Genomic DNA, 115343 nt, shown 5'->3' with positions numbered 1-115343 from the left:
GTAGAACTCCAGATCGCCCTGAGCCTGCGCGTCCACCCCGCCGGACTCGATGTCCCGCTGCGTGGCCACATCCAGGCTGCCGATCGCGACCCGGCGGAACACCGCGAGGAACTCCGCGTCCTCGGCTGGGCGGAACACCAGCCGCCCCGAGCCGACGGGCAAGCCGTCGGCGGGCGTCCACTCGAAGCGGAGCCGCTCGATCACATCGGTCAGCCCCGAGGCCGACGCGGCGGCCGAGCGCCACGACACCGCGTCCACCGCGCAACCGCCTCGCAGGATCAGCCGGTAATTGGGCAACACGCCGAACTCGGCGTGTCCCTTGTCCAGCAGCGCGGCGGCCACCCCGACGCGATCGGGCACATCGGGCAGCACGTGCAGGCAGTCCAGGACGATCGGCTGCTCGCTGTCCGACCGTCCCCACCACACGGCGCGGCCGACGATCCGGTCGCCGTCCTGGGCGAACCACGTCCACTCCGGGCGCATCCGGTTCTCGGCCGCCTCCACCCGCAGCTGATCATCGTCGACGAAGCCGACCGGGTCCGTGACGATGAACGCCGGAGGCGAGGACAATTCAGCCGCCGTGGCGTGGCGGATCAGCACAGCGCCCCCGCGGTGTACAGATCGGACGTGGCGACCAGGACCCGCCGGTCACCGCCGAACGGATCGCGGCCGTGGGTGGCCAGGAAGTTGTCAACGATCAGCATATCTGCACGCTGCCAGGGGAAACGCAGTCGCGCCTCGTCGTACACCTGCTTGATCAGGGTGATCACCTCATCCTCGATGGGCTCGCCGTCGCCGTATACGACATTGCGGGGCAACCCGTCGACCCCGCACTCGGCGGTCATGATTTCTACCACCTCGGCGGGCAGTGTGCTGGGATGGAACAGGTGCGCTAGGCGCGGACGTCCCGGCGTCGGGTGTGGTTGTGGCGTGCCATCAGGTTGTCCTCCAGCGAGGTCCCTCGCACCCCGCGAGGTCAGCCCTGGACAACAGGTGATCACGTCGGGTGCCGTTCGCACTGAGGCGGTGCCATCTTGTCCTCGGCCGCGTGGGGGCTGGGTCAGCTCGGGGAGGGGTCTGTGCATTGCCCAGGCCCACGATAGCCCAGGGTGAATGGCAGGTGCCGCGTTGCGGCGGAGGGCGTGTCACGGCACAACGCGCAGGCACCGGCTCGGTGGCGATCGTTGGTTTTCCGGCCGTTGCTACCAGGAGGCGAGATCAGACCGCACCGGGCCCGGCGATGTCCGCCGCACCGCTTCGGGAGGAGCTTGTCCGTCCACAGTGGACGAGGAAAAAGCAAAGGCAAGGAGATTGCCCACTCCTTGCCACTTCTAAGATATAGCGCACTGGGGGCCTTGCGGCAAGACCCGGGTCGTGCCGCAGAATCTCCGGCCGAAGCCAGAACCTGCGGAAATGCGGAGCGGCTGGCCGAAATGCAACCTCAGTGAATGGGCGGTTCATGATTGACGTGATCGTTGCCGGCGGCGGACCGACCGGCATGATGCTGGCCAGCGAGTTGCGGCTGCACGGCGTGCACGTGCTCGTGCTGGAGAAGGAGGCGGAGCCGACCACGTTCGTCCGCTCACTCGGCCTGCACGTGCGCAGCATCGAGGTGATGGACCAGCGCGGTCTGCTGGAGCGGTTCCTCGCGCACGGCAAGCAGTCCCCGGTCGGCGGCTTTTTCGCCGCCATCGAAGCGCCCACCCCGGACGGGCTGGACTCCGCGCATTCCTACGTGCTCGGCATCCGGCAGCCCATCACCGAGCGCCTGCTGGCCGAGCGCGCCGTTGAGCTCGGCGCCGAGATCCGGCCTGGCTGCGAGCTGGTCGGGCTGAGCCAGGACGACCACGGGGTGACCGTCGAGCTGGCCGACGGCACGCAGCTGCGCTCGCGTTACCTCGTCGGCTGCGACGGCGGCCGCAGCACGGTGCGCAAGCTGCTGGGCGTCGGCTTCCCCGGCGAGCCCAGCAGGGTGGAGACGCTGGTGGGCGAGATGGAGGTGGCCGTGCCGCTGGAGACGGTGGTCGCCGTGGTGGCCGAGATCCGCAAGACCCACAAGCTGTTCGGTGTCGGGCCCTTCGGGGAAGGGATCTACCGCGTCGTCGTGCCCGCCGAGGGGCTGGCCGAGGACCGCTCGGTTCCGCCGACCCTGGAGGAGTTCAAGCGGCAGCTGCGGGTGTTCGCCGGTACCGACTTCGGCGTGCACTCACCGCGCTGGCTGTCCCGCTTCGGCGACGCCACCCGGCAGGCCGAGCGCTACCGGTCCGGCCGGGTACTGCTGGCCGGCGACGCGGCGCACATCCACCCGCCGACCGGCGGGCAGGGGCTCAACCTGGGCATCCAGGACGCGTTCAACCTCGGCTGGAAGCTGGCCGCCGAGATCGGCGGCTGGGCACCGGAGGGACTGCTGGACAGCTACCACACCGAACGGCACCCGGTGGCCGCCGACGTGCTGAACAACACCCGCGCGCAGATGGAGCTGCTGTCCACCGAGCCGGGCCCCCAGTCCGTGCGCCGCCTGCTGTCGGAACTGATGAACTTCGAGGTCGTGAACCGGTACCTGATCGAGAAGATCACCGCGATCGGGGTCCGCTACGACTTCGGAGAGGGGCATGAGCTGCTCGGCAGGCGGATGCGGGACGTGGGGCTGAAGCGGGGGCGCCTCTACGGGCTGATGCACGGCGGCCGCGGGCTGCTGCTCGACCAGACCGGCCAGCTCTCGGTGGTGGGCTGGGCGGATCGGGTCGACCACGTCGTCGACATAAGCGAGGAACTGGACATACCGGCGGTGCTGCTGCGGCCGGACGGCCACGTGGCGTGGGTCGGCGAAGACCAGCAGGAGCTGATCAGCCAGCTACCCAAGTGGTTCGGCGCCGCCGTCAGCTGAATGAGCGGGCCGCCTGCCTCGCCTCGGGCGAGGCAGGCGGCCCACCATCTTGAGCGCACGGTTCAGCGCTTCGCGAACCCGTCCAGCGCGGCCAGCACCCGGTCGCGCATCGCGTCGCTGCCGGTGTGCCCGGAGTCGTCGACGATCTCCAGCCGGGCCTGCGGCCAGCGCTTGGCCAGCTCCCAGGCCGTGCCGACCGGCCCGCTGATGTCCAGGCGGCCGTGGATCAGCACGGCGGGGATCCCGGCGAGCCGGTGCGCCTCGCGGAGCAGCACGCCGTCTTCGAGCCAGCAGCGGTGCGCGAAGTAGTGCGCGCAGATCCGCACGAACGCACGCAGTTCGTGTTCGGGCCGATCGCTGAACGAGTTCTTCTTGCCGTTGGGCTCCGCAGAGGTCACCGCGTCCTCCCAGGTGGCCCACGCGGTCGTCGCGGCGGCGCGCACCTGCGGGTCGGGGTCCTCCAGCAGCCGCGCGTAGGCGGCGAGCAGGTCCCCGTCCCGTTCGGCCTCGGGCACGGCGTCGCGGAACCGTTCCCACTGCTCGGGGAAGAAGGCGCCCGCACCCCGGTACAGCCAGTCCAGTTCGGAGTGCTTGCTGGTGGTCACCGAGCAGATGACCGCCTCCGACACGCGGTCCGGGTGGCGCTGGGCGTAGGCCAGGATCAGCGTGGACCCCCAGGAACCGCCGTAGAGCAGCCACTTGTCGATGCTCAGGTGCTCGCGCAGCTTCTCCATGTCGGCGAGCAGGTGCTCGGTGGTGTTGTGCCGCATGTCGGTGGCCGGGTCCCCGGCGTGCGGGGTGCTGCGCCCGCAGCCGCGCTGGTCGAACAGCACGACCCGGTAGCGCTGCGGGTCGAAGGCACGGCGGTGGCCGATGGAGCAGCCCGAGCCGGGGCCGCCGTGCACCACCAGCGCGGGCTTGCCCTCGGGGTTGCCGCAGACCTCCCAGTAGACGTGGTTGCCTTCGCCGACATCGAGCATGCCGTGCTCGTACGGCTCGATCGGCGGGTAGGGGTCGCTCATGCCCGGAGAATACAACAGCGCTGTTATATTCTGCTCGTGAATTCCTCAGAGCTGCTCGGCACCCGCCTGCGCCACCTGCTGGACCTGCTCGACGACGGGGTCGCCGAGGTGTACGCCGAGCTCGGGCTGACCGGGTTCCGCCCGCGCTTCACCCCGTTCGCGCGGGCGCTCGCGGCCGACGGCCCCGCCTCGATCCGCGCGCTGGCCGAGGCCGTGGGCGTCACGCACTCGGCCGCGAGCCAGACCGTGGCGCAGATGGCCAGGCAGGACCTGGTCGCGCTCAGCCCCGGGCAGGACGCCAGGCAGCGCATCGTCCGGCTCACGCCGACCGGCGAGCGGCTGCTGCCGGTGCTGGACCGCGAGTGGGCGGCCACCTCGGCGGCGGCACGGGAGTTCGACGCCGAGCTGCCGTACCCGCTGAGCAGGCTCGTCGACGAGGCGCTGGCCGCTTTGGAGCGGCGATCAATGCGCGAGCGGGTCGTGTCGGAGCTGGGTTAGCATCCGGGTTGCCGATCCCAGGGGGAAACCAGTGCCGTTCCAGCAGTTCACCGTGTCCGACGCCGACAGCGGCCCGTACAGCGTCACTACCGGACCCGACGGGGCCCTGTGGTTCACGCTCGTCCACAGTGGACGGATCGGTCGGCTGACCGTGGACGGCGAGCTCAGCACGTATCCGGTGGCCGAGGGCTCCGGCCCCACGGTGATCACCACCGGGCCGGACGGTGCCCTGTGGTTCAGCCAGTACCAGGGCCACCGCATCGGCCGGATCACCGTGCAAGGCGAGGCCACCGAGTTCGAGCTCACCACACCGCAGGCCGGGCCGTTCGGCATCGCGACGGGCCCGGACGGGGCGCTGTGGTTCACCGAGACCGCCAGCGACCGGATCGGGCGGATCACCGTCGAGGGGCAGGTCACCGAGTACCCGCTGCCGGTGCGCGGCGCGTTCCCCTCGGCCATCGCCGCCGGGCCGGACCAGGCCCTGTGGTTCACCCTCAACCAGGCCAACGCCATCGGCCGGATCGACACCGAGGGCCAGGTCGTGGTGCACGCGCTGCCCACCGAGGCCGCGGCTCCCGTGGGCATCTGCGCCGGGGACGACGGTGCGCTGTGGTTCGTGGAGATCGGCGCCGGTCAGATCGGGCGGATGACCGTGGACGGCAAGGTCACCGAGTACCCGCTGCCCGACCGCGCCGCACGGCCACACGCCATCATCGCCGGCGGCACGGGTCACTGCTGGTTCACCGAGTGGGGCGGCAACCGGCTGGGCCGGATCAGCGTGGACGGCGAGATCGAGCTGCACGAGCTGCCGGTGGCCAAGTCCGAGCCGCACGGCCTGGCCGTCGGCCCCGACGGGGCGGTGTGGACCGCGCTGGAGATCGGCGTGCTCGCCCGCTGGCCGGTCGGCCCGTAGCGCGGGGGACTTCGAGGCGTGCCCCAGGTTTCCCCGCCATGCGGTAGGCGCCTTCCTGGAGGCGCCGCATCAGCCGGAGAACCTCCTCGCCAGGTCCCGGAGCCTTTCCACCGCCTCGGCCACCTGGTCGCCAGTGATGTTCACGCCAGGCATCGGGCCTCGGCCCAGGCGCTCGATCCGCCCGGCGAAGCGCAGGTACTCCCGGTGAGCGTGTTCCCGGCAGGCGAGGCAGGTGACGCATTCCGGACGGGGAGAGGTCATCGCGTAGGGCACTTGGAGTCCGCAGCCGGTGGTGACGACACTCGGTGCGTCGGTCACGCGGCCCAGCATCGACGAGACCAGGTTGCGGACAGTGGGGCCGGCCTCCAGCACCTTCTGCTCGACGTGGATGTGCGGATCGGTCTCGCTCATCTGTCTCCGCGCCTTCGTCCCAGTCGTTCCGGAACCAGGCTATCGCCCACCGGGTCCGCTGTTGGTCAGTCCACGTCCACGGTGTGCTCCACCAGCGGCAGCTCGGCGAAGTACTCGCTGACCTCGTTGCGCCACCGGGTGAACGCCCCCGACCCGTAGAACCCGTTGTGCAGCGCGTCCAGGCTCTCCCACTCGGCGATGACGTGGAACCGGTCGGGATCGGTCAGGTCCTTGGTCAGCCGCACCGACTTGCAGCCGGGCACCGCCATGACGTGGTCGAAGCCCCGGCGGCAGGCGGTGACGAACGGCTCGCTCTGCCCTGGACGCACCACGATCTCGGCGAAGACGACGACCACACCGCACACCATGCCATGCCGTGTGCGGATTGTGTGTGCCAACAACGCCGTGAAGGTGGCTTTCACTGCACTGAGCGCAGTGAAAGCCACCTTCACGCCACCCTCAGCTCACAGGTCCAGCGCGATCGGTCCGCCGGTGGCGGCGAGCATGACGGTGGCGACCTCGGCCAGTTCCGCCCGCTGCCCGCGCAGTTCGGCCTCGGCCACGACCAGGTTGGCGCCGTGCCGCTCGCCCTCGCTCCAGTGCGCCCACCGCCGACCCGCCTCGGCGATGGCCGCCGACCGGTCGTAGCCGGGGTCGGCGGCGGTGTCGAGCAGCCAGCGCAGGTAGCCGCCCAGCTCGGCGACCTCCTCGGAGTGCGCGGGCAGCACGGGCCCGTGACCGGGCACGAGCCGGGTGTGCTCGATCGCGGCGATCTGGTCCAGCGCGGCCAGCCAGCCGCTGACCGAACCGGACATGGCCAGCGGGGTGACCCCGGCGAACACCAGGTCCCCGGCGAACACGGTGCCGTCCTCGGGCACCACGACGATCAGGTCCCCGTCGGTGTGGGCCACGCCCTCCACCGGCAGCAGCTGTACCCGCATACCGCCGAGGTCGACCTCCTCCCGCGCGGTGATCGTGTCGGTGATGTGCGGCGGGGTGATGTCGCCCCAGGTGCTGCACTGGAACGCCATCGGGTAGGTGTGCGGACCGCTGTGCACAGTCGCTGCGGTGTGCGGGGTCGCCCGCACCGCCCCGCCCTGCTCCACGACCAGGCGCGCGCCGTTGGCGTGGTCGCCGTGCGCGTGGGTCAGCACCGCGAGCACCGGCTTGTCGCCGGCGTCGGCCCGCACCGCGTCGAGCAGCCGCCGGCTGCGGGCCTCGGTGGCGAGCGTGTCCACCAGCAGGACCCGCTGCTCACCGAGGACCCAGCCCGCGTTGTTCAGGAACCAGCCGCCGGGCTGCTGGAGGTAGGCCCGCGTCCTGGGGCTCAGGATCTGCACAGTCACGGCCCCAGCCTAGTGATCACCGGGACAGGTACTCCTCCAGTGCGTCGGCGCCGAGCGTGGGACCGTCCACGGCGCGCAGCCGCGCGGAGTAGTCCTTGACGGCCGCCCTGATCGCCGGGTCGGCGGCCACCTCGTCCACGGCCTTGCGCAGCTCCTGCGCCGTGACCTCCGTGCTGCCCAGCACCCTGCCCAGCCCCAGCGCCTGCACCCGGTCGGCGTTGAGCGCCTGCTCGGCCATCTGCGGGACGCAGACCAGCGGCACGCCGTTGTGCAGCGACTCCATGGTGGAGCCCATGCCCGCGTGGGAGACGAACACCGAGGCGTGTTCCAGCACGGCCAGCTGCGGCACCTGGGCAGCCACCTCGAAGTTGGCGGGCACCGAGTCGAGGCGGACCTCCTCACCCACGGACATGACCACGTGCCACGCCGAGTCGGCGAAGGCCTCGGTGCAGGTGGCGAAGAACTCCGGCCGGTTGTTGAACGCCGTGCCGAGCGAGATCAGCAGCACCGGCCGCTCGTCGGCGGGCGGCTGCCAGTCCCGGGAACGGCCCCGCACGCGCACGGAGGGGCCGAGGAACTTGAACGACTCCGCGAAGGTCTCGCCACGCAGCTGGAAGTCGCGCGGCACGAACACGAGGGTGAGGTCGGTCTGCGGGCCGCCCATCGCGCCGAGCTCCTCCCTGAGGCCCTGGTCGGCGGAGAACCGGGCCACCTTGTCCCAGAACGCGGCCAGTCGCGGGTGGTCCATGGTGAAGTCCTGGGGCGCCCACAGCTTGCGCAGGTCCACGTGCTCGTTGGCGGCCATGCTCGGGCAGAGCGTGATGGACCGGACGCCCAGCTTGTCGGCCAGTGCCGCGCCCGCGTAGCCCATCGGGTCGAAGCAGACCAGGTCCACCGGATCGGCGGCGAAGTGCTCGACCAGTTGCGGGAACGTGGCGGTCACCTGGTCGAAGTACGGCTCCAGCACGTCGACCAGGGAGTCGGTGCTGTACTGGCCGTCCTGCGTGCTGACCGTGCCGAGGTGCCAGTCCAGGCCAACCACCGCGGCACCGCTGCGCGCGGCCTGCCCGGCGAGGGCCTGGCCGGTGACCACGGTGACCCGGTGCCCTCGGGAGATCAGCTCCTCCACCAGCGGCAGGGTCGGGTTCAGGTGGCCGTGCGCGGGCGGTACGACAAACGCGAAGTGCTTCCCCATGATCACCTGTCTACCCCGCCCGGCAGTCGGCCGTCGACCGGGTTTCGGGACCGGGGAGCATGCCACGCGGTGACGTTCCATGCACGCATTGCGATTTAACTATCAACAGAACTGGTGAGTCGAGCACCGGTAGAACGGTGCAACAGACACGGCCGAACGGCCCAGCGCCGACGCCCGATCTCATCCCGGCGAATCCGGCTGGAGCTGCCGTTTTTGCATGATTCACACAAAGTTCGCCCGACTGCTCCGTTCGCAGCAACGACGAACACTCCCCGCGAGCGCCCGATCACAGCGTCAAGGGATTACCCCATTACGCGAGGGGCCCGCGTCCCGCACTATCGGTTTCGTTCCACGTTGTCCGATTCCACCAGCGGTGGGGGCGGGCCTCCCTGCAAACGGAACGAGGAGAACCGATGAAGCGCGTGACCCTGTGCTGCGTCGCCGCACTGTCCACGGCACTGCTCAGCGGTGTCGGCGTCCAGGCGGTCGGCAGTCCGGCCAACCCCTTGCTCACCAGGCAGGCGGCGTTGCAGTCAGCCCAGGCACAGGCCGCCACCGTGGCCTCGACCCTCGGTCTGGGCGGCGAGGAGAAGCTCGTCGTCAAGGACGTGGTGACCGACGCCAACGGCACCCAGCACCTGCGCTACGACCGCACCTACAACGGTCTGCGCGTGATCGGCGGCGACCTGATCGCCCACGAGAGCGCCTCGGGCAAGATCGAGGGCGTCGACTTCGCCAACCCGGCCAAGCTGACCCTGTCGACCACGCCGAAGATGGCCGCGAACCTCGCCGCCGACAAGGCGGCCGAGTCCCTGGCGGGCACCTCGGTGAGCAAGTCCGCCCCGCAGCTGGTGGTCTACGCGGTGGACGGCAGCCCGGTCCTGGCCTACGAGACGGTGCTGACCGGCGTGAAGGCCGACCAGACCCCGATCGAGCAGCACGTGTTCACCGACGCCGCCACCGGCAAGGTGCTGTACTCCTACGACGGGATCGAGGAGGCCACCGGCACCGGCAAGACCGAGTACAGCGGCACGGTCTCCCTGGAGACCACCCAGTCCGGGAGCAGCTACCAGCTCAAGGACGGCACCCGAGGCAACCAGGCCGTCAACGACCTGAAGCACGGGTCGGGCACCGGCACGCTCTACACCGACGCCGACAACGTGTGGGGCGACGGCACCCCGGGCAACACGCAGACCGCCGCGGCCGACGCCGCCTACGGTGCCGCGCAGACCTGGGACTTCTACAAGAAGACCTTCGGCCGCAACGGCATCAAGAACAACGGTGTCGGCGCGCTGAGCAAGGTGCACTACGGCAACTCCTACGTCAACGCCTTCTGGAGCGACTCCTGCTTCTGCATGACCTACGGCGACGGCTCGGGCAACAACCACCCGCTGACCGCGCTGGACGTGGCCGGCCACGAGATGTCGCACGGCGTCACCTCGGCCACCGCGGGCCTGGTCTACTCCGGTGAGTCCGGCGGCCTCAACGAGGCCACCAGCGACATCTTCGGCACGATGGTCGAGTTCTTCGCGAACAACTCCTCCGACGTCGGCGACTACCTGATCGGTGAGAAGATCGACATCCGGGGCAACGGCACGCCGCTGCGCTACATGGACAAGCCCTCCAAGGACGGCGCGTCCGCCGACAACTGGTCCTCCACCGTGGGCAACAAGGACGTGCACTACTCCTCCGGTGTGGCCAACCACTTCTTCTACCTGCTCGCCGAGGGCAGCGGGGCCAAGACGATCAACGGCGTGTCCTACAACAGCCCGACCGCCGACGGCTCCACCGTCACCGGCATCGGCCGTGACAAGGCCGCCGCGATCTGGTTCCGCGCGCTGACCACGAAGTTCACCTCCACCACCAACTACGCCAAGGCGCGCACCGGCACGCTCGCCGCCGCGGCCGACCTCTACGGCGCCAACAGCGCCGAGTACGCGGCCGTGAACAAGGCGTGGGCCGGGGTCAACGTCAAGTGAGCTGACCTCCACACCGCACCAGGTCTGGCCCGTCCGAAATCGGACGGGCCAGACCCTTGTTCGCAGGGGTAGCGTCGATGGCGCCGAAGTCCGACGGGAGGGCGTGCGGGATGCTTGTGGTAGCCCAGATCAGCGACATCCACATCGACGGCGGGGACCGGGCGACCGAGCGCACCGCCCGCGTACTGGACTACCTCACCGGGCTGGACACCCCGCCCGACGCTGTGCTGCTGACCGGGGACCTGGCCGACCGCGGCCTGCCCGCCGAGTACGAACTGGTGCGCAAGCTGCTGCCCACGGGGTTCCCGGTGCTGCACTGCCCCGGCAACCACGACGCGCGCGCCCCGTACCGGCAGGTGCTGCTCGGCCAGTCCGGCGGGGACGCGCCGATCAACCAGGTGCGCAGAGTGGGCGCGGCGGTCTTCGCGATGTGCGACTCCAGCATCCCCGGCCGCGACGACGGGGCGTTGGAGGCGGAGACCCTGGACTGGCTGGAGGGCGTGCTGATCGGCACCGACTCCCCGGTGTTCGTGTGCTTCCACCACCCGCCCGCCGAACTGGGCATCCCCTTCCTGGACCGGATCCGGCAGTTCCACACCGAGCGGCTGGCCGAACTGGTGCGGGCCCACCCGCACGTGGTGGCGCTGCTGTGCGGGCACGCGCACACCCCGGCCGCGACCACCTTCGCGGGCCGTCCGGTGCTGGTGGCGCCCGGCGTGGTCTCTACCGTGCTGCTGCCCTGGGAGCGCGCCGGGCACATCGACCTGGTGGCCCCGCCGATGGTTGCCTTCCACGTGCTGCACGAGGACGGTCGCCTCAGCACGCACTACCGGGTCGCCCCGTAGAAATCTGGTAATGCACGCATCCGCATTTGGGCCGGGTCGTTGAGCAGCACATGCGAGGACTCATCTGCTTGGCATCGGCGCTGGCGCTGGTGTTGCTGACCGGTTCGCCAGCGGGCGCCCTGCCGATTACCTGGGGGTTGGGCGCGGGGCTGGCGGCCGGGATCGCCGACTGGAACGGCAACCCGGCAGGCGCCAACGACTGGACCTGCCGCCCGAGCGCGGCACACCCCCGGCCGGTGGTGCTCGTGCCCTCCACCTTCACCTCGATCGCCATGGACTACTCCGCGCTGTCCCCGTACCTGCGCAATCAGGGCTACTGCGTCTACAGCCTCAACTACGGCCAACGGCCTTACGTGTGGCCGGGCCTGGTCGGGCTCGCGGCCACCACCGAGTCCGTGAACGAGCTGTCCTCGTTCGTGGACAAGGTGATCGCCAGCAGCGGATCGTCCACAGTGGACCTCGTTGGCCACTCGCAGGGCGGGATCATGGTGCGCTACTACACCCAGGTGCTCGGCGGAGCGGCCAAGGTGCGCACGGTGGTCACGCTGGGCAGCCCGTACCGGCTGGACGCCGGGTTCAACTACGCCTCGCTGCTCTACCGGGGCGTGCACCTGCTGCCCGGGGCCGACCAGGTGCTCGCCCAGCTGGCCAAGGTCACCCTGCCCGGGCTGGTCGGGCTGACCGACAGCCGGTTCTGGGCCGCGCTCAACGCGGGCGGCGGCATCTCCCCCGGCACCGACTACCTGTCCCTGGGCAGCCGCACCGACCAGATCCCGCCCGAGCTGTTGCGGTACCCCGAGGCGCCGAACACCGCCACCCGGTTCGTGCAGGACACCTGCCCGCTGGACGCGATCGGCCACTTCGGCCTGCCGCACGACCCCAACGTGGCCGCGCTGGTCGCCAACGGGCTGGATCCCGCGCACGCCCAGCCGGTGCGCTGCCAGGTGGTGGCTCCCAGCGCGTGATAGGTCCGCGATAAGGCTTTTGCCTAATCTCGGACCACATGCGAAGACTTCTCAGCTGCATCGCGGTCGGTGCCCTGCTCCTGGTGGGAGCGGGCACCGCCGCGGCGGCCGACCTCAAGCCCTGGGACCTCAGCGTGCCTGGCGCGAGCGGCCACGGGACGGTCGGCAACGTGGACAAGCTCGCCACGGTCACCGGCACGATCTCCGTCACCGACGCCACGCCCGGCCAGTGCTACTTCGTCCAGGTGGGCGTGGTGGAACCGCTCCTCCCGAGGCACCCCGTCTACTGGGCGTCCTCGGAGCGGCAGTGCGGGCCCGGCACACGGGCCGTGACGGTGACCAAGCCCAACGACTGGACCACGATCGAACCCCAGGTGCGGATCTGCGCCGACACCGACAACTGCGACTACAACGCGTACAGCAACATCACCGTGCCCGCCGAGGTGCGCACCGGGGTCAGCGCTGTCAGTACGGGGTCCCACGTCAGCCTGGCGCTGAAGAACGGCAAGGTCACCGCCTGGGGCGACAACCACTACGGCGAGCTGGACGTGCCCGCCGAGGCGTCCTCGGGTGTCACCGCGATCAGCGCCGCGTGGGGCCACGATGCCGCGCTGCGCAACGGCAAGGTCATCGCCTGGGGCGCGAACGACAACAAGCAGAACGAGGTGCCCGCTGAGGCGCAGTCCGGGGTCAGCGCCATCGCCACCGGCAACATCCACACCCTGGCGTTGAAGAACGGCAAGGTGCTCGCCTGGGGCGGCAACTTCAGCGGTCAGCTCAACGTCCCGGCCGAGGCCCGATCCGGGGTCAGCGCCATCGCGGCGGCCGGTCTGTCCAGTGCCGCGCTGCGCAACGGCAAGGTCATCGCCTGGGGCGAGGCAGGCAGCAAGGTGCCGGTCGAGGCCCAGTCCGGGGTCAGCGCGATCTACGCCACCGACCACGACGTGTACGCCGTCAAGAACGGCAAGGCCATCTCGATCCGCGGGGCCGCCGTGCCCGCCGAGGCGCAGTCCGGGCTGAGCTCGGTGACCGGTGACCACTCCTGCACCTACGGGCTGAAGGGTGATCGGGTCCTCGGCTGGGCCGCGAGCCTCAACGCGGACTGCCTGGTGCCCGCCGCCGCGCAGTCCGGGGTCACCGGCATCAGCGCGGGCGAGTACCACCGCCTCGTGCTCAAGGGCGGGGAGGTCTACATGTGGGGCCACCTCAGCCCCACACCGCCCCGCTGACCAACCCGCCCATCCGCCGTGAAGGTGCCGTTCGGGACGCCCAACGCCTCGACCGGCACCTTCATGACGTCTTGCGGAGGCGGGACCCCGGGCTACCGGCCGGTGGCCCCGCCGACCACGGCGTCGGAGGCGGACTGCTCCGGTGCGGGCTTGGCCGGGATGATGCCCGCCAGGTCACCGCCGTTGTCGTTGACGCGCAGCACGAACGGCCGGGTCTCGGTGTAGCGCACCACCGAGACCGAGCACGGGTCGACCACGATGCGCTGGAACCCGTCCAGGTGCACGCCGAGCGCGTCGGCCAGCACCGACTTGATCACGTCCCCGTGGCTGCACGCCAGCCAGACCGACTCCTCGCCGTGCGCGGCGGTGATGCGTGCGTCGTGCGCCCGGATCGCCCGCACGGCACGGGACTGGACCTCGGCCAGGCCCTCGCCCTCGGGGAAGACCGCCGCGGAGGGGTGCTGCTGCACGACCTTCCACAGCGGCTCCTTGAACAGCTCGGCCAGCGGCCGGCCGGTCCAGCCGCCGTAGTCCACCTCGGACAGGTCGTCCTCGGTGGTCACCGACATGCCGCGCGCGGACACCAGCGGGACCACCGTCTGCTGGCAGCGCAGCAGCGGCGAGGCCACCACCTCGGCCAGCTCCACCCCGGCGAGCCGGTCCACCAGCTTGCCCGCCTGGGCCTGCCCGGTGTCGGCGAGTTCGACACCGGGGCTGCGCCCGGCGAGCACGGCGGAACCGTTGGCGGTGGACTGCGCGTGCCGCAGCAGGATCAGTGTGGCCACAGCTGAAGCCTACGGCCTCACGCCACCCCGGCCTTGTCCAGCGCCTCAGCCGCGGTGCGCAGGGCCGCCACGTTCTGGTCCAGGTCGAAGTGCATCGGGGACAGGGTCAGCGTGGTGACCCCGGCCCCGGCAAGCGCCTGCATGCCGTCGGCGATGCGCTCCAGCGGGCCCAGCAGCGAGGTGGCGTCCAGGAACTCCACCGGCAGCGCGGCCATCGCGCCCTGGTAGTCCTTGGCCAGGAACTTGTCCTGCACCTCGGCGGCCTGCTGCTCGAAGCCCATGCGGCAGGCCAGGTTGTTGTAGAAGTTCTTCTCCCGGCTGCCCATGCCGCCCACGTACAGCGAGGCGTAGGGCCGCACCGCGTTGGCGGCCTCCTGCCAGTCCTCGCCGACCACCAGCGGGCTGGTGGGCACCACGTCGAAGCCTTCGAGTGTCTTGCCGACCTTGGCCCGGCCCGCCTGCACGTGGGCCAGGGATTCGGCGGCGTACTCGGCGGAGTAGAACACGCCCAGCCAGCCGTCGGCGATCTCGCCCGCCAGCTCCAGGTTCTTCGGGCCGACCGCGGCCAGGTAGATCGGGATCTCCTCGCGCACCGGGTGCACGGTCAGCGCCAGCGGCTTGCCGGGGCCGTCGGGCAGCGGCAGCGTGTAGTGCTTGCCCTCGTAGCGCAGCTTCTCGCGGCGCAGTGCCGCCTTGACGATGTCCACGTACTCGCGGGTGCGGGCCAGCGGCTTGTCGAAGCGCACCCCGTGCCAGCCCTCGGAGACCTGCGGGCCGGACACGCCGAGGCCGAACCGGAAGCGGCCCTCGGACAGGGTGTCCAGGGTGCCGGCGGTCATCGCGGCCATCGCCGGGGTGCGGGCGGGGATCTGGAAGATCGCGCTGCCCACGTCGATGCGCTCGGTGTGCGCGGCGATCCAGGTCAGCACCGTGGCCGCGTCCGAGCCGTACGCCTCGGCGGCCCACACCACCGAGAAGCCCAGCCGCTCGGCCTCTTTGGCCAGCTCAAGGTTGTCGGCGTCGTTGCCCGCGCCCCAATATCCCACGTTCAGCCCAAGTCGCACGGGCAGACCCTACCGGCGAGTAACCAAACCGACAACCGGTGTGACCTCGGTGACATCGTGTGTTCAACCGGCTCCGCGCCCGGCCAGCGAATACCCTCGACAGGGTGCAGCACCGACAGCTCGGCCGCAGCGGCCTGCGGGTGTCCCGGCTGGCCCTGGGCACGATGACCTGGGGCGGGGACACCAGCGAGGAACAGGCCACCGAACAGCTCGTCACCTTCATCGAGGCGGGCGGCACCTTCGTGGACACCGCCGACGTCTACACCGAGGGCGAGAGCGAACGCCTGCTCGGCTCGCTGCTGGGCGAGGTGGTCGACCGCGACCAGATCGTGCTGGCCACCAAGGCGGTCGCCCGACGGGATGACGGCCCGTTCGGCGGAGGGGCCTCGCGTGGAGCCCTGCTCAGCGCGCTGGAGGGCTCCCTGCGCAGGCTGCGCGTGGACCACGTCGACCTGTGGCAGCTGCACGCCTGGGACTGCTCCGTGCCGATCGAGGAGACGCTGTCCGCCGTGGACTCCGCCGTGAGCAGCGGCAAGGTCCGGTACGTGGGCGTCTCCAACTACTGCGGCTGGCAGCTGAGCACCGCCGCGACCCTCCAGCGCGCCCGCCCCGGCCACGAGCCGCTGGTCTCCAACCAGGTCGAGTACTCGCTGCTGGAACGTGGCATCGAACGCGAGGTGCGGCCCGCCGCCGCGCAGCACGGCATCGGCCTGCTGCCCTGGGCCCCACTGGGCAGAGGTGTGCTCACCGGCAAGTACCGCAACGGCACCCCGGCCGACTCGCGCGGCGCCTCCGCGCACTTCGCCCCGTACGTGGAGCAGCACCGCACCGAACGGGCCGCCCGCATCGTGCAGGCCGTGTCCACCGCCGCCGAGGGCCTGGGCACGACCGCGCTGGCGGTGGCCCTGGCCTGGGTCCGCGACCGGCCCGGGGTGGTCGCCCCCGTGGTCGGCGCCCGCGACGCCGTGCAGCTCAAGGTCTCGCTCTCCGCCGAGCAGCTGGAACTGCCGCCCGCGATCCGCGCGGCGCTCGACGACGTCAGCGGGATCGAACTGGGTTACCCGGAACGGCCCCTGGCCTGAGCAGGCAGTTGGGCCGCACGGGTGGTCGCTGGTGACTCGCAGGTGACCCGCACGTGACCGCCGGGGGCTCGTCAGGGATGCTGGAACGAGTGGTTCGTGCGAGGAGGCTGCTGTTGCGTCGGCTGGTGATCGTCCTACTGGCGGGTTCTGCCCTGGTCACGGGCTGCGGGAACAGCCAGTCGCCACAGGACGAGTTGCAGGTGTCCGACACCGTGACGGCCGCACAGCCCGCCAGCTCGCCCGTGCCCGGCGTCGCGCCCGAGGGCACCGTGCTCCCGCTGGACGGCCAGGTCACCGCCGTGACCGTCGTGGACTCGGCCCGCACCGCCGTGGTCGCCCTCGCCGACCCGCCCGCGCTGCGCCTGTACGACCTGGGCCAGCCCACGGCCGAGCCGCGCACCGTGCCGCTGCCCGGCCGCGTGGACCAGCTCAGCACCGACGGCGCCACCGTGCTCGCCCCGGTGCGCACGGCCAACGCCCTGCTGCGCGTCACGCTGCCCGCCGCCACCGTGCAGACCACCAAGCTCGACGGCGGCCCGGTCGCCGCCAGCGAGCGCGCTGGGCGGACCGTGGTCGCGCTGGCGGCCAGCAAGTCGGTGGCGGTGCTCGACGGGGACAAGCTGATCCACACCGTGGGCGGCCTGGCCAGCGCCGATCAGGCGTTGCTGCTCAACGGGGGCAAGGCGGCCGTGCTGGACCGGCTGCACACCGCCGTGTACGACCTGGACGCGGGCACCGGCAAGCTCGGCGCCGGGCTGCGCGCGGGCGACGGTGCCACCAACGCGGTCACCGACATCTACGGCCGTGTGCTGGTCACCGACACCAGGGCGGGGGAACTGCTGGTGTTCCGGCCCGACACGATGATCATGCTTCAGCGCTACCCGGTACCGGGCGCCCCGTACGGGATCGCCTACGACGAGAAGCGGAACCTGGTCTGGGTCACGCTCACCGAACGCAATCAGGTGGTGGGCTACGACGTCGCCGGCGGGGAGCCGGTCGAACGCCACCGCTACGCCACCGTCCGCCAGCCGAACTCGGTGGCGGTCGATCCCACCAGCGGAGCCGTGCTCGTGGCCTCCGCTGCCGGCGGAGGAGTTCAGGTGATCAAGTCATGACCGTGACCGACGAGGTGATCGACGGGGACTGGGAGTACCGCGGGCTGCGCCTGCCCCCCGGCGTGTCCCGCCGCACCGCCACCACCCAACTGACCATCCACGCCGAGTTCGCGGGCTGGGAACTGGCCAGGACCCTGCTGTTCGGCGACGGCACGCGCAAGGTGTGGCTGCGCCGCAAGCGCACCACCGCGCTGGCCCCCGGCGTGATCACCTGACCAGGAGCACCCCGGCCTGCTCGACGCCGTACCGGTCGTCAGCGATGACTTTCCGGCGGCGATGAGGTCTCTTCCCCCGTACACTGGGAACGAGATCGAGGAGCAGCACCCATGCGCATCGTGATCAGCGCTTTCATCAGCCTGGACGGCGTCGTGCAGGCGCCGGGCGGCCCGCAGGAGGACACCGACGGCGGCTTCGCCCACGGCGGCTGGACACACCCGTTCTTCGACGCCGAGGTGGTGGGCGGAGCCTTCGCCGACGCCATGAGCAAGGCCCAGGCACTGCTGTTCGGGCGCAGCACCTGGCAGACGATGGCCGCGGCATGGCCCGAGCGGGCCGGGGACCCGTTCGCCGACCAGATGAACGCCATCCCGAAGTACGTGGTGTCCTCGACGCTGGGCGAGCACGAGCTGACCTGGAACAACACCACGCGCATCCCTGGCGGTGAGGCCGTCGCCGAGATCCGCAAGCTGCACGAGACCGAGGGCGGCGACCTGCTCGTCATGGGCAGCCCCACACTCGCCCGCGCCCTCCTGCACGAGGGCCTGGTCGACGAGCTCCGCCTCATGGTCATGCCGGTGCTGCTCGGCGGCGGGAAGACGATCTGGCCGGGAGACGGCGCGCTGCGCACGCTCGAACTGGCCGCCACCACCATCAGCCCCACCGGCGTGCACGTGTGCACCTACCGGCCGGTCGCCTAGGTTGCCGTTCGGCGGGGAACGGGACAGTTCCCGATTCCCCGCCCGGTGGCCTCAGCCCGCCAGCAGGCCCTTGACCAGGTCGGCCAGCTCGGTGGCCCGTTCCAGCGGCACCATGTGGCCCGCGCCCGGCAGCACCACTGCCTCGCCCGAGCCGACCACGTCGATCACCGCCTGCGCGTGGGAGGCCGGGCAGAGCCGGTCCTTCTCCCCCATCACCGCGACCACCGGCTTGCCCCTGGCCACGGTCAGCGCAGCCTTGCGGTCGTACTTGTCGAACGCGGGCCGGAACAGCGCCACGGTCCCCGGCCAGTGGTCGGCCACCATCTGGGCGGTCAGTTCGGCGTCCTCGGCATTCGGCTCGTCACCGAACAGCCACCAGCGCAGCCCGGCGGCCTTCGCGGGCTCGATGCGCCCGCGGATGTGCCGGACCACCGGCCCGAACACCTTTTCCAGCTCCTCCACCAGCCTGCCGACCGCCTGCGGCCAGGCCAGCGAGGACTCCGCCAGCCGCCCCGCCGCCGTGGACACGAACACCAGGCCCGACACACGCTGCGCGAACAGCCTGGGGTGCCGCTCGGTCAGCGCCATGGCCGCCATGCCGCCCATCGAGTGGCCGACCACCACGACCTTCGGCGAGCTGATCCCGCGCTCGATGAGCAGGGCCAGGTCGTCACCGAGCTGCTCGATGGTCGCGGTCTCCGCGGTCGCCGGGCTGGACTGGCCGTGACCCCGGTGGTCGTAGGCGACCACCTGCACGCCCGCGCCGACCAGTTCCGGCACGAGCCGGTGCCAGCTGCGGTGGTCCAGCGCGTAGCCGTGCGCCAGCACCACGGTCGTCTCGGCGTCCGGGTCACCGGCCCGCACCACGTTGAGCCGGACCTCGTCGTCCACTGGGAAGGCTTCACTCACCCGGGCATCCTGGCACGGTGCGCCCAAGCCGACCACAGATCGGCTCCCGGCACGTATGCTTGCTGAGATCTCGCGAAAGGGGGCGGCCAGGATGCTCATGACAGCACAGGACTTCGCCACCCTTTTCGTCACTGTGATGACAGCCGGTCCCGGCAGTGTCGTCGCCCTGCTCGCCGTGGCGGGCATCCTGGTCACCGCGCTGGCACTGTCCCTGGCCAGCGTCCGGCACGCCGACGTCACCGCGACCCGCTTCGCCAGCATCGCCACCCAGGAACGCGCCGGTCGCGGCCGGGTGCTGCGGCAACGCGATCCGGACGCGGCAGGGCGCACCCGGTCACGAGCACCTTCACCTGCCTGATCACCCCAGGCAACTGTCGTACGCGCACGCCCACCGCGAGTGCGGGCGTGCCCGGTGAAGGGCTCACCCAACCATGTTCTCGACCCTGTTCGACCCGTTCATCACCGCCGCCTACCACGTGGTCACCTGGCTGGCGTCGATCACCGAACCGCTCATGGGACCGGTCAGCACGGCCGCCGCGATCGTGCTGTTCACCATGGCCGTGCGCGGGCTGCTGCACCCGCTCGTGCGGGCCCAGGTCCGCGGCGAGCGCAAGCGCGCACTGCTCACCCCGAAGATCAAGGAGCTGCGCGACAAGCACGGCACGAACGCTGAGAAGCTCAACGCCGAACTCGGCAAGTTGTACGCCGCGGAGGGCGGCACGATGTTCGCGGGCTGCCTGCCCATGCTGGTCCAGCTGCCGTTCTTCAGCGTGATGTACCAGCTGTTCCTGTCCCCGACCGTGCAGGGCCAGCCCAACGGGCTGCTCACGAACACCCTGTTCGGCGTTCCGCTGGGCCACTTGTTCCTCACCGGGCCGACCCTGGTCCAGGTGGGCCTGTTCGCCGCGATGGCAGCCGTGGCCACGTGGAACTCGATGCGGGCCGCCCAGTCGATGAAGTCCGCCGACCAGCCCGTACCCGGTGGCGCGGTGCTGCGCTACCTGCCGTACCTCTCGGTGGTGTTCGCCATGTTCGTGCCGCTCGCGGCCGGCCTGTACCTGCTGACCACCACGACCTGGGCCAGCGTGGAGCGCTACCTGCTCAACCGCGACCAGCTGACCGGGGTCCCGGCGTAAAACTGCGGGGGTGCGGCGGTTGGCCGCACCCCCGCAGGGGTCAGGCCGTGCGCAGGAAGCGGTCCAGCACGCGCGTGCCGAACTCCAGCGCCTCCACCGGAACCCGCTCGTCCACGCCGTGGAACAGCGCCGCGAAGTCCAGGTCCGCGGGCAGCTTCAGCGGGGCGAACCCGAAGCAGCGGATACCCAGCCGCTGGAAGGACTTCGCGTCCGTGCCGCCGGAGAGCATGTACGGCAACAGCTTCGCCGCCGGGTCCTCCGCCAGGATCGAGGAGTGCATGGTGTCCACCAGCGCCCCGTCGAAGGTCGTCTCCACCGGGGGCAGGCTCACCCACTCCCGCTCCACGTCCGGACCCAGGATCTCCGCCAGCTCCCGCTCGAACGCCTCCTGGCGGCCGGGCAGGATACGACAGTCCACAGTGGCCTCAGCCGTGGACGGGATCACGTTGGCCTTGTAGCCCGCGTTCAACATGGTCGGGTTGGCCGTGTCCCGCAGCGTCGCGCCCACGATGCGCGCGATGCCGCCCAGCTTCGCCACCGCCCCGTCCAGGTCGTCCTCCGGGAAGTCGAAGCCCGTCAGCTCCGTGATACCCGCCAGGAACTCCCGCACCGAGTCGGTCAGCACCAACGGGAACCGGTGCCTGCCCAGCCGGGCCACCGCCTCCGACAGCTTCGTGACCGCGTTGTCCTCGTGCACCATCGAGCCGTGCCCCGCGCGGGCCTTCACCCGCAGCTTCAGCCAGGCGATGCCCTTCTCCGCCGTCTCCACCAGGTAGGCGCGCACCCCGTCCTTGACGGTGATGGAGAAGCCGCCGACCTCGCTGATCGCCTCCGTGCAGCCCTCGAACAGCTCCGGCCGGTTGTTCACCAGCCAGCTCGCGCCCTGGTGGCCGCCCGCCTCCTCGTCGGCCACGAAGGCGAACACGATGTCCCGGTCCGGCACGATGCCGTCCCGCTTGAGCCGCCTGGCCGTCGCCAGGGTCATGCCCAGCATGTCCTTCATGTCCACCGCGCCGCGGCCCCACACGTAGCCGTCCTGGACCGCGCCGGAGAACGGGTGCACCGACCACTCCGCCGCGTCCGCAGGCACCACGTCCAGATGCCCGTGGACCAGCAGCGCCCCCCGATCCGGGTTCGCGCCCTTCAGTCTGGCGATGACGTTGCCCCGCCCCGGCCCCTGGTCCCCCGACTCCACGTAGGTGGTCTCGTAGCCGACCTCCGCCAGCTTCTCCGCCACGAACTCCGCCGCCGCCCGCTCACCAACCACCGTCGCCGGGTCGCCCGTGTTCGTGCTGTCGATGCGGATCAGCTCGCTGGTCAGCTCCACTGCTTCCCGCTCGGCGAGCTCCAGCCCGCCCGTCTGCTCGCTCACCAGGCATTTCTACCACTGCGCGCCGCCCGCCGACCCGTTGCGGACCCCCGATTTGGGATCCCTCATGTGGATCATGTACTCTCTGTCCTGTCAGCGAGCAACGGGCTGACAGACCCGGTCCGGGTGGCGGAATGGCAGACGCGCTAGCTTGAGGTGCTAGTGCCCGCAAGGGCGTGGGGGTTCAAGTCCCCCCTCGGACACACTCGCTAACCACACGAGGCGAAACCTTCACATCGACGGTTCGTGCCCCAGGGTGGTAGCTCATCTCCAGACGAAGATCCCGGTAGAGCCGCTCCAGGTTCGCCGGGTTTCGTTCTTTCAGGGCCTTTCCGACATCGCCCAATGAGTCGATCCTCGCGTACACCTCAGCCGCTGTGATGACGTTCGGCGCAGGCATCCCTTCCATCTCGGCTCGCGCTGCTGCGCGTTGTGCCTGCGCCTCGTTGATCGCCTCGACCAGCGCAGCGGGATCGACCCCGGCCGCGATGGCGTCCTGGAGCCGACGCAGCCGCGTTTCCGCATCAGCGACCCGCTTCTTCGCCGCCGCCGCGTTCAGTCCCCCATTCGTGTCGTCTTGCGAGCCGACCAGCGCGGCGACAGTTCGATCACGGCTCTTCGGCTCGAACAGCTGACTGAGCCAGCCATTCAACGGGTCCAGAACCTCTTCTTCTCGCAGATTCACGGTTCGCGGGTGGTCAGCGAGCACCACGGAGCCAGGGGCAAGCGTCCGCGCCAGGCACCGGTAATAGGTGTCGACCTTGCGAATCGTCGCTCCCTGCATCCTGCGAGTGCAGATTCCGCAGCGCACCAGCCCTCGGAGTAGATACGGGCGGGTTCCCGTGTTCCGAGTGCGCTCCAGCCTGGCCAAGCCACGCATTCCGCCAGCAGCCCGCGACCGGCGAAGTAGCTGGGCCTGGGTGAAGTCCTCCACTGACACGATCCTCGGATGCGCTGGCCGCCTGGACCGCACCACTCGGTCTGGACTCGACCTGCGGAACCTCACCACGTGCCCGGCTGCCACGTCGTCCGGGTCGAGAAGCGTCTCCTGCTTCGTCCACCGACCAAAGATCGCGTATCCGGTATAGCGCGGATTCTCCAGAATCGCCCTGATCGTGCTGCCTTGCCAGCCGTCCGCGAGCCGGTGCCGGTTCTGCTCCGGCCGTCGAGCTGACGGACACGGGATTCGGTCCCGATTGAGCCCGTTGGCGATCGCCCGATCACCCCTTGACGGGACCCCGTGAAGTGACCCACCGTCTGTGAGAGTCGGTTATCGGTGGATGCAGGCCGCAGCGTAGCCGGCCGGGGTCTGATAGCCCAGCGCGGAGTGCCTGCGATGGTGGTTGTACTCGTCCTTCCAGTCGCTGATCACGACCCGGGCCTGGATCAGCGACCAGAACAGGTTGATGTTCAAGCATTCGTCACGGAGCCGGCCGTTGAACGACTCGACATAGCCGTTGCGCCACGGCTGGCCCGGCGGGATGAACGCCAACCCGACACGCTCACCGGCCCAGTCGCTCATCGCCGCGCAGGCCAGCTCGGGACCGTTGTCACTGCGCAGCACCGCCGGGTAGCCCCGATCGCCAGCGATGCGGTCCAGCTCATCGATCAGGCGTTCCGCGGTGATCGAGCGTTCGACCAGACCGCCCAGACATTCCCGGGTGTGCTCATCCACAATGGACACAATCTTGACGGGTTTGCCATCGGTGGTGGCATCGAACTGGAAGTCGACCGCCCACACGCGATTCGGCGCGTCCGCCTTCGGAGTGTCTTTCGCGGTCGAGGTGCCCAGACGCTTGCGGCGACGCCGCTGGGGCACCCGTAAGCCCTCCTCGCGCCACAACCGCTGGACCTTCTTGTGGTTGACCGTCCAGCCCTCGCCACGGGCGTCGTGGTAGGCCCGCCGGAACCCCCATCGCGGATGCGCCTTCGCGTAGTCCCGCAGCCAGGCCCGCAACGCCGCGTCCGGATCTGCCGGGGTCTGGGTCACCGGCGCCCGCCGGTGGGTGCCCCTGTTCTGCCCGGTCACCCGGCAGGCGAACCGTTCACTCACCCCGAGCGCCCGCATCAGGTGGTGCACGGCCGCCCGCCGGCGGTCCGGGCTTAGAAGTTTCCCTTGGCGATCTCCTTGAGCGCCGCCTTCTCCAGTTCCGCGTCGGCCAACAGCCGCTTGAGGGTGGCGTTCTCTCGTTCCAGGTCCTTCAACCGCTTGGCGTCATCGGCCTTCAGACCGCCGAACTGGTTACGCCACCGGTAGTAGGTCGGCTCGCTGACCTGCAACTCCCGGCAGACATCCGCGATGTCCTTGCCCTCGCCCAGCAGCCGGTCGGCCTGGGCCAGCTTCCGCACGACCTGCTCGGGGGTGTGCCGCTTCCTGGTACTCATCGTCATCGAGCCTTCCTGCCCACAGCGTGGGCCGCAAGACTCTCACTCGAGCTGGATCAACCCAACGGGGTCACGCCACCCTGCCGTCCAGGTACTCGGCGAAGATCCGCCGGACCACCACGGACGTCTCATGCTCGATCACCAGCACCCGCAGCCGGTACCCCTCCGCAGCCTTCCTCGGATTCGGGTGCGGACCGCCATCAACCACCACGTACCCGTACGGCGCCCGGCAGCCCTGGTGCCGACCCTCATTGACCACCTGCGCGTCCATGGCTGCCCGTACCCGGGCCTGTACGTGCTGCCGCTCGGACTCACTCATGCCGCCGAGCACACTCATCAGCATCTTGTGCGACGGGTTCCGAGCGTCGAACTTGCCGCCCAGCTCAGGCACCCACAGGTCAACGCCGTAGGCAGCAAACCGAGGGGCGATCAACGAGAACTGGTTCCCGAACCAGCACCGTGTGCCCTCGCCCACCACAACAGCGCTCCAGCCCCTGTTCGCGTTCTTCAACGCCGCGAGGAGCCTGCTGGCCGCCTCCCTTCGCTCCCATGGCACCGACCGCGACTGCCCAACGTCAAAGAACTCGGCAGCGACCGTGCCGCCGAGCGGCTCGACGAACTTGCGCGCGTTGCCCACCTGCCAGCCGTGCGAGGTCTCCGGGTCCTGGTTGTCCTCGGTTGAGCACCGCCCGTAGAACGCCAGTGGGCCGATGCCCAGGTCCGGCGTGTCGACGACCTCCACGCCCAGCAACTCGTCGAGCGTCGACCACGGGTCCTGGCTGATTTCAACAGTCACTCGTTCCCCCTCTCCAGAGGCCCGTCCAAGATCGGGACCTCTGTCAGCTCGACCAGTACGGCTAGCAGTATGCGGCTAACTGACCTGCTGAGCATAGGTAGCTCGGCTGGAACGCGAACCGTCAGCGGCTCCTCGTCTGCGCTCATCGTTGATCAACTTCAAATGCCGCGCGTGAGCCGATTTCATCAACCGCAGCTCGGATCTCGGCCGTGAGGTAGCCACGCACCCGCCGCGTGGTCCCGTCCTCGGAAGGCACGTACTGCCGGATCGGACGACACCCCAGCTCGCCCATCTCCCGGCCGAACGTCGTCGGCTCGACGTCCAGCGCCTCGACCAGTTCGGCTGTCGGCACGAACTCACGCTCGTCCAGCTCCACGCCGAGCAGCTGCACCACCGACGCCAAGGGCTCCGGCAGCTCCACCGAAGCACCTGGCCCCGGGCCGCCCGTGCCCAACGCCTTGACTACGGCCGCCGAATCGATCGCGCGCCGCTCGTTGTCACCGATCGCGTGCCCGGCGAGCGTCCCGGCCGCCTCCCTCAGTGCTCGACCGCGCGCACAGATCGTCCGCCACTCCGGGTTGGGCATGTAGTAGGTCCGCACAGTCATGGCCAGCACGTCCGCCCCGGCAGCAACCTCGCCGTCAGGTCGCAGGATGCCGACACCCTTGTGGCTCGGCAGCAAGGTCGACGCGTCGTAGCCACGGGTGTTCATCTGCTCGCCGAGCACGATGTTGGAGTCCCGCCAGTCCATCACCCGAAGCGCGAACCGCGACCCGAGCACTGCCCGCAACCTCGACGGGATCGTGTTCGAGTCCGGCCGCTGAGTGGCCAGGATGACGACGATCCCAGCGGCTGGTCCCTTGCGGGCGAGGTAGCTCAGCAGGTCGGCGATGTACTCGCCCAGCGTGGTCTTCTTGCCGCCGACCTGTTCACGTGTCGGGTTCTCCAGGAACACCTGGACCTCGTCGATGATCACCGCGGTGATCGACATCCCGAGGTTCGGGTCTCGCGAGATGGCTGGCGTGATCTTCGACTCCGGGCACACCTCGTCGTCCAAAGTGGCCATTCGCGCGTACCTGGATTGGACTTCTGCCACCAGTTCCACGAGGTGATCACGCACGGCCTCGGCGTGCGAGACCTCGTCACCGCAGACGAACCGGTACGCGTTCCCCTCGGCTGCCTCCCAGTCCTTGCCGCCCTTTCCATCGAACACGTACAGCCGCGTGTACGGGTCCAGCACCAGCCCTGCTGCGACAAGACGTGTGGCAAATGTCTTGCCCTGTCTTGGAATCGCGCCGACGAGAAGCGAAGTCCACACCAGCGGAAGATCGATCCGACGCTGGCGCGCGTCGCGACCGAACGGCACTGGACGCCATGCGTCCCACCACTCGACCTCGACGAGCGGCGTCCGCAGCGGCGGACCGGCGTACGGGTCCTCATCAGCGACCCACAGGAACACCCGGCCCGCGTGCCCGCCCCTGCCCCGAACCCGCTCGACGATCAGCTGCACCTCGTCGACCGCGAGCGCCGAAGCGAGCGCGTCCCGGTGCTTGATCACGTCGGCCGCCTTGCGCGTGGCTGGCAGGTCGACGGTGATGGCCCAGCCGTCACCGACCCTGGCGGCCCGCTCGACCAGGCGCAGCGTCTCGTCCTTGCCGACGAGCTTCGCGTCCCGGAACGCGTCCACCAGCACCTGTGGGTCCATCGTCCACGTCAGCGTTCGGGGACCTGCGAGCACAGCCTTTCGCCCTGGTGAACCGTCCTTGCGACGCCCCGCCACTGCCAGCGCCACCGAAGCTGCGGAGGTCGCGATCCACAGCACCGGAGCGCCGTACACCAGGTCCGCCACGGTCAGCACTGCCGTCGATCCCGCCACAACGAGTCCAGTGACCTTCCACCGGAACAACGTCAGGGCTCGGATCTCCGCGAACTTGTCCGCCAACTTCTCGGACTGCTCCGCAGCCTCGCGGTAGTCGTGAACCCGAACCCAGCGCCGCCAGCCGCGAGCAGCCACGACAGCGCCCCTGCCAACGGCCCCGGCGAACCGGAACGGCGATCGCAGCAGGTACACGACAGCGTCCCGGCAAGCCTGCCGGGCAGCCTTCCGCGACTTCAACGCCGCAGGCACCCGCTGTGAACGCATCCACCAGTTCATGAACCGGCGACGGACCACCGGAGGTTCATCGTCGACCAGCTCACCGTCAAGCACCGGGCCGACCGGTACCGGCAACGTCTCCTCTTCGACGGTCATCGCTCGGCCCTCAACGTGGCAGCCAACCGAGGCGACAACCCTCGCGAGCAGCCGGTGACCTCCCGTACCCAGGCTGGCGTCACGGTGACGTCCGGTGTTCGTGCCGCTCGCGCGACCGCGAGGTAGTCCGCGAACGAGGTCCGCCGTGCTGGCGGACGCTCGGCCCCGGCTGACGCGTTCGTGAACACCGTGCCGAGCTTGTCGCGCAGCTCGGTCACCGCCTCCGCCGCCACGAAGACCACCAGTGGCGGCACCGAGTGCAGCACGACCAGCGCAGGCGAAGCGACCGCGAACGCGCCCCAGGTGTTCATCACGTACGTGGCGCCGAGCGTGAACCACTTCGCAGTTCGGACCCACCCGCCCATCCGGATTCCGCGGCGAGCTGCCACCTGCTCGGCCCGCAGGATCGCCAACAGCACGAGCGACACCATCGGGTCGAGCAGCCACGCCGCGAACCACTCCAAGGACCAGAGAGGAGAGCCAGCGGCAGCGAACTGCTGGACGTTGGTCATCGTGAAGGCCAGCCCGAGCAGAATCCCGGCCCAGCACAACCGGTCGACGTCCTTCACTGCCGACCACCACCCCGGCGCCGTGGTTCCTCGGACGTGGTCACCGTCAAAGCTCGTGTCAGCGCGTGCGAGGCGAACAGCGCTGGTAGGCAGAGCGCGGCGAGCGTCAGCCAACTGTCGCCGCTGCGGGTGATCACAACCCACTGCATGACGACGATCAGCGCAGCGTTGAACAGCACCCTTCCGGCCAGCGACACCAGCCGAGCACCGGTCCGCGCAGCGTTGGCCGCAGCCTTCGCCCGTCGCGCACCAGCACGCCAGACGAGCACCAGGACCAGGAGAACTCCGAGACCGGCCATGATCTCGGTGGGCGTGAGTCTGAGTGCGGTCATGGCCTCAGCCCTCCGTCAGCCTCGCGGCCGTCAACGCGGTCGCCGCGCTGGAGCCAGTACGGGTGGAGCTGTTGCCGGTCGTCCTCAGCCAGCGCGCCCCACACGCCAACCGTGTGCTCACCGGCAGTGCGTAGCTCCAGCTCCAGGCACTCGTCCTGAACCGGGCAGCCCTCGCACAGCCGTGTCGCCAGCTCACGATTCGTCAGGTGCTCGCCCTGCCAGGAGGGCTCGTCGGTGGTGGTCACCGACATGCACGAGCCGTCTCGCTGCACGATCTCGGCGAGGGTGGTGCGCGGCACCCAGCGCAGGCGGTCCAGCCGCCAAGCGATGGTGATCAGCCAGAGGTCGTTCACGGTGCACCGCCGGGCTGGCTGAGCAACCGGATGAGCGCGCTCGCCGGAATCACGAGGCGGCCGTGCCGCCGTACGGCACGCAGCGTGCCGAGACGAACCACACGGGAGATGGTCGCCTGCTCGACGCCGAGCAGCCAGGCAGCTTCGCGGATGGAGTAGTGCGCCGGTCGTCCGGAGTTGGGCATAACAGTGCTCATGACAGAAGTCCTTTGTTTGATGATTTCAGCAATGGAGTGTCGAAATCAGCGCATATGAGGGCGTGTTCGACCAATCGCTCCGGCCGAAGCGACGTGTCACCCCTCGAATTGACCTGGAACCGCTAATCTCGGCGCTGAGGCGGAGCGCGGAGGAATAGGTGTCGGAGGACTGGGCGGCAGTCGCCAAGGCCATCAACGAGCGGGTGAATGAGCTCGGATGGCGTCAACGCGAGCTCGCGGAGCGGTCGCACGTCTCGCAGGCGATCGTCCGCGAGGTGCAGCACCACACCGTCGAGCGACGGCGCAGCACTCGCACGCTGGAGTCGCTGTCCACGACGCTGGGCTGGCACCCGAAGCACCTCGATGCCGTGCTGCACAGCCGGACGCCCCCAGAGCTGGACGAGCCGGTCTCCGACGTCAGCGACTCGCTGTGGTCCCGGCTCGACGCCCTCGAACAGCGACTTGTCGAGATCACCGAGCGGCTTGACGGCCTGCAGTCCGGCATCTCGACAGTGATCGAGCACGTCCGACCGGACGAGTAGCGCTGAGCTGCGGTTTTCGGTGTTTTCCATGTCGAAAATTCCACCGTGAAAACCGCGCGGAAATCATGCGCGAGCAGTGCAGAACCAGCGCAGAAGCAGTGCGGAAGACGACCCTGGAGACGCCAACCCGATGGATTCGGCGAGCTGGACAGGCAAGACCGCGTGCGCACTGCAAGCCGCCTTGCAGATGAGCAACGAGGTGTTCGCCAGGCACCTCGGCATCGGTGTCCGCACTGTTGCTGACTGGCACAAGAAGCCCGACACCAAGCCGCAGTCGGGGATGCAGCAACTCCTTGAGGCCGCTCTGGACCGGGCAACACCAGCGGCAAGGGCTCGATTCGAACAGCTCACGACCGGCCGGACACCTGAGCCAGACGACGCCGAGCAGCGCCTTGCCGACGACCCGAACATCAGCGCGGCGTTGGACTGGCTCGACCACCACGCAAGTTGGGAGCCCGGTAACGCCCGCCGTAGGGTCGCGACGCGACTTGCCCAACTGGACCTGCACGCACTTCGCGACGCCGCCAGCCGCCGGAGCCGAGTAGATCAGCGCCGCGTCGCGGACGCACTCGCCGAGTACTACGGTGCCCGAACCCAGCCACACGGCAGGTACACCGCCGTGTACGGCGGGCGCGACGAGGCCGTTACTAGCGTCCTGACCTGTCCAGAGTGGTTGGACCTGGATTGCCCACTCGTTGCCCGCAGCGACCGGCTGTCAGTTGTTCCCGCCTCTGCGGACGTCGACATCACCTTGGACGAGGAAGCCGCGATGCACGCCGTTCAGCGGCTGGCAGGGACCTTGGCCATGGGCATTCGTCTCATCGACACGCCGTTGTACCGCCTGCTCGGCATCGATGTGCACAAGGGCGAGGTCGCAGGTTCGGTCGGAATCACGAACTTCGTGGCGTACGCGGTCACCATGGACCTGCTCGAGAACGAGCTGACTGACGCTCTCGCGGACGGCATCGCACCTCGTCCAGGCTCGCTCCCGCTGCGAGACCGGTACCTGCCGGACCTCGCAGCGGTGCTCGACGTGTCCAGGCGCCTCTGCGCTGGCGGAGCACTCGCCCTGTGCGCGATCGCCAGGCCAGCCAGCCCCTACCGTGGCGAAGCCGACTACGTACTGCTGGTGCAAGAGCGCTCCGGCCGCGTCCTCAACGCTGCGCACCGCCTCGCGGTCATCCCCAAGGGCTTCCACGAGCCGATGACGGATGTCCGAGCTGACGCGCAGATCGGGGCCACGCTTCGGCGTGAGATGGAAGAGGAACTGTTCGGCCGCGACGACACGGACAGCACGACCACTGACTGGCTGCGCGCGGACCCCATGCACCCGAGCAGGCTCTCCGAGCCGATGCGCTGGCTGATGGACACACCGGGACGCCTCAGGATGGAGTGCACAGGGTTCGGTCTCAACATGGTGAGCGGCAACTTCGAGTTCGCTGGCCTCATCGTGATCGAGGACGAGGAATTCTGGACGCGCTACGGCGGACTAATCGAGGCGAATTGGGAATCAGCCAGCCTGCGCCAATACTCCAGCCTCGACCCCCAACTGCTGACTGAGCTGATTGGTGATGTAGCCTGGAGCAACGAAGGGCTCTTTGCACTGTTGCAGGGCCTCCGAAGGCTGTCGCAGATCGGCGGGGACCGCGTGAACCTGCCTGCGATCGACTGGAAGGTGCAATAGTGGCCCCCACCTGGTACCACGGAAATGCCGCCGACGACGGGCAGGACAACCGCGGTTGGATCCTGGGCCACTTCATGGACCCATCGACGGGTGTTCGCTCAACGAAGGATGTCGAGGTGAAGTGGGGCGTCCACCCAGCCGGGGACAAGCGTGCCGACTGGACCTCAGACGACCAGCGCACGACGCTGCTGCTCCTGGTCCAGGGCCGCTTCAAGCTCGACCTGACCGAAGGCAGCATCGTCCTCGAACGCCAGGGTGATTACGTCACCTGGGGGCCGGGGATCGACCACTCCTGGGAAGCGTTGACCGACGCCACGGTTGTCACTGTTCGCTGGCCGTCGCTTCCATAGCTGGCACATTCACGCGGTTGCCGCCGATTTGTCCCAGTCGCCGCAGCCCTTGGCAGAACGCGAACAGCCCTTCGTTGCTCCAAGCTTCGTCCGCAACCAACTCGCTCAGTAGTTCGCGGTCGAGGCTGGAGTACAGGCGAAGCCCCGCCGACTCCCAGTTGGCTTCAATCTGCCCGCCGTACTGCACCCAGAATTCCTCGTCTTCGATGACTACGACGCTGGCGAACTCATATTGAGCCGAAACTGTTTGGTTGCCTACATGATCGCGTAGCGGACGTGGCGTGCCTGGAAGTAGCCACGGACGAGGTGTGGCTGGCGCTGGCGGCGGTGCAGGAAGCGGCGCGTGTCCCGGGCGAGCCGCTCCACAGTGCGAGCACGACCGGCAGGCATGTTGCGTTTGAGGTCGGCGTTGAGCAGCTCGTCGGGGTTCAACTCGGGGCTGTAGCCGGGCATCAGGTGCAACTCGATCCGGTCGGTGTTGGCTTCCAGCCAGGTACGCACCACCCTGCTGCGGTGGACCGGGTGCCGGTCGGCGATCACGTACACCTTCCGCCCGGCCTGCCGGGCCAGCCGGGCCAGGAACGCGGTGAACACCGGCGCGGTGAACCGGCCGGTGAACACGGTGAACCACAACGCACCCCGGGACGCGACTGCGGACATGACGTTGACCCGCAGCCGTTTCCCGGTCACCCGCACCACCGGCGTGTGTCCCTTGGGCGCCCACGACCGCCCCGGCGGGGCCGCATCCGAGCGCAACCCGCACTGGTCAACCCAGGCCACCACCGCGCCCTCGGCCTTGGCTCGCGACGCGATCGCCGGATACTCGGTGTCCAGCCAGGCCCGCACCGCGGCCGGTTGCTGCTCGTAGGCGCGCCGGGCCGGGCGCTGCGGGGTGAACCCGTGACGACGCAACCACAGCCCCACGCCCTGCTCGGTCATCACCACCCCGGTGACCAACCGGATCAACTCGACCACCGCCGCCCGGGTCCACAACGGGCCACCGATCAGCAACTCCTCGGGCGTGTAGTCGGCCATCGCCATGAATAGCGTGCCCCGCTCGGCGGCAGTGATCAGCTCGGCCGGTCCAGGGCGGCGCACCCGCCGCACCGCCAGCGCCTCACGGCCACCATCCCGATACGCCCGCCACCACGCGCCCACCGACCGCTCGGCCACCCTGAACACCTCGGCCGCCTGCCGATAGCCGGTGACGGTGCCGGACTCCAACGCGGCCACTACCCGCAACCGCAGCACCTCCCGCTCAGCGGGCGACAGACGACGCGCGTCCTCGACCTCGATCACAAGTGAGCAACATACAGGCAAACGATCACTTTCGACTCAATAATTACCGCTCACCAGGTTCAGGCCAAACCCTGTGCACTCCATACGGAGACGATCTGCCCGCTCCAGCAGCCAACGCATCGGCTCAGACACGCGCGCAGGATGCATCGGTGCAGCGGCACGACGGACTCCGGCCGTGCTGTCCACTTCGCCACGCCCGAACAGCTCCTCTTCCATCTCACGCAGCAGAGTCGAGCCGATTTGCACCTCGGCCCGAACGTCGGTCATCGGCTCGTGGAAACCCTTCGGGATCACCGCCAGCCGACCGGTCGCGTTGAGAACATGCCCGGAACGTTCTTGGACCAAGAGGGCGTAGTCGGCAGCGCCCCGGTACGGATCGGCTGGACGCGCGATCGCGCACAACGCGAGGACTCCACCCACACAGAGGCGGTTGGAGACGTCCAACACCGAAGCGAGGTCCGGCAGATACCGGTCCCGGAGCCGCAGGGCCGAACTCGCCGTCGCGATCGAGTCTACGAGTTCGCTTTCGAGCAGGTCCATGGTCAACGCGTACTCGACGAATCGGGTCACGCCCATCGAGCCGGTGATCTTCCCTGGCTGCGCGTCAAGGTCAACCAGCCGGTAGAGCTGGGCATTCGTCATCCGCACGCCGAGCGCCGCAGCCTCGGCGAGCCTGCGTACGGCAGCAGGCAAGTCGACCTCGGGACCACCTGAAGTCGCGGGAACCAGCGTCAGTTGGTCGCCTTCCCCGAGTGGGCGGGCAAGGTCCAGCCAACTGGGCTTCGCCAGAATGCTCGTGACGACGTCGCGCGAACCGCACCTGACACCGTAAAAGCCGTGACCAGGAACCTGGTCCACGTAGTACTCGGCGAGGGCTCCGACCAGCTGGCTGCGGCTCACCTTCGCCCGGCGTACCTGCTGATCGTGGAACGCGCCTGCGCCGCCGAGCAGTGCCTCCACCTTGCGCTGTGCCGTCCCCGACGACCAACCGCCGCGCTCGTCGAGCCACTCGAACGCAGCACCAAGGTCCGCAGCGCCTCCATCGGACTGTCGCACCGAGCCACCGAGATCCGGTGGCGAAAGCAGCTCCTCGACACTCAGGTTGAAGATGCTCTCCAGCAATCGGGCGGTCGCTGGCCTGACCGGCCCAAGCGGCTGTCCCTTCGGACCGTGGCCTGAAGCGAGCCGCTGAAGGTGCCGCACGCCGAGCGTTCCCGGCTCGCGCTGCTCGCGGGCGAACGTCTCGGCGTACTCCGCGAACTCCTCCAGTGTCTGGCGCCGTTCCCAGATCTTCTGTTCGAGCACGGTCCGAAACGTGCGCATCGGTGAGCCTCCCGCTCGGCTGTCGTCCCATGTCGTCACCGTGTCGCCTGGAGATCGTTCCGCCGACGATGCGCTGATGACATGGTGATTTCAGTCTGACACGGACCGCCTCACCGCGGTCACCCGAGCCGTCCGGCGGCGTGGCTCCGCGCCGCCTCAACCGCCGCCGGACACCCGCGCGGGCGGTGCACCAGGTCCCCGACCCTCTTGCACCGCCCGCGCCCAGCACTGCGAGGTCGCCATGCCTAACACTTCTTCGTTGACCACTCGCATGGCCCAATTGCGCCGCAACTACACCGGCGAGACCCTGTCCGCCGTGCTGCCCGCGATCCGCGACTACCTCGTTGACCTCACCGCCGACGACCGCACTCACCTGCTGGAGACCCTCAAGGGCCGCACCACCGACCCGCTCCCCCAGCACCTGAGGTCCACGCTGATCCCGGCCGCCAGCAGTCCCGCTCAGCTCCACCTTGAAGCGTCAGTACTCGACGCCCTCAGCCGAGCCGCCATCACTCAGCCACAAGTCGTGTGGATGGTTCGCCCGCGCACTAACGAGATCGCTCTCCACCCTCACCACGAAGCTCTCGCTGCCCTGCTGCGCGAACTGCTTCCCCGCGAGGCCGATGACGGCCTACACGGCATCGCCGGCCTGCGCGCTCGCGTCCACCGCCGCCACGTCGAGCTGTACCTGCTCGACAGCGTCCCAACCGCCACCGTCCTACTGCCCGCCGTCTCCTACCGCCGCTGGTCCACCGCGCTCGACAAGTTCGAACCTGCCACCAACCTGTTGCGCTGGATGGGAAACGACCCCACTCCCCTGCGCCCCGTCGAACTCGAACTGACACACCCCAAGCCCCACGCCGCAGCCGCCAGCGCAATCCTGCGCCGCATCGGCCTGTTCCCCACCCCGCCCGAGGTCACCACGTCCGCCGACCACCCCGGCGTCCTCGCCCTCGACTGGCACGACGGCCCGTCCACCGCCCGCGTCGCCCTTGACCTGCTCGACGACATCGCAGGTCTCCCGGCCACTGCGGCTTGCGTCCATCCAGGCGGCACCACCCACCTTTCCCTTAACGCCGCTGGTGCCCGCCTGCTCCTGCGTGGCCCTGACCTTGGCACCGCCGACGACACCTCAAAGGAGCCGCCCGTGCCCAGCGACCAGACGTTCACGGCATCGGCCGCACAGTACTGCCCCGACCCGGAGGGCCAAAATTTGCCCAAAGCAGAGCCATCTGTACGCGCAGCAACATGCACCCGTGAGCCTGCTAGCCAGTGATGGTCTTCACCAGCCACTTCATCCGGATTGCCCGATGATCTTGTAGACGCCAATAAGCGGCTCGTCCAACGACTACTGTTCGTGTCGAGTATCCAGCAGTCAGTTATGGCAGATTCTGGCTAACATGACGGCCAGGTGTTGCGACGTAACGAACACGCAGTTGTCCGACAGAGGACGGGCAGGGGCTCGACGGGTCGATCATTCGCGGCAAGTAGAACACTGGATGGTAGCTACATGCTAAGGCTCTCTCTAAGCTGGTCACTGATCGAGTGCAGCGGCTGTGGATGCCGTCGACCACGCGGGCTCGTATGTGCAGACTGTGGGGCGAGACCTGCTGCTCACGAGATTGACCCCAACCTGCAGCGGAGGCAGCGAGTTATCCGGGACGCACTCGCCCTGCTTGAAGGGTCGCAGCCGAACACCTCGCTGCCACCCCAACAGCCAGGACGGGACGCGCGCACGGAAGTTACTGATCTACTTAACCGCATTAATGGCCTACCAAATAGAGTGTTTGGTGGCCTTCAGTTGGCGATCCAAAACGCGGCGAACACCCAGGAACTAGAGGCTGCATTGATCGAGCTTCGGAATGCGGCTGCGCAGGCGAATAGAATGACTCCACAACGCCCTTGGGTTAAGCTTCATTCTCTTGCAAAAGCGGCTACCGAAGAACTGCTCTCAAGCATGCGAAGCTTCCTGGAAGCGGCCCGCGCTGACAGTCCTATCGCAGCGCAGCAAGCTGCAAACTTGGGCCAAGAACATCTGGATTTAGCAGCCGCGAGAATCGGCGAGCTAGGAGAATGTAGAACCCTGCTTGATATTGATGTCGAAGCTATTTCTGCGCCGACAGTAGCCCTCTACTTTCTACGCGAAACGGAACGCGTGGCTGGAAGTCGCCATCCCCTTGAGCTCGACATGTACGGCCACCGCGCGATAGAGGAACTGTTTAGTGCGGAAGTGCAACAGGTCTTCGGCCTGGGCATACAGTCCTTAATTCTTATGTCAGTTAGCAGGGCGGCATTCAATGAAGACACATTCAATTCGACTGCAAGATCCGCATTCAAGGCGTATCGGTCGTCGGCGACCCGCTTTCAAGAACTTATCAACGACGAGCACCTGCAGGCCGATCTAACTGACGCCAATGCTCACGTAATGTCCGGATCTTTAATTGCCGCCACCCTGGGAGCGGCAGCACTGCCTGACCATGCGCATATTACGTCGCTACTCGATCTCGCTCGAACGTTCATTGAGAGCTTAGGAAAAAGAATAGTCGCCGCCCTGCATGCAGTCCAGACAAATAAGCGGTACTCTCAATTGCGCGAACGCGAACTCAGCAAGATACTTCCAGCCGCGCAGCAAGGCCGCTATGGAGATGCCTTGACAGGATTAAACTTGGCACTCCGGAACGCCTCTGCGCATCAGGATTTTTCAGTATCGGACGGCAAAATTGTCCTCGCTCCAGCTAGCCCAAGACCAGTGCGATTAACCCCTTCGGAATTGGTCGATCTACTACTGTCCGAAATGGAGGTAGTCTACGCAAATTACATTGGCTTACTGGCAGCGGCGGCCTGTGAGCAAGTAAATCTCTTCGACCCGCGTGGGCTGGGCGCGCTCGGATTGAGTGAATCGGAGTCTATCAGCTTCATCTTACAGCTCTGGGAATGGGATGTCACTGCGCTAAATTTCGACAATCGAACACTTTCAATTGAAGCCGTCGTCAACGACGGTGTCCAAATTTTTCTACCCCTAGCGTCGATAGTGCCCCATCAGATTCCGGACTCCATCGAAGAGGTTAAAGTAACACTAACCGACTCCATGCGTCGCCAATATAAGCTGATCGGGTCTGTAGCACCTTGGGTTCGTTACTATCAGCCTGGTGCTGACCAAGTAGTCGGTCTTGTCGAGATACTCGGCGAGTGGACCCTTAATGGGCGCCTAGTTATGCCGAGAGCTATAAGTCGTCGCGTACTTGTCGAGCGCGCCGCGAAGGCTGCAAACGAAAATTTCCCGCATTCAATTGCCCAACTTCGTCGCCTGCGTGAAGTATCTCAGCGCATTGGGGATTCTGAACTGGCTGAGTCGTTTAGGACGCTGATTACTACCATCCGATGTCAAGCACAAGGGTTGGCCCTAGATCGGTCTGCACTGGATAACATCGAACGCATACAAAAATGGGCGTCCGGCCCTTCGCCGGACACGAGCCTGCTAGCTGGTGATCTAAGTGCACTCTGCAGAATTAGTTCCGCAGTTGACTGAACTTGATCGACTGAGAGTTGTACTCTTGAAAAGTAAGATCTCGATGCGAGGCATGAAGAATGTTGCACAGATTGCTGCGGAGCACCAAATTTCGCGCGAACTAAAGCGAGTTAACTTGTGACAGAAAGGAGTGCGAGGGGTTTCACTTCAGAAGCTGACCCTGAGGTGCTCGATGGCAGTTTTCGCCCAATCCTGCAGCCCCTGACTCCCGCCACTTATTGCCCCTGTTGCCAAGGGAGTCAGTACATACTTGAGGTTAGAGAGTGCACGTCGGATCTTGCTTCGGTCTGGCTCGAACTTGGTTACCTCAACCAGAATCTCCTTGGCGGCATCCTCGGCGTCTTGTTGGTCTTGTGGAGCAAGCCCGGCATTCGCCAATTGGTCTAGCGTCTTTCGCAACTGCCTGAGCGATAGACTCAAAGTCCGGAGCGATCTGCTGACTCGTGAGCCTATTTTGCGTCACCTCGTTGTTATTCCATGCAAGCTGCACACCATTGGCGTGCCCGTAAATCACTGGGCCGTTATAGATGACCGTCGTCGCGGGAGAGCTTGACGGAACTGCTAGCCTCTCGGCGTAGATCGGGACGCTGATCGCGTGCTTGTCGAACTCCTGCTGTATTTGTCGCGCCATCCGCTTCATCTCGCCACGGTTAATCTCAAAGCCCGCCACGATGGCCTCCCGTCGGTTCGCGTTGGAGGAGAGCCTACCGAACGACGTGTCGAACACAGGTTCGACGAGATGAGGTCGGATCGAGCCGATGGTGTCAGCCGGGTAGCAGTACGGAAACAGTCCCCGATCAAGATCGCTAGCTTGGGACCTCAGTCTCCACCAGAGAAGTACGCAACCGAGTCGAGCGCCCCGTCCCTCGGTGCAGGTCTTGGTGAACGACTCGGCACCGATGGGTTGGGACAGTCGGGACGCCTGTCGGCGTACTGTCCCATCTCGCCCACATCTTGAGTTTCCGCAGGCCGATGCGCCCTACGCTACGTTGCCGAGCCGTCCCGCACCGCGCTGCATCGGAGGACGGGCGGGACATCTCATGTCGCAGCCTCTACATGGCGTCTCGCAGCACGAGCCGTGTGGTTAGTGTGCACGACCCTCCTCGGACACTGGAAATCATTTCCGTTAGATGATTCGGTCGCCCCCCCCTATCAGGTGGACCCTTTTTCGTTGCCCACGCATGATTGCGTTCGCATGTCGACGTATCCGCCACCGTCGCAACAAAGTTGATTTTCGAACAGGTAGCCGCGCGTTGATCCTTCGAACGCTTCAGTCACGTTGAAACTTCTGGTCGAAGTTCCAAGCAAAGTAATGAGCCAATAAGGCGTAGTTGACCGGCTTCACGCGGCTGCGTAACAGGCAGATAATTCATGACCCGGTAGCCTCGCCATCCTCACCGCGATCGGCCCTGGAGCGTAGGTCGTCGAGGTTGTGGGCCTGCTCGGAGTGCCCGGTACTGTGCAGGGCGGCAGCCAGTACCCGCAGTAGTTCCTCGGTCTGGCCAGGAGTCAGGGCTCCGAGGACGGTGTGCAGCGTCTTGGCGACCTGCACCCACAGGCTGTCGGGATGCCAACGGGTGACCTCCGCAACGACCTCGTCGGCCTGCTGCGCACTGGGGAACACGCCGAGCCGCGTGTTGGTATTCAGCATCAGGAACAGCCGTGCCGAGGCGGGGTTGTCGAAGCACTCCTCACGTAGGAACCGAAGAGTGGCGGCAGCCTGGCGGCGGGCAATTTCGTCTAAGTGCGCTTCGCGATGAGCTTGCTGTAGGGCGTGCGCCGCGCGGGTGTCGTCCTCACTCACCGACAGGGCAACGGTTACCGAGCCCACCACTGCGCCGTACAAGGTGTGCGGCAGGTGCTGGCCTACCCGTTCGTTGACACTGTGTTGTGCGGCGTGACGGTGCAACACGTCCCACTCACGAGTGACCTCCTCGACCTCCGACCGGGCCCAGACCGCCGCCTGCGAGACCGACGGTGGCACGACGACGGCCCCGCCGGCGTCTGCCTCGCCAGTTCGGCGTTCGGGGTCAGGATGGACGGTCAGATAGATGTGTGCGGAGAACGCGAGATGAGCGTCGACGCTGTTGACTCGATCGGTCCAGTTGTATTCCAGCGGCGGTGGCTTCCGGCCTCGGCGCCACAGCGTCACGAGCCGACTCCCTCATAGCGCCGGCTGTTCATGTTCTGGTGGATATCGGTGTCTAGCGCGGCGGTCAGCTCCTGATAGAGCGCATCGCGCTCCGGGACGCCGGTGGACCATTTCCGAGTAATGCCCCGGACAACGTCGCGGGTCTTGCGGTTCTCAGCGGTGTTTCCGCGGACGGCCAGGCGCAGCACATTCAGCACAGCCTGACGTTGGGTTGGATCACTGATCGCCGCGTCGAGCCAGAGGGTGACCAGATCTGAGCTTGCGTCCTCTGCAACGTGCAGGTGGACGCTCCAGCATCGAGCCAGCACCGCGTGGTCGGGCGTGTAGTCACCCGTCTTCCGCAGCAACGCCACCCCTCGACCGCGTGCGTTTTCGTTCATCTCATCTGCAGTTGCGGCGGCGCCGTCGGCATAAGCCGGACGATCGACGTGCGGTAGAGCGGTGTCGGTGATGGCTGCAAGGCGCGCAAAGGCAACACTGCCGGACATGGCGTGCTTGGTGGCGTCGCACCAGCCGGCAATCTCCTTTACCAGAGTCGTGCGAGCGGAGGATTCCCGCCACAGCCCAACGATAACCTCTTCCAGGACGGGCAGGACCTCGTCGTTGTCGTGGCCGCCCGCGTGCTTGAGCCGCACCAGGGCCTTGCTGGTGTACAGCTTGGCGAAGGGACCCACGCAGACCTGCAGGACGACAGGGGCGAGATGGCGCTTTTTGGCCCAGTCCAGCAGCAGTTGGTGCACGTAGCGCTGATGCACCGCGAGGGGTGCGTCGTCGGGACCGACCTCTGCCGGGTCCGCGCTATCGGCGCATGCGACAGTCGAGAGGACCTCGACCAATTCCTGCCACATGGGGCGGGATGACTCGCTCCAGGCCGATGCGAGTTTGGCCAGCGGCGTTTCTCGTTGGTGTCGCGCGGCCCAGCCCAACGCGAACCGCGTGATGCGGCGTGCCGCAGCGCGCCGCTGGTCATCGCCGACGGCCTCCAACGCATCGCCCGTGTGGGAGCCGGGGGCCTTGGCTAACCAATCCAGGAATTTGCCGCGTGCCAGAGGTCGGTCCACCCAGAAGTACTCCAAGATGGACTCGGCCCAGCCCGGCCGCGGAAATCGGATGCGGTCGTCGGCGACGAGTTCGCCGCCCACGGCGTCGAGCATCGCGATCACGCCCGGGGCGTCCTGTCCCTTGGCCTCCACCGTACCGCGGCCGCCGAATTCTGCATTGAGCTGAGTTGCCCCGTAGTAGATGTGGGTCACCGACAGACCAGTCAGCACGGCAGCAGCGAGCTGGAAGTCGCGTTCGAAGGCGGTACGGGAGGGATCACGGTGCCAGGCCAACAGTTGTCGTCGCCACAGACCACGCGAGTCCACGACCATCGCAATCCGGCGGGCAAGCAGGGCTTGGGTGTCAAGCGGGACGTCTGCGGTGTCGGTCGAGGTCGAGTCGGAAGGCAGCAGGTGCGGCGGCGTCTGCTCGGCGGCCAGGATCTTTTCGGTGAGCTCGAAAACGCCGGCAGTGTTGCTCTGCTCAACCATCCTCTCGATAGCGCGGTCTTGCAGCCACCCGTCCACGTCGATGCTGGGCATTCGGCCGGTAAGTTGCGCGTGTGCTACCGCTGTTGGTCCGACCCTGGTGAGCAGGTCGCGTGCGCTGAGCCACCGGATGGACGGGCTGCCACCGATACGACGCCAGTGGTCGGGCCGGGTGAGTATGATCAGCCGTCCTCGTCGTTCGGCCAGCAACTGGTCCAGAGTAGACAGACAGTCGCCGAAGTCCTTGTCGACCTGGAAATCCTCTTCGTCCGTGGGTATCTCCAGCAGCCACACTCGGCCCCACTCGGTCGGCAGTCGGGCCGCCGGGAAGTACGGTGATCCACCGAACAGCAGCCGTGCGACATCGAACACCGGTTCTTGTGTCCTATCCAAGCCGCCCTGGAACGTTTCGGGCGCCGCAGCGTGCTGGCCGCCAGCAAGCCGAGCTGTTGGGTGCGAGGCGTGCAGATCAACGGAGGCACCCGCTTGAGGCTGCGGCCATCCGGTTGAACCTTGACCGGCGGTGTCGGAGTCGATCGATGGCGTGCCAAAGGACTCTGTGGATTGCGCGCCGTGCGGAAGGGTCGCTGTCGGCCGGTCGCGTGCGGCACGCAGGCCGGCCAGACGGGCCGCCAATGCCTCGGCATGGGCAGTACGTCCCGCGTTCTCCTCGATGTCAAACACCACGATCCTCGTCTGGTGGCGAACCATGTCCACCAGGCGGTCAAACTCTTTCGCGCCAGCGTGAGTGTTTAGCGCACGGCTCAGATGAGCCCGACTTAGCGGCACCTGGTCCAGCGGCACTACGCCGTAGTTCACCAGCGTCATGCCGGTGACAGTGCCGCCACTAGCAACTGTGTCGACCTTGATCGATGCGCTCGCCCACGGCACACCGGGTGAGGTCGGCGGTTGTGGCGCATCGGGCTCGGGGTGAGCAGCGTCTGGGACCTCGCCGCCGGCGACCCCGTACGCGACGGCGTCCGGCACAGAGCCACGGGCGACGTCGGGTTTGGCTTCGACGACGCCGTCGTCGAAGCCTCCACCTGGAACGGAAGTTCCGCTGAAGTGGACTCCGGCGGTGACCTCGACGTTCGCCGTGTCGGGCGGCGGGGCCTGGCTCGGGTCCGGCCCGGGTCCGAGCAGTGGTTCGGCCGAGGCAGCAGCGACGCCCGCGTCCGGAGCACCTGGCTCGTGGCTCGCTTCGAACCCGGAGCTGCCCCCGATCTCAGACCCATCGTCAGTCCCCTTGGCAGGGTTTGAGTCGCCGCGCGCGCCAAGGCGCCCGAACCAACTGCCACCGGTGGCGCTCAACGAGCACCGCCTGCGCGAAACCCAGTGACCTCGCCACCCTCATGCACGGTGCCGACCTGCTGTCGGACGTGAGTGGCCCCGCTCGGCGGCGAGACGCCCAGATCCGCACCTGTCATCACGCCGCGGACGTGTTCAGCCTTCTGGTCGACCTCGATCAATGAGCGCACAGCGGCGCCCAGGTCGACCGGGACGCCCTCCATGCGCTCCAGAGCGGTATGCAGCCGCTGCACAGTGTCCAGCAGGACCGCATCGCCCGGTTCCAGTGCGAGGTTCTTGGCGCGGTATACCTCCAGCACCCGCATCGCGCTGATCACCTCCTTCTCCACAGCGTCCTCGTCTGCGACGTCCCCGCTTACCTCCAGGTTGTGCGCTCCCTCGGCTACTGCGGTGCCACCGACAGTCGCCGTAGTCGAAGCATCTGCCGATGCCGACACAACGGCGGCGCGGCGTTGTGCTCGACGGTCAAGAGCAGCATTGGCTCGGTCAAACAGGAACTTGACGGCGTATCCCAGACCGACGGCTCCCAGCGCGGACAACGAAAACGGATCCATAGACCGACGACTCCCAAGTGAGGGCGGATCTTTCGACCTCGTGGCCGACGCCGAACATCGGAGCACAACTACTCCGACGCCGGGTGCCTTTCCTACACCTTCCACCCGATCGGCGCATCACGATGCTTAAGGCATGTGCGTGGTTTGATGTCGCACCTAACCTGCCACCTGCTCCATCTCGCGACAGTTCACTGCGACTGCCGAGGAGACGCGCCATCCCAGCGATGGTAACTGAACGTAGCGTCAACTATCGCCCGTTCGAAAGATACGTAGCATTAGAGGGAAGTGAGCGGCCAAGCGGGTGGCGCGTTAAGCGACGGAGTGCCACTGCCGACGTGGCGGTCTTGTCGCCTGTAGTATCCCATCGTTAAATCACGTTATGGTCAATAGATTCCGACGTTGCAGCCGACACGTTGCATGGATAAGACTAGATCCTAAAGTTTAAAGAGTGTGGGATGCCCGGAAGTGGATACAACGCCCGCAAATGCATTACCACCTGGATACATTCCTGAACGAATTTAATCTCAACGCTGCGCACCTCAGAATGACACAGCCTAGTACTCCAGCCCGACTTCGTAATCTTGGCTGGCCAGAGGGCCTTTGACGGTGCGGAGCGGCACCTTCCGCGTGGCCGCGGATCTTCTCGCTTACCTGGCCGATTTGTCCGTAGCGCTTGCCAGGGCACGGTTGTTCAGCACGGGATAGAAGACCAGCGTCACCAGGATGAGAAAAATACCACAAGTGACATACGAGACCTGGACGGCGAACAAGTTGGCAAGGACACCGCCGAGTCCCGCACCAACCGGCCCCCCAATCATTACCACCAGCCTGCTCGACGAGAGCACCCTCCCCAAGAGTTCATCAGGCACGATCTGCTGTCGCAAGGTGCTCACTACGACTTTCTCCGCGGTCATCAGCGCACCGGTCACCATCATCATCGCGGCCGCCACCCACACATTGGCGACCAGTCCCAGAACCAGAATGGCCGTGCCCACACCGGCTTTGCCCGCGAGCATCACCGTGCCGGGGCCGAATCGCTTGCTGGCGGCCGCGGCGGCCAGTCCCCCGACCGTCGCGCCCGCCGCGGTGGCCGTCAGCAACAGACCGAAACCGAAATCCGGAAGTTCGAGGACCTCCTTGGCCAGCAGCGCGAGCATCGCGAACTGAGCGGTGGCGGCGACGTTGCCGAGACAGGACACCGTGGCCAGCGCCCGCAGGGTCCGGTTTCCGAACAACCACCGAATGCCCTCGACGATGTCGCTCCGCACGCTCGTGCGCGGAGCTTTGGACGTCTTCTTCGGCTTGGCGCCCGTCCGGATCGAGAAGATCAACAGACCGCTGGCGACGAACGAGAGAGCGTTGCCGGCGAACGGCAGGACGTTCCACACGCCGAACAGCGCGGAGCCGAGCGGAGGCCCCACGAAGTCCTCACCGTTGCTCTCCGCCGCGACGATCCTCCCGTTCGCCGTTGCCAGGCTCCGCGGATCCCGCGACACGAAGTCGGGAATGGCCGACTGGGCAGCGAGGTCGAAGAAGACTTGACCGACGCCCAATAGGAACGCCGCGAGCACCAGCCACACCAGGTTCACCTGCGCGGTCAGGATCAGCACCGCGAGAGCGACCAGGACGGCGAACCGGCCCAGGTCGGCCCACACCATCACCCACCGGCGGTCCAGCCGGTCCACCACGACACCGGCGTGCAGCGAGAGCAGCACCCAGGGAATCTCGGCGGCTATGACGACGAAGCTCAACGCCATCGGGCTGCTGGTGCTCTGCAGGACCAGCAGGGGCAACGCGGCGGCGTGCATGCCGGTGCCGATGGCCGACACGAGCGTGGCGCCGAGAAGTCTGTGGAAGCGACTGCCCAGTCTCACCTTGGCGTCGTCAGATTCCTTCGTGGGCACTTCGAGAATTCCTCCCGCTGGCACTCTAATAATAGATCATGATCTTCACCGTTCTTGGTCGGCTTGGCGCTGGTAGTGAGCCTGCCGGGCACGGTACTGATGCCGTCGGCGCCACTCCGACCAGCGCAAGCAGTCCAGGGGATGACTGGCCGCAACGATCGCCAGACGAACGAACAGGTGCCGGATCTCGTTGCGGGTCAACGGGATCATCCCCGCCGGCGCCGGGCTGGCACGCTCGGCGGCGGTCGTGATGGCCAGGAACAGATGCGCCACCAACACCAACGTGTTCCGTATCGGGTTTGATGGAGACATCGAAACCTGGAAGGAACCATCACGATGCCCGCGCCGAAGAAGTACCCCGACGAGTTGCGTGAACGCGCGACCCGGATGGCCGTGGACGCCCGCCGGGACCCCGCCACCGCGCCAGGCGCGATCAAACGGATCGCCGACCAACTGGGCATCCACCCCGAATCGCTACGGACCTGGGTCAAACAAGCCGAGATCGACAGTGGGGACCGGTCGGGCACCACCACCAGCGACGCCGAGCGCATCGCCCAGCTGGAACGCGAGAACCAGGAGCTGCGTCGAGCCAATGCGATCCTCAAGTCCGCGTCGGCTTTCTTCGCGGCGGAGCTAGACCGCCCCTCCCGCTGATCGTCGACTACATCGACACCCACAAGCACCAGTTCGGAGTCGAGCCGATCTGCACCGTGCTCACCCAGGCCGGCATGAAGATCGCTCCGAGCACCTACTATGCCGCCCGGTCCCGCCCGCCGTCAGCCCGCGCGGTCCGCGATATCGCCATCACCGCGAAGATCACCCAGATCCACCAGGACAACTACGGCGTCTACGGGGTCCGCAAGGTCCACGCCGAACTGGTCCGCCAGGGCGGGGTCCACGGCCGAACAGTCGCCCGCTGCACCGTCGCTCGACTGATGAGAACGGGTGGCCTGCAAGGGGTTTCCCGACTGAGGACACCACGCACCACCCGACCGGGCAAAGGGAACGACTCGCGCCCGGACTTGGTCAAACGGACCTTCACCGCCCCGGCGCCCAACCGGCTGTGGGTCGCCGACATCACCTACATCCGCACGTTCACCGGCTGGGTGTATGCCGCGTTCGTGCTGGACGTGTTCTCCCGCCGTGTGGTCGGCTGGCAGGTCTCCACCAGCCTGCGCACCGGCCTGGCGCTCGACGCGCTGGAGATGGGCCTGTGGACCCGTCGACGGGACCGACAGGACACCCGCGCCCTGGTCCACCACTCCGACCGCGGCGCGCAATACGGGGCGGTGCGCTACACCCAACGGCTGGCCGCCGCCGGCGCGGTGGCCTCGGTCGGATCCGTGGGCGACAGCTACGACAACGCCCTGGCCGAGGCGTTCAACTCGATCTTCAAGGCCGAGTTGATCCGCAACATGGGCCCCTGGCGCGGCATCGACGATGTCGAGATCGCCGTCGCGGAGTACATCGACTGGTACAACCACCGCCGGCTCCACGGCGAACTCGGCCTGATTCCACCGGTGGAACACGAAGCCAACCATCACCGCGTAAGCACACCCGCGTCGACACCGAGCGGATGATCAGACCCTCCATCAAACCCGGTACTTGACAACGTGGTCCAGCGGTACCACGACGTCCAGGTCCGGACCTGATGCTTGTCCAGACCAGCCAACCCCTTCGCCGTCTGGAAGGACTCCTCCACGGTCCACCGTCGCCCGGCCACTCGCACCAGCATCGCCAACGCAACCCGTCCCGGTGCGTAGCAGCGGAAGTAGCCCAACTCGCCCGTGCGCCGGTGACGCCGGACCAGCAGCCACCGATGTCCGGCCGGCTCATCGGGCCCATCGACCAGACCGACCCAGGCCCAGTCATAGAACCGGTGTCCCTTCGCTCCCTCGCCCGCGGACAGCCGTTGCCACGCCCGTTTCGGCAGTCGGGCCGTCACCGCGTCCACGCGATGGGAGCCAGTCGCGGTCCGCACCTGATGATCACAGGCGACCGCCAGCACATACCCCACGCCACGTTCCTCCAACGCGGTACGCAACCGAGACGCGGCTCCGTAGACCTCGTCCCCGGTCACCCAACCAGCCCGGACACCACCATCCAACGCGCGAAGGATCATGCGCTGGGCCAACACGGTCTTCGTCGCGAACACCGTGTCCTCGGGTAACCCGGCCACCGCGCACCTGGCCGGGTCACCGGTCCAGGACGCCGGTAGATACAGCTCCCGGTCGATCAGGGTGTGCCCGACAGCGGTGGTGTAGGTCAGAAACACCCCGACCTGGGCGTTCTCGATCCGGCCCGCGGTCCCGGTGTACTGACGCTGCGTACCGACGCTGCACACGCCCTTTTTCACGTCGCCGGTCTCGTCGACGACCAGGATCGCGTCGGTGTCGCCCAGGTGCTCCACGGCGATCGTGCGGATGTCGTCACGGACGGCGTCGGTGTCCCACACCGCCTTGCGCAGCAAGTGCTGCATCCCCGCCGGCCCACGGTCACCGGCGTGCTCGGCGATGGTCCAGCAGTTCTTGCGTGGTAGGTCCGCTAACAGGCCGAGCACGAACGCGCGGGCTCGTCGGCGGGGTTCCACCCGTCTGAACCGGCCGGCTATCCGGGCCATAAGCCCGTCGAAGGTCTCCCGCCACCGGGCGGGATCTACGCTGTGACCGGCGGCCACCACACGATCTTGGACAGTCCACACAACCGTTCATGATCACCTGGTGGCCGCACCCGTCTCCGAGGCCCTCTGGCCAGCCAAGATTACGAAGTCGGGCTGGAGTACTAGCGGCACCGAACCGGCCGATCTGAGCGGAAGGCGCTTCCTAGCCTGCCGCAAGATCTTCAAGCACCTCGGACGATTCCTTAACGCGCGGGTCCTCACCGAAGAACTCCCGCCAGCCTTCGTCTGTGGCCAAGAGCTTTGTCAGCTTGTTGACGAAAGCTTTCGTGTACCCGTAGTCCCCATGCATCTCGTCATACAAGCAGTATCGCTCATCCGTTCGTTCGGGGTGGATGGAACCGACAGTCGGCCTCACGCCGAGCTTCTGCCAGGACCTGATGAAGTGACCACGATGGAAGACGAACGGCAGTGCGGCGGCAACGGCCGAAATTACCCGGTTTGGCTTCATCAACTCCGGGTTGACCACGCCACGGCGTTGCTCACGGATGATGACCAAGCCCTTGCGCCCCAACGCTTCTACTGCATCCTTCTGCTCTTCCGTCAGATCATCGAACCTCGTGAACTGCAACGCCAACGCGTCAGGGTCACGAGCAACCAACTCGTTGACGAGCCGCAATCGCAGCTCGTAGCGCCGATCGCTGGTGATCTCATCCGACAACCCAGAGTGGTACTCGGAGATGAAGGTCCGCAACGGCGCCGGCAACGCCGAACGCAGCCGCAGCAAGGTAGCTTCGCCAGAATCGGTGAACGTACCGATGAACACTGGGAACCTCAGCTTGGTGGCAAGCGTCACCTCTTGGCCGAACTGCGCGACCAACTCCTCCTCGTAGTTCAGCAGGTGCGCCTGTGCGAGTCCTCCGAGAGCAGCTTGGAGACTGAGTTGTGACTGCGATGCATACCTGTGTTCGATCTTGTTCCGCAGTCCGACGAAGAACTCGATATTGCTCCGGACAGGATCGACGGACGGCCATCGTTCAACCACATACCGCGCCAACTCCCAGCGCTTCGGCTCGCCATCGATCTTCTCTAGGCGGTTTGGTCGATCTCGCCTCCAGTAGCGGAAGTCAACGCCATCACGGGTAAAGATCGCATGCAACAGGTACAGGTACGCGAGGTGCATGTGAACAACGAAACCTTCGAACGCACGCGCCTCAGATGGGTCGTTGCACAGCCTGGCAGCGAGGCACGCTTCGGACCGAGACGCCTCGATCATCGGCCAGTATCTCTTCGGTCGAGGCATGCGCGCGCCTCCTTGCTTCCGCGCTGCTTGTGTTTGGAGAGCGCTAACGCGCCTCGATGCGTTACGTCCTACTCGGACGGGTCGAGTCGATTCCACCCGATCGGGCCAACGTTGCCGTGCGTGGAGCCACGCGATTGGCGCGGGCCAAGTAGGCCGTCCCGTCCCAACTGGCGTGGTGCTATGGCGCTTGTCAGAGACTAGAAAGTGCCGAGTGGGACGGGGTTTGTCACCCCGTCCCACTCTAGAAGATGACCTGTCCGCGCAGGTGGAAGCCTAGTTCGAACCTGTCCCCACGCTGATGTACGGGTGATGGCTGGGGACAGGTCGAGCGACAACGCTCAGTCCAGCTCAAGGCGTAGGGATAAAGAACAAGTCGCTCCTCGGACACGTGGGGGTTCAAGTCGCTAGGGACTTGAACCCCATTTTTCGTATCTGGTTCTGACCAGCCGCTGTTTACAGGCGTAGTCCGTGCACACTTCACGCTGCCCCGTCCTGCAGGGCATTCAGGTTACCGCTTGGCGCGCAAATGTCGCACACTAGCGCTGTCGGTCATGTAGGTTTGGAGCCTGTTGAGTCGGCCGTTGATTCACCGGATAGCAGCTGACGCCAGGAAACCTGGCTATCGATGAGAGAGCGAGATTGGCGAAGCTGTGACAGCACATGCTTCTGATCGCCGATGCCTCGGACCGTTCGGTAGTGGTTGTTAATCGAAAGCATGCCACCCTGCCGTTGGGCCAGGCTGCAGGCAAGCTGCAATCGGGACAGATAAGAGTGCGGGAGGAAAGCGTGGATCTTGAGGCTCTGCATGGAGACTAGCGCCATCACCTGGTCGGCAACGACTGCTGCAGGGACACTGCCGCGGTCGGTCATGGCCAAGTCGTAAGGCTCGACAACTGAGTCGGGATCGAGAAGTCCGTGCTTGGCTGACAAGATCGTGGCGGTCGCATGGTGGCCGGCAGCCTTCGCGAGGTCGACCTCCTCCATGATGACCGTGAGCACGAACTGGAACATTGATCCGGTGTAGAGCAGCCGCGCGGGTGCAGCGTGAAGCAGTTTCGCGCGTCCGCATGGAACTACGAAAAGTATCTCGGGCACAGCAGGTCCTCACCACTTTTTCCACGGAGCGTAGTCCGGATCGGGCAAGTGGACGGTAGTCCCCGCTGATGCCGGAGCACAGACCAGCAGCGCTCAAGTGGCGCAGCACTGTCAGTGGTGTCTGGTACCTGTTGGACATGGTCGTCTACGGGGGAACTGTCAGCGACGCAGCGGCTGCGCTGGAAGCCGCGCCGAAGGCGTTCGTCGCCGCGTGCGTAGAGCGTTACATCTCCCTGTACGGGAAGCCACCAGGCAAGTCGGAGCAGGCAAGCTGGGACCGCAGCTGGCCTGAGCTGCTGCGGGCGCTGGTCCGGGCGGAGCTCGGGGGTCTGCATCTGCTGCTGGAGTACGAGCTGCCGGGCAGCGGACACCGGGTCGATGCCTTGCTCCTCGGCGCCCGCAAGGATGGTGGCCTGACCGCGGTTGTCGTGGAGTTAAAGCAGTGGTCGACGGTCGACTCGACCTCGCCGAGGCTGACTTGGGTGCAAGGTACCCAGTACACGCACCCATGCCGGCAGGCCGCAGGTTACCTCGCCTACTTCGACGACTGGGTCGATGCGCCGGACCTGGACCTGGAGACCCGTGCAGTCACGTACCTGCACAGCGCCAGGGGTGACTTGGTGGATGAGCTGCGGTCGGTGGTGGCGACCAGTCCGGGCAGCAAGGACGTGTTCCTGTTCGGGCGGGACGACGTCGCGGCGGCCAAGCAGCCGACAAACTTGGCTGGAATGTTCTCCGCTGCAGACCTGCGACCGCCGGAGGACGCGCGAGTTCAGCGCTTCCGCTCGGTGCGACACCGTCCATCGGACGGATTGCTCGCGCGGCTGGACGAAACGCTGTCGAACAACCCCGCGTTCCGGCTGGTCGGTGCTCAGCAGCGGGCGCACCTGCACGTCCTGGAAACGGTGCTGAAGGCGCGGGGCGACGACCGCAAGCAACTGATCATCGTGTCGGGTGGTCCAGGGACAGGGAAGACGGTGATCGCGGCGCGATTGGTCGCCGATATCAAGCGCACCATCGGCGGTGCCGTCTTCGGTTGTTACCTGACGCAATCAGGGACATTGAACCAGCAGCTCAAACGCGCTGTCACGGTGCCGGCAGCGGATGGGTTGTTCCTGCATGTGGACGGCTTCGCTCGGCATGCGGACAAGCCTGTGGTGCCGCTGGTCGATGAGGCCCACCGGCTACGCCGCAATGCACGCCACGTCGAGCGCATGCTCAAGCGCACGCGAGTGTGCGTGCTGTTCGTCGATGAACGCCAGGTCATCAGGCCGAACGAGGGCTATACGGTCGCCGAGTTGAAGCAGCTGGCGCATGACCTCGATGCCGTGCCCACACACATCGAACTGGTCGGCCAGTTCCGGTGCGGTGGTTCGCAACGGTACGTAACCTGGCTCGAGCAGCTCCTCTTCGGACACACAACGGCGACTCAGTGGGCAGCGTCGGAGTACGACCTGGATGTCTCGCTCGACCCCGATGCGCTGGGCGAATGGATTGGGGAGCACACCCACAACGGCCACACTGCCCGCATCACAGCCGGCTTCTGCTGGCCGTGGACGACCAAACCGGACAGCACGGGCTCGCTGGTTGGGGATGTCTCGCTCCGGTGGACCGGACCGGACGGGGTCGAACGCGACTGGTGCCGGCCGTGGAACGCGATGACCGCGCTCCAGGATCGGGATGGCCTCATTCCCAAGAGTCAGTACTGGGCAACTGACGAGGGCGGACACCGCCAGGTCGGCTGTATCTACACGGCGCAGGGGTTGGAGTACGAGTACGGGGCGGTGGTGTTCGGGCGGGATCTGGTCCGCCGCGGCGATCGCTGGGTGGCCGACCCGAAGGCGAACGAGGATCCGGCGATCCCTGACGCGATCGATCCGCAGCAATACCTCCGGCTGGCGGCCAACACGTACTGGGTGCTCGCGACCCGGGCGACCCGCGGCTGCCGGCTCTACTCGGTCGATCCGGAGACTCAGGAGTACCTCACCGGGCTGGTTCGGGGCTGAACAGGGAGTGCGGCCGGCTTGTCGGTGGTGGTTACTACGCTGCCGGACCTGGCGGATCCTCAGCTCGTGCTACAGCCCCGCGGCACGGCGGCGTACAACGGCCCAGCGAACTTCGTCCTGTCCGTGGAACAAGGGATTCGGCTGGACGAGTACGCCAACGCATTGGGCTCGGATCTCGCCGACCCGAGGCGGGTGTTCCCGGAGGGAGTGGCTCGGCTGTGGGGCTCGACCCCACCGGCTTTCCCGAACAACACGAAGGCCATCGCCCTGCGCGACCGCAGTTCCCTCGGCCACCTCTTCCTGGACAAGCTCTTCCAGCTCAACATCCCCGTGCCGGTGCTTGGCGAGGAGCCCCGGCAGAACTTCCTCGCTGGTCTGCTGGGGGTGTCGCCGGGCGAGGACGACGAGAAGGAGCCGGAGGAGGAAGCCACACCGGAGGCCGAATCGGCAGCGGACGACTTGGGTGGAATCGCGCCCGAGGCCGTACGGTTGGCCGCCGTCGAGGCGGAGAAGTACTCCCAGCACATGCTGAGCAAGTTCTCCCACCTGCTGCACGGCAACCCGCGTGGCATCAAGCTGTTCACCAACACATACAGCGTGCTCCGCATGCTGCGCAGGCTGGAAGGCAGTCCAGTCCCCCAGAGACGTTGGCGCTGTGGGCGGTGCTCAAGGCCCGCTGGCCCGCGGTCACGGACGTGCTGCAGAACAAGCCTGAGGCGATTGAGGGGATCATCGAGCCGCTGTGGTGTGCCGACCACTTCCCGCACGACCTGCACAAGGCGGTGAAGGACAAACAACTCCGTGCGGTAGTCCGCAACCCCGTCGGTGGCCCGCTCACCCCGGCGCTGATCCGGCAGTGCTGCGGCACCGCTGCCGCAACGTGACCTCTCCCACCGAGCCGCCACTAGAAACCTTGATCGCCCTGATAACGTTCTACCCCGCTTTGCAGTACGCCTGGCTCCCACCATCGGCGGAGGGCAGCCACCCAGCTGTAAGGAGTTCTCATCATGTCGTTATTGCGGAAGTCCGCGCAGGCCGTGCTTGAGATGAGCGGCGCCGGCACCCTAGCCGGTCATCTGGCGGACCAGTTCTTCCGCACCTACGGGCACCGGCCCAACCCCGGCGAGCGCGGCGCGTGGAAGGCCAGCCTGCCGATGTTGGCCCAGGACCTAATCGATGCCGGGCTCGGCGCGGTCGAGATGTTCGTCGAGTACCCGCTGCCGCTGTCCAGCCTGCGCGCCGACGTCGTCTTGGCCGGCACGCACCCCCGGACCGGTGCGAGCTCTTACGTGGTCGTCGAGCTCAAGCAGTGGACCTCGGCCACGGCCCTGGACGACGCCCCCGACCTGTGCACGGTGCCGGGAATACCCAACCGGGTCCTGCTCAACCCGATCGCCCAGGTCCGCCGGTACTGCGACTACCTGGTCGACTTCACCCGAGTGTTGGCCGACCGGCCCGACGCGGTGGCCGGGATCGCCTACCTGCACAACGCCGTCGACAGCCAGGTCGCCTCCCTGTTCGACCTGCCCGCCGACCAGCACGGTGAGCTGTTCACCCAGACCAGCCGCAGCGACCTGCTGGCCCGGCTGAAGTCGCTGCTCGACCCGGCCAGCGGGGCCGCAGCCGGCGACCTGCTGACAACCAGCCTGATCGCGCCGAGCCGGCAGTTGATGGCCGTCGCCGCCGAGGAGATCACCAAGCGGCAGGCGTTCGTGCTGCTCGACGAGCAGCAGATCGCCTACCGACTGGTACTGCGGGCCGTGACCCGGGCACAGCAGGCCGATCACAAGGAAGTCATCGTGATCACCGGTGGGCCGGGCTCGGGCAAGAGCGTGATCGCGCTCAGCGTGCTGGGTGAGCTCTACCGCCGCAAGGTCCCCGCGCTGCACGCCACCGGGTCGAAGTCGTTCACCACCACGCTGCGCAAGGTCGCTGGCAAGGGCATCACCCGGGTACAGAAGCTGTTCCAGTACTTCAACAGCTTCGCCCGCGCCGACCGCAACGGGCTGCCCGTGCTGATCTGCGACGAGGCGCACCGCATCCGCGAGACCTCCAACAACCGCTACACCCCCGCCGCCAAGCGCAGCGACAAACCCCAGGTCGTGGAGTTGCTCGACGCGGCCCGGGTGCCGGTGTTCCTGCTCGACGAGCACCAGGTGGTGCGCCCGGGCGAGTTGGGCACCGTCGCCGAGATCGAAGCCGCAGCGGAGGCCAAGGAACTCAAAGTGCTCCGGGTGGACCTCAACGGCCAGTTCCGCTGTGGCGGCAGCCGCAAGTACGAGCAGTGGGTGCTGCGACTGCTCGGCCTGATCGAGGGCGGCCCCGTCGCCTGGGACGGAGAGGACCGGTTCACCCTCCGGGTCGCCAGCAGCCCCGCCGACCTGGAGCACCAGCTGGCAACCGAGTCCGATCGCGGCTACGGAGCAAGGATGACGGCGGGGTTCTGCTGGCCGTGGAGCGACGCGACCCCAGGCAGCGAACTACCCGCCGACATCGTCATCGGTGACTGGCGCCGGCCCTGGAACGTCAAGGGAGACCGCAGCGTAGATGGCGCCCCGCCTTCCCAGCTGTGGGCGACCGACCCCGCTGGCTTCGGCCAGGTTGGCTGCATCTACACGGCTCAGGGCTTCGAGTACGACTGGAACGGCGTGATCCTCGGCCCTGACCTGGTCTGGCGCAACGACCGCTGGGAAGCCAACGCCAAGGCCAGCGAGGACACCGTCGTCGCCCGCGCCGAGCCGGCCGACTACTTCCGCCTCATCCGGCATACCTACAAGGTCCTACTCACCCGCGGCATGGTCGGCACCGTCCTGCACTCCACCGACGCAGAGACCCAGCGGTTCCTGAGTAGCCTCGTGCCCGCTTCGGCTCAGCACGACGCGTAAGGTCAGGTAGCCGCATGAGCGACTTCGGAGAAAAGCGGGACGACGCCGATTACGTTAAGGCTGTCGACGAGCTGTTGAATCCGGTACGGGTGTACTCGCGCGACGAGGTGGCGGTGCGGGACTCTGTCGTTCCCTCTCGCCCTGGTGTCTACGCCTGGTACTTCGATCAGGCCCTACCAGGGGTGCTGACCGAGGGCTGCCGCGTGGGAGATGCCGGCACGCTGCTCTACGTGGGAATCGCGCCGAAAGCACCACCGGCGAACGGCAAGCCGCCGAGCCGCCAGCACCTCCGCCAGCGCATCAGGTACCACTTCAGGGGCAACGCTTTTGGCTCAACACTACGGCTGTCCCTTGGCTGCCACCTAACCGAGCAACTGGACATCGAGCTTCGTCGGGTTGGGAGGAGCGGCACCCGGCTCACCTTCACGAAACTGGGAGAGGATATGCTTTCCGAGTGGATGGCGGCCCATGCGCGCGTGGCTTTCACCGTCCACGACGAGCCGTGGAAATTGGAGCACGCGCTCATCAGCAAGGAAATATTTCCCTTGAACATCAGTCACAACATACGCAGCCCGTACTACGCAACGCTCAGAGCACTTCGTGCGGAGCACAAACGTCGGGCACGCGCACTGCCGGTCGCCTAGCCTGCTCGCGACAGACGGGAGGATCGAGATTTTAGAAACGACTGGGCGAGAATTAGTCCAGAGCAACAGGGCGACTGAGTTATCGGAGGGCATGACATCTACCACCCCCGCGAAGCGCCGACCAGTGTGATAATCACAACTGCCCACCGACTTTTGATGCCACATATTCACGAATCAACCGCAAATAAAGCTCGTCAAATCCTACTAGACAATTATCGTCAACGTCTCACTCATAAACTGACCTAAGTCGGAGGTGCATATGAGCTTCAAGTACGATCTGTTCATCTCTCATGCCTATGAAGACAAGGGAGAATTTGTTCGCCCACTCGTAACTCGACTCAATCGGTTTCATGTGAGCGTTTGGTACGACGAACATTCTTTGCAAGTTGGCGATAGCCTGTCTGGGAGTATTGATCGAGGTCTTCGTGAATCCAAATTTGGACTGCTAGTTATAACGAAGAGTTTCCTCAAGAAAGCATGGCCGGAGTATGAATACCGCTCTCTGCTAACGCGGGAAGTGGGCAAAGAGAAGGTCGTCCTACCGATTTGGCATGGCGTTTCACGAGATGACGTGTTGGAGTATAGCGCATGGCTTGCCGACAAGGTTGCGCTTGTAACAAGCGACAAGGACTCAAACGAGATTGCAGCCGAGATCCTTGCTGTCGTCAAGCCGGAAATATATCAAACCCTTCGCCGGGTCCAGTTGGCCACGGAGTATCGCAGGTCTCTACCGACAGTTGAAGTCCCCCTTAACGAACTTGCAAGAAATCCGTCCTTTTTTCATGACCATCTGCCTAAGGTAGATGCGTGGCGAGTTCGCCTTACTCATGAGGCGCTCAAGGAAGTATTCCCTGAGACGCTCGAAGGTGCCATCAATGAGATTCGCCGAGACAAAGAGTATGAGAATGAAGTTCACCTGTGGGAGCGAATAGCTGCCGTCTACCTATACATAAAGGGAAAGTATAGTCTCAATCTTCAGGAGTGTAATGCCCTATTTCTTGAGCTACTGGATGCATCACTGGGAACTAGCTCCAAAAAGAAGCATCGGGACGCTGCAAGATTTCCATGGCTCACGGAAGCGGCTGCTGAGTTCAATCGTCAACTTCCACATGAGGTCGAATAGGCCAACTTTGGTCAGCGAAGGAAAATTCGCTCAATGGTCACCTGGCAGGTAAAGTTCTGTCGACTCGCAGTCGGCTTCGACATGCCAGCCGAACCACAGCGATGCCCATGTGAGTTGAGACGGTCGTTGCGACCGACAACTCTGCTCGGCTGCGGAGCATCGGACCGTGCTGACAGGTTGGGGTGAGCCGGGCACGAGTGACCTGCGTGACTGGCTGTTTCCAAGGAAGATTCAGCCACCGCCATCGTGCCCAGGCCTCTCTTCAGCCAATGGGGGCGTGCGAAGATCGTCCCCCGACCAACAGCAGCCGTGTGTCGCGTAGGCACGGTTGGCGCACTGCGGCGCTCAATGCGGGTACGGCGCAGCGGGACAGCTGGAGCAGGCTGGACCGGCAACTCTATTGACTGACGTCGTGCAGTTGGAGGCGTGTGGTTAGTGTGCACGCCCCCCTCGGACACACAGACACGCATTTTTACCCCACTCCACAGCATCACTGGTCACTGTGGTGTCGCCGCACTCACGGTCACGCGGGCACAGCGTTCCGTGCCCATCCCGAGCACGCAGCCCGGCGAACCACCCCTCGGACGGTGGTCGCTGTGAGTGACCGGATTGTGCCCGGCGTCCACCTTCCCACCAGCGGTATTGACGCGGCCTCCGCATTTCCCTCAGCCGGTACTTCCCTGCCGGTGGCGGACATTCCCGTCGATAGCGATCCGCCCCCGATGGCATCGCTGTATTCCATCGCCAAGGTGGATGACTCCGGACGCGTCGCCGACCTGGTCCTGGCGTCCGCGCTGTCCTGGAAACCCGGCGAACCACTCGACATCACCGTTGTCGGCGAGGCCGTGGTCATCCGTTCCGCGCCCGACGGGCTCTACTGCCATACCCGCAAGGCGTACCTCACGCTTCCCTCACGGATGCGGCAGCGGTGCCAGATCCAGCCCGGCGACACCGTGGTGCTCACCGCGATCCCCGACCGGAAACTGATGATCGTCACCAGCGTCCGCCTGGTACACGACGCGCTCACCGATCACTTCCAGGCGATCCTCGACCGGTGGAGCGTGGGCCATGGCTAATACCCCTGCCCCGGCGCAGATCCAGGCGGCCAAGCAATTGCTGGCCAGCATGGGAATCACGCCCGAGGACCTCGCCGCCACCACCGTCACCTCGACCGCGCCGACGTTCGCCGAGTACGTGCCCGTGGTGGCCGGTGCGGTCAGCAGCGGCGCCCTGCGTACCTATGGCTCGTACTGGAATCGGGTCGTCGAGCGGTGGGGGCCGCGGCGGATCGACGAACCCACCCCGACCGAGATCAAACAGTTCGCCGAATGGGTCAAGGCCAACACCGTCCGCCGCCGCAACGCGCATGGGGGCCTGGGTGCGGTGGAGAACTTCATCGGCGCGATGCGGTGCCTATACCGGCACGCGGGCAACGACGGGCTCATTCCCGAGTCGTTCAACCCGGCGCTGAAAGTGCCCAAGCCCCGGCGGGCGGAATCCCTGCGCCGGGCGATCACCGACACCCGCCTGGACGAAATCAACGAGACGGTGTCCACGACCGGGGACGACCCTGCCCTGGACGCCCTCATCGTCCGCCTGCACACCGAGACGGCCTGCCGCCGGGGCGGTGCCCTGGGACTGCAGCCCCGCGATCTGGATCAGGACGACTGCCTGGTCTATCTGCGGGAGAAGGGCGAGAAGAGCCGCTGGCAGCCGGTGTCACCCACGCTGATGAATGCGCTGCTCGACCATGTCAGCAACCGGGGAACCGGGGACCGCGACGAGCAACTGCTGCGCTATCGCAGTGGTGAGCCGATCACCCGGCGCCGCTACGACTACATCTGGACCCGGCTGGGCGAGTGCCTGCCGTGGGTGGCCACGCAACAGGTCAGTGCGCACTGGCTGCGGCACACCACGCTGACCTGGGTCGAGCGCAACTTCGGCTTCGCCGTCGCGCAGGCGTTCGCCGGGCACGCCAAGGACCGCGACGCGGCCACCACCTCGATCTACACCCGCGCATCCATCCACGAGATCGCCGCGTCCGTCGCGGCGCTGACCAACGAGCCACACCCGCTGGCGCCCTCCGACGCGACCACATGAGCATGGTGGGTCCACGGATGCTGTCCCGCGGACCCACCACCCCCGAAGCCACACCGGCACACCGGGCGCCACCGCGATGCTCGCCGACGCCTGGATGCGACCCGCGCCGAGCTGAGCGTGGCTCGGCCGCCACCTCGCAGGTGAAGAGAGCGACCCCACCGGGTGCTGTGAACACTGGACGGGAACCCCGCCGTGATCACCGATTCTGCCACCGCCCCCACAGCATCCGAGACCGTCTCCGACGACACGACCCCCGGAATGCAGGCGTCCTCGACGCCCGAGGCCGACACCGCGCGCTCTGGCCGCGGGCGTGGGGACAGCGGCGACAGCGGCCAGCGCTCGGGCCAATGCGTCGATCCCAACTGGGTCATCGAGCGGGACCGGGTGGGCAGTGGCGATCCAGAGGTAGTCCGGCACCGCGTGGACCACATCCACTCCGTTCACGCCTGTCCACACGGTGCAGTCGGTGAGCTGGAAGTCCGGTCAGCGCACCGGATGTCGATGGCCCGGCCGGCCCCGAACATCACCGTGGCGGGCTCACGGGCCGGTGTGATGTGGCGTGACCGCCTCAGGCGCAGGGCATGGGCGCGCTCCGCCAGAAGGCACAACTGCCCGCATGGCCGTCGCAGCACCGGCGCGGACAGGGAGGTGCCGTCGGTGACACACAGGGTCGGGACATCACGGTCACCGAGCCCGCGCCCGGCCCAGCGCAGAGCGCCGTCACCGATGACCAGCTCGGTGCGGTACACCGGTTCGACGGTGACGGCCAACGTGGCGGGTGTGGTTACGGCACTGGAGCTGGGCTTGTCGGGCACGACCGGGGGTAGCCGTAGCATCCGCCGAAAATCGGGCGGATTTGCCTGACCTGCGGTGATGGCTACGGGAAAGGACCGGTGCGGAAGTAGGCGACGGCCCGATCAACTCGTCGCCATGCGGGCGGCGAGTTCATCCGCGCTGGGGGTCCGGGTACCGCGTTGAGCGTCGATCTCGTCCAGGCGGCGGTGGGTGCCTTCCTTGGAGGGCTTGAGGTATCGCTGTAACGTACGGCGGTCCTCGTGGCCGGAGAGGTTCATCAGGTCGGACTCGGTGGCGCCGTCCTCGCCAGCGTGGGTGAGCCGGGAGTGCCGCAAATCGTGCAGGTCCCAGCCTCCGGTGGCCGTACCGAGGTGGCGCTCGGCGGTGCGGTAGCTCATCCGGCGTCGCCGGGTGGCCGGGTCGAACTCGCCGTCCAGCGAGGTGCCGTCTTCGGCCGCGCGGCGGGTCGACAAGAATAGCGGGCCGCTGCGTCGGCGGCCGAGCTGTCGGGCGGTGCGCACGTCGTAGAGCAGGTCGTCGTCCTTACCGCCCTTGCGGACGGTGCGGGCGCGGCGGTTGGCCCGGTCCAGTTTGTCGACGTCCAGGTGGAGTACTTCGTCGGCGCGGCCGCGGTGGCGTAGAGCATCGCCCACAGTGTCCGGTCGGCCAGCGGGTGGCGCTTGTCCGCGATGAGGCGGTCGATCTGGTCGCGGCCGCGCACGCGCACATCGGTCGGCTTGGGCTGATGTTCCCGATTGAGCCCGGCCAGCACGGTAGCCGCGTCGGGCGCCCAGTCCTGTCCGGCGAAGTAGTCCAGCGCGGAGCCGACCGCGGCCCGGCGAGCGTTGAACGTCGAGGGCGCCGCGTCACCCCAGGCGGTGCGGATGTTCGTGTGGAGTTGTTCGAGGCCGGGCCCGGCCAGTTGGCTGAGGTCGGCGATGCCGGCGAACGCGGTCGGCAGGGCCGAGGTGTAGGCGCGCACGGTCTGCGGCGAGGTGACCCGGCCGGACCGGCCACGCCGACCGGCCAGATGCCGCAGGAACGACGCCAGCCCCTCGGCCGTCGGGACGCCAGTCGGCGACGCCGGTTCACGGTTGGGGGAGACTGGTCGATCACTGCGCATGGGTGACGTACGAGTCGGTTGCTTCGCTGGCCTCACCGAGGATGGTCACGCGCACGGCTGTGCCGGGCTCGATGCCGTAGTCGACGGCACGGACCAGGAACCCGCAAGTGCTCACCACGTCGAGGGCGTCGACGACGTCGGTGTGGCGGCCGATCTCGCGCCAGTCGCCATTGTCGATGGCCCGTACGCTGACCGTGACGGTGCCGGGCTCGAACACTTCGACGTCCACCGGACCCTCCAATGTCAGATAACACGCGGGAAGGGGTGCCGCCGCGGGGGACGTCGCCCCAGGAACGATCGGCCTGATTGTCAGATAACACGCAATTATCTGACAACTGGCGATCGGTGGTGTTCGGGGGTTGTGCACAGCCAGGTTGAGGCAGCCACACCGCGCCGGCACGACCCCGTCGGGCACCGGCCGGGACCTGGCGGGCGCCGCTGGTGTGGAATGCGCGCAGGATCTCCACCGCGCTGAGTAGCTCGGCGGCCGCGGTGCCGCTGGCGAACGTCATCGGAGTTGCCCCTGAGAGGGTCATGTTCCGACGCTCAGCTGTTGCTGTGCCGACTCCGGTAGGCCGCGACGCTGGCGCGGTGCGCGCAGGTTCGGGTGCAGTACTGCTTTGAGCCGTTGCGTGAGAGGTCCACGTAGGTGGCCCGGCACTGGGGCCCGGCACATACGCCGAGACGAGTCGGACCGAGCGTGGCGATCACGCAAGCCAGCGCGCTGAGCGTGGTCGCGGCCAGGTGTGCCGCGCAGCGGTCGGTGTCGGCGGTGACCTCGGTCCACCAGCGGTCGTGATCGTGGCGCAGCACCGGAGTGGCGCGACTGCGGCGCAGACCGTCGTTGATCAGGGCCGCAGCTGCGACCGCGTCGGTGCTCGCTCGTTCGAGCACACCGCGCACCGTTTCGCGCAGTGCGCGAACCTCCGTCAGGTCGGCGCGGGTGAGACGCCGCGAGGGACCGGTCCCCCGGTCCGTGGCCGAGCTCGACGGCTCGCCCGGTCCGGCAGGCGGATGGTCGGCGAAGAAGTCCTGGAGCTGTTCCACGGTCTCCAGCGCGTCCTCGCCCTTGATCGGCCTCCAGGTGTTGGCGAGATCGACGGCCGCCTCCACCGCCGATGAGATGTAACACGCATCTAGCATTTGACGTGCCTCCTCACCATTCGTACGGTGACACCCATATTGGCTTTCACATGTCACAACATACCTGGGTGGAGACGACGATGCCGCAGACGATCCGGTCGGGAGGGCCCCTCAGCGGGGGATCTACCCACGGCCCGGACGGGCGTCGGCTGGGACTGGTCCTGGGGATGCTGGTGCTGCCGATGTACGTCGCATTGGGGGCTCCGTCGGTGGCGCTGCCGGCGATCGGCCGTGCGCTCGGAGTGCCGTTCGGGGCCACGGCATGGATCCTCGCCGCATGGTCGCTGACCTCGGCGCTGGCGATGCCGGTCGCGGGTCGGCTGCTGGCGCGGTGGAGCCCCTTCCGGGTCCTCGTCGTCGGGGTCGTAGCACTCACCGCGGGCTCCGCGCTCGCGGCGGCAGGCCCGACGTTGCCGGTCGTGATCATCGGTCGACTGATCGGTGGTGCCGGGGCGGGTGCGACCGTGATCGCCGTCTTCGCTGCGGCCACCGCCCTTCCCGGGCAGCACCGGCTGCGCGCGTTGGGAACGGTCGCAGCCGCCAGCGCGACGGCGTCGGCGTGCGGCACCCTGGTGGGCGGGGCGGTCACCGCGTGGCTGGGGTGGCGTGCCGTGCTCGCGATCCCGGTCCTCGCGCTGCCCCTCCTGCTGGCCGCGTCGGCAGACCGGCGCACGTTCACGCGGATCGGTGGCGGTGACCGCGACGGTGCGGCCGGGCGACTCGACGTCGTCGGCGCGGCCGTGCTGTCGGTACTCGCCGGGTCGCTGATCACGGTGTTGCAGGCGCACTCGGTCGGCCTGCCCGCTCCGGTCACGCTTGCCGTGGCTGCCGCCGGGGTGCTCGCCACGGTGGGACTGTGGTGGCGCGTGCGGCGCAGGCCCGACGGGTTCGTGCCTCGGCGGGTGATCGCGGCCCGCGGCGTCCCGGCGGCCGGGCTCGTCGGTGGGGCGGTCTTCGCCGGCTACTACGGGGTGCTGTTCCTCGCCCCGTCCCTGATCGAGCAGGCCACGGGCGGTGACGCCCTCGAAGCCGGCGCGCTGCTGGTCCCGGCCGCCGCCTGCTCAGTGCTGGCAGGGCGGCTGGCCGGCACCGTGACCGCACGGTTCACCGCGTGGCAGGTGTCGGCCGGGCTTGCGGCACTCACCGCCGTCGGCGTGCTCGTGGTCGGGGTGTTCAACGGGCCGATCCCGGTCGTCGTCGGCGTGGCGCTGACCGTGTGCGGGTTCGCCGGCGCCCAGGCCGTGCTGGTGGGCCTCGCACCGGAACTGGTCACCGCACACGATCGCGACACCGCACAGGGCCTGCTCACCTTCATGGTCAATCTGGGTGGCGGGATCGGTCCGGCCGCTGTCGCGGGCCTGTCCGGCATCGTGTCGGTGCCGGTAGCCCTCGCCGTGCTGGCGGTACTTCCCCTGGCCGGACTCGTCCTTGGCGTGACCCGACGCCCCGGCGCCCGATATCCAGCGGAACCCCACGACGCCGTCGACTTTCAGCCCGGCAAGTCCTGACAGAAAGTGAGCCAGCTGTGGCCCCCGAGCCCTTTGAGGTCAGCATCACCGAAGCCGAGATCGCGGATCTGCGTGACCGGTTGCGACGGACGCGGTGGCCCGAGCCCGAGACAGTGGACGACTGGTCGCAGGGGGTACCGCTGGCTTATGCGCAGGAGCTGTGCCGTAGCTGGGCCGAGGACTACGACTTCGGGTTCGCCGAGCGGTTGAACGTCTTCCCGCAGTACCGCGACACCGTCGACGGGCTGGGCATCCACTTCCTGCACGTCCGCTCGCCGGAGCCGAACGCGTTCCCGCTGGTGCTCACGCACGGCTGGCCGGGTTCGGTGCTCGAGTTCCTGGAGGTCCTCGGCCCGTTGACCGACCCGCGCGCGCACGGCGGGGACCCGGCGGACGCGTTCCACGTGGTCGCGCCGTCGTTGCCCGGGTACGGCTGGAGTGACAAGCCGACGACGACTGGGTGGGGTGTCACGCGCATCGCACGCGCCTGGGACACGCTGATGGTGTCGCTGGGTTACCAGCGCTACGGCGCACAGGGCGGGGACTGGGGTTCTGCGGTGTCCGGCGCGCTGGGCGAGGTGGCGCCCGAGCGGGTCGCCGGCGTGCACCTGAACCTGGGCTCTGTGACGCTGGGCAACTTCGACGACCCGACGCCCGCTGAACGGGCGAGCCTCGAGGCCCAGAAGGAGTTCCAGCGCACCGGCCGGGGATACTCGGCGCAGCAGGCCACGCGGCCGCAGACGCTCGGCTACGGCCTCACCGACTCCCCGGCGGGTCAAGCCGCGTGGATCGCCGAGAAGTACTGGGCCTGGACCGACAACAACGGCCACGCCGAGGACGCGGTGTCTCGGCAGCAGATCCTCGACGAGATCTCGGTCTACTGGTTCACCGCGTCGGCCACGTCGTCGGCGCGCCTGTACTGGGAGAGCTTCACCAACTTCCGGGACAAGGTCACCGCGCCGTCGGGGCTGTCGATCTACCCACGGGACATCACCCGCCCCTCTCGGCGGGAGGCCGAGCTGCGGTTCACCGACCTGCGCTGGTTCGAGGAACTGCCGCGAGGTGGTCACTTCGCCGCGCTGGAGCAGCCGGAGTCGCTGGTCGAGCAGGTGCGCGGGTTCTTCCGCCTCTTCCGCTGACCAGTCATCGACCAGTAGTCGCAGACAGTGGCCGGTTACGACGCAACGTTCCGCACCGAACGTCAGAGCTATTCACTGAACAGCGGACCTCGCATTCCGCTGGCCGAACAGACCCGCGAAGTGGTGTTAGCGGCGGCGTTGGAGCACCTGCCCCGGCGCGTCGAGGAGGTCAGGGCCTGCGCCGGCGACCGGGATGACTTTCGTGCCGTAGGTGGAATGCCGGCCGCTGACAACGCCCCATCGAGGTGTCGGCTCAGAACAGGGTGTCGCGTACGCGCAGCGGCCGGTACCCGGTCGGGCCGAGCTGAGCCAGTTCGCCCTCGATGTCGACCTCGATCGCGCCGAAGAAGTTGATGTCCTCGCTGTGCGCGGGCGAGATGTGCGCCAGGACCTCGTTGTCGATGCGGCGCCCGGCCGAGCGCATCGAGTCCACCGCGAGCCCGTAGTACTCGGTCGTCCAGGCCACGACGGCGTTGGTGACCAGGGTCAGGCACCATGCCTGTTCGGTCTGGGCTTCCAGGTGCCGGGCGCGGACCGCGCCCTCGTGGGCATAGAGCAGGTCCCGCTTGAGCGCGTGCAGGGACTCGCCCTTGTTGAGCTGGCGGGAGATCTTGCGACGATAGGCCGGATCGGCCAGATATCGGGCGGCGTAGATAGTTCTGCGGATCGCGCCGTACTCCCTGAGCGCGGCCGCGCGCGCGTTCTGGCGGCTCGACGCCGAGAGCTTGCCGACCAGCAGAGACGCGGTGGCGTGCCCGAACTTCAGCGACCCGGCCAGCCGGAGCAGATCGTCGTAGTGCGCGGCGATCAAGCCCATGTTCGCGCGGCGGGTCAGCAGCGGACCGGCGAGTGGGAAGGCTGACTCGGCCTCGGTCTTCGCGCTTGCCCGGTAGAGGGTGACCTTGCCCAGGTCCCGAATGCGCGGCGAGAGCCGCAATCCCAGCAGGTCGGACAGTCCGAAGTTCACCAGCGTGACGCCGTGCGTGTCGGTCGCGTGCTCGGCGACGGGAATGTCGGTGGCGTTGCCCAGGATCTCGTCCAGGACGTAATGAGCCTCGCGCTTGGTCGCAACGATGATCTTCGTGCCGTAAGTGGTGTGCTGGTCGGTGACGTGCGTGTACGTCGAAAGCCCTTCGTGCGCGAAATACCTGCTCAACGCCCTGGCGGTGACCGACTTGCCGCGCGTGGGGAACCGCTGGCCATCCGAGGAGGACAGCGTGCCGGTGCCGAACACCGGGGTGAGCGGCAACCGGCCGTGGTAGTCGATGATCGCCAGATTCGCCGCGCGCAGCGTCTCCTCGCGCACGTACCACTCGGCGGTCCAGGACAACACGTCGTAGGAGATCCCGCAGGCGTCGGCCATCCTGGTCTGCCCGAGGTTGGTCGACTGCGCAAGCAGCACCGCAATCAGGTTGCGCTTCAACTCGCTGCTGCGGGCTTGCTTGCCGCCGGCGTGGGTGAAGCAGTCCAGGTAGCCGGTGCGTTTGTCCAGCTCGATCAGCAGCGAGACGATCGGCGCGAAGGGCAGCATTTCCGTCAGCTCGGTCTTGAGCGCGACCGCCTCGCCCGGCACGTCCTCGGCCGACAGCGGCGAGATCACCAAGTCGCTGTCCTCGTCGAGCCGGACCGGGCCGTTCTCCCCGGCCAGCGTCTGCTCCAACTCACCCAACGCGGTGTGCAACTCCTCGCCCACCTGGTTCAGTGCCGCATCCGCGTTGACGGGCTTGCCAACCAGGCGGCAGAACTCCACCCGGTGATCTGCCCACTTGCACGGCGTGAGCAGGTACGCGGCAGGGTCGGAGTAGCGGCGCGAGCCCGGCACGAACACGTCGCCGGTGCGCAGCCCGTCGCGCAACGCGAGCAGCACGCACAGCGCCCAGTAGTGCCGGTAGGCGCTGGTGTTGCCGGCCTTGGCCGCGGTGTCGAGGTAGCCGCGCCACTTCGTGGGCACGAACCCGGTCGGCGCGTAGTCGGGGACCTTGCGCGCGCAGGTGGCGTTGAGGTGCCGCAGGATGCGAATCGCCTCCAGCAGTTCGGTCGCGGCGGTGCCGCCCGCGAACTCGACCGCGTCGAGCACCTGCGGGGTGAACTGGCGAAGGTACCCGTAGGAACCATCCAGCGCGGCCAGGTGCCCGTGGTCGCGGGGCAGTGGTGGGAGCGCGGCCGACCGCGCCGCGCGTAAACGTTCCCACCCGATCTTCTCGCCCCGCAGTAGCGCGCCGACGTCCTCGTCTGGGATCGCCGGGTCTGCGACGATGGCCAGTATCGCGTCCAGCAGCTCGTGGCGGGCCTCGCCGGACTTCGCCCGTTCGGCCAGGTAGTCTCGCATCCGGTGCGCGGCCTTGCTCTCCCGTGCCGAGACGGCCTGGTCGAACAGCTGCACGACCTCGTCGAGCACATCGGTGGCGGACTGTGCCAGCAGCGTGAGCAGGATCGGGTAGCGGCGTTGCGGCTCGCGCCGCTGCAACGCCTGCGCCGTCAATCGCCGGCCCACGGTCGCCAGGAAACGGCGCCGCTCCGCGGGCAGCACCGACAGGTCCAGCGTGTGCGCGTCCAGCCCGCGCAGGTACTCCAGCTTGACGACCTCGGCCTTCACCGCGGCCGGGGACGCTTCCACCGGGCCGGTCGCCAACCACCGCAGCCGGGTCATGCCGACCTCGGGATCGTTGACCAGCAACGCGTCCAGTCCCGCGCAGCGCGCTTTGGTGAACTCGTGTTCCAGCCGGTCGTAGGTCTCCCGCCGGGCCTCCTCGCGGGCGTGCGCGACCCGCTCGACCACCGTCACCGGGCCGGGCCGGATCACCCGCGCCGAGGTCAGATACTCGCACGCCAACCGGAACAACAGCAGCGGTGAGTCGTGCTCCAGCGCCCGCGCCAGCAGGAACTCGTCCAGCTCCTTCAACTCCAGCGTCGTCGGCGCACGCCAACCCAGATACTGCGCCACCAAGCGCAGATGCTCGGTCCGGGTCTTCGCCCGGCGTCCATAGGAACGGACCTGCTCCGGATCGAGATGAAGTTGCTCAGCCAGCCGCGCGACGGCGGCACGCGGCGCGGCCGCCATCTCGTCTGGTACGAATCCCAGCCAGGGCAACGTGCACAGGGCCACCGCCAGCCCAGGACGGTCTGCTGGGCCGCGACCTCGGCCGGGGTCGATGAACGCGATGTCCGCCGGGGTCAGAGTGAAGTACCGGAACAGCTCCTCGCGGCCGATCTCGGGGAACTTCCGCAGCGCCTCCAGCTCCTGGTCCGCGAACACCTGCGCGGCCAACAGCCACCTTCCGCCAGAGCGTGAATACCCCCAGCTCAGGAGCCTAGCGAGCCATATCCGCCCGATTTTCGGCGGATGCTACGGCTACCCCGACCGGCTGGCGTGCGGGAGTGGGCGTGAGGTCCAGTGCGCGGTGATCGGGCTCTGACGCGCTGGTGCTGGTTCGATCGCTGATGTCGTGGTGACGCTGGTGCGGGTGTGGCACCGGGGTGATGTTCTGGTCTGACATGGGGTTCTCCGTGATGGATGGTCGGGATCGCGGTGGCCCTGGCAAACCCGCTCGGGGGCGTCTGGGCCGGTGTTCGGTGCGGCCCACTGCGATGCCAGGCGTGTCCCGGTGTGGCGCCTTCGTGAGCACGGCGCCTGTGCGCCGGTCGGAGCGGGTGGCTGCCGGGTGTGGCGTGCTCAACGCACCGTCATCAGGTATCGGCGCTACGTGTGTGGGGGTGTCACAGTGAGGGCGTGGACGCGACGACCTCGGCGGACCCGCTGGAGTTGATCCCGGCCAGGGACTTCCTGCTCGGGGTCAGCAGGCGGCAACTGCTGCGGTTCGGCACCGACCCCGCCACCCGGCTCAACGGCGTCATCGGCCGCTCGTCGGTGGTGCACGCGGTCACCGAGGCCGCCTGGCTGGGCGGAGTGACGGTGCTGGTCCCGGCCTGCCATGTCGGGGTCTCCGGACGGAGGTTGGACTCGCTACGCCCCAGCGACACACCAGTGTCCTGCGGCCGGGCGGCCTGCCGTGCCGCGTCCCGCACCGCCCACCGAGCGGCTCCCCGGTCCGGTTCCGCCGCACAGCACAGAATCGCCGCGGCTGGGTGTGTGCAGCAGCAGCTTCCGCTGGACTTGACGGCCTGACCCACCCGGGGGCGGACCGGTGTGTCGCGCGCACCGTCGGGGTGACGGTATTCCACGGCGTTGGCCGTGTTCGACGCGGCGATGACGCGGGTTGTCGCCCTCGGTCCCTATGACCGCGCACCGGACTCCTCGCGTCCTGTCCCCCGCCGTGACGCGACGGCACTACTGCCCCCGGACGCGGGCGGGTCGGTCAGCGACGCGAGGCGGTGAGCGCTCCGCGTGCCGACGTCCGCTCGCGGCTCGAACCGGTCCGCCCGGCGCCGGTGATCAGGTGTGTGTGCCACGTGGCATGTTGGCCAGCCGCGTACCGACCTAGCCTCGCGGGATGAGGATCATGGTGTGGATGGTGGTGGCAGGCGTGGCCGCCGCGCATGGGTATCCAGCCCTGGCCGCCGCGGGGCTGGCGCTCCTGGCGTGCCTGGCCGGTGCGCGCCGCCTCCACACGCGATCCCGCACACGGCGGGCACCCTCGCCGCCCGGGGCACCACGAACCGAGGGACAACGGCAGAGCCCGCAGTGCCGGCCACGCACGCCCAGGAGACCACCGGTCCAGCCGGTGCTTGCCGTCCTCGATCTTGCGTCGGGTGCCGCGCCGGCGTGGCCGCTCGGCAAGGTCCGGTAGGGCGTGCATCAAGCCGGTCAGGTCGTTCGGTCACGGCGGCGAGCTGGACGGGCTGGATCGGCCCGTAGCTTCCCTGAGGCGTGGCGAGGTGGCGGCGGAGGTAGCTGGGTTTGAGGTGGTTGGCGCCGATGTAACCCCTTCAGCCGGTCGAGCACGTTCTTCACCGTGCGCACCTTCGCCTCGGACAACGCCCGGGGCACCGGCGCGGGCAGCGGCAGCAGGTCGACGCCCCTGGTCGGATCGCCCTGGGACAGGGTCTCGGCGGGGGGCGTGCGCGGCGACCCAGGTGAACAGCGCCAACAGGTGGGCCAGATGGTTGTTCACCGTCGCCGGCGCCATCGTCTGTGCTCGATCCCCCGCGAGACCGCGTACCTCGGTGGTCGCGAGGTGCTCGCGCCACCCGCCGCACCACCCGGGGACCGCCAGACCCACCCGTGGCGGCTGTTGCCCGACGTGGGCGCGGACTGCTCTGTTGGGGTGAAGCCGCGCGAAGTCGGCCCCAGCGTGGCACCCACTGCCTACAGTCACCGGCCGTGATCACCGTGCTCCCCTGTGTCACCTGTGTCTGTTGCGTTGCCCCGACCGGGACCGGGCGCCCATGGCCCGTGGGCGGCTCAACCACGAGGTCGCGGCGGTGAGTGTGGGTGACCGCGTGGTGCTGGTCAGCTCCACCGCCGGCGGCACCGGTTACCGCCACCCCGGCCGCCGCCAGCAGCCGGGTCAGCACCATGTCCCACGTGCCGGTGGCCGACAGCCGACAGTGCCAGGCCCCGGATCGTCTGCCACGGCCCGAACACCGCCGGCACGTCCCGCCGGGCGATCCCGCATCGGTAGCGGTAGATGATGCCCTCCACCATCGACCGCGCATCGTCGAACGGCCTGCCCTGCCGATGCGTCCGCGCTGGTAACAGGTCCTCGATCAACGCCCACTGCTCGTCGGACAGCAGTGGGAACCGTGTCCTGACCGCCAGGGTCGCAGCACACCACCGCGATGTTTGTCAGGCACGCTCTAGTTCTTCGGCGTGTGCAGGCCGTCAAGTACGACGCGGGTCAGGTGGTCGTCGGCGCGGGCGCCGCAGCGGCAGACCGCCACGTTGAGTACGCGCACCACCTCCGTCGGCGGCACGTCGGCGCGTAGGTCGCCCTCGCGTTGAGCCTTCGCGGCGATCTTGGTGATCAGCGCGTTGATCTCGACCTCCAACTCGGGCAGTTCGGGGCGTTCCGGTTCACTGGTGATCAGGGACTTGGTCAGCGCCAGCGGCAGGGCTACACAGTGGTCCACGATCCGCAGCAGCGCCGCCCACGCGGGCGTCCGGCCGACTTCCGCGCGCGTGGCGTCCAACAGTTCCCGCAGCGTGTCGACCGCGATGTCCTCCAACAGGGCGCGTCGGTCCGGGAAGTGCCGGTACAGCGTGCCGACGCCGACTCCCGCCGCCCGCGCGATGTCCTCCATCGACACCGCTTCGCCCCGTTCTCGGGCCAGCAGGAGGGCGGCACTGGTGATCGCCGACCGGTTGCGCCGCGCGTCCGCCCGCACCCGCACCTCCCATCAAGCGGAATCTTGGATTCAGCTTATGCTACCTTCACAGAAGCGGAATGCCGAATTCACCTTTGGAGGGGCGATGCGGATCGGCCTGTACGTCGGCGACCAGAGTGGTCTCGAGTCCCAGATCGGACAGGCGCGCGCGGCGGCTGAACACGGCCTGGCCAGCGCGTTCTTCAACCAGGTCCTGGCGTGGGACCCGGTCACCGTCGCGGCGCTCGCCGGGGCGGCCGTGCCGGGGATCGAGCTGGGCACCGGCATCGTGCAGACCTACCCGCGCCACCCGATCTCGCTGGCCGGGCAGGCGCTCACGGTCGCGGTCGCCACCGGCAACCGGTTCACCCTCGGCGTCGGGCCGAGCCACAAGCAGTTCATCGAGGGCGTGTACGGCCTGTCCTACGACCGGCCCGCGCAGCACACACGCGAGTATCTAACCGCGTTGCGCACCGAACTCTCCGGCGCCGGCCACGTCCACGTGCCTGGCGCGCAGCCCCCGCCGGTGCTGCTCTCCGCGCTCGGCCCGGTGATGCTGCGCATTGCGGGCGAACTGGCCGACGGCACGGTCACGGTGTGGGCGACCCCGGCCACGATCGCCGACCACATCCGGCCACGGATCGACGCCGTGGCAACGGATTCGCGCGTCGTGGCGGCCGTGATGATGAGCGTGACCACCAGGCCGGACGCCGTGCGCGACGAGGTCGCCGGCATGCTCGGCTTCGCGTCGGACTTCCCCAGTTACCGGACACTCCTCGACCACCAGGGACAGCGCAACGTCGCGGAAACGATCGTCGCCGGGGACGAGGACACCGTCGCCGCTGCGGTCCACGCGTATGCCGAGGCGGGTGCGACCGATGTGCTGTTCAGCCTCGTCGGCGACGACGCCGAGAAGGCCAGGACACTGAAACTAGCCGGAGAACTCGCCAGCTCCCGGTAAGGAGCTACCAGACCGCGTCGTCCGCTGTTGCCGAATGGCTGCCACTGGCCAGGCTCTGGTACTGGCTGACTTCCCGTGTGGCGCGAGCAGAACCGGCGGCTCCGCGCCCCCGGTCGCCTTCTGGCCACGCCAGCAGTCCCCCGTCCTGCAGGCGACCGGATCGGTTGGCTGCCGCCGGGCGCGGTTGGGGAGGACGAGGCAGGCAGGCGATGCCGGATGGTGGCCGATAGTCGGCTGTTGGGTCCGGTAGAGCTGACCGGACCCCACGGCCTGCTGGCTCTGCACGGATGCGGACAACGCATACTGCTCGCACACTTAGCACCGCAACGACACACCGCATGAGGAAGGCGGCCCTGTTGGCCATCGGGGCGCTCGGCCTGGGCACAGCCGCGGTGATCGCCACCGCCGCACCCGCCTCGGCCGCGACGATCATCGGCGGCATCGACGTCGCCCGGCAGTGCCAGGTACAGGAGCGGCGGCCGCTGGAGGTGCGGTTGCTGGACTCCGGCAATCCCTACTCGTGGCGGTGCTACTCGCCCTACACGGGCAACTACTACAGCGTGAACATGAACGCCGCGTGCGTGAACCAGTACGGCAGCGGCGCGTTCCCGGTGGTGCTCGACCCACACAACGCCTACTCCTGGCGCTGCGCCCGCTAACCACGGTCCGCGTGCCCTCACCGTTGGATATTGAGTCGAAAGTGATCGTTTGCCTGTATGTTGCTCACTTGTGATCGAGGTCGAGGACGCGCGTCGTCTGTCGCCCGCTGAGCGGGAGGTGCTGCGGTTGCGGGTAGTGGCCGCGTTGGAGTCCGGCACCGTCACCGGCTATCGGCAGGCGGCCGAGGTGTTCAGGGTGGCCGAGCGGTCGGTGGGCGCGTGGTGGCGGGCGTATCGGGATGGTGGCCGTGAGGCGCTGGCGGTGCGGCGGGTGCGCCGCCCTGGACCGGCCGAGCTGATCACTGCCGCCGAGCGGGGCACGCTATTCATGGCGATGGCCGACTACACGCCCGAGGAGTTGCTGATCGGTGGCCCGTTGTGGACCCGGGCGGCGGTGGTCGAGTTGATCCGGTTGGTCACCGGGGTGGTGATGACCGAGCAGGGCGTGGGGCTGTGGTTGCGTCGTCACGGGTTCACCCCGCAGCGCCCGGCCCGGCGCGCCTACGAGCAGCAACCGGCCGCGGTGCGGGCCTGGCTGGACACCGAGTATCCGGCGATCGCGTCGCGAGCCAAGGCCGAGGGCGCGGTGGTGGCCTGGGTTGACCAGTGCGGGTTGCGCTCGGATGCGGCCCCGCCGGGGCGGTCGTGGGCGCCCAAGGGACACACGCCGGTGGTGCGGGTGACCGGGAAACGGCTGCGGGTCAACGTCATGTCCGCAGTCGCGTCCCGGGGTGCGTTGTGGTTCACCGTGTTCACCGGCCGGTTCACCGCGCCGGTGTTCACCGCGTTCCTGGCCCGGCTGGCCCGGCAGGCCGGGCGGAAGGTGTACGTGATCGCCGACCGGCACCCGGTCCACCGCAGCAGGGTGGTGCGTACCTGGCTGGAAGCCAACACCGACCGGATCGAGTTGCACCTGATGCCCGGCTACAGCCCCGAGTTGAACCCCGACGAGCTGCTCAACGCCGACCTCAAACGCAACATGCCTGCCGGTCGTGCTCGCACTGTGGAGCGGCTCGCCCGGGACACGCGCCGCTTCCTGCACCGCCGCCAGCGCCAGCCACACCTCGTCCGTGGCTACTTCCAGGCACGCCACGTCCGCTACGCGATCATGTAGGCAACCAAACAGTTTCGGCTCAATAACAAGGCCGAGCCGGAGGTTCCTAGTGGGCTCGGCGACTGCCAGAGAGCTGGCCGACCACCAGGTGCTGGACCGCTGACAGCTCACACTCCCCACATCGGCCAGCCACAGCGCGATAATCCGGTCGGCATCGACATGGGCTCCCGCGCTGCGATCATCACCCCGATCAGACACAGCTCGATGACCGAGCCCCCGCCGAGGTCATTCGCGCAGTGCACGTGGCCACCGAGGACCGTGCCGTGGTGCACTACGTCGGGTTGGTCTGCCGAAGATTGCCGCTGTTGGAGACCGGCGCGCGGAAGTGCCGAGAACCGGCGAAACAAGGCCAAGGAACCATCCGTCCACTCATCGTCACGGTGACAAATCAGCATCCGCTCGACCGGCGGTATCCCCACCACGCTGTGACTGGGCGTCTCGGCTGGCCGGGTGCGCACGCAGGTCGGCCGGTGAGCCCCTCACCTGTGGTCGGCGTTGTCCCGTCCGCAGGCCTGCCAACACGCTCGCCGCGCCCGACCTCGACGCCTGCCTGGCAGGGCAGCGAGGTAGCGCTGCCCTGCCAGGACAGGAACTCAGGGCGCTCCAAGCCGAATAGCGCCGAGCGCGCTGCGTCTCCCACCGTCACACCAGCCACGGGACGAGCACATCGACTCAGCACCGCGAACCGGGGCAGCCACAGCCTCCGATGACGTGAACCGGTCACGCCAGGAGGGCGGTGCGTGCACTGTGCGAGCCGCCGCCCCATCCTGGTCAGAGCCGACCTTGCCCGAGTCGCACTGCGCGGGCAGCAACGCACACGGGGTCGACGGCGTGGTCATAGTGGTGGCTGCTCGGGATGGGAACCCTCGTACTGGTAGTACCAGGCCGGGGCACTGCCCTCCTCGGACACCAGAACGTAGCGGTGGCACATGCCGCCCCGCCACCCGCCGGTGCGGGCCGGTGGCCGTCCCTCGTGGTCCAGGCGAATGATGCGGATCTTGCCGTCGAACGGGCCGCCCCGCAGCGTGATACCCACCTCGCCGTTGATGATCTCGCCGCGCAGCAGACGGTGAATCCGTGCCCTGTGCTCGCTGCTCTCCGACGCCACCATCTCATGTCAGCACAGCATCCTCGCCGAGGTCGGGGAGTTCACTGCGGGCGCACACCGCGCTCTGGGCTGGCCACTGTGGCGCGAGGTGAGGACGACCGCGCGTGCTGTGGCGGTCGTGGGTGGCGTGGCAGGGTGTCCGCATGACGGCACAGGCAGCACTGCGGGCGGCGCTGCGCGAGGTGGTCGGGCCCGCGGCACGGGGCGAGGGCTTCAGCGGAAGTGCGCCTACCTGGCGGATGACCAACGCGCTCGGGGATTGGGCGGTCGTCTCCGTGCAGACCTCCCGGTACAGCACCGCGAGTTCACTGCACTGCGTCCTCAACACCGCGGTCGCCCCAGCGCCGTGGTTGGCGTGGCAACAGCAGTCCCTCGGGTCCCTCCCCCAAGCGGTCCCGGAGTCGCTTGGCCTCTACCGTCGCCGCCTGCATCCCACCGGCACACCCGCCGCCCGCGACGGCTGGTGGGAGATCACCGGCGACGACGACGCCCGGACGGCGGCGACCGACATGGTCACGCAACTCGCCACGGACGGCTGGCCGATCCTGAGGCAGTTGCTCCACCGTGAGGCGATGCTCGACCAGATCCGCTGCGGAGACCTGGGTTTCCTGCAGGCTGACCACTCCCCCGCGTACTTCGCCCGGGCTGAGGCACTGCTGCTGGCCGAACTCGGCCCCAGCCTCCAGCTCGACCAGGCCCTCACCACCGCGACACAGAACACCGCTCCCACCCACCAGAACCAGGACAGGGCATTCGCGGACTGGGTCCGCGCCCGAACAACGCGGTAGCGCAGGCGCCAGCCTGGACCCTCGAGCACACGCTCGCCACGACACCGTGGGGCACACCGCGCGCCACCATCACCAGTCACCTCGACCTCGGTGCGGGTGAACCGGCCACCGCCGTGGACGACTGCCCCGGGGCGCCGCCGACGCCGCTTCCGCACTGCGGGTACCACTGTCGCGGCTTCCTACACTTGCGCCATGGCAGGCAGCTGGACAGGAGCACGCGACCGCATCGCCGCGCTGGCGGCACATCCAGCCAGGGACCGGATGCTCGGTGCCCGCGAGCACCGCTTCGAGCTGGCGCCACCACTGGCCGCGCGCGATCTCGTCGCCGTCGAACAACGCTTGGACGCCCGTCTCCCCCGGCACCTACCGCCGGTTCCACACCGAGGACGGTGCCCACGGCGCGGGCACGTGCGATGGCTTATTCGGCTTCCGGTTCCGCGGCGAGTTCACGCAGCCGGCGCCGCGTCCACAACGGTCCGCACCTCGACAACCGAAGCGGCGGCGGAGAATCGGTCGAGTTCCCCAGCTCGACGAAGGGCCGCGGTTAGACTCCCGCCATGGGGTTGACCTTCGGCGCCGTCGCCGGTGAACTGCCGCTGGTGCGGCGCGTGTGGTCGGCGAGCTGTGACGCCGCGACCGGTTTCACCTCGGCGGCCAAAGGCTCCTCCATGATTGCGTTCGCGCGCAACGGTGGCAGGGTGACGGTGCACCTGCGCGGACCGGAGACCAGAGCCACTCGGCTGACCTGTCCGGAGGACTGGGAGTTCTTCGGCGTCGAGCTGCGGCTCGGTGCCTACCTCCCCCTCTTCCCGCCTTCCGGTCTGGCCGACCTCAACGATGCTCTGTTGCCGACCCCGTCGGGCAACCGGATTCTGCTGGACAACCGAGACTGGGAGATGCCGACCGAGCAGAACGTCGACGTCTTCGTCAACAGGCTCGTGCGGGCGGGTCTGTTGTTCTTCGATCCGCTCGTCGACGAGATCCGTCAAGGCGAACGACCGCGAGCCCTGTCGGAGCGGACGGCGCAAGTCCGGTTCCGCCGTGCCGTGGGGGTATCGCGCCGCAAGCTCGTCAGCATCGAGCAGGCGCAACGTGCCGCGCAGCTCCTCTCGGCGGGGGAATTGATCGCCGACGTCGTCACCGGCTGCGGCTACTACGACCAGCCACAGCTCGCGCGGGCGATGCGCTGGGCGACCGGCCACACCCCGGGCGAGCTGAGGTCCGGCATCCCGTTCCTCGCGTTCTGACCGCCGGCCCGGCGGGGTTCGGTTCGATACAAGACCGGCCGGTCGACGGGATGGTTCACTTCTGGAATGCGAAAACTTGTCGAGTACGACCACCTCTCGATCGACGGGCGCTTCACCGGGGACGACTTCTGGACCGCGCAGATGAAGGTCGCCCCGAACGACAACCACTTCGCCTACCAACTCCGGCTGTTGGAGCACGCCACCGGTCTCGTGCTCGGACGGGCGACCTACCAGGGCTTCGCCGCGACGTGGCCGACCATGACCGGCGACCTCGCCGACAAGCTTAATTCCCTGCCGAAGCACGTCGCCTCCACCACTCTGACCGAGACCACCTGGAACGCCGAGGTGCTCCCAGGCAACGCCGTCGAAGCCGTCGCCCAGCTCAAGGAGTCCGGCGACGGCACGTTGGTGAAGTACGGCAACGGCCCGTTCAGCCGGGCGCTCATCGAGGCAGGCCTGCTGGACGAGCTGCATCTGAGCATTTCCCCGTTCGTCGCCGGTTCCGGAGAGTCGCTGCTGGCGGGCATCAGCGCGACCCCTATGAACCTGACGCGAGTGACCGAAATCGGCAACGGCGCGGTGGTGCTGACCTACGCACTGGGGCAGTGACCCTGGTGGCTGGTGCCGCGCGTGCGGACGCTCCTCGAACTCTATGAACGTTCTGTGACAGGAGGATCCTTTCCCGTTCAACTGGCGAGCAGTGAGATCATCTTGTCGATACGGTGCCTGGATGCAGACCGGTGTCATCGCGGTACCCACCTACGATCTCGGGCAGTCTGTCGTCGACCAGCCGGTGGGCGATCCATTGAAAGTGGTGTGGCAGGTTCCACTGAGCGGGTTCCACGCGCGCGCGACCCGGCTGGAGTCGGTGGCGGGCGTGGCAGTGTTGATCTCCCCCGAGAACGGTGTGCTGACACCGAGTGCCGCGCCGCCCGACTTCGGCTCGGACCTGTGGCCGATCCCGGTGCGGATAGCGGGTTCGGCGTCTTCAGGGCAGATGATGCTGGTCGACCAGTCGGGCACGGTATACCGGCTCACCCCTGGGCGGACACCCGTGCCGGTATGGCGCGGGAATCGCCACCCTGACGAGCTCGGCGTGGTGGGACTGCCCGGCGGTCGCCTGCTCTCGTCGAGCTTCGACGAGTCGTGGGCACGGACCGAACTGATCGATGAGGCGAGCGGGCGAATCGCGTGGACCAGCCCTGTCTCCCTGTCGCCGACCCTGGTGGTGGGCGAACAACTGGTCGGCGAGGGATTCGGCCCGGTCACCGGCCTGATGTCACTCGACATACGCACTGGTGAGCGGCGGTGGCGGCGTGAGGACCTGTGGTTGAGGCCAAACCTGATTGCGGTGGTCGGCCAGGTGCTGTGGCTTAGATTCAACCGGTCAAGGCAACACACTCGGCGGGTGTGCGGAACCCCAAGCACTTTCGTGGCCTGGTGTTGAGTTTCCATGCGATCGCGTCCAACTCGTCCTGGCTCAGTGTCGCCAGGTTCGTACCCTTGGGCAGGTACTGCCGCAACAGCTTGTTGGTGTTCTCGTTCGTGCCCCGCTGCCACGGGCTCCGCGGCGCAGCGAAGAACACATCCACACCGGTGGCCGCTGTGAACCTCTTATGTGCAGCCAATTCCATGCCTCGGTCCCAAGTCAGCGTCCCGTGTAGGCGGGGATCGAGACCGGCGTAGGCCGCGATCAACGCATCGACGACCACCGTGGTGTGACGGCTGGCCAACTTCACGATCGCGAGGAACCGTGACTTGCGGTCGACCAGAGTCGCGATCTGACTGGTGTTCGACCCGAGTACCAGATCTCCCTCGAGGTGCCCGAGCGCACTCCGGTCCTCCGCGGTCGTGGGGCGCTCTTCGATCGAGCGGGCGTCGATGATCTGCGAGCGCCACTGCCCCTTTACAGTGTGCCGCTTGTTCTTCCTGATCGGCCGACCCGTCCGCAGCCGTTTGCACAACTCTCTGGGGACGACCTTCCAGCGGGTGGTGTAGATCGACCGGTAGATCGTCTCGTGACTGATTCTCATCGCAGGGTCGTCCCCGTGGTGCAGACGCAGGTGCCCGACGATCTGCTCAGGCGACCACTCACCCTGTAGCAGCGCCACCACCACCTTGCGCAACGCGGGGCTACGGCTCAGCACGCACTTCTTCGGACGCCGCGCCTGATCGTGCGCCCGCTCCTGCGCAGTGACGGCACGATACCCGTCGCGTCCGCCGTTCCTACGCACTTCTCTGCTGATCGTGGAGACCGCGCGGCCCAGCAGCGTGGCGATTGTTTGGTAGGACTGGCCAGCATGCAGGCCACGGGAGATCTCTTCCCGCTCGCGCATGGTCAAGCACCCAGCACGGGCCGTGCGCTGTGCTGGAGCTATCCCGCCATGGTGCTTCAGCACGGTGAACACCGAACCAGGTGGTTTGCCGATTCCCCGGGAGATGTCGCTGATCGACTCGCCCGCCCGCCACCTCCGCCATAGCTCGTCCTTCATCTCGTCCGACATGCCCGGCCTGCCCAGTCGCGCCACGCACCCACCTCAAGCAGCACTGTTGCTCTGACCGGTTGAATCTAAGACGGCTTTCTTCGCTCGGGAGACCCGGTGAACGTCTACCCGTTCATCGAGGCGGAGAACGCCAGCGATCGCGGCAACGTCAAGCGTGCCTGCGAACTGCTGAAGGTCTCCCGCGCCGCCTACTACGCCCACCACACCACCGGCCCCTGCCGACGTGTCCGCGACGACACCGCACTGACCGAGAAGAGTCAAGATCCACGACGAGTCCCGGGGAACCTACGGCACGCCACGAGTGCACGCCGAACTGCGGGCCCAGGGCCACCGGCACTCCCGCAAACGCATCGCCCGGCTGATCCTCACAGTCCGTGGCAGCGGGGCACGAACAAGAACACGAATGGCTTGCTGCGCCAGTACTTTCCCAAGGGAACCGACCTGTCACGCTGGAGTCGGGACGAGCTCGATGCCGTTGCCGCCGCGCTCAACAGTCGTCCACGCAAGACACTCGACTGGAAGACACCAGCCGAAGCACTGAACGAGCTGATACTCTCGCGTCAGTAAGCCGGTGTTGCGACGACCGGTTGAACCTGAGCAATACACCTCCGGGCAGTACGCCCGGGCGGCCGGAGAGATCGGAGTCCGTCTGTCGGTCGGGCGCAAAGGGCAGTGCTGGGACAATGCGGTCGCCGAGTCGTTCTTCGCCACCATCAAGACTGAGCTGCTCGACCGGCAGCCCTGGCCCACCAAAGCCAAGGCACACAAGGCAATCTTCGAATATGTCGAGGGCTGGTACAACACCCGCAGACGGCATTCCAGCCTGGGCTACCTCAGCCCCGCCGCCTACGAAGCCATGCAGTCGCCCGCTCCTCGATCTGCAGTAGCCTGACCGCATATCGACCCTGTCCGTCGAATCGGGTCAACCCCAGGTGCCCCCGGCCAACGGCACGTCGGCAAGCTCGTCACCGTCGTCATCGAGGACACCCACTTCCGCATCCCGCACGGTGAGGAAGAACTGGCAGTCCGCCCCCGTCGCAACCCTGGGCCCATCACTCGATTCAACGTCACCAGCGGAGAGATCGCCCCGCGACGAAGTCAAGCATCTTCTGACGACAAACGGTCAAGTATGTCCTGAGCCCTCACATTGACACCTCGGTTCAACGGTCGTGTATTACTCCATCGAACTGCCGGCCAGGCCTGAGTGCATGGCAGGAAGTCCCTGTCGGCCGGACGGGACGTACGGTCCTATTGAGGAGAGGAGGCAAGCCGCTGGCCTCCCACGGCATGCCAGCCCTCGTGGTGAGCTGGAGCGCCGCAGGAGGCCGTGTCGAGGTGTCGCAAGGTTGAGAACATGACTGTGCCGCGTCCGGTGGCCGGCGGTTGTGGGCCGCCGCGGCGTAGTGCGTTTCCTGTCGCGATCTTGGCATCTCGTCAGTCGGTGCTGCCGTCCGCGAGGGAGTCAGTCGGGGCGCAGGGAAGCCTGTGGCGGTTGAGCGTCCGGATGACGGTCGCCACGCCGTGGATGATCAGAGCGAGCCCGAGCACCCGGGCCACGAAGCCAACCCATACGCTCAGTGCTCCGAGGACGAGTTCACGCAGCTGCCTGATGTCTTCGATCTGGTTCGCTGGGCCTTGGGGATAAGGCATCAGAACCTCCCTGAAATGTACGGTGAGGGGCTGTCAGGACGCGAGGCCGGCCGACCCGGTTCAGGAAGGCTATGCGCCGTTGGCACATCTCAGGCACATTTTCGGTACATCACAAGCACAACTGATGGGGTGGGACGCGCATCGCCGCGGCACACTCACCGCCGGGACTCCGGCGCCGTCACCCTGAACGTGCGGAACACTCGGCCGATGGCTTGCTCGTCAAGGCCGCACACACGCAGGCGGGAACCAGAGCGACGATGTTGGGCTGTGCAACCGGCACGAAGCAGCCCCGGTCGAAGCCGGGGCACAGCGCGCCGCAACCGGTGTGCGTCACCGGGCCGTGGCGGGGTGTGCCGTTGCCGACCAGCACGCAGGTCAGTCCGCCGAGTTCGGCCTGCCTGGTACGACCGGGAACTCCAGAGCCATAAGTGGAGCCTATGGGAAGTTGAGATTGTTCCGGAAGTTCCGGTTCCCGACATAGTGACCGGACGGTCGGTCACCTACTCGCCGACCAACCGGCAGCGATCCGAGGCCGACCGCCCCGACCGGGCGGGACCGAGTTCGCCACGCCGGAGCCAAGCAGGTGGTCCACAAGACCGCCCGACTACGCGCGGCTGAGATTGGAATGCGCTTTCCGCCGGTGCACCGTCGCTGCTGGTACCGGTGTTCGCACTTGGGGGTATGACACCATCTCATGGCCGAACTCGAATTTCGCCACCTGCGGGTGGTACGCGCGGTCGCCGAGGCGGGCAGCGTCAACCGGGCCGCCACCCAACTCGGGATCAGCCAGCCCGGACTGACCGCGCAGCTCAAGCGGATCGAGCGGGTCCTGGGCGGCGAACTGTTCAAGCGCGGCCCGGATGGCGCTCAGCCGACCGCGCTGGGCAGCTTCGTGCTCAACCGGGCCGACGCGGTGCTGGCCGACCTGCGTGCGCTGGTGGTCAACGCGCGCCAGCGCAGCGGGGCTGACCAGCGGACACTGCTGCGGGTGGGCAGCATCCCGCTCACCATGCTCGGCAGGTTCCTCCGGCATCTGCACCTGGCCGCACCCGAACTCGACGTGCGCACCTGTGTCGAACCCTCTGGTTCGGTGTTGCTGAAGTTGTTGGCCACCAAACGAATTGATCTAAAGGTTGTCCCGTATTGATCAAGAGTGTTGGCGGGCATGGGTGACAGCGGCCTTGTCTGCTGTCGGGGGCCGCTCAGGCCGTCATGGACAGATTGCGCATCTGCGCGATGCCTCGGGTGGCGTGCCAGACACCGTCGCGTGTGCGGCGGCAGTTGCGCAGGATGTTCCAGGACTTCATGTGTGCCAGGGCGTGCTCTACCCGTGCGCGGACGCTCTTGTGGACGGTGTTGAGGTCTTCTTTCCATTGCGGCAGCGGTGGTTGTCCCTTGCGGGGCCTGCGGTAGGGCATGATCACCCCTGGGTTGCCCTGGTAGCCGCCGTCCGCCAGCACGTTCGCGCCCCGGCACTGCTCATCGACGCCGGAGTCGGTGTAGGCGCGGCAGTCGTTGCGGTTGCCCGGCGTGGGTTCGCCGACCGCGACCACCAGGCGGGTATTGGCGTCGATGACGACCTGCATGGTCACCGAATAGCGGTAGTTCTTCGACGAGGCGGACATGCCGCGGTCGTGGGTGGGCACCAGCGTGCCGTCCACGATCAGCACGGTGTCCGGGCCGTGCTCGCGGGTCACCGGCGCGAGCGCCAGCAGCGGCGCCAGGTGATCCACCACGCGGTTCGCGGCCGACTTCGAGATCCCAAACAACAGCGCGACCTGCCGAAACGTTAGATTCGTCCGGTAGTACACCGCCACCAGCAACACCCGATCCGCCAGCGACAAGCCCCACCGCCGGCCGGTGCCGGTCTGCTCACCACCCCGACGGGCCACGATCCGCACGAGCTTGCGAAACACCCGCACCGACACGCCCGTGAACACCGGCACCCACTCCGGCCGGTCCGCACTGATCACCTGCTCCACATCACGATCATCGATCTTGCCGAGACGGCGTTACGGGACAACCTTTAGCGGTGCTGGAGCGATTCGACGGTATCCAACCGCATCACCTGCTCGGATTGTCGGTGCGCACGATGGTCACCGAGCCAGTCTTCGTCGGAGTGGCCGACGGCCACCCGGCGGTCCGCGACGGAATGATCGACCTGGCCGACCTGGCTGGCTGCGAGTGGGTGCTGCCGCCGCCGCACGAGAACGCCGCGCGGATCCGGTTCCTGGACGCGTGCGAGTCAGCCGGGTTCACTCCGAAGGTCCGCCACTACACCTCCGACGCGGTCACCGCGCGTGCCATGGTCGAGGCGGGCTGCGTGTGCATGGCGGCGCCCAGTTTCCGGTCCAGTGGCGGTGTCTCGGCCTTCCCGCTGCGCGGCGACCCGCTGCGGGCCGAGGTGCTGTTCGCCATGCGCGCCAACGACACACTGGACCCGACCGACCGGTTCTTCCACTGTGCCGCACTGGCCTACCGGGCCGGCGTGGCGGCGAACCCGCACTTCCAGCGCTGGTGGGACGAGCATCCCCAAGAGCACGCGGAGTTGGACGCGGCGATCACCACCGGTGCGAACACCGATCCATAAAGTGCGCGTTATCCCCATCGGGGATTACCAGCTCACTTCCGGTCCGATCGATGCTCGCTTGGTCTTCATCCCCCTCGCAGATGTGGTCGAGCGCCGCGCGGGCTTGGATCGGGCGGTCTCCCGGGCGTGGTCACGGACCAGGTCGTGGAACCTGTACCGGCCCAGCGCCGGCTGGCCGAGCAGGTTCACGTCGACGAGGTCCTCCAGAAGCCGGGTCGTCCGCTCGATGCCGGCGTCGGCGATCGCAGCCGGGGCGATGTCCACGCCGGGGAAGTCGCCAAGCAATCGGTACAGCCGTTTGTGCTCGGGGCTGAGCCGGCGGTAGGACAGGGTCAGCGCGTTGCCGACGCTGCGGTCGCCGGCGCTGAGTGCGGGCAGCCGACGGTGGTCGTCCCGCAGCAACGACAGCAGGTGCTCAACCGTCCAGAGTGGACGGTCACGGAACCGACTGGCGGCAATCCTGAGAGCCAGCGGCAGGAATCCGCACAGCGCGGCGATCTCGTGCACTTCGTGGGCGTGCCCGGCGAGGCGACGCTTCCCCGCCACACGGGCGAACAGGTCGACTGCCTCCGGCCCGGACAGCACGCCCAGCGGCGTCATGCCGACCGCGTCCAGGCTGGTCAGATGGCTGCGGCTGGTGATAAGGAGCCGGCAGTCGGCGCCGCCGCCCGGCAGCAGCGGGCGGACCTGGGCGGCGTCGGCGACGTCGTCCAGCACGACCAGGATGCTCCGCCCGACCAGCAGCGACCGCCACAGCGCCGCGCTCTCGTCCAGCCGGTCGGGGATCCGGTGGCCGTTGACCCCGAGCTGCCGGAGCAGGGCGGCCTGCGCGGTCAGCGGCGCGTGCTTGCTGTGCGTGCGCAGGTCGACGAACAGCTGGCCGTCGGGAAACCACTCCCCCAGGCGGTGGCCGAGGCGGACGGCCAGTGTGGTCTTGCCGATGCCGGCCATGCCGCTGAGCGCGTGCACACCGTTGCCGCTCGTGGTCAGCAGCCTCTCCACGAGCTGGTCGGTCTCCATGTCCCGGCCCACGAAGTCGTGCACGTCGCGGGGTAGGAAGTTGTGGCCGGCCGGGGCATCACGGGGCGACACCTCCTGCCGCAGCACGGTCAGCTGCGCGGCCCGGAGCTCGGGGCCGGGCTCGATGCCCAGCTCCGCGGACAGCCGGGTCGACAGGTTCTCGTACAGCTTCAGCGCGCCGGCCAGCGCCGTCATCAGCCGCGCGTGCAGGCCCTCATGCAGCGGCTCGTCCTCCCGCACGGCTTCCAGCCGAACGATGGTCTGCTCGTGCCGGCCGAGCAGCCGGCCGACATCGGCCAGGGCCAGCGTCGCGGACAGCCGCTGCCGTGACAGCACGTCCACGACCGGCCCCGTCTGTTCGTGGCCGGCGAGCACCGGACCACGCCAGCAGTCCAGGGCCTGCTGGTAGGTGTCGTACGCGGCTTCCAGGTCGCCGGCCTCATAGTCAGCCCGCGCCTGCGCGGTGAGTCGGCCGAACTGCAGGAGATCCAGTTGCTCGGGGGCGAGGTCCAGTTGGTAGACGCCGCGGCCCACGGCGGACAGTCGCAGCTCCGGGCCGCACAGCAGGCGCAGCCGCCGCACGTAGCGGTTCACCAGCTCGCCATGCGACGCGGGCGGGCGGCCGGTCCACAGCGCGTCGGCCACGCTGGCTAGCGACAGCGGGCGGTTGGCCGACAGCGCGAGCAGACCCAGCAGCCGCGCCTCTCGGGTGTCGCCCAGCGACAGCACCTGGCCGTCGTACTCGACGACCAGCGGCCCCAGCACGCCGATCCGCAGTCCGGAACCAGGGAGGTTCAGCTGTGCCTGTTGACCAGGGACTTGTGGTGGAAATCAGTGCACCACGCCTGGACAGCGGCCATGGCCGCGGGCACTGTCCGTGCGACGGACGGGCTGAGTGTGAGGCCGAGGCTGGTCGTGGCAACCTGTATCCCGATCAGGACCGCATGAGCGGGCAGAACGCCGGTCAGGCGGGCGGCACCGATCATGTCGGCGAGCCCGACCTGGTGCACCGTCACGTGGGTGCCCGTGGTGGCGCGCAGCAGGTCATCCGCGTAGGTGTGCAGGCTGCCGGGCGGTGCGCCGACGTCCACGGCGTCGACGACCACAAGTGCTCGCGCCGTGGCGACCAGTGGGAGCAGTTCCAGTCCTTGTGTTCCACCGTCAACGACCTCGGTCTCCGGTGGCAGGCCGGTAGCGCCGTCGAGCGCCTGGACGACGCGCACCCCGATCCCGTCGTCGCTGAGCAGGATGTTCCCGATCCCGAGCACCAGCAGGGGATGCCGCGCGCCGCCGGTGTGCGTGCTGGTCATCCGACGCGGACGGTGACCGAGGCACCGTTGGACGGATCGTGTACGTGTACCGCGCAGGCCATGCACGGGTCGAAGGAGTGCAGGGTACGCAGGACCTCCACGGGGCGTTCGGGGTCGGCGAGCGGGGTTGCGATGAGCGCTTCCTCCCAGGCGCCGCGCTTACCCTCAGCATCTCGAGGGGAACCGTTCCAGGTGGTGGGGACGACGAGTTGGTAGGCGGCGATCGTGCGGTCGGACAGGCGGACCCAGTGGCCGAGCGCCCCGCGGGGCGCCTCGGTCGCACCCCACCCGTCCGCGGTGGGCGGCCAGGTGGCCGGATCCCACTTCCCGTTGTTGGCTACCCGCAGGTCTCCCTGGGCCATGTTCTCTCGCAGGGAACGCAGCCAGATCAGCAGGCGCGCCGCGAGAAGCTGAGTCTCGATCGCACGCGCCGCGACCCGGCCAAGCGTGCTGAACAGGTCGGTGGGGCGAAGTCCCGCTCCGGTGAGGAACCTGTCGACCGCTTCGCGGACCGCACCGCCGCTGGCCGCGTAGGCGACAGCGAGGCGAGCCAACGGTCCGACCTCGTACACCTCGCCCTGGTAACGCGGGGCTTTGAGCCAACTGTACTTGACGCTGGTGATGGACTCGTACGGCGGTTGCGGCCCCGTGTAGTTCGGACGGGTTTCACCTGCACTGGGGTGCTTGAGTGTCGCATCGCCCTCGGTGTAGGTGTACCAGGAGCGGGCGACTGTCTCGGCGATCGCGGTTTGGTCGACCGGCAGAACGGTGTCCAGCCTGCGCCCGGTGATCCGGCCACGGGGCAGGAAGAACGAGCCTGGCCCCGTGTCGTCCTCGGGAAAATCCCCGTATGACAACAGGTTTCCCGGCCCCACGCCCAGTACGGCCCACGTGGTCTTGTAATGCGCGGCAAGCAGTCCCACGTCGGGGACGAGGACCTTGTCGACAAAATCCTTCCCCGTGGTGAGCAACCGTTCCAGCTGGATGAGCGCCGCGGTGTTGATCCCGCTCGGGGCGTCCGGGGCCAGGGTCAGGGCCATGCCACCCACCGCGTAGGTCTGTGGGTGCGGATTCTTGCCGCCGAGGATCGCGTGCACCCGGATGAACTCGCGCTGCCACTCCAGTGCCTCCAGGTAGTGGGCGAGCAGGAGCAGGTTGGACTCCGGTGGGAGCGTGTAGGCGGGGTGCCCCCAGTAGCCACCTCCGAACAGGCCGGGTTGCCCCGAGTCGAGGAACTTCTGGATTCGTGTGCGTACCTCGCCGAAGTAGGCGGCGCTGTTGTTGGGCCAGCCGATGTTCGTCCGTGCACACAGCTGTGCGGTGGCGGCGGGGTCGGCTGACAGGGCGGAGGTGACGTCGACCCAGTCCAGGGCGTGCAGGTGGTAGAAGTGGATGACGTGGTCGTGCACGAACTGGCTGCCACTCAACAGGTTGCGCACGATCCGGGCGTTGGGTGGGATGGTGATACCCAACGCGTCCTCCATGGCGCGTACCGAGGCGATGGCGTGCACGTGCGTGCAGACTCCACAGGCGCGTTGCGCGATCACCCATGCCTCCCGGGGATCGCGGCCGGGCAGGATCAGCTCGATGCCGCGGAACATGGTGCCGGTGCTCCAGGCGTCGTGGACCATGTTGTCGGTGTGCTCGACCTCCAGGCGCATGTGTCCTTCGATGCGGGTGATGGGGTCGATGGCCGTGCGGTTCATCGCGCACCTCCTGTGTCGCCGCTGACCACGTGCAGGGCAAGGGGGGAGGCGGTGGTGGGAAAGGCGTTGCTGAGGTTGTCCCAGAACCTTGGCCGGGTGCAGCCCAGACAGGGTGCGCCCGCGGCGACCGGCCAACTCGTTCCGCTGTTGAACCGCACCGTCGCGCAGTTGGCCGGAGTTCCCGGTCCCTGGCAGCCCATCTTCAGCAGGCACCAGCCCTGCTGGTGGCCAGCATCGCCCCAGCTCAACACGAACCGCCCAGCCTGGTAGTGCTGCCGTCGCTCACACGAGCGGTGCAGGCAGCCGCCGTAGGCGAACTCCGGCCGCCCGAGGTCATCCAGCTCTGGCCACTTGGCGAAGGTGAGATAGTGCACGATGGTGGCCGTCAGGTTGTCCACGTTCATCGGGCAGCCCGGCAGTGTGATGATCGTTTTCCCGCTGCCGGCGAGGAACTCCCGGACACCGATGGCACCTGTCACACCTCCCTCGGCGGCGGGCAGTCCTCCGTCGAACGCACAGCTGCCAACGCCGACGACCGCCAGTGCGTCGGCTGCGGCCTCCCGCAGGATCTGGGTGAACGCCTTGCCCCCGACGCAGCAGAAGGCGCCGTTGGCGGCGGTGGGCACCGATCCCTCGACCACGAGCACGTACCGGCGGGAGTAGCGGGCGATGGTGTCGGCCATCCGAGCCTCGGCGGCCTTGCCGGACGGTGCCATCAGCAGTTCGACGTAGTCGATCGACAGTCGGTCCAGAACGAGTTCGGACGGAGTGGGGTTGGCCGCTTGTCAACGGTCATTGGGAGCTCCCCGGTCGCGGAAAACGGACGTCCCCGCTGGCGGACACGAGAAGTCCCCACTGATGGGCGTGATCTTCCGTGTGGGGCGGGTCAGTGCAGGGGCCGTACCCCCTTGCCGGAGGTGGCCTCGGTCAGCCGGAACGAATCACCCTGGGTGACCACGACATGAGCGTGATGCAGGAGACGATCGACGGTCGCGGTGGCCAGTGTCTTGGGCATGATCTCGTCGAATCCCGACGGATGGAGGTTCGAGCTGACCGCCAACGCCCGACGCTCGTAGGCGGCATCCACCAAACGGAAGAACCCTTCGGCGGCGTCGGTGGACACCGGCAACAGGCCGATATCGTCAACGATAATCAGGTCGGAACGGATCAGCCGGGTCATCGCCCGAGCCAGGGAGTCATCGACGCGGTGTCGGCGGACCAGTGCCCCAAGGTCCTCGATGGCGAACCAGGCCACCGTCATCCCGGCCTCGACAGCGGCCTGGCCCAACGCCTCGGTGAAGTGGCTCTTGCCGGTGCCCGAGGGGCCGCAGACACAGAGATTTTCCTTGCGGGTGACCCATTCCAGGGTCTTGAGCGAGTCCTGGACCTGGCGAGAGATCGAGGACGCGGTCTCGTCCCAATCGCCGAAGGTCTTGCCGGCGGGGAACCCCGCACGTTTGCGGCGGGTCCGCAGGTTCGCCCCGTCGCGGCCGGCGGCTTCCTCGGCCAGCAGGACACGGACGACCTCGGCGGGGTCCCAGCGTTGGGCCTTGGCGGTGGGGATCAGGTCGGTCAACGCCCGGCGGATGTGGGGCAGCTTCAACCGTTTGGTCAGTTCGATGGCCTCAGCCAGCGGATCACCGCTGGAACCGGTGATGGTGCGAAGTGGAGCGGCCATCAGTTCATGTCTCCTTCAGGAGCGATGCCGAAACGGGACCAGGCCGAGGTTCCTGGTTGCAGGCTGTGGTTCTCCGACGCTCGGGTCGGTTCCGTGAGGGTGCGGCCGAGATGGTGGTCGAGGATGGAGATCAGGTCGTTCTCGGCGAACCGGCCGGCGATGGCCGCGGTGCCCAGCGCCCGGTCGACCTCGTTGACGCCGTGCAGTTTGGCCAGCGCGATGGCCTCGGCCATCTTCGGTCGCATCCGCCGTGCCCCCGCCGCGGCGGCCTCCACCAACCACGCCCCAGCACCGGGCCCGAGCGCGAGGAACGCGGCCTCCTCGGCGGAGGTGGCCTTGGGAGTGCGATCGCTGTGCGCGTCCGGGCGGGGCGGATAGTGCTCGTCCTTGATCGCGGGGTTGCCCGGTGTGGACCGCGCATGGCGGGTCACCTCGACCGCGCCGGCGGCGCCCAGGGCGGTGACGACCAGTTCGTCGCCGTGGAAGCGGACCCAGACCGTCTGCTCGACCAACGCGTGCGGGACCGAGTAGCGCACCGAGTCCACCGAGATCGTCGCGTCGCCGGCGACTTTGCGGGTGGTGCCCAACGCGGCGGTGAACGGGTTGGCGGGCAACGGATGCAGCCGATGGCGTTCCTCGGCCAACGCCTCCAGGGGCCGGCGGCGTGTCGCGCGGTGGACCTTGTCGTTGACCTGTGTGGTGAACTCCTGGCAGGCTGCGACGAGCTCGACGAACTCGCCATAAGCCGGGCGCAGGTTGACGTCGGTGGGCACCAGGTCTCGTTTGGCGATGCGCACCGTGGCCTCCGAACCACCTTTGGTCTGAGGGTCAGCGGGGACACAGGTGCGGATGGTCAGTCCGTAGTGGTGCGCGATCTCGACGATCTGTTGGTTGCGCACGGGAATCCGCGCGATGTGGTCGGTGGTGACCGTGCGCTCGTTGTCGGTCAGTGCGTAGGTCGGCGCCCCGCCGATCTGTCGTAACGTGGCGTCCAAGCATCCGGCGATCGTGGGTAGTGTCTTGTCCAGAACCGGCGTCACCACTCGAAACCGCGACCAGGCCAGCCACGCGCACCACAGCCAGGTCTTGCGTCCGGCGATGGTCGGGCCGTCGCCCCAATCCCATTGCAACCAGAGTCCTGGCTCTGGAATCCAGGGACGGAAGACTCGCCGGTGGCCGGCGCGATAGGAGGCTTTCGCCGCGGCCACCGCGCGTCTGGTGGTGCGGTCGGTGCCGGTGAACCCCATCGCGGTGATCTTCTCGTGGACTCGGTCGGCGCCGATCCCGGCCGCCCGAGCGTTCGATGAGCTCCTCGATCTTGGGCAGGAACTCGTCGATCATCTTGGGTCTGTCTTGCCGCTTGGTCGGGTCGGTGCCCTTGCCGCGCAACTCGACGTAGCGCTTGACGGTGTGATGGTCGCAGCCGGCCAGGTCGGCGGCCGCGCGGTAACTCCCGGTGAGGTCGTAGGCTTCCAGAATCTCCATGATCTCCTCCTTCGTCTTCACAACCGGTTACTGGAACAAACCGGACGGTCAGACACCAAAAGGATCACGAGTCCATCAGTGGGGAGCTCCGCTGTCCGCCAGCGGGGAGACAACCAGACCGGCTATGGGGAGCTTCGCATTTCCGCCGTCAGCCGCTCGCAGGAAGCCCTCGATGTTGCCATTGCAGTCCTGCCCGTTCAGCCACAGAACGGGCAGCCGCGGCGTAGTGGTGAGTGCGTCGGCTATCCGCGCACCGAAAGGCTCAACGGGCAGAGCGAGCATCCCCGCGATGTAACCGCACCAGCGAAGGAACGACCGCCGCCCAATCCCGTCCTGCGCAAGCAGCGCGGCGATCGACCGCCCGTCGGTGCACGCTTGACTGCGCGCGGTGTCATGTGTCCGGGTGGTTCCGTTCCGCGCCATGGCACACCTCCTCCGGCACACAATCGCACCCCCCACCCACGAGAAGCAGGGGCCAAAGACCCCAGAGGGAACTGAGTACGTGATCGATACTCAGCATGTGGCCGCCACAGGTTTCTTTGCGCGTATGCCATGTGGCTGGCTAGGTGGCCGATGTGACGTCCACCTGTCGGCATGCCTGTACCGTCCCACTTGGTGTCCACAACGGTCTCTTGACGTACATGCGCCACGGACAACTGCCCGTCACGAACTGCGTTCGTGGATGCCAAAGCTGCGGTCCGGCCCTTGCCCAACAGGCACTTGCACCGAACGAGTCAAGAGGATCCCCTTGCCGCGATCCAGCCTCCGCGAAGCGATGCGTTCGCCGCGACGGCGCCACCGGTCACCGAGATGGTTGCGGTTCGGATACCCCGCCGCGCCGAGTGGCGGGACGGCAACCAGAGTGGCGTCGGTTCAGCACCGAGCACATGGGCCTGGTGGCAGGGCGCAAGGCTGCCCGTCGACCCGCGCGTTCACGACTACTCGCTGAACTCTGGGCAGGCGGGCGTCTCTGTCTCGCCGCGTCGCACGAGCGATCCCTGCCCCACCGTGGTGCCCCAGCCGTTGTGCTGGACCGGACCGAAAACGAGCCGAACGCCCACGCGGGTGGAGGCACCCAGCCGGGTAGAGCCGCTCGGGCTTACGCCAAAGGCGTGTACCTGGTCGAGCCCACGGCGGTACGCCGTATCGGCCCCTGGAGCCCAGACACGCAGGGTCATAAGCTGTCCGGATGCGCGAAATCTTCCACGCCGAGTTGGACCAGTTCGGCCAGCAGTTGGCCCTCATGTGCCACACGGTCAGCGAGGCGATGGAACAGGCGACCCGCGCCCTGCTGGCGGCAGACCTCGCCCTTGCTGAGCGGGTCATCGGTGGTGACCTCGCGATTGACAAAGCCCGTACGGCCGCCGAAGATCACGCCCAATCACTTCTTGCGCTCCAGTCGCCAGTGGCCACCGACCTGCGTGTCGTGTTCGCCGGGCTGCGGGTCGCGGAAAGCCTGGAGCGAATGGGAGACCTGGCCCGGCATGTGGCGCAGGTCGCCCGCCTGAGGCATCCGGAGCCAGTGCTACCGGACGATTTTCGGTCGGCGTTCGCCACCATGGGCCGCGTTGCGGTACAGATGGCCGCTGGCGCCGAGCAGGCCATCCGCGACAGCGACCCGTCCTTGTCACAGTCGTTGGCGGAGGCCGACGACCAGATCGATGCCTTGCACAGCAGCCTGTTCACGGCGATCAACAGCAAGGCCTGGAACCACGGTGTCCAGGTTGCGGTAGATGTCGCGCTGTTGGGGCGGTTCTACGAGCGCTACGCCGACCACGCTGTCTCCGTCGCCCGCCGGATGGACTTCGTACCAACTGGCACACTGTGGAGCGTACGCGAGCAGGCCGCCAGCAAGTCGGGCCTGACGGAGCCCGAGCGCGGCGATGGGTGACTACCCGGGCCTGCTCGGTGGAATGGTCCTGGTGGAATTCAGCTTCAGCATCACGGTCGTGAGTCTGTTCGCGCTGGGGATCCGTGGCTTGGCGCAGCGCAGCGAGGCCAAGCGCGTCGGCGCGTCAGGCGTTCTCAGCCTGACAACCGCCATCGTGTGCTTCACCGCCTGCGTGGCTATCGTGGCCTACGGGCTGTCCCTCATGCTCAGCCGATGACACTGGCCACTCTCCAGCAGCGGACGCTGTGTGGCGGCGCGCTCTGTTCGCCTGCGAGTCGGCCTTGACGACGTAGACCTCCCAGGGCTCCTTGCCGGGGCCGTGTACCCAGACCTTGTCCTGCACGGCGTAGCAGCAGGTGGTGTCGTTCCCCACGTCGGTGAACAGCCCGAGCGCGGACAGCCGCTCGCTGGCCTCGGTGACCTGCTCGCTGGACTCGACCTCCACCCCGAGGTGGTCCATCACCGTCTCCTGGCCTGGCTCGCCCGCCAGCAGTACCAGCTTCAACGGTGGCTCGGTGACGGCGAAGTTGGCGTAGCCGGGACGGCGTTTGGCTGGTTCGACGCCGAACAGCTTGGTGTAGTCGGCACCGTGCACGCCACGGCCGCGCCCGGCAGCACCCGGCCTACCCGTTCCGTGCGGGTGATGTTGACGGTGTGCCACCCGGGGTCCGTCGGCTGGCTGCGCCGCTGCGGACAGGGCCCTCCTGCCCCACTGCACGGTGGCCGAGGCCCCTACCCGAGGCGGGTATGCGTGCGAGGGTGGAGGGCATACCAGGTCGGGACAGCACCATCCCAATCGCCGAGTGGTAGCGGACGTGAGAGCGAGGTGAGCACGAGTTCGCCGCCGGCTACTGGCTGGCGCCCGCGCGGGCATCCTGATCCGCTCCACCCAGGCCCTGGAAACCGCGCACCGGTTCGACCCGATCGTGCTGGACAAGACCAGCACCATCACCGACGTCCACACGGCGGGCGTCCCGGTGGCCGCCGGAGCGCTCCACTCACTGCTCGACCTACGACTCATCGCCGATGATCGCCACCGCGGCGATGGCGCTGTCGGTGGTCGGCAACGCCAACCGGCTACGCCGTTACCGGCCCGGGCCCCTGCCCCCACTCAGACACGTCCGCGTCCACTGCGAGGTGATCTCCTGATGAGCGTCAAGATTCTCGTTGTTCTCCTGACCGCCACGGTGCTGCTCGTTGGGGTCGCGCTGACGATCGGTGGTGGATCGAGCATCCCGATGCCGGGCACCACCGGCCTGTGGGGGCACGGCAGGATGATGGGCGACGGCCGCCGTGACCCCGGCACGGCGATGGGTGCTGCGCTTGCCGATGCGCCCGGTCCACGGGTGAGCGCGGCGCAGGCCACCGAGCTGGCCCAACAGATCCCCGCGGGGGCGAGCGTGGACCGCACGGCCCGCCAGGTCACCTTGAGCGGTTCGGCGGTGTCGTTCGCAGCAGTGGCCAGCCAGTCGAGCATGTACAGCTTCCAGATCGCCGGAATGACCAACCCGAGCGTGACCGTCCCCACCGGAGCGCGCGTGAGCATCCAAGTGATCAACGCCGACGACGACATGGCCCACGGAGTGGTCGTCACAATGGCTCATCCCACATCGTGGATGCCGATGATGGCCGCCGGCCCGGCATTTCCCGGCGCCGGGCTGTTCGCACTCGGCGAATCGACCTCGGCGGGCCTGCACACCGCCACGATCACCTTCACCGCCGGCACACCCGGGCGATACACCTACCTGTGCGCCGTGGCCGACCACGCCCGACGCGGCATGCTCGGGTCCTTCACCATCCAGGACCATGGGTAAGCAGTGCCAGGAACCGGATCTCAAGTCCGGTCCACTCGACAGGGGCTTCCGGCCTCACACCAGCCCCGGTTTCGGGAGGGCTTTCGCCTCTGCAACCAGGCTGGCCGGGGCGGTCCCATGAAGTTGTACCAGACCACCAAACCGAGGAGGTAGCGATGGCGGTGCCAGTTCACAGGCCCCAGCACGGGTTGTTGCCCAACCTGATCGACTGGGCCGAGTCCTTTCCACCGCTGCTCTGGCTCCAGCCCACACCAGGCATCCAGGGCATCCGGATCGAGGACCGCATTGAGGACGGCAAGTACGTGGTGCGGGCGGAGTTGCCAGGCATCGACCCGGACGAGGACGCCACGATCACGGTTGACGGTCGACTGCTGACCATCTCGGCCGAGCGCGCCGAGGAAACCACCGAGTCGGGCCGATCCGAGTTCCGCTACGGCTCCTTCTCGCGGACCATCACGCTGCCCGCCAACGCCAAGGACAGCGAGATCACGGCGACCTACAACAGGGGAATCCTGACCGTCACAGCGCCGCTCGACGAGGCGGCCACAGAACAGCGCAAGATCCAGGTCCAGAACGAGAAGGAGAGCTGATCGCCCCGAGGCCGCGGGGACAACGCCTTGAAGCCACCTGAGCACGCGTGCGCCCGCATCGAGGTCTACGGCCAGGTGCAGGTGATCTGCTATCGGTCGCACGTCTACCTGCTTGGGCACTGGACTCGGTATCGACGATAGCTGGAATTGGGCAGATGTGCTCCGACACGGACAAGTGGGTGCGGCTGCGCTCGGACCTGGAGGCCTTGACCGTCGCGTTGGCTGACGCAGAGGAGCAGTGGTCCTCGTGGCTGGCCGCGGTGGAACCTGGGCAGCTGGGTAGTGCCCGCAACCTCGTGCACTACTGGGCGATCCGGCAACGGGACCTCAGGGACCTGCAACTCCGGCTCGCAGCCCTCGGGTTGTCCTCGCTCGGGCGCAGCGAACCGCATGTCGCGGCCACCCTCTATGCCGTCGAACGCGCCGTGTACGCGCTGTCCGGCATGCCCTGGCGTTCCTGCCGCAGAGCCGCGGCCCAACCGGGGGAAGGATCGCGGTGGTTGACCGATCGAGCCGCCGATCTGCTCGGCCCCGTTGCCCCCGGCCGCCGGGCCAGGGTGATGGTCACCCTGCCGTCCAGCGCAGCTGACGACCCCGATCTGGCACGGCGGCTCCTCGCCAGGGGAATGAGACTGGCCAGGATCAACTGCGCACACGACGACGCGGATGCCTGGCGGCGGATGACACACAACGTCCGGGAAGCGGCACGGTCGGCCAGCGGGGACTGTCGGATCGTGATGGACCTGGCCGGTCCGAAACTGCGCACAGGGCCACTTGCGCCGGGGCCAAAGGTCGTCCGATTGCGGCCAACCCGCGACCTGCTCGGCCGGGTCACCGCGCCAGCACGCTGCTGGTTGACCCCGGCTGAACGGCGCATGGCGCCGCCCGATCCGCGGATGACATCCGTACCAGTGCCGATGGCCTGGCTGCTCGCCCGGCGCGATGGCGAGACCGTCACGGTGCGCGACACCCGTGGAGCCAACCGGGCACTTGTGCTGGCCAGGTGCGGCGACGGGATGATCGCCACTGTCGAGCGGACCACCTATTTGGCGACTGGCACCCCGCTCGCCGACTCCTGCACCGTCGGGGAACTGCCGGCGGTCGAGCAGCGCCTGCTGCTGCGCGCCGGTGACGTGCTGGAACTGACCAAGGACTGCGCTCCCGCACCGGTTGGCCCAGGTCAACTACGCATCGGCTGCACTTTGCCGGAGGCGATCGAGCACGCCGAAGTGGGGCAGCCGGTGCACATCGACGACGGCAAGATCAGCGGCCGGGTCATCGCCAGGACACCGGAACTGCTCAAGGTCCGGATCACACGGGCCGGACCCAATGGCTCCCGGCTGGCTGGCGGCCGTGGCGTCAACCTCCCCGAGACGCGGCTACCGGTCTCGGCACTGTCCAGCAAGGACCTGGCTGACCTGCCGACTGTGCTCGACCTGGCGGATGTCGTCGAGTTGTCCTTCGTGCGCGACGCCACTGACGTCGAACAGCTGTTCGGCGAGTTGGACCGGCTGGGTGACGACCGAGTCGGGGTCGTGCTGAAGATTGAGACCAAGCAGGCGTTCGAGCGGTTGCCGCAGGTGTTGCTGACCGCGATGCGACGGCCTCGAGTCGGTGTGATGATCGCGCGCGGTGATCTGGCCGTCGAGTGCGGCTACGAGCGGTTGGCTGAGCTGCAGGAGGAGATCCTGTGGCTGTGCGAGGCCGCGCACCTGCCGGTGATCTGGGCGACCCAGGTGCTGGAGCAGTTGGCCAGGCGTGGCCGGCCGTCGCGGGCCGAGATCAGTGACGCGGCGATGAGCGAACGCGCCGAGTGCGTGATGCTGAACAAGGGGCCCTACATCGAAGAGGCCGTCAGCACGCTGGACAACGTGCTGCGACGCATGTCGAGGCATCACTACAAGAAGAACGCCTTGCTGCAGTCACTGCACTCCTGGCGGCCGGACCAGTGAGGCAGGTTGTTGGATTCCTGTGCCAATCGATCTTGAGCGGGCGGCACGGCCATCGACAGCCGGCGCCCCGACGGATCGGTTGAACCTGGGCAGTTCGGATCATGGGCATTCACCAGGCGTGCCAGGGACTCCGGGCTCGTGCCGTTACCTGGAGACGAGTACCTGGAGATCTTCCACACGTCCTCACCCACTCGGGTGCTACCACCAGCGGTCGTGAACCGGGACGGTCGTACCTGCGTCTGCCGGAAGGACATGTCCACGAACGCGCGGCTCCCTCAACTCGCCGATCGAGCATGCATTCGTGGTGCCGACCAACAATGCCGAAGCGCCCCCGGTACTGATGCCCCCGCTCGTGCTCTGGAGGCCATTCGGCTACGCCTTGCGGAGACGGGAACAGTTCATGGACGACAGCACCGGCGCAACGCCCGTGCACGCATGCGCAGCAACTCGAATGACCCGCCGCACCCTTCTGCGCGCGGCCACACTAGGTGGCTTCGTCGCGGTGTCGATGCCTTCGCACGCCCAAGCCCGAGGCTCTGGACCGCGCCGACCGGCCCTCGCTGACCGCGGTGCGCGAACAGGCGGCACGCTGGACCCGGCACGGATCGCCAAGTACGCCACCGCCGTGCGGGTCCTACCAGTGATGCCGCCCGGCGAGCCCGTGCCTGGCATCGACAACTACACGATCGGAGTGCGCCAGTTCCGGCAACAGATCCTGCCGCCCGGGCTGCCCAGCACGCTCGTGTGGGGCTATGGTTCGACATTCGACGCCACAACCTTCCACAGTCCCGGGTTCACCATCGAGGCACGCGCCGGCCGTCCCGTCCGGGTCACCTGGGTGAACCAGCTGGTCGACGGCGACGGCCACTTCCTGCCCCACCTGTTACCGGTCGACCAGACGCTGCACTGGGCCAATCCCGCTGGTGGCGTCTCAGGCCGGGACAGCTGCCCCATGTTCACCACGACACCTGGCGCCTACACCGGCCCCGTGCCGGTGGTGGCACACCTGCACGGTGCGCACTGCAGCGAGGAGAACGACGGCTATCCGTCGGCCTGGTACCTCCCGGCCGCCCGCGACCTGCCCGCCGGGTACGCGACGGTCGGTTCGTTCTACGACCGCCACCGCGCCCAGGCAGCGGACCGTCTGGCCGTGAACTGGCTGCCCGGCACCGCCGTCTGCCAGTATCCCAACGACCAGCCCGCAAGCACGCTGTGGTACCACGACCACACGTTGGGGATGACCCGGGTGAACGTCCACGCCGGACTGGCCGGCTACTACCTGATCCGTGGTGGCGACTGGGACCTCCCACCCGGCACGTTGCCCGAGCCGGCCCCCCGACACGGTGGCCTGCCCGACACACGTCACCACGAGATCGCCCTCGTGGTCCAGGACCGCTCGTTCAACCGGGACGGATCCATCTTCTTCCCAGCCGGCCGCGGCTTCTTCGGTGACACGCCACCGGATGCCACGTTCATCCCGGTCAGCGACGTGCCGCCGATCTGGAACCCGGAGTCCTTCGGCAACACGATGGTGGTCAACGGCCGCGCCTGGCCCGTACTGGCGGTCGAGCCACGCAGGTACCGGTTCCGATTCCTCAACGCGTGCAACGCCCGCACCCTGATCCTCAAGATCGCACACAATCCGCTCGCCGCCAGGCCTGCGCGATCAGCACTGCCGTTCTGGCAGATCGGTTCGGACGGCGGCTTCCTGCGCGCTCCCGTACAGCTCGCGCAACTGCTGTGCGCACCGGCCGAACGCGCCGACGTCATCGTCGACTTCACCGGCCTCACGGTCGGCACCGAGCTGTACCTCATCAACGAGGGCCCGGACATGGCGTTCAACGGGGCCGCCGACGCCACGCCCGCCGACCCTGCCACCACGGGGCAGGTGATGAAGTTCGTCGTGACACCGCTGACCTCGCCGGACACCAGCGTGCCGCCAGCGCACCTGACCCTGCCCGCGCCCAGGCCTGCGACGGCTTCCGACCACACCTGGAAGATTTCGCTGAACGAGATGCGCTCGCGGTCCTACCCACAGGCTCCGGCCACCGCCATGTTGGGCACTGTCCACGCGGACGGCACAGCCAATCCGCTGCGATGGGGAGCCCCCGTCACCGAGACCCCGGTCGTGAACGCCACGCAGACGTGGGAGATCGCGAACTTCACCGCGGACGCGCATCCGATCCACATCCACCAGGTGCAGTTCCAGATCACCAACCGACAGCCCTTCGGTGGATCACCCCGTCCGCCGGAGAGCTGGGAAACCGGGCTCAAGGACACGGTGATCGCCTACCCGAACGAGTTCACCCGGTTCACCGCGCGCTTCGACATCCCCGGACGCTACGTCCTGCACTGCCACATCCTGGACCACGAGGACAACGAGATGATGCGACCGATCCAAGCCGTGCTCGCTCGACCATCTGCCGCGCAGACGACGTGAGCTCGGCGAGGGCCGGCAACCTGCCAACAGCCTCGCTGACGCGCTCGACCTGTCCGTGCCAGCCACGCCTTCCGGCTCTTACCGCATTCTCACCACGGTCACATCAAGCCCTCACCCGATTAGGCAATGGTGATCACCGTTGGTTCCGGATCGATCCACGAGGGAAGTAATGAGCACCATCAACGGTCTGCCGGCCCATGTCCTGCTCGTGCACGCGATCGTCGTGTTGCTGCCGTTGAGCGCCCTGCTGCTGGTGCTGAGCGCCGTCTGGGCCAAGGCGCGGCGCATGCTCGCCCTGCCGAACGCGCTGCTGGCCGTGCTCGTGCTGATCCTGGTCCCGATCACCACCGATGCCGGTGAATGGCTGGAGCGACGCGTCCCCCGCACGTCGCTGCTGCACGCACACACCGAATTGGGTGACACGGCCCTGTTTGTCGCGATCCCAGTGGCGGTCCTCGTGCTCGTCGTGTGGTGGCGCCAGCGCGAAAGTGCCATCGCGTCGCAGCCGTCTGCCGAGTTCGGTGTGGACGAAGTCGCGGGTAGCGGCACGTCGACGATGACCATGACAGCTGTGCGTCGCAGGACTTTCCTGGCCCCGGCCTCCAGGGCGGTCACCACGGTGATCGCGGTCCTCGCCGTGCTGGTCGCTGGTGCGGCCTGCTACCAGGTCTACCGCATCGGCGACTCGGGTGCGCAGGCCAGCTGGCAGGGTCGGTTCAGCTCCGAGCCCGCTCCCCGCGGCGGCCACTGACCGAAGTGCCCGAACAGAGCAGCGAGCCCGACCACACCGGGCACGGACCTGGCGGGAGTGACGCCGCGGCACGCGAACCGGTACGGCACCGCACCGACTGGGCGCCGTGGCGGCATCATGGTGCGGTGCCGTACCGAGTGCTGGTCGCAGACGACGACCGGGCGATCCGTGAGTCGTTGGTGCGCGCCCTGGAACTGGAGGGCTACGAGGTAGTCGAGGTCAGTGACGGTGTCGACACACTGGCCACGGCCCGGCGCGAGCGGTTCGACGTGCTGATCCTGGACGTGATGATGCCGTCCGTGGACGGACTCGGCGTGTGCCGGGTGCTGCGGGCCGACGGGGACGGCACGCCGATCCTGATGCTCACCGCGCGGGTGGAGACCACCGATCGGGTGGCCGGGCTCGATGCGGGGGCCGACGACTACCTGCCCAAGCCGTTCGAGCTGGACGAACTGCTCGCCCGGCTGCGGGCGCTGCTGCGGCGCGCCGCCCCGGACGCCGCGGGTGGGCCGGGCCAGCGGCTGCGGTTGGACCGGCTGACCGTCGATCCCGGTGCGCGGCGGGTGTGGTGGCTCGACACCGAGATCAGCCTGTCCAAGACCGAGTTCGACCTGCTGGAACTGCTCGTCCGCAACACCGGGATCGTGCTGGACCGAGCCACGATCTACCGGCGCATCTGGGGCTACGAGTTCGGCCCGGAGTCGAAGAACCTGGCCGTCTACATAGGCTACCTGCGGCGGAAGCTCGAGGAGGCGGGTGCCCCTGAGCTGATCCACACGGTGCGCGGCGTCGGCTATTCGGTGCGATCGACGTGAATCTCGCTGCCCGGCTCGCGCTCGCCTTCGCCGCCGTCGGCGCGGTGGTCGCGATTCTGGTCGGCGTGTTCAGCTACCAGACCGCGTCCGACCGGATCCACGAGGAACTCGACCGCACGCTGTTGACCACCGCCGCGGCGATCTCCACTGGGGCGACCGCGGTGCTCGCACCGAACCCGGCGATCACCGGCCCGGGCAACGACCATGACCAGGCGCAGCCGATGGTCGCCCAGCGGATCGTCCCTGACGGGAGCGTCCAGCGCGTTGGCGGCCGCCTGGCCGCCCTGCCGATCACCCTGGACGAACGAGCCCTGGCCGTGCGGGGCAAGCCCGGCGAGCACCTCTACTACGACGTCACCGCGGGCCCGGACGACTACCGCGTCGTCACCGTCGCCCTGAGCTCCGGGCAGGGCGCACTGCAGCTGGGCATCGACGTCGACGGGACGCGGCACGTCCTGTCCTCGCTGGCCACCCGAATCACCCTGGTCAGCGCGTTGGTGCTGGTGGCAGCGGCGGCCGCCGGGTGGTTGATCGCCCGCCGCGTCACCCGGCCGCTGGTCCGGCTGACCAGGCTGGCCGAGCAGGTCAGCTCCAGTGGCCGGCTCGACGTCGAGGTGCCCGTCGATGGCCGCGACGAGGTGGGCCGGCTCGCCACGTCGTTCGACGCGATGCTCAGCCGCCTCGCCACCTCACGCGACGACCAGGAACGCCTGGTGCAGGACGCCGCGCACGAACTGCGGACGCCGTTGACCAGCCTGCGCACCAATGCCCGGGTCCTGCGCCGCTTCGGCGAACTCAACCCTGGCGCGCAGGAGCGGCTGCTCGAGGACGTCGACGGCGAGACCCGCGAGCTGACACACCTGGTGGACGAACTGGTCGAACTGGCCACCCGCCGCTACGAGGAGGAACCGCCGGAGCCGGTGGACCTCGCCGAGGTCGTGACACGCGCCGCGGAGCGGGTTCGGCGGCGCTCCGGACGAGAAATCCGTGTTGACGCCGAACCAGTGCGCATGCTCGGGCGGGCCCGAGCACTCGATCGCGCGGTGACCAACCTGCTGGAGAACGCGGTGAAGTTCGACCGCACCGGGACGGTCGAGGTCGTGCTGCGTGGCGGCCACGTCGAGGTGCGCGACCGCAGGCCCGGCATCGCTGAGGCCGACCGGGCGCACGTGTTCGACCGGTTCTACCGCGCCGACACCGCACGTGCCCTGCCCGGATCGGGGCTGGGCCTGGCGATCGTGCGGCAGGTCGCGCTGGCGCACGGCGGTGAGGTCACCGTGACGGCCCGGCCCGGCGGCGGTGCCGTGGTGGGGTTCGCGGTGGCCGACGACCGGCTCTCACCGGACTCTTAACCGCGCCAAGCTCGCTCCTCACCCGGCGAGGGCAGGGTGGCGGGAAACCGATCTCAGGAGCCCTCGTTGACCGTCACCCACCGCGCCGCCACACCACTCGCGCCGAGACGGCCGCGTCCCGTCCGGGCGTGGTGGCGCGACGTCTGCGGGCTGACGGCCTGGTTCAGTGTGCTGTTCGTGCTGGCGCTGTGGGTGTCCGGCCGCGGCGTGCAGGACCTCGCAGCGGACCCGTTGACTTCGCTGGGACGGCTGACCGGTCTGGTCTCAGCGGACCTGCTGCTGCTCCAGGTGCTGCTGATGGCCCGGATCCCGTGGGCGGAACGTGGATACGGCCAGGACGAGCTGGCCCGCCGACACCGGATGGTGGGATTCGGCTCGGTGACGCTGGTGCTCGCGCACATCACTCTGATCAGCCTCGGCTACGCCGCGACCGACCACAGTGGACTCCTGCGTGAAGTGTGGGACCTGGTCACCACCTATCCCGGCATGCTGCTGGCCACGGCCGCAACGGCGGCCCTGGTCCTGGTCGCGGCGACCTCGATGCGCGCCGCCCGGCGGAAGCTGCGGTACGAGTCCTGGCATCTGCTGCACCTCTACGCCTATCTCGGCGTCGGGCTGGCGCTGCCGCACCAGCTGTGGACCGGTGCGGATTTCACCGCGTCCCCGGTCGCGACCGTGTTCTGGTGGACGGCCTACGGGCTGGCCGTCGGGGCGCTGCTGGTCTGGCGGGTCGCCGTGCCGATCGTGAGCAACCTGCGGCACCGACTGGTCGTCGACCGCGTGGTCCACGAGGCACCCGGTGTGGTGTCGGTGTACCTGCGCGGGCGGGACCCCGGGCGGCTCCCGGTCGCGGCAGGTCAGTTCTTCGTGTGGCGGTTCCTCGACGGCCCTGGGTTCACCCGCGGCCACCCGTTCTCGCTCTCGGCCGCGCCCAACGGTGTCCACCTGCGGATCACGGCGAAGAACCTGGGCGAGGGCAGTGCCCGCCTGGCACGGCTGCGGCCGGGTACCCGAGCGCTGTTCGAAGGCCCTTACGGTCGGCTCGGCTCGGTGCGCAGCGGCCCGAAGGTCACCCTGATCGCCGCCGGGATCGGCATCACGCCGTTGCGGGCGCTGCTGGAGGCGATGCCCTACCGGCCCGGCGACGCCGTGCTCCTCTACCGCGCCGGCTCCCCCGGCGATGTCGTGTTCCGCCGGGAACTCGACGCGATTGCCGCCCAGCGCGGGGTCCACCTGGCGTACCTGTACGGCCGCCGGTCCCGTGCGCGGACGTCCTGGCTGCCAGACCGCTACCGGGGCGCCTCCGACGCGCACGTTCTGCGGCACTTGGTCCCGGACATCGCCGAACACGACATCTACGTGTGCGGCCCCGAGGCGTGGACCGCGGCCGTTGTCGCTTCGGCGCGAGCTGCCGGCGTGGCCCGCAGCCGCATCCACACCGAGAGTTTCGCCTGGTAGGAAGGACCGACGAATGCGAAGGATCGCCCTGGTCTTCGCGGCCACGGTGTCGGTGGTGGTGCTGCTGTTCAGCTACCGCACCAGCACCCACCCGGACGCACTCGCCGCTACCGGACCGCGGACTCGGGTGTCGGCCGGCACGGCCGCGCCGAGCCCTTCGTCCACCCCGGCGACGCCCGGCAGCGCCCCTTCGGCGACAGGCGGCGCTGGTGTGAGCGGAAGGTACGACGGTGGTGCGGTCCAGACCCGCTACGGTCCGGTGCAGGTCCGGATCACGCTGTCCGGTGGGCGGATCACCAACGCCCAGGCCCTGCAGGTGCCCAGCGGGAGCGGCCGCGACATCGAGATCAACGACATGGCCGTGCCCGTGCTGGTGCAGGAAACTCTGCAGGCGCAAAGCGCCCAGATCGACACCGTCAGCGGCGCCACCTACACCTCCGAGGGCTACATCGAGTCCCTGCAGTCCGCGATAGACGCGGCGCACCGGTGACTGACCGACGCGCCTGGGTGGAGCAGGTCATGGGCATGCCAGTCAGCCTGCACCTGCGCGGCCCCGGCATCCGCGACGATCCACGCGCGGTCGCCGCCGCGACCGGCGTGTTCACCTTCCTGCGCGAAGTCGACCAACTGTTCAGCACCTACCGTGAGGACAGCGAGATCAGCGCGATCCGCCGCGGCCGACCTGGCCGCCATCCGCTGGTCCGTGAGGTGCTCGCGTTGTGCCTGGAAGCCCGGGACCGCACCGAAGGCTGGTTCGACCCCTGGCTTCCCGGCGGCTTGGATCCCTCCGGTCTGGTGAAGGGCTGGGCGGTCGAGCGCGCCGCGGCCGCGCTGCATGCTCTTGACGACGTCGACCACTGTCTCAACGCGGGGGGCGATATCGCCCTGCACGTCGCGTCGCCGTCCCGGCCCGCGTGGCGGGTGGGCATCGAGGATCCGCGCGATCCGCACGCCCTGCTCGGCGTTCGGACGATCCGGACCGGCGCGGTCGCGACGTCCGGCACCGCCGCTCGCGGCCCGCACATCATCGACCCCCACCGTGGGATGCCGGCCACCGGTCTGCTGTCGGTGACGGTATCCGGTCCGTCCCTGCTGTGGGCCGACGTCTACGCCACCGCGGCGTTCGCCCACGGACCCGGTGCCCAGGCGTGGCTCCGGCAGCGAGCACCGGAGTACGAGATCACCGTGGTGGCCTGAGCCCCTCGGGCGGAGTGCGTGTCAGGCTCCGCAGCCCGCCGGGACCTCAACCGTCCCAGCGCGAACCGGTGGCTTCACGGTCGATGCGGACCTCGAGCGAGGCACTGCCGCCAGGTGATCGTGGACGCGATCTTGTACCTGCGTGTTCCCTCATCCACGCGGGGCGGCGCCGGCTGCCCGAACCACGCGCGCGTCAGGTCCCGGGAACACTGTGGCCTCACGGCTGCTCTCGAGCCAACGTACGACGTACGGGGGTGCACCGTCCGCGCCGCGCACTTCGAGGATCAGTCCTCGCTTTCCGGGACGGCCGATGCTGAAACTCTCGACGACCAGCATGTCGCCAGCTTCGGCATACATGTTCTCACCTCACGTATCCTGTTTGCCAATGCTGCTCACCTTGTGCCGTGCGGCTCACGCCCTCAACGTGGAACTGCGCCTTGTGGCCGACACCCCGCCGGGAGTGGCGTTGTGGATGGTCAACCGAACGTGTTGTCCAGTTTCACCATGAGGTGCGTGCCGAACCAGTCACTGGCAAGACCACTTACCGCTTGCAGCGCACCGGGTTCCTCGAACAGGTGCGTGGCTCCCGGGATGACGGCCAACTCGGTCGTGCAGCGCATTCGGGCTTGCGCGCTGTGGTTGAGGTCAAGGACGGTCCGGTCTCGACTGCCCACAATCAGCAGCGTCGGGGCCTTGACCAACGGAAGCCGACCCCAAGCGAGGTCAGGCCGCCCGCCACGGCACACAACGGCTCCGACGCCTGTGTCCGATTCGACTGCCGCCCACAGCGCTGCTGCCGCCCCAGTGCTTGCGCCGAAATAGCCCACTTGCGCGAACCCTTCCCGCAGTTGTCGAGTCGCGGCGGCAAGCCTGCTGGCCAGCAATGCCGCATCGAACACCATCGTGCGATCACCCTCCTCCTCCACAGTGAGCAGGTCGAGCAGCGCGGTCGCGAATCCCTTCTGGTTGAGTGCGGAGGCCACGAACCGGTTGCGCGGACTGTGGCGGCTGCTCCCGCTGCCGTGGGCGAACACCACAAGCCTGTTCGCTCCAGTCGGCACTGCCAGGCGACCAGCAAGTGCCGTCGTACCCGCGGTGGGCCGGATGTCCCGCTCGCAGATCTCCGGTGGGTCGGGCTCGGCGTCGGACCGTTGGTTCACGACTGTCGCCCTATCAGCGGCAGAGGCTTGAGCGAGCAGGGAGACAACCTCCCCGTCACTGGTCTGTCCGAAGTCGACATACCACTCCCCCACACCGCAGAACTGTCGTGGGGACTCCAGGTAAACGACCTCGTCGGCGACGGTCCGCAGACTGTCCACCGCGTCCTTTGCGCAGACCGGGGCCGCGACGACCACCCGCATGGCACCTTGTTTCCTGGCAACCTGGCAGGCGGCATGTGCGGAAGCCCCGGTGGCGATCCCGTCGTCCACGATGACGACGTTCCTGTCAGCCAGGCACAGCTGGGGACGATCTCCACGCAGACGCCGCGTGCGGGCGGCGAGTTCCACGAGTTCGTGGTTGGTCACAGCCCGCAGTTCCACGTCGGTGACACCGGACCGACGCACCACGTACTCGTTGAGAATCCGAACACCGCCCTCCCCGATGGCTCCCATCGCCAGTTCGGGCTGGAACGGAACACCGAGTTTGCGGACCACGATCACGTCCAACGGCGCGTCGAGGTGTCGCGCGACTTCGAAGGCGACTGGAACACCACCACGGGGAACACCGAGTACCAGTACGCTCTGACCGCGCAGGCCTGCCAGCCGTTGAGCTAGGCGTTTTCCTGCCTCAGACCTGTTCTTGAACGGCATGGGGTCCTCCGTCCGAGTCTCGGCGCTAACCAGATTCGGTTTGCCACCAGTGCAGCCGACGCCGAAGCGCAGGACAAGCGCCGAACCTCGTCGTACGTGACAGCGAGCAGCCCGCCGTTGGACGCATGGGTGCCACATGTTCCGAAGCAGCCACTAACTGTGTCCCTGCTGGCTTCGACCAACCAGGAAGCTGACACACCGGTCCAGCGTGGACATTTGCTCGTAGTCCTCTTCCTCGATGCGCAGCCCGGTCCTGCGACTCAGGTTGGCCACCAGGTTCTGGAAGTCCAGCGAGTCGAGTTCGAGCGCGCTTCTCAGGTCAGTGTCCGGCGCGAGGCCGTCCATCTCGGCATCTGGCCCGACACGCAGCAGTTCCGCCACGACGATCTCACGTGATTGTTCTGGGGTCACAACACCTCCGGTCGTTGCAGCAACTCGTTGAGCGTGCTCAGGAACCGGGCGCCGGTATGGCCGTCGGTGGCCCGGTGGTCTGCGGACAGGGTCGCGGTGACCATGCTCCGCACACCGAGCAGACCGTCGACCGCACATGGGCGCTCGCTGAGCTTGCCGAAGCCGACAAGTGCGACCTGAGGCGGGTAGATCACCCCGTGCACGGACTCCACGCCCAGGTCGCCGAGATTTGTCACGGTGATGGTCGCGTCGGTGAGCTCGGTGCCCCGCAGACGCCCGCTGCGGGCTCGCCGCACCAGGTCCCCCAGCCTTCGCATCAGTTCCGCCAGGTCGAGCTCGTCGGCGCTGCGGATGGCCGGCGCGATCAGGCCGCCGCCGCGCAGTGAGATCGCAACCCCGAGGTGGACCGCTGTGCCGGGCGCGAACTGGTCGTCGAGCCAGTGACCGTTGAACGCGGGTACCCTCCTGGCTGTCACCGCGGTTGCCTTCAGCAGTGCCGCGGCGGCAAGGACGCGGTCCTCGACGGGCAGTTCCAGATTGCGCCCGCGCAACAGCGCGTTGACCCTGGTCATGTCAATCTCAGTGCTGAGGTAGTAGTGGGGGATCTCCCGCTTCGATCGGGCCATCAGGCGTGCGGTGGCCAGTCGCATGGCCGTCAACCGGTCCGGTTCCTGGGGCGACTGGGTGGTCGGTTCACCCGATGTCGATGGCTGGTGGGTCGCGGCGGCTCGGACCTGTGCCGCCCGCACCGGCGTGCCCGTGGAGTCGCTGGTCAGGGCCGCCAGGTCGACTCCGAGTTGCTTGGCGAGTTGGCGTGCGTAGGGCGTGACCTGGGTTCGGCCACCCTCTACGGCCTTGGGCGTGGCCACCTGTGCGGCGGGTGCGCCGCGGGGCTCGGGCGTGACCACCGGTGCGGCGCGGCGGACGTCCGCCCTGGTGATCGCACCGTTGCGGCCGGTGCCCGATACTGACGCGAGGTCGACCCCGAGTTGCTTGGCGTACTCGCGTACCGGTGGGCTTGCCAGCGCTGGCGGACACGGAGGCCGTGGAGCAGCGGGTTGCGGAAGTTGAGCCGGCTCGGTCGTGATCGTGGCCAACGGTGTGCCCACCGGCACCCGCTCGCCCTGCGGCACCATGATCCGCTCAACCACGCCGCTGTCGAAACACTCCACCTCGACGGTGGCCTTGTCGGTGTCGATCACGGCGACGACATCTCCCCTGCGAACGGTGTCGCCCGGTTTCACCAGCCACTGGGTCAGCGTTCCCTCGTCCATGTCAGCGCCGAGCGAGGGCATCAGGAAGTCAGCCACCTCCGGCCACCACCCGGCGCACCGCGGCGACGATGTCCGACTGCTGGGGAAGGGCCGCCCGTTCGAGGTGCTGGGCATAGGGAATCGGCGTCTCGACGGTGCAGACCCGCTCCACCGGGGCGTCGAGATCGTAGAATGCCTGTTCGGTGATCCGGGCGCTGATCTCGGCGGCGAGGCTGCCGCTGCGCCAGCCCTCGTCCACCACCACCGCCCGATGGGTGCGGCGCACCGAGTCCATGATCGTCGCGTCGTCCAGCGGACGCAGTGCCCGCAGGTCGATCACCTCGGCGTCGACGCCGGCGGCGGCCACCTCCTCTGCCGCCTCGAGCGACTTGGCCAGGGTTCCGCCGTAGGTGATCACGGTGACGTCGGTACCGGCTCGCCGGACCGCGGCATGGTCGATATCCACCGGTGCCAGTTGTTCGGCGAGCGTGGCGGCAGTGTTGTAGAGCGAGGCGTGTTCGAAGATCAGTACGGGGTCCGGGTCACACAGCGCCGTCCACAGCATTCCTCTCGCGTCGGCCACCGTGGCCGGCGCAACCACCCGTAGCCCCGGGATGTGCGCATACCAGCCCTCAAGGCTGTGCGAATGCTGGGCTGCCAGCTGCCGGCCAGCCCCCGTGGTCATCCTGATCACCAGCGGAACGCTGAACTGGCCGCCGGACATGTGCGGCATGGTCGCGGCGTTGTTGACGATCTGGTCGAGTGCGAGCAGGCTGAAGTTGACCGTCATGATCTCCACGACGGGCCGCATGCCGACGAGGGCAGCGCCGATGCCGGCGCCGACGAATGCCGATTCTGACAGTGGGGTGTCGCGGATACGCTCGGGCCCGAACTCCTCGATCAAGCCGAGGCTCACCGCATAGCAGCCACCGTAGCGGCCGATGTCCTCCCCCATCAGGAACACGCGCTCATCCCGGGTGAGCGCATCGCGCAGCGCCTCCCGCACGGCCTCGCGGTAAGTGGTCTTCCGAGTGGTGGTCATCGCGGCCGCTCCGCGTACACGAACCGAGTCAGGTCCTCGACCGGCTCGACCGGCGCGGTCTCCGCCATGGCGACGGCCTGGTCCAGCTCCTTCTTGATGCCCTCCTCGATCCCAGAGAGCTCATCGTCGGTGAGTTCACCGTGGGCGCGCAGGTCGGCAGCCAAGCCGTCGATGGGATCGCGTTGCTTCCAGCGCTCGATCTCTTCCTTGTCCCGATAGCGATCCGGGTCGTACATCGAATGCGCGCGGAAGCGGTAGGTGCGCAGTTCCAGGAAACACGGTCCGGCTCCGGCACGCACTCCCTCGACGGCACGCTGTGCGGCCTGTGCAACCGCTACCACGTCCATTCCGTCCACAGGCCACGAGGTCAGGCCGTAGGAGCTGGCGCGCAGAGCGAGGTCGGTCACCGCCTGTGCCTGGTTGAGGGCGGTGCCCATCGCGTACAGGTTGTTCTCACAGCAGAACAGGACTGGCAGTTGCCACAGCGCGGCGAGGTTCAGGCACTCGTGGAACTCGCCCTCGGCCACCGCACCGTCGCCGAAGAAGCACGCGGACACCCGTCGCCTTCCGGCCATCACGTCACCGAGAGCCAGTCCCACACTCAGCGGCAGGCCACCGGCCACGATGGCATTGCCACCGTAAAAACGGCGTCGCACGTCGAACAGGTGCATCGACCCGCCGCGCCCCCGGCTGCACCCGGTCGCCTTGCCGTACATCTCGGCCATCACCGCGTCCATCGGAACTCCACGAGCGAGTGCGTGACCGTGATCCCGATAGGTCGAGACCAGTGCGTCGTCCTCGCTCAGTGCGTGGGTCACTCCCACCGCCACTGCTTCTTCGCCGACGTAGAGGTGCAGGAATCCGCGGATCTTCGACGCGCTGTACAGCTCCGCGCAGCGCTCCTCGAACCGGCGGATGCGCAGCATCTGTCGCAGCAGGTCGGTTCGGTGGTCGATCGGTGTGTCCTCCGGCTGGGTCTCGGTGGAACTCATCCCGGGCCCTCCACTGTGGATAGATCACCCTCTGGCATACCCAGCTCGCGGGCTTTGAGCAGCCTGCGCATGACCTTGCCGCTGCGGGTGTGCGGCAGGTGTTGGTCGAAGGCGAGTTCCTTGGGTGCCACCGCGCCGAGTCGGCGTCGCCCGAGGGCGATCAGCTCGGTGCGCAACTGCTCGCTCGGGTTGTACCCGGGTCGCAGGGACACGAAAGCCTTGACCACTTCGCCGACCACCGGGTCCGGTTTGCCGATGACACCGGCCTCGGCGACGGCGGGGTGCTCCATGAGGACGCTCTCCACCTCGAACGGACCGATCAGGTGGCCCGCAGACTTGATCACGTCGTCGGCGCGGCCGACGAACCAGTAGTAGCCATCGGCGTCACGGCGGGCCAGATCCCCGCTGAGGTACCAGCCGTCGGCGAACGCCTTGGCGTAACGCCGCTCGTCGTGCAGGTAGGCGCGGAACAGGGAAGGCCAACCGGGGCGCAGCGCGATCTCGCCGACCGTGTCCGCTTCGGTGATCACTTGCACCCGGTCGTCGACGACCGCGGCACGCCCGTCGCCGCCGCGCCGCAGCAGGGCCGCCTCGACACCGGGCAGCGGTCGCCCCATTGATCCAGGGCGGATGTCCATCGCGGCGAAATTACTGATCATGATCGCCCCGGTCTCGGTCTGCCACCAGTTGTCGTGGACCGGCAACCCGAACACCTGCTGGGCCCGCACGACGACCTCGGGGTTGAGGGGTTCCCCGACGCTGGCGACGTACCGCAGCGCTGAGAGGTCGTACCTGCTGGCCAGCTCGGCTCCGTGCCGCATCAGCATGCGCAGTGCCGTGGGTGCGGTGTACCAGACAGTGACCCGTTCGTCCTGCAGGATCTGATACCAGCGCCGCGGATCGAACTCGCCCTCGTCCACAATCGTGGTGACCCCATGGGTCAACGGCGCGATGACCCCGTACGACATCCCGGTGACCCAGCCGGGATCGGCTGTGCACCAGTAGACGTCCGAAGGATGCAGGTCCAGGGCGAGCTTCGCGGTGGCGTAGTGCGCGACCACCGCCTCGTGTACGTGCACGGCACCCTTGGGCATTCCCGTGGTACCACTGGTGAAATGCACCAAAGCCATCAATTCGGGATCGGTTGGTGGAATCACGAACTGCTCGCCGACCGACATCAAAGCCGATGCCATGTCGATCGTGCCGGGTACCGCCTCGCCTCCGACGAGCAGAACGTGCTCGAGGTGCGGCAGCTCCGCCCGCAGTGCCGCCACCTTTCGCCGGTACAACTCCGGTGTGGTGACCAGGACGCGCGCATCGCCCAGCCGCAGCCGTTCTCTGATCGGTTCCGGCCCGAATGCCGCGAACAACGGGGCGAACACACTGGTGTTCTTCAGTGTGCCCATTGCGACGATATACAGTTCGGGCACCCTGCCAAGTAGGGAGAAGACGCGATCCGTCCGGCCGACACCGAGCTGGCGCAACACGTTCGCGAACCTGTTGGTCGCGGTCCGCAACTGCCCGTAGCTGATCAGTGTTGTCCGGTCGTCACGGCCACGACAGCGCAGTGCCACAGCATCGGGCGTGCCAGCGGCGTGGCGGTCCACCGCCTCGTGGGCGATGTTGAGCCCGCGGCCCCCGGGCAGGCCAGCCAGCCAGCCCCGCGCGATCGGCCAGGAGAACTGCCGTCGGGCGGTGTCGTAGTCGGTGAGGTTGTGCGGTGCTGCGGAGCATCCCTTCTCGTGAATGACTTCCGCCATCGCTGGTCACCTCCAGTTCCCACCTTCGAGCATCGCGAGAATCGGTGGCGGAGCACAGGGACGAAGGTCACTGTTTCCCATCGCTGAAGTACCGCTTCGAGTAGGCATACCGCCGCGCGAGTAGACGTCCCTGACGGGCCAGGCTGATCACTTCGCCCGGTACTCGATCGTCCATCGGTGCCGCACCGCCTTCGGTGTGCTCCTGTTCTCCGACTACGGTTCAGTGCGTGCCGCGAATGTCCAGGCGACACTGCTCCGAGCGCGATGCCACGGCCTTCTGCTCCAGCAGATCGGCGCCGCACTGGGCGATGGTGCGAGCACAGACGCCCGGCTTGACCTGGCGGCACCTGGACCATCGCAATCGCGCGTTCAACAACGAGGTCAACTCGCTTCGTGGCAAGCCTGAACCAAGCAGTGGCCACCACGCCGAGCTGGTATGTAGGGCCTGCTGTCACGGCCCAGCAAGGCCCCTCCGCCCCGCTGTCGGTCGAGGTCAGATCCCGGGCATGCGCTCAGCCTACGTTGCCTGCTCCTTAACGGCTTCCTCCACGCGCAGGGCTGCTACGCAGTCCCCACCAGCTGTCGACCCACCGGGCGGCATCTCGGACGAACCGTTCAGCCCGCTGCCTGCCGTCCTGTCGGAGCCGGACCGCCTGGTGCTGCACGTCATCGAGCAGGGTCGGTCGCGCCAGCTCGCGGCTTCGCCTCTGACAGGACATCGTGCAGCCGCTCGACGAACCGCAGTGACTCCGCGAGCCCACGCTGCCACACGTTGCGGCCGAAGATCAGTCCGGTCGCGCCCGCCCGGATCGAGGCTCGAGCCTTGTCGAGCATGGCCTGGTCCCCTGCCCGTTCTCCGCCGGAGACCAGCAGGAGCGTCCTGTTCGCCGACCGCACGACAGCGTCAATGGCCTGTTGCGCGCTGAACTCCGCGTCGTAGGAGGGCGGAACCCCGGTGCGCATCTCCGGGTGTGGAAAGTTCACCTTCACCATGTCAGCGCCCAGTTCGCTGGCCGTGCGGGCAGCATAGTCAACGGCGTAGAAGGAGCTCCGCCCACCTTTGGCGCCCACCGCACTCCCCCGCGGATAGGCCCACACGACCAACGGCATGCCCGCTCGTTGTGCCTCGGCCCTGATCTGCCGGTATTGGGCGAAATCCTCACTCTGTGCAGGAGTGCCGACGTACAGCGTGTACCCGACCGCGTCGGCGCCGAGCCGCACGGCGTCCTCGACGCCGGCGTGCAGCGGGGACAGCGCATGGTCGGACGGCGGGATGTCGGTCTTGCCGTTGAGCTTGAGGATCAGCGGTACCTCGCCCGCGTAGTCCCAGTAGAACTTCTCGGCGAGCCCGATCTGGATGGCAATACCGTTGAAGTGTCCGTCCACGGCCAGCCGCAGCACGTAGTGCGGGTCGCTGGCCTCCTGGTTGGCGAAGAAGTCGCGCGGACCGTGTTCCAGCCCCTGGTCATAAGGAAGGAAGAGCGCCGTACCGTTGCGCAGTCCGTGGTGGTGCAGGATGCGGTGCAAGCGAGCCTTCTTGCCGGCGTTCAGCCCGAGTTGGTTCAGATCGCGTCGGTCAGCCATGGGGTGTCCCGTCCAGGTGTTCCTCGCCTGCTTGCCTTGCCAGTCCATCCGACCGCACCCGCACCAGGGTGCGAAGAGGCGAAAGGCCCCGGAGCACCTGGGCCGAGGCTTCCGCTGACCAGCACCTCGCTGCTGGCGAATCCACGTCACCCGCCTGCCGTCGGGGAAGGCGTGCTCTCACGGATATGCGCTGCGCATCGGGGCGACCGTGAGCTGGCTCTGGCCGGACATGTGCCTGGTGCACCCCCGGGCGTGCGGTACGGGCAGGATCACCGATTCGGTGTTGTCGGGCGGGTACACCCTCAGGCCGTCGACCGGGGTTGGCTCACAGGCTGTGAAGTCGTAGTTGTCGACGTTCACCTGGTTCAGCCACCCCAGCGCCGACTGCCCCTGCTGGAGCACCACCTCCGGCTTCGGACCTGCCTCCCTGGAGGCGGCATCACCGATCTGGTGGCGGTCACCGCCGGCGACGTAGGACACGCCGGGGTAGCCGGTGATGCCGCATGGGTTGTTGCTGATGTTGGTGAGGACGATCGGCCGGTAGAAGTGCCCCACGGCACCGTTGCCCTCACCGAGGACGATGCTGAGACTGCTCGTGGCGCAAGTCTCCACCGGTGTCCTGGTCGCCGTAGCGACGGCAGCGGAACTCGGTGTGCCGAGGACCAGCGCGACCGCAAAGGTGCCGCCGGCCAGTGCGAGCGAGTGCGGACCGAAACCTGTCCCGGTCATCTGGCGACCTCCCGAGAACGCCTTGTGCCCTGTGCTGCAAGTGTTTCCCGAAACCGGTTGCCTCCGCGATCGCACGCGATCGGTTGCCCGGTCGTGGCTCGCGGGTAATGGTGACAAGCATCGGATCGGTGAGATGGATCTGTGTGTCGACTACGCCGTTGACCCTGCTGGTGAGCGTCTCCGCCAAGCGGGTCTTGCTCTTGGGTTCGAGTTCCCCGTGCAGGGTCACCACGCCGAGTTCACGTTCAAGGACGCCCTGGACGATCTCCGCCACGTGCCCTCGTCCTTGCGGGAGAAGACACTGAGCACGTCGCGCCAACTGAGGATGCCGAGCAGCCTGGCGGCCTCGACCACCGTTGCTCCGGGACCGATCGTGCAGGCGAGTGCGGTCATCAACTCACCAGCGGTCGTAGCCTCGAAACGGTCACGTTCCCAGTCGCGTCGCAACCACTCCGGCGATACCCACGCGCACGATGTCCTTGTGGGAGGGGCCCTCCTGAACCGTCGCCACATCCGCAGTCATCACGTTCTCGATCTTTCGCTGGTTCATCGCGGCCTCCATATCCCGCAGGTTCAACGGTAGGACCCGCCCGCCCAGCCGACCAGTGGCATGCGCCCTGAAGACACCAGGACTTCATACCCTGACTGGCCGAAGACCAAGATCATCCATTGTGGATAGCCTCCTCACCGCTCGACGCCGAACATGGCTTGGGGCACCCCGTCGAGTCGCAGTTCGGCCATCAGTCGCAGCCTGATCTCACGCAGGTGCATCGGCCGAATCACCGGGCGCAGGCGCACGCCCTGCTGACGCACCTGTCGTTCGGCCAGCCCCATGGCGGCTCCCGCCAGCACGTGGTCACGCCGATCGTCACCATCGGTGACCACGATGATCATCGGGTGGGCGAACAGCCTGGCCGCGACAGCGCGCACCGCGTCGTCGTATGGCGGCACGAGGCGTCGCGTCCGCGCGGGTACGAGCGCCTGCACCGAGGGCTTGTGCCAGGGCGCGATCTCAGCGGCGCAGCGGCGGTCACCGTCCAGTTGCCTGCTGACGTCGAGCAGCAGCCGGGCCAGGGACGCGGTCTGCTGCTGGTCGGTGACCAACTCCAGCCGGGCCGTTCGCAGACAGTCGGGCAGCGCTGGTGACGTAACGCGATGCGGAACGACCCTGGCCACCAGGTCGGACCGCAACGGGTCGGGATCGAACTCGAT

Annotated in this window: 106 protein-coding genes, 1 tRNA gene, 5 pseudogenes and 1 other annotated feature (2 of these 113 running past the window's edge); of the genes and pseudogenes, 52 read left to right on the top strand and 60 right to left on the bottom strand. The window is 67.7% G+C overall.

Going from position 1 to position 115343, the window contains the following annotated elements:
• Positions 1 to 600 carry the 5' portion of a GNAT family N-acetyltransferase gene (locus KALB_RS21110; RefSeq protein WP_025357703.1) on the bottom strand. The gene continues 312 nt to the left of window position 1, outside the view, so only the first 600 of its 912 coding nucleotides appear in the window; the start codon lies at positions 598 to 600; its stop codon lies off the left edge, out of view.
• A complete protein-coding gene (locus KALB_RS47655; protein WP_025357702.1) occupies positions 594 to 845 on the bottom strand; it encodes a TauD/TfdA family dioxygenase in 252 nt (83 codons plus the stop codon). Before KALB_RS47655 ends, KALB_RS21110 begins: the two co-directional genes overlap by 7 nt.
• A gap of 614 nt (positions 846 to 1459) precedes the next feature.
• Between KALB_RS47655 and rox the strand changes: the two genes are divergently transcribed.
• A complete protein-coding gene (gene rox, locus KALB_RS21100) occupies positions 1460 to 2887 on the top strand; it encodes a rifampin monooxygenase (RefSeq protein WP_025357701.1) in 1428 nt (475 codons plus the stop codon).
• Between the two features lie 62 nt (positions 2888 to 2949).
• Here rox and pip read toward each other — a convergent pair whose 3' ends face one another.
• Entirely contained in the window at positions 2950 to 3909 is a 960-nt protein-coding gene (gene pip, locus KALB_RS21095) for a prolyl aminopeptidase (RefSeq protein ID WP_025357700.1), read from the bottom strand.
• A gap of 36 nt (positions 3910 to 3945) precedes the next feature.
• Here pip and KALB_RS21090 point away from each other — a divergent pair, with 36 nt between their 5' ends.
• Together KALB_RS21090 and KALB_RS21085 are read left to right on the top strand one after the other, a co-directional pair.
• Positions 3946 to 4407 carry a MarR family winged helix-turn-helix transcriptional regulator gene (locus tag KALB_RS21090; protein ID WP_420811829.1) on the top strand — a complete coding sequence of 154 codons (462 nt, stop codon included), beginning with the start codon at positions 3946 to 3948 and terminating at the stop codon, positions 4405 to 4407.
• Between the two features lie 31 nt (positions 4408 to 4438).
• Positions 4439 to 5320 (top strand): Vgb family protein, encoded by an 882-nt coding sequence (locus tag KALB_RS21085; RefSeq protein ID WP_025357698.1) that lies wholly within the window; start codon positions 4439 to 4441, stop codon positions 5318 to 5320.
• Positions 5321 to 5389: 69 nt separating this feature from the next.
• Here the strand turns inward: KALB_RS21085 and KALB_RS21080 are convergent, their stop codons facing one another.
• From KALB_RS21080 to KALB_RS21065, 4 genes are all read right to left on the bottom strand, one after another.
• Positions 5390 to 5731, bottom strand: coding sequence for a hypothetical protein (locus KALB_RS21080; RefSeq protein WP_025357697.1), 342 nt, complete (start codon positions 5729 to 5731; stop codon positions 5390 to 5392).
• Between the two features lie 65 nt (positions 5732 to 5796).
• A complete protein-coding gene (locus KALB_RS21075) occupies positions 5797 to 6087 on the bottom strand; it encodes an antibiotic biosynthesis monooxygenase family protein (protein ID WP_030112088.1) in 291 nt (96 codons plus the stop codon).
• A 108-nt stretch (positions 6088 to 6195) separates the two neighbouring features.
• Positions 6196 to 7077 (bottom strand): MBL fold metallo-hydrolase, encoded by an 882-nt coding sequence (locus KALB_RS21070; protein ID WP_025357696.1) that lies wholly within the window; start codon positions 7075 to 7077, stop codon positions 6196 to 6198.
• A 16-nt stretch (positions 7078 to 7093) separates the two neighbouring features.
• Positions 7094 to 8272, bottom strand: coding sequence for a macrolide family glycosyltransferase (locus KALB_RS21065; RefSeq protein WP_025357695.1), 1179 nt, complete (start codon positions 8270 to 8272; stop codon positions 7094 to 7096).
• Positions 8273 to 8685: 413 nt separating this feature from the next.
• On the opposite strand from KALB_RS21065, the gene KALB_RS21060 reads away from it, so the two are divergent.
• The 4 genes from KALB_RS21060 to KALB_RS21045 all read left to right on the top strand — a co-directional run bounded on the left by KALB_RS21060 (position 8686) and on the right by KALB_RS21045 (position 13290).
• Positions 8686 to 10251, top strand: a complete 1566-nt coding sequence (locus KALB_RS21060) for a M4 family metallopeptidase (RefSeq protein ID WP_025357694.1) — start codon at positions 8686 to 8688, stop codon at positions 10249 to 10251.
• A gap of 110 nt (positions 10252 to 10361) precedes the next feature.
• The gene (locus tag KALB_RS21055; RefSeq protein ID WP_025357693.1) at positions 10362 to 11096 is read left to right on the top strand and encodes a metallophosphoesterase; all 735 of its coding nucleotides are present in this window, start codon (positions 10362 to 10364) and stop codon (positions 11094 to 11096) included.
• A 50-nt stretch (positions 11097 to 11146) separates the two neighbouring features.
• Positions 11147 to 12061: a lipase family alpha/beta hydrolase gene (locus KALB_RS21050; protein WP_025357692.1), complete on the top strand. Its 915-nt coding sequence runs from the start codon at positions 11147 to 11149 to the stop codon at positions 12059 to 12061.
• 38 nt (positions 12062 to 12099) lie between these two features.
• Positions 12100 to 13290: an RCC1 domain-containing protein gene (locus KALB_RS21045; protein ID WP_051913448.1), complete on the top strand. Its 1191-nt coding sequence runs from the start codon at positions 12100 to 12102 to the stop codon at positions 13288 to 13290.
• A 92-nt stretch (positions 13291 to 13382) separates the two neighbouring features.
• On the opposite strand, the gene KALB_RS21040 is transcribed toward KALB_RS21045, so the two are convergent.
• Positions 13383 to 14075: a histidine phosphatase family protein gene (locus KALB_RS21040; RefSeq protein WP_025357690.1), complete on the bottom strand. Its 693-nt coding sequence runs from the start codon at positions 14073 to 14075 to the stop codon at positions 13383 to 13385.
• 17 nt (positions 14076 to 14092) lie between these two features.
• Positions 14093 to 15139: an LLM class F420-dependent oxidoreductase gene (locus KALB_RS21035; RefSeq protein ID WP_025357689.1), complete on the bottom strand. Its 1047-nt coding sequence runs from the start codon at positions 15137 to 15139 to the stop codon at positions 14093 to 14095.
• A 104-nt stretch (positions 15140 to 15243) separates the two neighbouring features.
• Here KALB_RS21035 and KALB_RS21030 point away from each other — a divergent pair, with 104 nt between their 5' ends.
• The 4 genes from KALB_RS21030 (at position 15244) to KALB_RS21015 (ending at position 18253) form a co-directional block, all read left to right on the top strand.
• Positions 15244 to 16221 carry an aldo/keto reductase gene (locus KALB_RS21030; protein ID WP_025357688.1) on the top strand — a complete coding sequence of 326 codons (978 nt, stop codon included), beginning with the start codon at positions 15244 to 15246 and terminating at the stop codon, positions 16219 to 16221.
• Positions 16222 to 16334: 113 nt separating this feature from the next.
• Positions 16335 to 17336 carry a YncE family protein gene (locus KALB_RS21025; RefSeq protein ID WP_025357687.1) on the top strand — a complete coding sequence of 334 codons (1002 nt, stop codon included), beginning with the start codon at positions 16335 to 16337 and terminating at the stop codon, positions 17334 to 17336.
• Complete coding sequence (locus tag KALB_RS21020; RefSeq protein ID WP_025357686.1) at positions 17333 to 17551, top strand: DUF5703 family protein; 219 nt, start codon at positions 17333 to 17335, stop codon at positions 17549 to 17551. The genes KALB_RS21025 and KALB_RS21020 overlap by 4 nt, the downstream gene beginning before the upstream one ends.
• 111 nt (positions 17552 to 17662) lie before the next feature.
• On the top strand, positions 17663 to 18253 hold the full coding sequence (locus KALB_RS21015) for a dihydrofolate reductase family protein (RefSeq protein ID WP_025357685.1): 591 nt from the start codon (positions 17663 to 17665) through the stop codon (positions 18251 to 18253).
• 51 nt (positions 18254 to 18304) lie between these two features.
• Here KALB_RS21015 and KALB_RS21010 read toward each other — a convergent pair whose 3' ends face one another.
• Positions 18305 to 19162 (bottom strand): alpha/beta fold hydrolase, encoded by an 858-nt coding sequence (locus KALB_RS21010; RefSeq protein WP_025357684.1) that lies wholly within the window; start codon positions 19160 to 19162, stop codon positions 18305 to 18307.
• Between the two features lie 136 nt (positions 19163 to 19298).
• On the opposite strand from KALB_RS21010, the gene KALB_RS21005 reads away from it, so the two are divergent.
• A complete protein-coding gene (locus tag KALB_RS21005) occupies positions 19299 to 19520 on the top strand; it encodes a DUF6412 domain-containing protein (RefSeq protein WP_148309560.1) in 222 nt (73 codons plus the stop codon).
• A gap of 73 nt (positions 19521 to 19593) precedes the next feature.
• On the top strand, positions 19594 to 20298 hold the full coding sequence (locus tag KALB_RS21000; protein WP_025357682.1) for a YidC/Oxa1 family membrane protein insertase: 705 nt from the start codon (positions 19594 to 19596) through the stop codon (positions 20296 to 20298).
• Positions 20299 to 20338: 40 nt separating this feature from the next.
• On the opposite strand, the gene KALB_RS20995 is transcribed toward KALB_RS21000, so the two are convergent.
• Complete coding sequence (locus KALB_RS20995; RefSeq protein ID WP_025357681.1) at positions 20339 to 21670, bottom strand: M20/M25/M40 family metallo-hydrolase; 1332 nt, start codon at positions 21668 to 21670, stop codon at positions 20339 to 20341.
• Between the two features lie 117 nt (positions 21671 to 21787).
• On the opposite strand from KALB_RS20995, the gene KALB_RS20990 reads away from it, so the two are divergent.
• Positions 21788 to 21870: transfer RNA gene (locus KALB_RS20990), tRNA-Leu, on the top strand.
• Here KALB_RS20990 and KALB_RS49875 read toward each other — a convergent pair.
• The 8 genes from KALB_RS49875 to KALB_RS20950 all read right to left on the bottom strand — a co-directional run bounded on the left by KALB_RS49875 (position 21852) and on the right by KALB_RS20950 (position 28550).
• Positions 21852 to 22880 carry a recombinase family protein gene (locus KALB_RS49875; protein WP_081789433.1) on the bottom strand — a complete coding sequence of 343 codons (1029 nt, stop codon included), beginning with the start codon at positions 22878 to 22880 and terminating at the stop codon, positions 21852 to 21854. The two genes, KALB_RS20990 and KALB_RS49875, sit on opposite strands and share 19 nt — an antisense overlap.
• A 57-nt stretch (positions 22881 to 22937) precedes the next feature.
• Positions 22938 to 24052, bottom strand: a protein-coding gene (locus tag KALB_RS20985; protein WP_148309647.1) for an IS3 family transposase whose coding sequence is annotated in 2 segments (ribosomal slippage) — positions 22938 to 23785 and positions 23785 to 24052 — 1116 coding nt in all. Because the reading frame shifts where the segments join, the coding sequence is not laid out codon by codon here.
• 70 nt (positions 24053 to 24122) lie between these two features.
• Complete coding sequence (locus tag KALB_RS20975; protein ID WP_025357677.1) at positions 24123 to 24848, bottom strand: recombinase family protein; 726 nt, start codon at positions 24846 to 24848, stop codon at positions 24123 to 24125.
• Between the two features lie 142 nt (positions 24849 to 24990).
• The gene (locus tag KALB_RS20970; protein ID WP_025357676.1) at positions 24991 to 27099 is read right to left on the bottom strand and encodes an FtsK/SpoIIIE domain-containing protein; all 2109 of its coding nucleotides are present in this window, start codon (positions 27097 to 27099) and stop codon (positions 24991 to 24993) included.
• Entirely contained in the window at positions 27096 to 27611 is a 516-nt protein-coding gene (locus KALB_RS20965; RefSeq protein WP_420811831.1) for a hypothetical protein, read from the bottom strand. The genes KALB_RS20970 and KALB_RS20965 overlap by 4 nt, the downstream gene beginning before the upstream one ends.
• A 53-nt stretch (positions 27612 to 27664) precedes the next feature.
• Positions 27665 to 28000, bottom strand: coding sequence for a hypothetical protein (locus KALB_RS20960; protein WP_025357674.1), 336 nt, complete (start codon positions 27998 to 28000; stop codon positions 27665 to 27667).
• Complete coding sequence (locus tag KALB_RS20955) at positions 27997 to 28353, bottom strand: WhiB family transcriptional regulator (protein ID WP_025357673.1); 357 nt, start codon at positions 28351 to 28353, stop codon at positions 27997 to 27999. The genes KALB_RS20960 and KALB_RS20955 overlap by 4 nt, the downstream gene beginning before the upstream one ends.
• Positions 28350 to 28550, bottom strand: a complete 201-nt coding sequence (locus tag KALB_RS20950; protein WP_025357672.1) for a helix-turn-helix domain-containing protein — start codon at positions 28548 to 28550, stop codon at positions 28350 to 28352. The genes KALB_RS20955 and KALB_RS20950 overlap by 4 nt, the downstream gene beginning before the upstream one ends.
• Positions 28551 to 28708: 158 nt before the next feature.
• Here KALB_RS20950 and KALB_RS20945 point away from each other — a divergent pair, with 158 nt between their 5' ends.
• From KALB_RS20945 to KALB_RS20935, 3 genes are all read left to right on the top strand, one after another.
• A complete protein-coding gene (locus tag KALB_RS20945; RefSeq protein WP_025357671.1) occupies positions 28709 to 29092 on the top strand; it encodes a hypothetical protein in 384 nt (127 codons plus the stop codon).
• Positions 29093 to 29168: 76 nt separating this feature from the next.
• Positions 29169 to 30776: a helix-turn-helix domain-containing protein gene (locus KALB_RS20940; RefSeq protein ID WP_420811828.1), complete on the top strand. Its 1608-nt coding sequence runs from the start codon at positions 29169 to 29171 to the stop codon at positions 30774 to 30776.
• Positions 30776 to 31126 carry a hypothetical protein gene (locus KALB_RS20935; RefSeq protein ID WP_025357669.1) on the top strand — a complete coding sequence of 117 codons (351 nt, stop codon included), beginning with the start codon at positions 30776 to 30778 and terminating at the stop codon, positions 31124 to 31126. The genes KALB_RS20940 and KALB_RS20935 overlap by 1 nt, the downstream gene beginning before the upstream one ends.
• Here KALB_RS20935 and KALB_RS46650 read toward each other — a convergent pair.
• From KALB_RS46650 to KALB_RS20925, 3 genes are all read right to left on the bottom strand, one after another.
• A complete protein-coding gene (locus KALB_RS46650; RefSeq protein ID WP_201771953.1) occupies positions 31098 to 31313 on the bottom strand; it encodes a hypothetical protein in 216 nt (71 codons plus the stop codon). The genes KALB_RS20935 and KALB_RS46650 overlap by 29 nt on opposite strands.
• A gap of 68 nt (positions 31314 to 31381) precedes the next feature.
• On the bottom strand, positions 31382 to 32425 hold the full coding sequence (locus KALB_RS20930) for an IS630 family transposase (RefSeq protein ID WP_025357638.1): 1044 nt from the start codon (positions 32423 to 32425) through the stop codon (positions 31382 to 31384).
• A 36-nt stretch (positions 32426 to 32461) separates the two neighbouring features.
• The gene (locus KALB_RS20925; RefSeq protein WP_148309559.1) at positions 32462 to 33730 is read right to left on the bottom strand and encodes a transcriptional regulator; all 1269 of its coding nucleotides are present in this window, start codon (positions 33728 to 33730) and stop codon (positions 32462 to 32464) included.
• A gap of 277 nt (positions 33731 to 34007) precedes the next feature.
• Between KALB_RS20925 and KALB_RS20920 the strand changes: the two genes are divergently transcribed.
• Positions 34008 to 35024, top strand: a complete 1017-nt coding sequence (locus KALB_RS20920) for a hypothetical protein (protein ID WP_148309558.1) — start codon at positions 34008 to 34010, stop codon at positions 35022 to 35024.
• 525 nt (positions 35025 to 35549) lie between these two features.
• Positions 35550 to 37277, top strand: coding sequence for a hypothetical protein (locus KALB_RS46645; RefSeq protein ID WP_148309557.1), 1728 nt, complete (start codon positions 35550 to 35552; stop codon positions 37275 to 37277).
• Positions 37278 to 38646: 1369 nt separating this feature from the next.
• Here the strand turns inward: KALB_RS46645 and KALB_RS20915 are convergent.
• The 5 genes and pseudogenes from KALB_RS20915 to KALB_RS20890 form a co-directional block, all read right to left on the bottom strand.
• The gene (locus KALB_RS20915; protein WP_025357666.1) at positions 38647 to 39429 is read right to left on the bottom strand and encodes a hypothetical protein; all 783 of its coding nucleotides are present in this window, start codon (positions 39427 to 39429) and stop codon (positions 38647 to 38649) included.
• Positions 39426 to 42269 carry a hypothetical protein gene (locus KALB_RS46640; RefSeq protein WP_148309556.1) on the bottom strand — a complete coding sequence of 948 codons (2844 nt, stop codon included), beginning with the start codon at positions 42267 to 42269 and terminating at the stop codon, positions 39426 to 39428. The genes KALB_RS20915 and KALB_RS46640 overlap by 4 nt, the downstream gene beginning before the upstream one ends.
• Positions 42266 to 42595, bottom strand: a complete 330-nt coding sequence (locus tag KALB_RS20900) for a hypothetical protein (protein WP_025357663.1) — start codon at positions 42593 to 42595, stop codon at positions 42266 to 42268. Before KALB_RS20900 ends, KALB_RS46640 begins: the two co-directional genes overlap by 4 nt.
• An 872-nt stretch (positions 42596 to 43467) precedes the next feature.
• Positions 43468 to 44724, bottom strand: coding sequence for an MFS transporter (locus tag KALB_RS20895; RefSeq protein ID WP_025357662.1), 1257 nt, complete (start codon positions 44722 to 44724; stop codon positions 43468 to 43470).
• A 45-nt stretch (positions 44725 to 44769) separates the two neighbouring features.
• Positions 44770 to 45009, bottom strand: a pseudogene (locus KALB_RS20890) (IS701 family transposase); the annotation flags it as partial.
• Between the two features lie 51 nt (positions 45010 to 45060).
• Here KALB_RS20890 and KALB_RS20880 point away from each other — a divergent pair.
• Positions 45061 to 46304 (top strand): IS3 family transposase gene (locus tag KALB_RS20880; protein ID WP_411931088.1). Its coding sequence is split into 2 segments (ribosomal slippage): positions 45061 to 45340 and positions 45340 to 46304, totalling 1245 coding nucleotides; the frame shifts between segments, so codons are not numbered across the junction.
• Positions 45339 to 45467 (top strand) — a sequence feature (AL1L pseudoknot). Its footprint overlaps the gene before it by 129 nt.
• Before the next feature lie 29 nt (positions 46305 to 46333).
• Here the strand turns inward: KALB_RS20880 and KALB_RS20875 are convergent.
• From KALB_RS20875 to KALB_RS44070, 3 genes and pseudogenes are all read right to left on the bottom strand, one after another.
• A pseudogene (locus KALB_RS20875) lies at positions 46334 to 47344 on the bottom strand (IS701 family transposase); the annotation flags it as partial.
• 202 nt (positions 47345 to 47546) lie between these two features.
• Positions 47547 to 48644: a DUF3644 domain-containing protein gene (locus tag KALB_RS20870; protein ID WP_025357657.1), complete on the bottom strand. Its 1098-nt coding sequence runs from the start codon at positions 48642 to 48644 to the stop codon at positions 47547 to 47549.
• 549 nt (positions 48645 to 49193) lie between these two features.
• Positions 49194 to 49739: a DUF6884 domain-containing protein gene (locus tag KALB_RS44070; RefSeq protein ID WP_025357656.1), complete on the bottom strand. Its 546-nt coding sequence runs from the start codon at positions 49737 to 49739 to the stop codon at positions 49194 to 49196.
• A gap of 68 nt (positions 49740 to 49807) precedes the next feature.
• On the opposite strand from KALB_RS44070, the gene KALB_RS20860 reads away from it, so the two are divergent.
• The 7 genes from KALB_RS20860 (at position 49808) to KALB_RS20830 (ending at position 58497) form a co-directional block, all read left to right on the top strand.
• Complete coding sequence (locus KALB_RS20860) at positions 49808 to 51745, top strand: DNA/RNA helicase domain-containing protein (RefSeq protein ID WP_148309554.1); 1938 nt, start codon at positions 49808 to 49810, stop codon at positions 51743 to 51745.
• A gap of 18 nt (positions 51746 to 51763) precedes the next feature.
• Positions 51764 to 52531 carry a hypothetical protein gene (locus KALB_RS47650; RefSeq protein ID WP_158510781.1) on the top strand — a complete coding sequence of 256 codons (768 nt, stop codon included), beginning with the start codon at positions 51764 to 51766 and terminating at the stop codon, positions 52529 to 52531.
• A 221-nt stretch (positions 52532 to 52752) separates the two neighbouring features.
• Complete coding sequence (locus tag KALB_RS20845; RefSeq protein ID WP_025357652.1) at positions 52753 to 54630, top strand: DUF2075 domain-containing protein; 1878 nt, start codon at positions 52753 to 52755, stop codon at positions 54628 to 54630.
• A gap of 14 nt (positions 54631 to 54644) precedes the next feature.
• Positions 54645 to 55274 (top strand): GIY-YIG nuclease family protein, encoded by a 630-nt coding sequence (locus tag KALB_RS20840; RefSeq protein ID WP_025357651.1) that lies wholly within the window; start codon positions 54645 to 54647, stop codon positions 55272 to 55274.
• A 259-nt stretch (positions 55275 to 55533) separates the two neighbouring features.
• On the top strand, positions 55534 to 56397 hold the full coding sequence (locus KALB_RS45495; RefSeq protein WP_081789431.1) for a toll/interleukin-1 receptor domain-containing protein: 864 nt from the start codon (positions 55534 to 55536) through the stop codon (positions 56395 to 56397).
• A gap of 596 nt (positions 56398 to 56993) precedes the next feature.
• On the top strand, positions 56994 to 57473 hold the full coding sequence (locus KALB_RS20835) for a S1 domain-containing protein (RefSeq protein WP_148309552.1): 480 nt from the start codon (positions 56994 to 56996) through the stop codon (positions 57471 to 57473).
• Complete coding sequence (locus KALB_RS20830) at positions 57466 to 58497, top strand: tyrosine-type recombinase/integrase (protein ID WP_030111078.1); 1032 nt, start codon at positions 57466 to 57468, stop codon at positions 58495 to 58497. Before KALB_RS20835 ends, KALB_RS20830 begins: the two co-directional genes overlap by 8 nt.
• 917 nt (positions 58498 to 59414) lie before the next feature.
• On the opposite strand, the gene KALB_RS44060 is transcribed toward KALB_RS20830, so the two are convergent.
• The 3 genes from KALB_RS44060 to KALB_RS20810 all read right to left on the bottom strand — a co-directional run bounded on the left by KALB_RS44060 (position 59415) and on the right by KALB_RS20810 (position 61558).
• Positions 59415 to 59945 carry a site-specific integrase gene (locus KALB_RS44060; protein WP_051913324.1) on the bottom strand — a complete coding sequence of 177 codons (531 nt, stop codon included), beginning with the start codon at positions 59943 to 59945 and terminating at the stop codon, positions 59415 to 59417.
• A 459-nt stretch (positions 59946 to 60404) separates the two neighbouring features.
• Positions 60405 to 60644 carry a hypothetical protein gene (locus KALB_RS20815; RefSeq protein ID WP_042220606.1) on the bottom strand — a complete coding sequence of 80 codons (240 nt, stop codon included), beginning with the start codon at positions 60642 to 60644 and terminating at the stop codon, positions 60405 to 60407.
• A gap of 317 nt (positions 60645 to 60961) precedes the next feature.
• Positions 60962 to 61558, bottom strand: coding sequence for a CGNR zinc finger domain-containing protein (locus KALB_RS20810; protein ID WP_025357646.1), 597 nt, complete (start codon positions 61556 to 61558; stop codon positions 60962 to 60964).
• A 182-nt stretch (positions 61559 to 61740) separates the two neighbouring features.
• Here KALB_RS20810 and KALB_RS20805 point away from each other — a divergent pair, with 182 nt between their 5' ends.
• Both KALB_RS20805 and KALB_RS20800 read left to right on the top strand, forming a co-directional pair.
• Positions 61741 to 63066: an MFS transporter gene (locus KALB_RS20805; RefSeq protein ID WP_236650303.1), complete on the top strand. Its 1326-nt coding sequence runs from the start codon at positions 61741 to 61743 to the stop codon at positions 63064 to 63066.
• A gap of 17 nt (positions 63067 to 63083) precedes the next feature.
• Positions 63084 to 64205, top strand: a complete 1122-nt coding sequence (locus tag KALB_RS20800; RefSeq protein WP_025357644.1) for an epoxide hydrolase family protein — start codon at positions 63084 to 63086, stop codon at positions 64203 to 64205.
• Between the two features lie 253 nt (positions 64206 to 64458).
• On the opposite strand, the gene KALB_RS20795 is transcribed toward KALB_RS20800, so the two are convergent.
• The gene (locus tag KALB_RS20795) at positions 64459 to 67461 is read right to left on the bottom strand and encodes a Tn3 family transposase (protein ID WP_201772018.1); all 3003 of its coding nucleotides are present in this window, start codon (positions 67459 to 67461) and stop codon (positions 64459 to 64461) included.
• Between the two features lie 474 nt (positions 67462 to 67935).
• On the opposite strand from KALB_RS20795, the gene KALB_RS20790 reads away from it, so the two are divergent.
• A complete protein-coding gene (locus tag KALB_RS20790) occupies positions 67936 to 68331 on the top strand; it encodes a hypothetical protein (RefSeq protein WP_025357642.1) in 396 nt (131 codons plus the stop codon).
• 1284 nt (positions 68332 to 69615) lie between these two features.
• Here the strand turns inward: KALB_RS20790 and KALB_RS45490 are convergent.
• Positions 69616 to 69897: a transposase gene (locus KALB_RS45490; protein ID WP_268872275.1), complete on the bottom strand. Its 282-nt coding sequence runs from the start codon at positions 69895 to 69897 to the stop codon at positions 69616 to 69618.
• Between the two features lie 65 nt (positions 69898 to 69962).
• Entirely contained in the window at positions 69963 to 70490 is a 528-nt protein-coding gene (locus KALB_RS20785) for a TetR/AcrR family transcriptional regulator (protein WP_025357641.1), read from the bottom strand.
• Between the two features lie 85 nt (positions 70491 to 70575).
• Between KALB_RS20785 and KALB_RS20780 the strand changes: the two genes are divergently transcribed.
• The 3 genes from KALB_RS20780 (at position 70576) to KALB_RS20770 (ending at position 73203) form a co-directional block, all read left to right on the top strand.
• Positions 70576 to 71430 (top strand): TIGR03564 family F420-dependent LLM class oxidoreductase, encoded by an 855-nt coding sequence (locus KALB_RS20780; protein WP_025357640.1) that lies wholly within the window; start codon positions 70576 to 70578, stop codon positions 71428 to 71430.
• A gap of 338 nt (positions 71431 to 71768) precedes the next feature.
• On the top strand, positions 71769 to 72089 hold the full coding sequence (locus KALB_RS20775) for a hypothetical protein (RefSeq protein ID WP_025357639.1): 321 nt from the start codon (positions 71769 to 71771) through the stop codon (positions 72087 to 72089).
• A gap of 70 nt (positions 72090 to 72159) precedes the next feature.
• On the top strand, positions 72160 to 73203 hold the full coding sequence (locus KALB_RS20770) for an IS630 family transposase (RefSeq protein WP_025357638.1): 1044 nt from the start codon (positions 72160 to 72162) through the stop codon (positions 73201 to 73203).
• An 835-nt stretch (positions 73204 to 74038) separates the two neighbouring features.
• On the opposite strand, the gene KALB_RS20765 is transcribed toward KALB_RS20770, so the two are convergent.
• Entirely contained in the window at positions 74039 to 74314 is a 276-nt protein-coding gene (locus KALB_RS20765; protein ID WP_025357637.1) for a DUF8847 domain-containing protein, read from the bottom strand.
• Between the two features lie 140 nt (positions 74315 to 74454).
• Here KALB_RS20765 and KALB_RS20760 point away from each other — a divergent pair, with 140 nt between their 5' ends.
• The 4 genes from KALB_RS20760 (at position 74455) to KALB_RS46635 (ending at position 77793) form a co-directional block, all read left to right on the top strand.
• A complete protein-coding gene (locus KALB_RS20760; RefSeq protein ID WP_148309550.1) occupies positions 74455 to 75099 on the top strand; it encodes a DUF4304 domain-containing protein in 645 nt (214 codons plus the stop codon).
• Between the two features lie 557 nt (positions 75100 to 75656).
• Positions 75657 to 76346 (top strand): helix-turn-helix domain-containing protein, encoded by a 690-nt coding sequence (locus KALB_RS20755; RefSeq protein WP_025357635.1) that lies wholly within the window; start codon positions 75657 to 75659, stop codon positions 76344 to 76346.
• Between the two features lie 66 nt (positions 76347 to 76412).
• Positions 76413 to 76955: a dihydrofolate reductase family protein gene (locus tag KALB_RS20750; protein ID WP_025357634.1), complete on the top strand. Its 543-nt coding sequence runs from the start codon at positions 76413 to 76415 to the stop codon at positions 76953 to 76955.
• A gap of 121 nt (positions 76956 to 77076) precedes the next feature.
• Positions 77077 to 77793 carry a hypothetical protein gene (locus tag KALB_RS46635; protein ID WP_030111711.1) on the top strand — a complete coding sequence of 239 codons (717 nt, stop codon included), beginning with the start codon at positions 77077 to 77079 and terminating at the stop codon, positions 77791 to 77793.
• Here KALB_RS46635 and KALB_RS20745 read toward each other — a convergent pair.
• The gene (locus KALB_RS20745; protein WP_025357633.1) at positions 77726 to 78874 is read right to left on the bottom strand and encodes an IS30 family transposase; all 1149 of its coding nucleotides are present in this window, start codon (positions 78872 to 78874) and stop codon (positions 77726 to 77728) included. The genes KALB_RS46635 and KALB_RS20745 overlap by 68 nt on opposite strands.
• A gap of 336 nt (positions 78875 to 79210) precedes the next feature.
• Between KALB_RS20745 and KALB_RS45480 the strand changes: the two are divergent.
• Together KALB_RS45480 and KALB_RS45475 are read left to right on the top strand one after the other, a co-directional pair.
• Positions 79211 to 79417: pseudogene (locus KALB_RS45480) on the top strand (transposase); the annotation flags it as partial.
• 4 nt (positions 79418 to 79421) lie between these two features.
• On the top strand, positions 79422 to 79742 hold the full coding sequence (locus KALB_RS45475; RefSeq protein WP_081789429.1) for an integrase core domain-containing protein: 321 nt from the start codon (positions 79422 to 79424) through the stop codon (positions 79740 to 79742).
• 542 nt (positions 79743 to 80284) lie between these two features.
• Here the strand turns inward: KALB_RS45475 and KALB_RS20735 are convergent.
• Positions 80285 to 80500 carry a hypothetical protein gene (locus KALB_RS20735; RefSeq protein ID WP_025357631.1) on the bottom strand — a complete coding sequence of 72 codons (216 nt, stop codon included), beginning with the start codon at positions 80498 to 80500 and terminating at the stop codon, positions 80285 to 80287.
• 694 nt (positions 80501 to 81194) lie between these two features.
• Between KALB_RS20735 and KALB_RS20730 the strand changes: the two genes are divergently transcribed.
• Positions 81195 to 81647 (top strand): LysR family transcriptional regulator, encoded by a 453-nt coding sequence (locus KALB_RS20730; protein ID WP_025357630.1) that lies wholly within the window; start codon positions 81195 to 81197, stop codon positions 81645 to 81647.
• 55 nt (positions 81648 to 81702) lie between these two features.
• On the opposite strand, the gene KALB_RS20725 is transcribed toward KALB_RS20730, so the two are convergent.
• Positions 81703 to 82482 (bottom strand): transposase, encoded by a 780-nt coding sequence (locus tag KALB_RS20725; RefSeq protein ID WP_081789428.1) that lies wholly within the window; start codon positions 82480 to 82482, stop codon positions 81703 to 81705.
• Positions 82483 to 82532: 50 nt separating this feature from the next.
• Here KALB_RS20725 and KALB_RS20720 point away from each other — a divergent pair, with 50 nt between their 5' ends.
• Positions 82533 to 83090, top strand: coding sequence for a LysR substrate-binding domain-containing protein (locus KALB_RS20720; RefSeq protein ID WP_025357628.1), 558 nt, complete (start codon positions 82533 to 82535; stop codon positions 83088 to 83090).
• Positions 83091 to 83114: 24 nt separating this feature from the next.
• Here the strand turns inward: KALB_RS20720 and KALB_RS20715 are convergent, their stop codons facing one another.
• The 7 genes and pseudogenes from KALB_RS20715 to KALB_RS20685 all read right to left on the bottom strand — a co-directional run bounded on the left by KALB_RS20715 (position 83115) and on the right by KALB_RS20685 (position 90712).
• Entirely contained in the window at positions 83115 to 84875 is a 1761-nt protein-coding gene (locus KALB_RS20715) for an AfsR/SARP family transcriptional regulator (protein ID WP_025357627.1), read from the bottom strand.
• A gap of 29 nt (positions 84876 to 84904) precedes the next feature.
• Positions 84905 to 85420 (bottom strand): hydrogenase maturation protease, encoded by a 516-nt coding sequence (locus KALB_RS20710; RefSeq protein ID WP_042220601.1) that lies wholly within the window; start codon positions 85418 to 85420, stop codon positions 84905 to 84907.
• Positions 85417 to 87126: a nickel-dependent hydrogenase large subunit gene (locus KALB_RS20705; RefSeq protein WP_030109038.1), complete on the bottom strand. Its 1710-nt coding sequence runs from the start codon at positions 87124 to 87126 to the stop codon at positions 85417 to 85419. The genes KALB_RS20710 and KALB_RS20705 overlap by 4 nt, the downstream gene beginning before the upstream one ends.
• Positions 87123 to 87896: pseudogene (locus KALB_RS20700) on the bottom strand (hydrogenase small subunit); the annotation flags it as partial. The gene KALB_RS20705 and the pseudogene KALB_RS20700, both read right to left, overlap by 4 nt.
• A 116-nt stretch (positions 87897 to 88012) precedes the next feature.
• Positions 88013 to 88804 carry an IS21-like element helper ATPase IstB gene (gene istB / locus KALB_RS20695; RefSeq protein ID WP_025357625.1) on the bottom strand — a complete coding sequence of 264 codons (792 nt, stop codon included), beginning with the start codon at positions 88802 to 88804 and terminating at the stop codon, positions 88013 to 88015.
• Positions 88804 to 90310 (bottom strand): annotated as a pseudogene (gene istA / locus KALB_RS20690) (IS21 family transposase). Before istA ends, istB begins: the two are co-directional and overlap by 1 nt.
• Before the next feature lie 54 nt (positions 90311 to 90364).
• Entirely contained in the window at positions 90365 to 90712 is a 348-nt protein-coding gene (locus tag KALB_RS20685) for a hypothetical protein (protein ID WP_025357624.1), read from the bottom strand.
• Positions 90713 to 91478: 766 nt separating this feature from the next.
• Between KALB_RS20685 and phoU the strand changes: the two genes are divergently transcribed.
• The gene (gene phoU / locus KALB_RS20680) at positions 91479 to 92180 is read left to right on the top strand and encodes a phosphate signaling complex protein PhoU (protein WP_025357623.1); all 702 of its coding nucleotides are present in this window, start codon (positions 91479 to 91481) and stop codon (positions 92178 to 92180) included.
• A 124-nt stretch (positions 92181 to 92304) separates the two neighbouring features.
• Here the strand turns inward: phoU and KALB_RS20675 are convergent, their stop codons facing one another.
• Positions 92305 to 92775 (bottom strand): ArsI/CadI family heavy metal resistance metalloenzyme, encoded by a 471-nt coding sequence (locus KALB_RS20675; RefSeq protein ID WP_025357622.1) that lies wholly within the window; start codon positions 92773 to 92775, stop codon positions 92305 to 92307.
• A 553-nt stretch (positions 92776 to 93328) separates the two neighbouring features.
• Between KALB_RS20675 and KALB_RS20670 the strand changes: the two genes are divergently transcribed.
• From KALB_RS20670 to KALB_RS20625, 10 genes are all read left to right on the top strand, one after another.
• A complete protein-coding gene (locus KALB_RS20670; RefSeq protein WP_025357621.1) occupies positions 93329 to 93994 on the top strand; it encodes a cupredoxin domain-containing protein in 666 nt (221 codons plus the stop codon).
• A gap of 155 nt (positions 93995 to 94149) precedes the next feature.
• Positions 94150 to 94584: an Hsp20/alpha crystallin family protein gene (locus KALB_RS20665; protein WP_025357620.1), complete on the top strand. Its 435-nt coding sequence runs from the start codon at positions 94150 to 94152 to the stop codon at positions 94582 to 94584.
• 155 nt (positions 94585 to 94739) lie between these two features.
• On the top strand, positions 94740 to 96536 hold the full coding sequence (locus KALB_RS20660; protein ID WP_025357619.1) for a pyruvate kinase: 1797 nt from the start codon (positions 94740 to 94742) through the stop codon (positions 96534 to 96536).
• 451 nt (positions 96537 to 96987) lie between these two features.
• Positions 96988 to 98976 (top strand): multicopper oxidase family protein, encoded by a 1989-nt coding sequence (locus tag KALB_RS20655; RefSeq protein ID WP_030110594.1) that lies wholly within the window; start codon positions 96988 to 96990, stop codon positions 98974 to 98976.
• 169 nt (positions 98977 to 99145) lie between these two features.
• Positions 99146 to 99727 (top strand): DUF2231 domain-containing protein, encoded by a 582-nt coding sequence (locus KALB_RS20650; protein WP_025357617.1) that lies wholly within the window; start codon positions 99146 to 99148, stop codon positions 99725 to 99727.
• Between the two features lie 125 nt (positions 99728 to 99852).
• On the top strand, positions 99853 to 100542 hold the full coding sequence (locus KALB_RS20645; protein WP_025357616.1) for a response regulator transcription factor: 690 nt from the start codon (positions 99853 to 99855) through the stop codon (positions 100540 to 100542).
• On the top strand, positions 100539 to 101894 hold the full coding sequence (locus KALB_RS20640; protein ID WP_025357615.1) for a HAMP domain-containing sensor histidine kinase: 1356 nt from the start codon (positions 100539 to 100541) through the stop codon (positions 101892 to 101894). The genes KALB_RS20645 and KALB_RS20640 overlap by 4 nt, the downstream gene beginning before the upstream one ends.
• Before the next feature lie 66 nt (positions 101895 to 101960).
• On the top strand, positions 101961 to 103352 hold the full coding sequence (locus KALB_RS20635; protein WP_025357614.1) for a ferredoxin reductase family protein: 1392 nt from the start codon (positions 101961 to 101963) through the stop codon (positions 103350 to 103352).
• Positions 103353 to 103365: 13 nt separating this feature from the next.
• Entirely contained in the window at positions 103366 to 103842 is a 477-nt protein-coding gene (locus tag KALB_RS20630; RefSeq protein ID WP_025357613.1) for an FMN-binding protein, read from the top strand.
• A gap of 29 nt (positions 103843 to 103871) precedes the next feature.
• Positions 103872 to 104549, top strand: a complete 678-nt coding sequence (locus tag KALB_RS20625) for an FAD:protein FMN transferase (RefSeq protein ID WP_030110593.1) — start codon at positions 103872 to 103874, stop codon at positions 104547 to 104549.
• 150 nt (positions 104550 to 104699) lie between these two features.
• On the opposite strand, the gene KALB_RS45470 is transcribed toward KALB_RS20625, so the two are convergent.
• The 12 genes from KALB_RS45470 to KALB_RS20580 all read right to left on the bottom strand — a co-directional run.
• A complete protein-coding gene (locus tag KALB_RS45470) occupies positions 104700 to 104906 on the bottom strand; it encodes a DUF1918 domain-containing protein (protein WP_081789424.1) in 207 nt (68 codons plus the stop codon).
• 119 nt (positions 104907 to 105025) lie between these two features.
• Positions 105026 to 106360, bottom strand: a complete 1335-nt coding sequence (locus KALB_RS20620) for a phosphoribosyltransferase family protein (RefSeq protein ID WP_025357612.1) — start codon at positions 106358 to 106360, stop codon at positions 105026 to 105028.
• 153 nt (positions 106361 to 106513) lie between these two features.
• On the bottom strand, positions 106514 to 106741 hold the full coding sequence (locus KALB_RS20615; protein ID WP_236650302.1) for an acyl carrier protein: 228 nt from the start codon (positions 106739 to 106741) through the stop codon (positions 106514 to 106516).
• Between the two features lie 26 nt (positions 106742 to 106767).
• A complete protein-coding gene (locus tag KALB_RS20610; protein ID WP_025357610.1) occupies positions 106768 to 108081 on the bottom strand; it encodes a dihydrolipoamide acetyltransferase family protein in 1314 nt (437 codons plus the stop codon).
• Entirely contained in the window at positions 108074 to 109066 is a 993-nt protein-coding gene (locus tag KALB_RS20605; protein ID WP_025357609.1) for an alpha-ketoacid dehydrogenase subunit beta, read from the bottom strand. Before KALB_RS20605 ends, KALB_RS20610 begins: the two co-directional genes overlap by 8 nt.
• The gene (pdhA, locus tag KALB_RS20600; RefSeq protein ID WP_236650301.1) at positions 109063 to 109992 is read right to left on the bottom strand and encodes a pyruvate dehydrogenase (acetyl-transferring) E1 component subunit alpha; all 930 of its coding nucleotides are present in this window, start codon (positions 109990 to 109992) and stop codon (positions 109063 to 109065) included. The genes KALB_RS20605 and pdhA overlap by 4 nt, the downstream gene beginning before the upstream one ends.
• A 62-nt stretch (positions 109993 to 110054) precedes the next feature.
• Complete coding sequence (gene acsA, locus KALB_RS20595; RefSeq protein WP_025357607.1) at positions 110055 to 111818, bottom strand: acetate--CoA ligase; 1764 nt, start codon at positions 111816 to 111818, stop codon at positions 110055 to 110057.
• A 666-nt stretch (positions 111819 to 112484) separates the two neighbouring features.
• Entirely contained in the window at positions 112485 to 113450 is a 966-nt protein-coding gene (locus KALB_RS20590; RefSeq protein ID WP_236650300.1) for a class I fructose-bisphosphate aldolase, read from the bottom strand.
• 129 nt (positions 113451 to 113579) lie between these two features.
• Positions 113580 to 114131 (bottom strand): DUF4232 domain-containing protein, encoded by a 552-nt coding sequence (locus tag KALB_RS20585; RefSeq protein WP_025357605.1) that lies wholly within the window; start codon positions 114129 to 114131, stop codon positions 113580 to 113582.
• A 225-nt stretch (positions 114132 to 114356) separates the two neighbouring features.
• On the bottom strand, positions 114357 to 114524 hold the full coding sequence (locus KALB_RS46615; RefSeq protein WP_148309549.1) for a CBS domain-containing protein: 168 nt from the start codon (positions 114522 to 114524) through the stop codon (positions 114357 to 114359).
• 31 nt (positions 114525 to 114555) lie between these two features.
• Positions 114556 to 114681, bottom strand: a complete 126-nt coding sequence (locus KALB_RS49870) for a hypothetical protein (protein WP_268872261.1) — start codon at positions 114679 to 114681, stop codon at positions 114556 to 114558.
• Positions 114682 to 114815: 134 nt separating this feature from the next.
• Positions 114816 to 115343, bottom strand: the 3' portion of a protein-coding gene (locus tag KALB_RS20580) for a hypothetical protein (protein ID WP_025357604.1). Its footprint extends 234 nt past the window's final position; only the last 528 of its 762 coding nucleotides appear in the window; its start codon lies beyond the right edge, outside the window; the stop codon is at positions 114816 to 114818.

The sequence above is a fragment of the Kutzneria viridogrisea DSM 43870 genome, from assembly GCF_000525635.1.
Lineage (GTDB): Bacteria > Actinomycetota > Actinomycetes > Mycobacteriales > Pseudonocardiaceae > Kutzneria > Kutzneria viridogrisea.
Note: the sequence above shows the minus strand (reverse complement) of the source record. Positions and strands in the feature narration are given on the sequence as shown.

What these genes read in the sequence shown, in the direction of transcription:
- KALB_RS20625 (WP_030110593.1), top strand. Translation starts at nt 103,872, where the DNA reads ATGGGCATGCCAGTCAGCCTGCACCTGCGCGGCCCCGGCATCCGCGAC.
- KALB_RS20840 (WP_025357651.1), top strand. Translation starts at nt 54,645, where the DNA reads ATGAGCGACTTCGGAGAAAAGCGGGACGACGCCGATTACGTTAAGGCT.
- KALB_RS20620 (WP_025357612.1), bottom strand. Translation starts at nt 106,360, where the DNA reads ATGCCGTTCAAGAACAGGTCTGAGGCAGGAAAACGCCTAGCTCAACGG.
- KALB_RS21000 (WP_025357682.1), top strand. Translation starts at nt 19,594, where the DNA reads ATGTTCTCGACCCTGTTCGACCCGTTCATCACCGCCGCCTACCACGTG.
- KALB_RS20730 (WP_025357630.1), top strand. Translation starts at nt 81,195, where the DNA reads ATGGCCGAACTCGAATTTCGCCACCTGCGGGTGGTACGCGCGGTCGCC.
- KALB_RS20735 (WP_025357631.1), bottom strand. Translation starts at nt 80,500, where the DNA reads ATGCCTTATCCCCAAGGCCCAGCGAACCAGATCGAAGACATCAGGCAG.
- KALB_RS21020 (WP_025357686.1), top strand. Translation starts at nt 17,333, where the DNA reads ATGACCGTGACCGACGAGGTGATCGACGGGGACTGGGAGTACCGCGGG.
- KALB_RS20965 (WP_420811831.1), bottom strand. Translation starts at nt 27,611, where the DNA reads ATGACCAACGTCCAGCAGTTCGCTGCCGCTGGCTCTCCTCTCTGGTCC.
- istB (WP_025357625.1), bottom strand. Translation starts at nt 88,804, where the DNA reads ATGGCCGCTCCACTTCGCACCATCACCGGTTCCAGCGGTGATCCGCTG.
- KALB_RS20960 (WP_025357674.1), bottom strand. Translation starts at nt 28,000, where the DNA reads ATGACCGCACTCAGACTCACGCCCACCGAGATCATGGCCGGTCTCGGA.
- KALB_RS20805 (WP_236650303.1), top strand. Translation starts at nt 61,741, where the DNA reads ATGTACGTCGCATTGGGGGCTCCGTCGGTGGCGCTGCCGGCGATCGGC.
- KALB_RS20705 (WP_030109038.1), bottom strand. Translation starts at nt 87,126, where the DNA reads ATGAACCGCACGGCCATCGACCCCATCACCCGCATCGAAGGACACATG.
- rox (WP_025357701.1), top strand. Translation starts at nt 1,460, where the DNA reads ATGATTGACGTGATCGTTGCCGGCGGCGGACCGACCGGCATGATGCTG.
- KALB_RS20670 (WP_025357621.1), top strand. Translation starts at nt 93,329, where the DNA reads ATGAGCGTCAAGATTCTCGTTGTTCTCCTGACCGCCACGGTGCTGCTC.
- KALB_RS21055 (WP_025357693.1), top strand. Translation starts at nt 10,362, where the DNA reads ATGCTTGTGGTAGCCCAGATCAGCGACATCCACATCGACGGCGGGGAC.
- KALB_RS20810 (WP_025357646.1), bottom strand. Translation starts at nt 61,558, where the DNA reads ATGCTAGATGCGTGTTACATCTCATCGGCGGTGGAGGCGGCCGTCGAT.
- KALB_RS20655 (WP_030110594.1), top strand. Translation starts at nt 96,988, where the DNA reads ATGACCCGCCGCACCCTTCTGCGCGCGGCCACACTAGGTGGCTTCGTC.
- KALB_RS20710 (WP_042220601.1), bottom strand. Translation starts at nt 85,420, where the DNA reads ATGACCAGCACGCACACCGGCGGCGCGCGGCATCCCCTGCTGGTGCTC.
- KALB_RS20660 (WP_025357619.1), top strand. Translation starts at nt 94,740, where the DNA reads ATGTGCTCCGACACGGACAAGTGGGTGCGGCTGCGCTCGGACCTGGAG.
- KALB_RS20950 (WP_025357672.1), bottom strand. Translation starts at nt 28,550, where the DNA reads ATGAGCACTGTTATGCCCAACTCCGGACGACCGGCGCACTACTCCATC.
- KALB_RS20755 (WP_025357635.1), top strand. Translation starts at nt 75,657, where the DNA reads ATGGGGTTGACCTTCGGCGCCGTCGCCGGTGAACTGCCGCTGGTGCGG.
- KALB_RS20665 (WP_025357620.1), top strand. Translation starts at nt 94,150, where the DNA reads ATGGCGGTGCCAGTTCACAGGCCCCAGCACGGGTTGTTGCCCAACCTG.
- KALB_RS47655 (WP_025357702.1), bottom strand. Translation starts at nt 845, where the DNA reads ATGACCGCCGAGTGCGGGGTCGACGGGTTGCCCCGCAATGTCGTATAC.
- KALB_RS20870 (WP_025357657.1), bottom strand. Translation starts at nt 48,644, where the DNA reads ATGCCTCGACCGAAGAGATACTGGCCGATGATCGAGGCGTCTCGGTCC.
- KALB_RS20585 (WP_025357605.1), bottom strand. Translation starts at nt 114,131, where the DNA reads ATGACCGGGACAGGTTTCGGTCCGCACTCGCTCGCACTGGCCGGCGGC.
- KALB_RS20845 (WP_025357652.1), top strand. Translation starts at nt 52,753, where the DNA reads ATGTCGTTATTGCGGAAGTCCGCGCAGGCCGTGCTTGAGATGAGCGGC.
- KALB_RS21005 (WP_148309560.1), top strand. Translation starts at nt 19,299, where the DNA reads ATGACAGCCGGTCCCGGCAGTGTCGTCGCCCTGCTCGCCGTGGCGGGC.
- KALB_RS45495 (WP_081789431.1), top strand. Translation starts at nt 55,534, where the DNA reads ATGAGCTTCAAGTACGATCTGTTCATCTCTCATGCCTATGAAGACAAG.
- KALB_RS20650 (WP_025357617.1), top strand. Translation starts at nt 99,146, where the DNA reads ATGAGCACCATCAACGGTCTGCCGGCCCATGTCCTGCTCGTGCACGCG.
- KALB_RS21080 (WP_025357697.1), bottom strand. Translation starts at nt 5,731, where the DNA reads ATGAGCGAGACCGATCCGCACATCCACGTCGAGCAGAAGGTGCTGGAG.
- KALB_RS21015 (WP_025357685.1), top strand. Translation starts at nt 17,663, where the DNA reads ATGCGCATCGTGATCAGCGCTTTCATCAGCCTGGACGGCGTCGTGCAG.
- KALB_RS46635 (WP_030111711.1), top strand. Translation starts at nt 77,077, where the DNA reads ATGCAGACCGGTGTCATCGCGGTACCCACCTACGATCTCGGGCAGTCT.
- KALB_RS49870 (WP_268872261.1), bottom strand. Translation starts at nt 114,681, where the DNA reads ATGAACCAGCGAAAGATCGAGAACGTGATGACTGCGGATGTGGCGACG.
- KALB_RS20970 (WP_025357676.1), bottom strand. Translation starts at nt 27,099, where the DNA reads ATGACCGTCGAAGAGGAGACGTTGCCGGTACCGGTCGGCCCGGTGCTT.
- KALB_RS20860 (WP_148309554.1), top strand. Translation starts at nt 49,808, where the DNA reads ATGCCGGAGCACAGACCAGCAGCGCTCAAGTGGCGCAGCACTGTCAGT.
- KALB_RS21050 (WP_025357692.1), top strand. Translation starts at nt 11,147, where the DNA reads ATGCGAGGACTCATCTGCTTGGCATCGGCGCTGGCGCTGGTGTTGCTG.
- acsA (WP_025357607.1), bottom strand. Translation starts at nt 111,818, where the DNA reads ATGGCGGAAGTCATTCACGAGAAGGGATGCTCCGCAGCACCGCACAAC.
- KALB_RS20780 (WP_025357640.1), top strand. Translation starts at nt 70,576, where the DNA reads ATGCGGATCGGCCTGTACGTCGGCGACCAGAGTGGTCTCGAGTCCCAG.
- KALB_RS21060 (WP_025357694.1), top strand. Translation starts at nt 8,686, where the DNA reads ATGAAGCGCGTGACCCTGTGCTGCGTCGCCGCACTGTCCACGGCACTG.
- KALB_RS20765 (WP_025357637.1), bottom strand. Translation starts at nt 74,314, where the DNA reads ATGGTGGCGTCGGAGAGCAGCGAGCACAGGGCACGGATTCACCGTCTG.
- KALB_RS20630 (WP_025357613.1), top strand. Translation starts at nt 103,366, where the DNA reads ATGCGAAGGATCGCCCTGGTCTTCGCGGCCACGGTGTCGGTGGTGGTG.
- KALB_RS21045 (WP_051913448.1), top strand. Translation starts at nt 12,100, where the DNA reads ATGCGAAGACTTCTCAGCTGCATCGCGGTCGGTGCCCTGCTCCTGGTG.
- KALB_RS20605 (WP_025357609.1), bottom strand. Translation starts at nt 109,066, where the DNA reads ATGACCACCACTCGGAAGACCACTTACCGCGAGGCCGTGCGGGAGGCG.
- pip (WP_025357700.1), bottom strand. Translation starts at nt 3,909, where the DNA reads ATGAGCGACCCCTACCCGCCGATCGAGCCGTACGAGCACGGCATGCTC.
- KALB_RS20830 (WP_030111078.1), top strand. Translation starts at nt 57,466, where the DNA reads ATGGCTAATACCCCTGCCCCGGCGCAGATCCAGGCGGCCAAGCAATTG.
- phoU (WP_025357623.1), top strand. Translation starts at nt 91,479, where the DNA reads ATGCGCGAAATCTTCCACGCCGAGTTGGACCAGTTCGGCCAGCAGTTG.
- KALB_RS20750 (WP_025357634.1), top strand. Translation starts at nt 76,413, where the DNA reads ATGCGAAAACTTGTCGAGTACGACCACCTCTCGATCGACGGGCGCTTC.
- KALB_RS45470 (WP_081789424.1), bottom strand. Translation starts at nt 104,906, where the DNA reads ATGTATGCCGAAGCTGGCGACATGCTGGTCGTCGAGAGTTTCAGCATC.
- KALB_RS20760 (WP_148309550.1), top strand. Translation starts at nt 74,455, where the DNA reads ATGACGGCACAGGCAGCACTGCGGGCGGCGCTGCGCGAGGTGGTCGGG.
- KALB_RS46615 (WP_148309549.1), bottom strand. Translation starts at nt 114,524, where the DNA reads ATGACCGCACTCGCCTGCACGATCGGTCCCGGAGCAACGGTGGTCGAG.
- pdhA (WP_236650301.1), bottom strand. Translation starts at nt 109,992, where the DNA reads ATGCTGCGCATCCGCCGGTTCGAGGAGCGCTGCGCGGAGCTGTACAGC.
- KALB_RS21065 (WP_025357695.1), bottom strand. Translation starts at nt 8,272, where the DNA reads ATGGGGAAGCACTTCGCGTTTGTCGTACCGCCCGCGCACGGCCACCTG.
- KALB_RS20775 (WP_025357639.1), top strand. Translation starts at nt 71,769, where the DNA reads ATGAGGAAGGCGGCCCTGTTGGCCATCGGGGCGCTCGGCCTGGGCACA.
- KALB_RS20685 (WP_025357624.1), bottom strand. Translation starts at nt 90,712, where the DNA reads ATGGCGCGGAACGGAACCACCCGGACACATGACACCGCGCGCAGTCAA.
- KALB_RS20590 (WP_236650300.1), bottom strand. Translation starts at nt 113,450, where the DNA reads ATGGACTGGCAAGGCAAGCAGGCGAGGAACACCTGGACGGGACACCCC.